The 115,343-nt window shown below is 59.4% G+C and carries 103 protein-coding genes and 2 tRNA genes (2 of these 105 running past the window's edge); 56 read left to right on the forward strand and 49 right to left on the reverse strand.

Going from position 1 to position 115,343, the window contains the following annotated elements; translation table 11 throughout:
• From BSY240_RS02660 to BSY240_RS02670, 3 genes are all read right to left on the reverse strand, one after another.
• On the reverse strand, positions 1-13 hold the 5' end (the start) of the coding sequence (locus tag BSY240_RS02660; RefSeq protein ID WP_006727754.1) for a virulence factor. Its footprint begins 290 nt before the window's first position; the window shows 13 of its 303 coding nt (coding positions 1-13); the start codon lies at positions 11-13; its stop codon lies beyond the left edge, outside the window.
• Between the two features lie 108 nt (positions 14-121).
• Positions 122-907, reverse strand: coding sequence for a formyl transferase (locus BSY240_RS02665; RefSeq protein WP_069041322.1), 786 nt, complete (start codon positions 905-907; stop codon positions 122-124).
• A gap of 2 nt (positions 908-909) precedes the next feature.
• Positions 910-1,557 carry an exopolysaccharide biosynthesis protein gene (locus BSY240_RS02670; RefSeq protein WP_054151311.1) on the reverse strand — a complete coding sequence of 216 codons (648 nt, stop codon included), beginning with the start codon at positions 1,555-1,557 and terminating at the stop codon, positions 910-912.
• A 278-nt stretch (positions 1,558-1,835) separates the two neighbouring features.
• Between BSY240_RS02670 and BSY240_RS02675 the strand changes: the two genes are divergently transcribed.
• Positions 1,836-1,949, forward strand: a complete 114-nt coding sequence (locus tag BSY240_RS02675) for an entericidin (protein WP_150127522.1) — start codon at positions 1,836-1,838, stop codon at positions 1,947-1,949.
• A 27-nt stretch (positions 1,950-1,976) separates the two neighbouring features.
• On the opposite strand, the gene BSY240_RS02680 is transcribed toward BSY240_RS02675, so the two are convergent.
• The gene (locus BSY240_RS02680) at positions 1,977-2,603 is read right to left on the reverse strand and encodes a DUF1638 domain-containing protein (RefSeq protein ID WP_150127381.1); all 627 of its coding nucleotides are present in this window, start codon (positions 2,601-2,603) and stop codon (positions 1,977-1,979) included.
• Positions 2,604-2,641: 38 nt separating this feature from the next.
• Between BSY240_RS02680 and BSY240_RS02685 the strand changes: the two genes are divergently transcribed.
• Entirely contained in the window at positions 2,642-2,803 is a 162-nt protein-coding gene (locus BSY240_RS02685; RefSeq protein WP_054151314.1) for a hypothetical protein, read from the forward strand.
• Positions 2,804-2,853: 50 nt separating this feature from the next.
• Positions 2,854-2,988, forward strand: a complete 135-nt coding sequence (locus BSY240_RS24480; protein ID WP_256367284.1) for a hypothetical protein — start codon at positions 2,854-2,856, stop codon at positions 2,986-2,988.
• A 24-nt stretch (positions 2,989-3,012) separates the two neighbouring features.
• On the opposite strand, the gene BSY240_RS02690 is transcribed toward BSY240_RS24480, so the two are convergent.
• The gene (locus BSY240_RS02690) at positions 3,013-3,714 is read right to left on the reverse strand and encodes a corrinoid protein (RefSeq protein WP_054151315.1); all 702 of its coding nucleotides are present in this window, start codon (positions 3,712-3,714) and stop codon (positions 3,013-3,015) included.
• Between the two features lie 271 nt (positions 3,715-3,985).
• On the opposite strand from BSY240_RS02690, the gene BSY240_RS02695 reads away from it, so the two are divergent.
• Both BSY240_RS02695 and BSY240_RS02700 read left to right on the forward strand, forming a co-directional pair.
• Positions 3,986-5,551, forward strand: coding sequence for a trimethylamine methyltransferase family protein (locus BSY240_RS02695; protein WP_069043801.1), 1,566 nt, complete (start codon positions 3,986-3,988; stop codon positions 5,549-5,551).
• 98 nt (positions 5,552-5,649) lie between these two features.
• Positions 5,650-6,354, forward strand: coding sequence for a 4Fe-4S dicluster domain-containing protein (locus BSY240_RS02700; RefSeq protein WP_069041324.1), 705 nt, complete (start codon positions 5,650-5,652; stop codon positions 6,352-6,354).
• A gap of 110 nt (positions 6,355-6,464) precedes the next feature.
• Here the strand turns inward: BSY240_RS02700 and BSY240_RS02705 are convergent, their stop codons facing one another.
• Entirely contained in the window at positions 6,465-6,995 is a 531-nt protein-coding gene (locus BSY240_RS02705) for a GNAT family N-acetyltransferase (protein WP_069041325.1), read from the reverse strand.
• Positions 6,996-7,190: 195 nt separating this feature from the next.
• On the opposite strand from BSY240_RS02705, the gene BSY240_RS02710 reads away from it, so the two are divergent.
• Entirely contained in the window at positions 7,191-7,910 is a 720-nt protein-coding gene (locus BSY240_RS02710) for a phosphodiester glycosidase family protein (protein ID WP_236759305.1), read from the forward strand.
• An 8-nt stretch (positions 7,911-7,918) separates the two neighbouring features.
• Here BSY240_RS02710 and BSY240_RS02715 read toward each other — a convergent pair whose 3' ends face one another.
• The 5 genes from BSY240_RS02715 to BSY240_RS02735 all read right to left on the reverse strand — a co-directional run bounded on the left by BSY240_RS02715 (position 7,919) and on the right by BSY240_RS02735 (position 12,179).
• Positions 7,919-8,260, reverse strand: coding sequence for a hypothetical protein (locus BSY240_RS02715; protein ID WP_150127382.1), 342 nt, complete (start codon positions 8,258-8,260; stop codon positions 7,919-7,921).
• A 122-nt stretch (positions 8,261-8,382) separates the two neighbouring features.
• Complete coding sequence (locus tag BSY240_RS02720; protein ID WP_069041326.1) at positions 8,383-9,588, reverse strand: ABC transporter permease; 1,206 nt, start codon at positions 9,586-9,588, stop codon at positions 8,383-8,385.
• Entirely contained in the window at positions 9,578-10,294 is a 717-nt protein-coding gene (locus BSY240_RS02725) for an ABC transporter ATP-binding protein (protein ID WP_069041327.1), read from the reverse strand. Before BSY240_RS02725 ends, BSY240_RS02720 begins: the two co-directional genes overlap by 11 nt.
• 8 nt (positions 10,295-10,302) lie before the next feature.
• Positions 10,303-11,601 carry an efflux RND transporter periplasmic adaptor subunit gene (locus BSY240_RS02730; protein ID WP_069043803.1) on the reverse strand — a complete coding sequence of 433 codons (1,299 nt, stop codon included), beginning with the start codon at positions 11,599-11,601 and terminating at the stop codon, positions 10,303-10,305.
• Between the two features lie 194 nt (positions 11,602-11,795).
• Positions 11,796-12,179 carry a winged helix-turn-helix transcriptional regulator gene (locus BSY240_RS02735; protein ID WP_083229539.1) on the reverse strand — a complete coding sequence of 128 codons (384 nt, stop codon included), beginning with the start codon at positions 12,177-12,179 and terminating at the stop codon, positions 11,796-11,798.
• Positions 12,180-12,371: 192 nt separating this feature from the next.
• Here BSY240_RS02735 and BSY240_RS02740 point away from each other — a divergent pair, with 192 nt between their 5' ends.
• The 12 genes from BSY240_RS02740 to BSY240_RS02795 all read left to right on the forward strand — a co-directional run bounded on the left by BSY240_RS02740 (position 12,372) and on the right by BSY240_RS02795 (position 25,005).
• Positions 12,372-12,815 (forward strand): nuclear transport factor 2 family protein, encoded by a 444-nt coding sequence (locus BSY240_RS02740; RefSeq protein ID WP_069041328.1) that lies wholly within the window; start codon positions 12,372-12,374, stop codon positions 12,813-12,815.
• Between the two features lie 84 nt (positions 12,816-12,899).
• The gene (locus tag BSY240_RS02745; RefSeq protein WP_069041329.1) at positions 12,900-13,499 is read left to right on the forward strand and encodes a dioxygenase family protein; all 600 of its coding nucleotides are present in this window, start codon (positions 12,900-12,902) and stop codon (positions 13,497-13,499) included.
• Positions 13,500-13,827: 328 nt separating this feature from the next.
• Positions 13,828-15,000 (forward strand): tyrosine-type recombinase/integrase, encoded by a 1,173-nt coding sequence (locus BSY240_RS02750; RefSeq protein WP_069041330.1) that lies wholly within the window; start codon positions 13,828-13,830, stop codon positions 14,998-15,000.
• 167 nt (positions 15,001-15,167) lie between these two features.
• Positions 15,168-15,374: a helix-turn-helix transcriptional regulator gene (locus BSY240_RS02755; protein ID WP_069041331.1), complete on the forward strand. Its 207-nt coding sequence runs from the start codon at positions 15,168-15,170 to the stop codon at positions 15,372-15,374.
• Between the two features lie 97 nt (positions 15,375-15,471).
• The gene (locus tag BSY240_RS02760) at positions 15,472-16,203 is read left to right on the forward strand and encodes a hypothetical protein (protein ID WP_236759307.1); all 732 of its coding nucleotides are present in this window, start codon (positions 15,472-15,474) and stop codon (positions 16,201-16,203) included.
• A gap of 209 nt (positions 16,204-16,412) precedes the next feature.
• On the forward strand, positions 16,413-17,180 hold the full coding sequence (locus BSY240_RS02765; protein ID WP_069041332.1) for an HNH endonuclease: 768 nt from the start codon (positions 16,413-16,415) through the stop codon (positions 17,178-17,180).
• Between the two features lie 152 nt (positions 17,181-17,332).
• Positions 17,333-18,781 carry a class I SAM-dependent DNA methyltransferase gene (locus BSY240_RS02770; RefSeq protein ID WP_069041333.1) on the forward strand — a complete coding sequence of 483 codons (1,449 nt, stop codon included), beginning with the start codon at positions 17,333-17,335 and terminating at the stop codon, positions 18,779-18,781.
• On the forward strand, positions 18,778-19,959 hold the full coding sequence (locus tag BSY240_RS02775; RefSeq protein ID WP_069041334.1) for a restriction endonuclease subunit S: 1,182 nt from the start codon (positions 18,778-18,780) through the stop codon (positions 19,957-19,959). The genes BSY240_RS02770 and BSY240_RS02775 overlap by 4 nt, the downstream gene beginning before the upstream one ends.
• A gap of 267 nt (positions 19,960-20,226) precedes the next feature.
• Complete coding sequence (locus BSY240_RS02780) at positions 20,227-20,556, forward strand: hypothetical protein (RefSeq protein ID WP_069041335.1); 330 nt, start codon at positions 20,227-20,229, stop codon at positions 20,554-20,556.
• A 13-nt stretch (positions 20,557-20,569) separates the two neighbouring features.
• Positions 20,570-21,307: an 8-oxoguanine DNA glycosylase OGG fold protein gene (locus tag BSY240_RS02785; protein ID WP_069041336.1), complete on the forward strand. Its 738-nt coding sequence runs from the start codon at positions 20,570-20,572 to the stop codon at positions 21,305-21,307.
• Positions 21,304-23,640 carry an EcoAI/FtnUII family type I restriction enzme subunit R gene (gene hsdR, locus BSY240_RS02790; RefSeq protein ID WP_069041337.1) on the forward strand — a complete coding sequence of 779 codons (2,337 nt, stop codon included), beginning with the start codon at positions 21,304-21,306 and terminating at the stop codon, positions 23,638-23,640. Before BSY240_RS02785 ends, hsdR begins: the two co-directional genes overlap by 4 nt.
• 48 nt (positions 23,641-23,688) lie before the next feature.
• A complete protein-coding gene (locus BSY240_RS02795; RefSeq protein ID WP_069041338.1) occupies positions 23,689-25,005 on the forward strand; it encodes a hypothetical protein in 1,317 nt (438 codons plus the stop codon).
• On the opposite strand, the gene BSY240_RS02800 is transcribed toward BSY240_RS02795, so the two are convergent.
• Together BSY240_RS02800 and BSY240_RS02805 are read right to left on the reverse strand one after the other, a co-directional pair.
• Positions 24,995-25,528 carry an NUDIX hydrolase gene (locus BSY240_RS02800; RefSeq protein WP_150127384.1) on the reverse strand — a complete coding sequence of 178 codons (534 nt, stop codon included), beginning with the start codon at positions 25,526-25,528 and terminating at the stop codon, positions 24,995-24,997. The genes BSY240_RS02795 and BSY240_RS02800 overlap by 11 nt on opposite strands.
• Before the next feature lie 784 nt (positions 25,529-26,312).
• Positions 26,313-26,388, reverse strand: a tRNA-Lys gene (locus tag BSY240_RS02805).
• A 183-nt stretch (positions 26,389-26,571) separates the two neighbouring features.
• On the opposite strand from BSY240_RS02805, the gene BSY240_RS02810 reads away from it, so the two are divergent.
• Positions 26,572-27,318 carry a cytochrome c biogenesis CcdA family protein gene (locus BSY240_RS02810; protein WP_054151323.1) on the forward strand — a complete coding sequence of 249 codons (747 nt, stop codon included), beginning with the start codon at positions 26,572-26,574 and terminating at the stop codon, positions 27,316-27,318.
• 41 nt (positions 27,319-27,359) lie between these two features.
• A complete protein-coding gene (locus BSY240_RS02815) occupies positions 27,360-28,322 on the forward strand; it encodes an AEC family transporter (protein ID WP_069041340.1) in 963 nt (320 codons plus the stop codon).
• Here the strand turns inward: BSY240_RS02815 and BSY240_RS02820 are convergent.
• Entirely contained in the window at positions 28,299-29,504 is a 1,206-nt protein-coding gene (locus tag BSY240_RS02820; RefSeq protein ID WP_054151338.1) for a UbiH/UbiF family hydroxylase, read from the reverse strand. The two genes, BSY240_RS02815 and BSY240_RS02820, sit on opposite strands and share 24 nt — an antisense overlap.
• A 188-nt stretch (positions 29,505-29,692) precedes the next feature.
• On the opposite strand from BSY240_RS02820, the gene pcsA reads away from it, so the two are divergent.
• The 9 genes from pcsA (at position 29,693) to BSY240_RS02865 (ending at position 40,373) form a co-directional block, all read left to right on the forward strand.
• Positions 29,693-30,421: a phosphatidylcholine synthase gene (pcsA, locus tag BSY240_RS02825; protein WP_054151325.1), complete on the forward strand. Its 729-nt coding sequence runs from the start codon at positions 29,693-29,695 to the stop codon at positions 30,419-30,421.
• A 115-nt stretch (positions 30,422-30,536) separates the two neighbouring features.
• Positions 30,537-32,132 (forward strand): ABC transporter ATP-binding protein, encoded by a 1,596-nt coding sequence (locus BSY240_RS02830; protein WP_069041341.1) that lies wholly within the window; start codon positions 30,537-30,539, stop codon positions 32,130-32,132.
• Entirely contained in the window at positions 32,122-33,213 is a 1,092-nt protein-coding gene (locus BSY240_RS02835) for an ABC transporter permease (RefSeq protein WP_069041342.1), read from the forward strand. The genes BSY240_RS02830 and BSY240_RS02835 overlap by 11 nt, the downstream gene beginning before the upstream one ends.
• Positions 33,210-34,130, forward strand: coding sequence for an ABC transporter permease (locus tag BSY240_RS02840; protein ID WP_069041343.1), 921 nt, complete (start codon positions 33,210-33,212; stop codon positions 34,128-34,130). Before BSY240_RS02835 ends, BSY240_RS02840 begins: the two co-directional genes overlap by 4 nt.
• Positions 34,131-34,170: 40 nt before the next feature.
• Positions 34,171-35,244, forward strand: coding sequence for a BMP family ABC transporter substrate-binding protein (locus tag BSY240_RS02845; RefSeq protein WP_069041344.1), 1,074 nt, complete (start codon positions 34,171-34,173; stop codon positions 35,242-35,244).
• A gap of 148 nt (positions 35,245-35,392) precedes the next feature.
• Positions 35,393-36,145: a FadR/GntR family transcriptional regulator gene (locus BSY240_RS02850; protein ID WP_069041345.1), complete on the forward strand. Its 753-nt coding sequence runs from the start codon at positions 35,393-35,395 to the stop codon at positions 36,143-36,145.
• Positions 36,146-36,215: 70 nt separating this feature from the next.
• A complete protein-coding gene (gene glmU / locus BSY240_RS02855; RefSeq protein ID WP_069041346.1) occupies positions 36,216-37,577 on the forward strand; it encodes a bifunctional UDP-N-acetylglucosamine diphosphorylase/glucosamine-1-phosphate N-acetyltransferase GlmU in 1,362 nt (453 codons plus the stop codon).
• A 138-nt stretch (positions 37,578-37,715) separates the two neighbouring features.
• Positions 37,716-39,542, forward strand: coding sequence for a glutamine--fructose-6-phosphate transaminase (isomerizing) (glmS, locus tag BSY240_RS02860; protein WP_069041347.1), 1,827 nt, complete (start codon positions 37,716-37,718; stop codon positions 39,540-39,542).
• Between the two features lie 102 nt (positions 39,543-39,644).
• Positions 39,645-40,373 carry a DUF502 domain-containing protein gene (locus BSY240_RS02865; RefSeq protein ID WP_236759308.1) on the forward strand — a complete coding sequence of 243 codons (729 nt, stop codon included), beginning with the start codon at positions 39,645-39,647 and terminating at the stop codon, positions 40,371-40,373.
• Between the two features lie 12 nt (positions 40,374-40,385).
• Here the strand turns inward: BSY240_RS02865 and recG are convergent, their stop codons facing one another.
• Positions 40,386-42,491 carry an ATP-dependent DNA helicase RecG gene (gene recG, locus BSY240_RS02870; protein WP_069041349.1) on the reverse strand — a complete coding sequence of 702 codons (2,106 nt, stop codon included), beginning with the start codon at positions 42,489-42,491 and terminating at the stop codon, positions 40,386-40,388.
• Positions 42,492-42,586: 95 nt separating this feature from the next.
• On the opposite strand from recG, the gene BSY240_RS02875 reads away from it, so the two are divergent.
• Positions 42,587-42,901 carry an FAD assembly factor SdhE gene (locus BSY240_RS02875; RefSeq protein ID WP_054149205.1) on the forward strand — a complete coding sequence of 105 codons (315 nt, stop codon included), beginning with the start codon at positions 42,587-42,589 and terminating at the stop codon, positions 42,899-42,901.
• Between the two features lie 5 nt (positions 42,902-42,906).
• On the forward strand, positions 42,907-46,416 hold the full coding sequence (gene mfd / locus BSY240_RS02880) for a transcription-repair coupling factor (RefSeq protein WP_069041350.1): 3,510 nt from the start codon (positions 42,907-42,909) through the stop codon (positions 46,414-46,416).
• Positions 46,417-46,450: 34 nt separating this feature from the next.
• On the opposite strand, the gene BSY240_RS02885 is transcribed toward mfd, so the two are convergent.
• The 3 genes from BSY240_RS02885 to BSY240_RS02895 form a co-directional block, all read right to left on the reverse strand.
• Complete coding sequence (locus BSY240_RS02885) at positions 46,451-47,392, reverse strand: DMT family transporter (RefSeq protein ID WP_069041351.1); 942 nt, start codon at positions 47,390-47,392, stop codon at positions 46,451-46,453.
• Positions 47,393-47,443: 51 nt separating this feature from the next.
• Positions 47,444-48,115 carry a DsbA family oxidoreductase gene (locus tag BSY240_RS02890; protein ID WP_069041352.1) on the reverse strand — a complete coding sequence of 224 codons (672 nt, stop codon included), beginning with the start codon at positions 48,113-48,115 and terminating at the stop codon, positions 47,444-47,446.
• 97 nt (positions 48,116-48,212) lie between these two features.
• The gene (locus BSY240_RS02895) at positions 48,213-50,018 is read right to left on the reverse strand and encodes an extracellular solute-binding protein (RefSeq protein ID WP_069041353.1); all 1,806 of its coding nucleotides are present in this window, start codon (positions 50,016-50,018) and stop codon (positions 48,213-48,215) included.
• A gap of 272 nt (positions 50,019-50,290) precedes the next feature.
• Between BSY240_RS02895 and BSY240_RS02900 the strand changes: the two genes are divergently transcribed.
• Positions 50,291-50,923 carry an invasion associated locus B family protein gene (locus BSY240_RS02900; protein ID WP_054149211.1) on the forward strand — a complete coding sequence of 211 codons (633 nt, stop codon included), beginning with the start codon at positions 50,291-50,293 and terminating at the stop codon, positions 50,921-50,923.
• Positions 50,924-51,001: 78 nt separating this feature from the next.
• Here BSY240_RS02900 and hspQ read toward each other — a convergent pair whose 3' ends face one another.
• From hspQ to BSY240_RS02920, 4 genes are all read right to left on the reverse strand, one after another.
• Entirely contained in the window at positions 51,002-51,331 is a 330-nt protein-coding gene (hspQ, locus tag BSY240_RS02905; protein ID WP_054149212.1) for a heat shock protein HspQ, read from the reverse strand.
• An 87-nt stretch (positions 51,332-51,418) separates the two neighbouring features.
• A complete protein-coding gene (locus BSY240_RS02910) occupies positions 51,419-52,339 on the reverse strand; it encodes a DMT family transporter (RefSeq protein WP_069041354.1) in 921 nt (306 codons plus the stop codon).
• 152 nt (positions 52,340-52,491) lie between these two features.
• Positions 52,492-53,901 (reverse strand): type I glutamate--ammonia ligase, encoded by a 1,410-nt coding sequence (gene glnA / locus BSY240_RS02915; protein ID WP_069041355.1) that lies wholly within the window; start codon positions 53,899-53,901, stop codon positions 52,492-52,494.
• 62 nt (positions 53,902-53,963) lie between these two features.
• Positions 53,964-54,302 carry a P-II family nitrogen regulator gene (locus BSY240_RS02920; protein WP_006727717.1) on the reverse strand — a complete coding sequence of 113 codons (339 nt, stop codon included), beginning with the start codon at positions 54,300-54,302 and terminating at the stop codon, positions 53,964-53,966.
• Positions 54,303-54,653: 351 nt separating this feature from the next.
• Between BSY240_RS02920 and BSY240_RS02925 the strand changes: the two genes are divergently transcribed.
• Complete coding sequence (locus BSY240_RS02925; protein WP_069041356.1) at positions 54,654-56,144, forward strand: bifunctional ADP-dependent NAD(P)H-hydrate dehydratase/NAD(P)H-hydrate epimerase; 1,491 nt, start codon at positions 54,654-54,656, stop codon at positions 56,142-56,144.
• 25 nt (positions 56,145-56,169) lie between these two features.
• On the opposite strand, the gene BSY240_RS02930 is transcribed toward BSY240_RS02925, so the two are convergent.
• The 3 genes from BSY240_RS02930 to uvrA all read right to left on the reverse strand — a co-directional run bounded on the left by BSY240_RS02930 (position 56,170) and on the right by uvrA (position 61,805).
• Complete coding sequence (locus tag BSY240_RS02930; RefSeq protein ID WP_069041357.1) at positions 56,170-57,831, reverse strand: Na/Pi cotransporter family protein; 1,662 nt, start codon at positions 57,829-57,831, stop codon at positions 56,170-56,172.
• 152 nt (positions 57,832-57,983) lie between these two features.
• On the reverse strand, positions 57,984-58,787 hold the full coding sequence (locus BSY240_RS02935; RefSeq protein ID WP_069041358.1) for a DUF72 domain-containing protein: 804 nt from the start codon (positions 58,785-58,787) through the stop codon (positions 57,984-57,986).
• Between the two features lie 96 nt (positions 58,788-58,883).
• Positions 58,884-61,805 (reverse strand): excinuclease ABC subunit UvrA, encoded by a 2,922-nt coding sequence (gene uvrA, locus BSY240_RS02940; protein ID WP_069041359.1) that lies wholly within the window; start codon positions 61,803-61,805, stop codon positions 58,884-58,886.
• A 268-nt stretch (positions 61,806-62,073) separates the two neighbouring features.
• Between uvrA and BSY240_RS02945 the strand changes: the two genes are divergently transcribed.
• The 7 genes from BSY240_RS02945 to BSY240_RS02980 all read left to right on the forward strand — a co-directional run bounded on the left by BSY240_RS02945 (position 62,074) and on the right by BSY240_RS02980 (position 70,499).
• Entirely contained in the window at positions 62,074-62,619 is a 546-nt protein-coding gene (locus BSY240_RS02945; protein WP_069041360.1) for a single-stranded DNA-binding protein, read from the forward strand.
• A gap of 768 nt (positions 62,620-63,387) precedes the next feature.
• Positions 63,388-64,185 carry a tyrosine-type recombinase/integrase gene (locus BSY240_RS02955; RefSeq protein ID WP_069041362.1) on the forward strand — a complete coding sequence of 266 codons (798 nt, stop codon included), beginning with the start codon at positions 63,388-63,390 and terminating at the stop codon, positions 64,183-64,185.
• Positions 64,182-65,687: a site-specific integrase gene (locus BSY240_RS02960; RefSeq protein WP_083229542.1), complete on the forward strand. Its 1,506-nt coding sequence runs from the start codon at positions 64,182-64,184 to the stop codon at positions 65,685-65,687. The genes BSY240_RS02955 and BSY240_RS02960 overlap by 4 nt, the downstream gene beginning before the upstream one ends.
• Positions 65,688-65,698: 11 nt before the next feature.
• Positions 65,699-67,813, forward strand: coding sequence for a hypothetical protein (locus BSY240_RS02965; protein WP_069041363.1), 2,115 nt, complete (start codon positions 65,699-65,701; stop codon positions 67,811-67,813).
• 3 nt (positions 67,814-67,816) lie between these two features.
• Positions 67,817-68,227: a hypothetical protein gene (locus BSY240_RS02970; RefSeq protein WP_069041364.1), complete on the forward strand. Its 411-nt coding sequence runs from the start codon at positions 67,817-67,819 to the stop codon at positions 68,225-68,227.
• A gap of 2 nt (positions 68,228-68,229) precedes the next feature.
• Positions 68,230-68,616: a DUF6262 family protein gene (locus BSY240_RS02975; protein WP_069041365.1), complete on the forward strand. Its 387-nt coding sequence runs from the start codon at positions 68,230-68,232 to the stop codon at positions 68,614-68,616.
• The gene (locus BSY240_RS02980) at positions 68,613-70,499 is read left to right on the forward strand and encodes an AAA family ATPase (RefSeq protein ID WP_069041366.1); all 1,887 of its coding nucleotides are present in this window, start codon (positions 68,613-68,615) and stop codon (positions 70,497-70,499) included. The genes BSY240_RS02975 and BSY240_RS02980 overlap by 4 nt, the downstream gene beginning before the upstream one ends.
• Before the next feature lie 252 nt (positions 70,500-70,751).
• On the opposite strand, the gene BSY240_RS24575 is transcribed toward BSY240_RS02980, so the two are convergent.
• Positions 70,752-71,039 (reverse strand): helix-turn-helix domain-containing protein, encoded by a 288-nt coding sequence (locus BSY240_RS24575; protein ID WP_150127385.1) that lies wholly within the window; start codon positions 71,037-71,039, stop codon positions 70,752-70,754.
• A 144-nt stretch (positions 71,040-71,183) separates the two neighbouring features.
• On the opposite strand from BSY240_RS24575, the gene BSY240_RS02985 reads away from it, so the two are divergent.
• The gene (locus BSY240_RS02985; RefSeq protein ID WP_069041367.1) at positions 71,184-71,486 is read left to right on the forward strand and encodes a DUF6634 family protein; all 303 of its coding nucleotides are present in this window, start codon (positions 71,184-71,186) and stop codon (positions 71,484-71,486) included.
• Position 71,487: 1 nt separating this feature from the next.
• Complete coding sequence (locus tag BSY240_RS02990; RefSeq protein ID WP_069041368.1) at positions 71,488-73,365, forward strand: AAA family ATPase; 1,878 nt, start codon at positions 71,488-71,490, stop codon at positions 73,363-73,365.
• Positions 73,366-73,837: 472 nt separating this feature from the next.
• Here BSY240_RS02990 and BSY240_RS02995 read toward each other — a convergent pair whose 3' ends face one another.
• Positions 73,838-74,476 (reverse strand): SOS response-associated peptidase, encoded by a 639-nt coding sequence (locus tag BSY240_RS02995; RefSeq protein ID WP_069043807.1) that lies wholly within the window; start codon positions 74,474-74,476, stop codon positions 73,838-73,840.
• A 609-nt stretch (positions 74,477-75,085) separates the two neighbouring features.
• Between BSY240_RS02995 and BSY240_RS23585 the strand changes: the two genes are divergently transcribed.
• The gene (locus tag BSY240_RS23585; protein WP_083229545.1) at positions 75,086-75,292 is read left to right on the forward strand and encodes a hypothetical protein; all 207 of its coding nucleotides are present in this window, start codon (positions 75,086-75,088) and stop codon (positions 75,290-75,292) included.
• 102 nt (positions 75,293-75,394) lie between these two features.
• On the opposite strand, the gene BSY240_RS03005 is transcribed toward BSY240_RS23585, so the two are convergent.
• The gene (locus BSY240_RS03005) at positions 75,395-76,198 is read right to left on the reverse strand and encodes a hypothetical protein (RefSeq protein ID WP_150127386.1); all 804 of its coding nucleotides are present in this window, start codon (positions 76,196-76,198) and stop codon (positions 75,395-75,397) included.
• A gap of 360 nt (positions 76,199-76,558) precedes the next feature.
• Here BSY240_RS03005 and BSY240_RS03010 point away from each other — a divergent pair, with 360 nt between their 5' ends.
• From BSY240_RS03010 to BSY240_RS03025, 4 genes are all read left to right on the forward strand, one after another.
• Positions 76,559-77,374 (forward strand): hypothetical protein, encoded by an 816-nt coding sequence (locus tag BSY240_RS03010; protein WP_069041371.1) that lies wholly within the window; start codon positions 76,559-76,561, stop codon positions 77,372-77,374.
• A gap of 248 nt (positions 77,375-77,622) precedes the next feature.
• A complete protein-coding gene (locus tag BSY240_RS03015; RefSeq protein ID WP_083229546.1) occupies positions 77,623-78,765 on the forward strand; it encodes a DNA cytosine methyltransferase in 1,143 nt (380 codons plus the stop codon).
• Positions 78,765-81,752: an ATP-binding protein gene (locus tag BSY240_RS03020; protein WP_069041372.1), complete on the forward strand. Its 2,988-nt coding sequence runs from the start codon at positions 78,765-78,767 to the stop codon at positions 81,750-81,752. The genes BSY240_RS03015 and BSY240_RS03020 overlap by 1 nt, the downstream gene beginning before the upstream one ends.
• The gene (locus BSY240_RS03025) at positions 81,749-83,434 is read left to right on the forward strand and encodes a response regulator receiver domain (protein ID WP_069041373.1); all 1,686 of its coding nucleotides are present in this window, start codon (positions 81,749-81,751) and stop codon (positions 83,432-83,434) included. The genes BSY240_RS03020 and BSY240_RS03025 overlap by 4 nt, the downstream gene beginning before the upstream one ends.
• Positions 83,435-83,742: 308 nt before the next feature.
• Here the strand turns inward: BSY240_RS03025 and BSY240_RS03030 are convergent, their stop codons facing one another.
• Together BSY240_RS03030 and BSY240_RS03035 are read right to left on the reverse strand one after the other, a co-directional pair.
• On the reverse strand, positions 83,743-84,909 hold the full coding sequence (locus BSY240_RS03030; protein WP_069041374.1) for a DUF3800 domain-containing protein: 1,167 nt from the start codon (positions 84,907-84,909) through the stop codon (positions 83,743-83,745).
• A gap of 701 nt (positions 84,910-85,610) precedes the next feature.
• Positions 85,611-86,240 (reverse strand): MarC family protein, encoded by a 630-nt coding sequence (locus BSY240_RS03035; RefSeq protein WP_054148128.1) that lies wholly within the window; start codon positions 86,238-86,240, stop codon positions 85,611-85,613.
• A gap of 195 nt (positions 86,241-86,435) precedes the next feature.
• Between BSY240_RS03035 and gyrA the strand changes: the two genes are divergently transcribed.
• Positions 86,436-89,237, forward strand: coding sequence for a DNA gyrase subunit A (gene gyrA, locus BSY240_RS03040; RefSeq protein WP_054148127.1), 2,802 nt, complete (start codon positions 86,436-86,438; stop codon positions 89,235-89,237).
• A 171-nt stretch (positions 89,238-89,408) separates the two neighbouring features.
• On the opposite strand, the gene BSY240_RS24485 is transcribed toward gyrA, so the two are convergent.
• Positions 89,409-89,543: a hypothetical protein gene (locus BSY240_RS24485; protein WP_256367283.1), complete on the reverse strand. Its 135-nt coding sequence runs from the start codon at positions 89,541-89,543 to the stop codon at positions 89,409-89,411.
• A gap of 59 nt (positions 89,544-89,602) precedes the next feature.
• Positions 89,603-89,755, reverse strand: coding sequence for a hypothetical protein (locus tag BSY240_RS24075; RefSeq protein ID WP_153762199.1), 153 nt, complete (start codon positions 89,753-89,755; stop codon positions 89,603-89,605).
• Between the two features lie 451 nt (positions 89,756-90,206).
• On the opposite strand from BSY240_RS24075, the gene coaD reads away from it, so the two are divergent.
• The 5 genes from coaD to tgt all read left to right on the forward strand — a co-directional run bounded on the left by coaD (position 90,207) and on the right by tgt (position 94,169).
• Complete coding sequence (gene coaD / locus BSY240_RS03045; protein ID WP_069041375.1) at positions 90,207-90,701, forward strand: pantetheine-phosphate adenylyltransferase; 495 nt, start codon at positions 90,207-90,209, stop codon at positions 90,699-90,701.
• A 27-nt stretch (positions 90,702-90,728) separates the two neighbouring features.
• A complete protein-coding gene (locus BSY240_RS03050; protein ID WP_069041376.1) occupies positions 90,729-91,298 on the forward strand; it encodes a peptidylprolyl isomerase in 570 nt (189 codons plus the stop codon).
• A gap of 40 nt (positions 91,299-91,338) precedes the next feature.
• The gene (locus tag BSY240_RS03055; protein ID WP_069041377.1) at positions 91,339-91,848 is read left to right on the forward strand and encodes a peptidylprolyl isomerase; all 510 of its coding nucleotides are present in this window, start codon (positions 91,339-91,341) and stop codon (positions 91,846-91,848) included.
• A gap of 92 nt (positions 91,849-91,940) precedes the next feature.
• Complete coding sequence (gene queA / locus BSY240_RS03060; protein ID WP_069041378.1) at positions 91,941-93,035, forward strand: tRNA preQ1(34) S-adenosylmethionine ribosyltransferase-isomerase QueA; 1,095 nt, start codon at positions 91,941-91,943, stop codon at positions 93,033-93,035.
• 3 nt (positions 93,036-93,038) lie between these two features.
• Positions 93,039-94,169, forward strand: coding sequence for a tRNA guanosine(34) transglycosylase Tgt (tgt, locus tag BSY240_RS03065; RefSeq protein ID WP_069041379.1), 1,131 nt, complete (start codon positions 93,039-93,041; stop codon positions 94,167-94,169).
• Positions 94,170-94,214: 45 nt separating this feature from the next.
• Here tgt and BSY240_RS03070 read toward each other — a convergent pair whose 3' ends face one another.
• From BSY240_RS03070 to BSY240_RS03085, 4 genes are all read right to left on the reverse strand, one after another.
• Positions 94,215-94,649, reverse strand: coding sequence for a DUF4864 domain-containing protein (locus BSY240_RS03070; RefSeq protein WP_069043809.1), 435 nt, complete (start codon positions 94,647-94,649; stop codon positions 94,215-94,217).
• Positions 94,650-94,761: 112 nt separating this feature from the next.
• Positions 94,762-96,036 (reverse strand): TRAP transporter large permease, encoded by a 1,275-nt coding sequence (locus BSY240_RS03075; protein WP_083229547.1) that lies wholly within the window; start codon positions 96,034-96,036, stop codon positions 94,762-94,764.
• Between the two features lie 9 nt (positions 96,037-96,045).
• A complete protein-coding gene (locus BSY240_RS03080) occupies positions 96,046-96,603 on the reverse strand; it encodes a TRAP transporter small permease (protein WP_069041381.1) in 558 nt (185 codons plus the stop codon).
• An 81-nt stretch (positions 96,604-96,684) separates the two neighbouring features.
• A complete protein-coding gene (locus tag BSY240_RS03085) occupies positions 96,685-97,665 on the reverse strand; it encodes a sialic acid TRAP transporter substrate-binding protein SiaP (RefSeq protein ID WP_371418478.1) in 981 nt (326 codons plus the stop codon).
• Positions 97,666-98,026: 361 nt separating this feature from the next.
• On the opposite strand from BSY240_RS03085, the gene BSY240_RS03090 reads away from it, so the two are divergent.
• Both BSY240_RS03090 and BSY240_RS03095 read left to right on the forward strand, forming a co-directional pair.
• Positions 98,027-100,513, forward strand: a complete 2,487-nt coding sequence (locus BSY240_RS03090) for a glycoside hydrolase family 3 C-terminal domain-containing protein (protein ID WP_069041383.1) — start codon at positions 98,027-98,029, stop codon at positions 100,511-100,513.
• 110 nt (positions 100,514-100,623) lie between these two features.
• Positions 100,624-101,379 (forward strand): metallophosphoesterase, encoded by a 756-nt coding sequence (locus tag BSY240_RS03095; protein WP_069041384.1) that lies wholly within the window; start codon positions 100,624-100,626, stop codon positions 101,377-101,379.
• 217 nt (positions 101,380-101,596) lie between these two features.
• Here BSY240_RS03095 and BSY240_RS03105 read toward each other — a convergent pair whose 3' ends face one another.
• The 8 genes from BSY240_RS03105 to BSY240_RS03140 form a co-directional block, all read right to left on the reverse strand.
• On the reverse strand, positions 101,597-102,970 hold the full coding sequence (locus BSY240_RS03105; RefSeq protein WP_069041386.1) for an ISNCY family transposase: 1,374 nt from the start codon (positions 102,968-102,970) through the stop codon (positions 101,597-101,599).
• A gap of 191 nt (positions 102,971-103,161) precedes the next feature.
• Complete coding sequence (locus tag BSY240_RS03110; protein WP_069041387.1) at positions 103,162-103,989, reverse strand: MBL fold metallo-hydrolase; 828 nt, start codon at positions 103,987-103,989, stop codon at positions 103,162-103,164.
• Positions 103,990-103,999: 10 nt separating this feature from the next.
• Positions 104,000-104,785 (reverse strand): TatD family hydrolase, encoded by a 786-nt coding sequence (locus tag BSY240_RS03115; protein ID WP_069041388.1) that lies wholly within the window; start codon positions 104,783-104,785, stop codon positions 104,000-104,002.
• A 4-nt stretch (positions 104,786-104,789) separates the two neighbouring features.
• Positions 104,790-106,343 (reverse strand): methionine--tRNA ligase, encoded by a 1,554-nt coding sequence (metG, locus tag BSY240_RS03120; protein WP_069041389.1) that lies wholly within the window; start codon positions 106,341-106,343, stop codon positions 104,790-104,792.
• 187 nt (positions 106,344-106,530) lie between these two features.
• Positions 106,531-107,556, reverse strand: coding sequence for a DNA polymerase III subunit delta' (locus tag BSY240_RS03125; protein ID WP_054148113.1), 1,026 nt, complete (start codon positions 107,554-107,556; stop codon positions 106,531-106,533).
• A complete protein-coding gene (gene tmk / locus BSY240_RS03130) occupies positions 107,553-108,248 on the reverse strand; it encodes a dTMP kinase (RefSeq protein WP_054148112.1) in 696 nt (231 codons plus the stop codon). The genes BSY240_RS03125 and tmk overlap by 4 nt, the downstream gene beginning before the upstream one ends.
• A 118-nt stretch (positions 108,249-108,366) precedes the next feature.
• Positions 108,367-109,539: a D-alanyl-D-alanine carboxypeptidase family protein gene (locus BSY240_RS03135; protein WP_069041390.1), complete on the reverse strand. Its 1,173-nt coding sequence runs from the start codon at positions 109,537-109,539 to the stop codon at positions 108,367-108,369.
• Between the two features lie 62 nt (positions 109,540-109,601).
• Positions 109,602-110,666 carry a septal ring lytic transglycosylase RlpA family protein gene (locus BSY240_RS03140; protein WP_069041391.1) on the reverse strand — a complete coding sequence of 355 codons (1,065 nt, stop codon included), beginning with the start codon at positions 110,664-110,666 and terminating at the stop codon, positions 109,602-109,604.
• 292 nt (positions 110,667-110,958) lie between these two features.
• Here BSY240_RS03140 and BSY240_RS03145 point away from each other — a divergent pair.
• A tRNA-Ser gene (locus BSY240_RS03145) sits at positions 110,959-111,048 on the forward strand.
• Positions 111,049-112,168: 1,120 nt separating this feature from the next.
• Here the strand turns inward: BSY240_RS03145 and BSY240_RS23590 are convergent.
• The 5 genes from BSY240_RS23590 to urtC all read right to left on the reverse strand — a co-directional run.
• Complete coding sequence (locus BSY240_RS23590; RefSeq protein WP_082347559.1) at positions 112,169-112,504, reverse strand: FmdB family zinc ribbon protein; 336 nt, start codon at positions 112,502-112,504, stop codon at positions 112,169-112,171.
• Positions 112,505-112,579: 75 nt separating this feature from the next.
• Positions 112,580-113,812, reverse strand: a complete 1,233-nt coding sequence (gene fmdA, locus BSY240_RS03150; protein WP_069041392.1) for a formamidase — start codon at positions 113,810-113,812, stop codon at positions 112,580-112,582.
• 44 nt (positions 113,813-113,856) lie between these two features.
• The gene (gene urtE, locus BSY240_RS03155; RefSeq protein ID WP_054148108.1) at positions 113,857-114,546 is read right to left on the reverse strand and encodes an urea ABC transporter ATP-binding subunit UrtE; all 690 of its coding nucleotides are present in this window, start codon (positions 114,544-114,546) and stop codon (positions 113,857-113,859) included.
• A 9-nt stretch (positions 114,547-114,555) separates the two neighbouring features.
• On the reverse strand, positions 114,556-115,314 hold the full coding sequence (gene urtD / locus BSY240_RS03160) for an urea ABC transporter ATP-binding protein UrtD (RefSeq protein WP_069043810.1): 759 nt from the start codon (positions 115,312-115,314) through the stop codon (positions 114,556-114,558).
• A gap of 11 nt (positions 115,315-115,325) precedes the next feature.
• A protein-coding gene (gene urtC / locus BSY240_RS03165) for an urea ABC transporter permease subunit UrtC (protein ID WP_054148107.1) crosses the window boundary here: on the reverse strand, positions 115,326-115,343 show its end. 1,110 nt of this gene lie beyond the right edge of the window; the window shows 18 of its 1,128 coding nt (coding positions 1,111-1,128); the start codon falls outside the window, past its right edge — the gene reads right to left on this strand; its stop codon occupies positions 115,326-115,328.

Consider the following 115,343-nt stretch of genomic DNA (forward strand, 5'->3'; position numbering starts at 1 on the left):
TCTTGTCTGCCATGCCACTCTCTCCCTTTGGTGCCAGAATGCACGGGGGGCATTCGCCGGACTGCGCTTTTCACGACGTCGCTTGTCGCCAAAAACGACGCTGCCATGAGTCCTGATGTTTTTACCAGATTCGGCGCGTGAGACCGCACCAGATCCACGACCAGAGAGTGGGTGGGAAGCGCAGGGCGGACGGACCTTGCGGCTTGATGGGGGCGAGGCGGCCGTCGAGCGCGTCGTCGATCGATTGGCGGGTGATGTCCAGAGCGGCAAGGGTCAGCAGAAGGGGATAGGTGGAGATGAAGTCTGATGATGCGGGTTTCGTGCGGACCTCGTAGAGCGTGCCGCCGGTATCCGTTCCGGCATCGACGAGATGCAGGGTGGCGCCGAAATTTTGCGGGTCGTTTTCGCGCAGCGACCAGTAGCCGCCCATCTGGCCGCGATAGTTCGGATTGATCCCGGCATGCAGGTTGATGACCGGGCAGGGCATGGCGGCGAGCTGACGCGCCGACATCAAGCGGGTCGATACGAGCAGGATGGCGCCGGGCTTCAACTGCTCGACGAGGACTTTCGTCTCCGGGGCGTTGATCGAGGTGACCGGATGGATCGGGACAGTGTCGGGCAGTGTGCGGTCCAGATCATGTTCGGCCAGCAGCGCCTCGACACGGCGATCCGCAAGGCGGCGCAGAAGGCGGGCGGCGATCATCGTGCCAAGCTGGCCGAGCGCTGCAATCCAGCCCAATCTCCGTGCGCGACGTCGGGTGATCTCACCCTTTCCCTCCGGGTTCTCCAGGAGAACGTGGACATCCATGCCGGCCTTGGCGAGATGCTGGATGACAATAATCGGATTGAGCCCGCCGGCGGTCATGACGACTACGCGGCGGGGTTCCGGTTCGGCTGCGTTCTCCATCATCATACGACGAGCGCGACAACGGCCACGGCGGTGTAGACGACAAAGGCGGCGACGACGAGAGAAAGCACTCCGATCACACAGCCGGCGACGACACCGAGACCGTCACGCTGGGAATGGGCAAAACCGAGGACTGCCAGCGCAAAGGCCGGAGGCCAGTTTCCGAGCGGGATCGGCAGGAAGACGACGATGGCGAGGATCAGCGCGAACACGCCGATCAGCCGTTCGGCAAAGCGGCTCTCGAACAGCCAGAAGCGTGGGACTACCAGCTTTTCGGCCCAGCGCATCCAGGGAACCAGACGCTTGACGATTGCCTCGAAGGTCTGCGGCTCGACGCCGTAATCGCTCACGACACGAGGAAAGAACACACGCCCGCCCGGAGAGGCCATCATCTGCCAGGCGACGAAGATCAAGGGTAGCCCCAGGATGAAGGTGGCACCCGGTGGCATCGGCACGAGATTCGGAAGCGCGAAGACCAGAAGGAAGGCGCCGAAGGAGCGGTCCTGCAGCGCGATCGCGATGTCGCGGATCGTCACCTTGCGGTCCGTCGTGCGGGCCAACCGGACCAGAAGATCTGAGAGGTTTTCGGGATGCTTGTGTTCACGCGCGGTGGCAAGACCTGCCACCCATGTTTCCGCCCTGTCGGTCATTCGTTTTCTCTTGGTTCTTTGTTGACCTGACTGGCAGTGTCGCAAGGGGAGATTACAGGGAAATTAAAGCGGATCGGTGACACGGTCACGCTTTTGCAAATGGTGAAGGGAGAGTGAAGAGCGAAAGGTCGAGTTATCTGATCATCGACGTAAGCCGCTGCCTTGATTTTTCCGCATGTGCTGGGCACCTAAGACGTCGGATATCGATCAGACGGGGAATCAGGATGACTGTTTTTTCTCAGCGCTTTGCAGGTGTCGGCGCCCTCATCATCGCCATCATGTTCGGCCTTTCCTCTTGCGGCAACACCATCCGCGGGATTGGCAATGATCTCGGCAATGCGGTCGACGCGACGCAGGATGCCGGTCGCAGCGTTGCGAATTCGGTGCGCTAACGCAGGGGTCACCCAAATTTGAGATGATCAGGCGGCCGGGGCCTCGCCGAGTGCTGCCGCAACCAGTTCAGGCTGCAGATCGCCGTAGCCTGTGAAGCGGTATTCGTAGTCCAGCTTCAGATAGTCTGCCGCCCATTTCGCCTTGGCTTGCAGTTCGGCGTCCTCGGTCTGGGCGAGGTAGACGATCTTCGTGTAATTGCCGAAGACCATGTCGCGCAGTTCGGGGTGCCGGTCGAGCTTCAGGGGTTCGATGACGAAGGCCTCGAACTGGCGGGTAATCAGGTCGGTCAGGTAGAATGCGGTAAATTCGGTCTCGCATTCAGCGAGAAACTTCTCGGTGCCGGTGAAGAAGGCATAACAGTGAGGCCCAGACAGGCGCTCGATGCCTTCCTCGCGACAGATTCTGTCAACTTCGCCTTGAGTGCCGCATTCGGCATAACCAATGAAGATGTTGTCATGGCCGGCAGAGCGGGCTTCAGCGATCTTTTCGCGCAGCGCCGGTGCGATCTTCTCCGGCCAGACATGCCAGATGGCGGGCAGACATTCCAACGTCAGATGCTCAAGGCCATTCAGGGCTTTGACGGCCAGAATCTCGCGGGCAATCGCTCCGCACGCAATCACGTGAACCTTTTTTGATTTGGCGCGTTGTTCCATCGCATTCCACTCGTCACCCATACAGAAGGTACATCAACATGATGGCGAAAAAACTGACAGCCGGCGCAGTCCTCGTTCTCACCGTCTTCGCACTGTCGTCCTGCGGCAATACGATCCGTGGCGTTGGCCAGGATGCCGCCAACACCGTCGACGCGACGCAGTCTGCGGGCCGCAACGTCGACGCTGCGGCTTCGCGCTAACCACCGAGGCGAGGCAAGGCCCTGAGCGGCGCTGTAACAGGAGAGGGAGCATGACGCTCACGACGATTGCAAAGGCCAGTGCCATCTACATGATGGCGGCCATCCTGTACGCCGGAGGGCATGTCGCATGGCAATCCATGGCGAATGCCCCTCAGGACGACGTTTACGCAGAAGCCGGCCTCTAAGGCCGGCTTCTCTGTTTCTCAACCTCAGGCGCGAGCACCCATACTGTTGTGCTTGCGGGAAATGAATTCCTTGGCCGTTTCAACGGCGACAGCGGCATCGCGGCAATAGGCGTCGGCACCGACAGCCTTGCCGAACTCCTCGTTGAGCGGCGCGCCGCCGACGAGCACGACATAATCGTCGCGAATGCCCTTTTCCTTCATCGTGTCGATCACGACCTTCATGTAGGGCATGGTCGTGGTCAAAAGTGCCGACATGCCGAGGATATCCGGCTTTTCGCGTTCCAGGGCTTCCAGATAGTTTTCGACCGGGTTGTTGATGCCGAGGTCGATGACGTCGAAGCCGGCGCCTTCCATCATCATGCCGACCAAGTTCTTGCCGATGTCATGGATGTCGCCCTTGACGGTGCCGATGACCATCTTGCCCTGCTTCGGTGCGCCGGTTGCAGCGAGCAGCGGGCGCAGGATCGTCATGCCTGATTTCATGGCGTTGGCGGACAGGAGAACTTCCGGCACGAAGAGAATGCCGTCGCGGAAGTCGATGCCGACGATGCGCATGCCTTCGACGAGTGCCTGGGTGAGGATGTCGTAGGGTGCCCAGCCACGGTCGAGCAGAATACGTGTCGCTTCCTCGATCTCTTCCTTGAGGCCGTCATAGAGGTCGTCATGCATCTGCTGCACGAGCTCTTCATCGGAGAGTTCGGAAAGAATGATGTCGTCTTCGGCCATGGTGGTGCTTCCCGCTTCTTTTCAAACGCGATTCCGGTCGCGCCGGGCATGAGACTGCCCGATCGAAAGTTAAACCTCAAGTTCGTGAAAAACTCTTTTCGATTACGACGTGGCAACCCTGAAAAGCGACGGTCCGGGACTAGTATGCCCAAAAGGCGATGTCTGTGAGACGCAAGCGGTTGGCGCATAAAGGATGGTTTCACATGCGGATTGGAATAGCATAATGGAGGAGAGAAGCAGCGCGGACGAGCGCTCGAGCGAGGAAGCAGACATGGACGACATCACGGCAGAACCGGGAGCAGGCCGCCGCCAACGCGGCGAAGGACGAGGGGCTGCGGCCCGCAGGGCATCGCGCAGCGGCGGCGGTGCCGGTCCGTCGATGCCCTATATCACCCGCAAGATCAAAACCTACGAGGTCCTCGACGAGGAAGGCCTGGAGCTGATCGAGCGCAATGCCGACACCGTTCTCGAAGAGATCGGCATCGAATTCCGTGAAGACGCAGAAGCGTTGGAGCTGTGGAGACAGGCTGGCGCCGACGTGAAGGGCGAACGCGTGCATTTCCCGAAGGGTTTGTGCCGCGAACTCTTGAAGACGGCCCCGTCGGAATTCACCTGGCATGCGCGCAATCCCGAGCGCAGCGTGCAGATCGGCGGCAATGCCACGGTGTTTGCGCCGGTCTATGGCTCGCCTTTCGTGCGCGATCTCGAAGGCGTTCGCCGTTATGCGACGCTCGAGGATTTCCGCAACTTCGTGAAGCTGGCCTATATGGCGCCATCGATGCATTCGTCGGGCGGCACGGTTTGCGAACCGGTCGACATTCCGGTGAACAAGCGTCACCTCGACATGGTCTACAGCCACATCAAATATTCCGACAAGCCGTTCATGGGCTCGGTCACGGCACCGGAACGGGCGGAAGATTCGGTGGCGATGGCCAAGCTCGTCTTCGGTGACGAGTTCGTCGAAAACAATTGCGTCATGCTGAACCTGATCAACGCCAACTCGCCGATGGTCTTCGACGAGACCATGCTCGGCGCGGCCAAGGTCTATGCCCGTCACGGTCAGGCCTCGGTCATCTCGCCCTTCATTCTGTCCGGCGCAATGAGCCCGGTCACGGTTGCGGGCACGCTGACGCAGATCCTGGCGGAAGTTCTGGCTGGTGCCTCGTTCACCCAGCTCATCCGTCCGGGTGCGCCGGTGCTGTTCGGGACGTTTGCCGCTTCGATCTCGATGCAGTCGGGTGCGCCGACCTTCGGTACGCCGGAGCCGGCACTGGTGTCCTATGGAGCTGCCCAGCTCGCGCGGCGCATGGGTCTGCCCTTCCGTACGGGCGGCTCGCTCTGTGCGTCGAAGGTTCCGGATGCGCAGGCAGCCCATGAGAGCGCCAATACGCTCAACATGACGTTGCTTGCCGGTGCCAATTTCGTCCTGCACGCGGCCGGCTGGCTCGAGGGTGGTCTTGCTGCCTGCTACGAGAAGTTCATGATCGACCAGGACCAGCTCGGCATGATGCAGAAGATGGCACAGGGCGTCGATCTGACCGAAGACGGTCAGGCGATGGATGCCATCCGCGAAGTGGGTCCGGGTGCGCACTATCTGGGCTGCGCCCATACGCAGGCGAATTTCCAGACGGCCTTCTACCGCTCGGCGCTCGCCGACAACAACTCTTTCGAGCAGTGGGAAATCGAAGGTCGCAAGCGGATCGAGGATCGCGCCAATGTGCTCTGCCGCTCCTGGCTCGACGCTTACGAGGCGCCGGCGCTCGATCCTGATATCGACGAGGCGCTGCTTGCTTTCATCGCAAGCCGCAAGAATTCGATGCCTGACGCCTTCACTTGAAAGGGTCCCGTTGCCAGGGAGCAAGGCGGAGCCAACCAGGTTGCCGACATGATCCAAGAGGAGGTCTGGCGACCCCATTACAAGATCGAGGGGCCGCGATGAGCGGCCCTTCATTCGTTGTGCACAGTCTCGAGGCGCGGTTCGCTGCGCATGGACTTGCGCCGCGCGGACTTGTTCACTTCGGAGGGCAAGACGAGGTGCCGATGCTTGCCGACGGCGCGCCGGCAAAGGCCGCTCTCCTGATCGGGGTCATGGGTGGTGCAATGTGGCCGCATTTCGAGCGCTGGCGGATGGCGCAAGCCGACCATGGTGGCGCCGATCCGCTCGACCGATGGTCAAAGCTGGTGATCGATCAGGTCGCAGGCGAGATCGAGGCGGAAGCGTGCTATCCGTCAGATCCGCCTTACCAACCCTTCCAGCGCTGGGCGATGCGGGCCGAGGGACTGAAAGCATCGCCGCTCGGGATCCTGATCCATCCGCAGTTCGGTCTCTGGCACAGCTATCGCGGGGCGCTTCTGTTTCGCAACTGGGACGAAGCACAGGAGGAACGGCCTGTGACCGGGCCGCAGCCCTGCGAGACCTGTCGCGACAAACCTTGCCTGTCGACATGCCCTGTCGGCGCCATCTCGCTGGACGGGTTCGATGTGGCGGCATGCCGCGCGCATCTGGCGAGCCCTGAAGGGCAGGGTGGTTGCATGGCGTCGGGTTGTCTCGCCCGCAATGCCTGTGCTGTCGGTGATGGGCACCGCTACCCGGACGCCCAGCTCAAGTTTCACATGCAGGCTCTGACGCTGACGGGATGATGGCGAGAACGAGGCCCGGTATCGGCCGGCGCGCTTTCAAACAGCACCGGTCGGGTGGCAAGACGACTAGAAGTCTATTTTCGTTTTTGCTTCGGCGAAATGTCCTGGCACTACCGATGATATTCCTTGGAAAGGATGCCCATCATCAGGTCGTCATGCCAGACGCCGTCGACGAACGCGGTCTCTCGCTCTCGTCCTTCAACCACAAATCCACACTTCTGGTAGGCCTTTATGGCTCGCTCATTATAGGCAAGAACACGCACTGCAATCCGGTGAAGGTTCAGTTGCGTGAAGGCATGGTGCAAAAGCAGGCGGATTGCCTCGCTTCCAAAGCCCTTGCCGAGCAACTGGCGGTCATAGATCGCGATCGCCATGGAGGCCCGGCGATCAACAGTGTTTATAGTGTGGAGTTTGATTTCGCCGATTAACCGTCCACCGACTTCAATAATCCAGGCGTAAGGGTCATTCGACTGGCCGATAGCCCAGGCTTTTGCCGCTTCCCGGGTCATAGCTCTACGATCTGCTTGGCTTACCCCGAACATTCGAACAATGTCCGGGCTGTGCCCCAACGAAAAGCGGGCTTCAGCATCATCTGCGGTCGCGGCGCGCAGGCGGAGACGTTGGCCTTCTATGCAGCTCATGATCACCTCGATCTATAAGTTCGGTGCATGTGTTCTAAGTGGAATAGTTGCCTAGAAAAGATTGCATTTATGAATACTGTAATTTTTGGTTGTCCAAGATGTAATGCAATCAGAAAGCCTTCACAAAGCCCGGAATCACCGCCATGAGGTTCTCTCCACCGAGGGTCCCGCGTGCGTTACTGTCTGAAATCGATCGTGCTTATTGCATGTTTGTTCCTGCCGTCGCTGGCGCTAGCGGCTTGCGAGGACCTCATCGACGGGGATGCCCGCTATCTTGCCTGCCGGTTCGATCCTGCACGCGACGAGATAAGGCTGCATCTGGCCTCACCCGAGGGGCAGGTCTATGGCGGGTTTGCGAGCCTAAGGCGCCAGCTTTGGGCAGAGCGGCGCGTGCTGACATTTGCGATGAATGCCGGCATGTATCACGACGATCTGTCGCCGGTCGGTTACTTCGCCGAATATGGCAAGGTGCTTAAACCCGCCATTACGGGCGGTGGATGGGGGAATTTTCACCTGCTGCCGAACGGTGTTTTTCTGATGAAGGACGGCGAGGCATCGGTGATGGAGACCAAGGCCTTCGTCGCCAGCGGACTGACACCCGACTTCGGCACGCAGTCCGGCCCGATGCTGGTCATCGATGGCAGACTGCATCCGCGGTTTCTGGCCGATAGCGACAGTTTCAAGATCCGCAACGGCATCGGCGTCGATGCCGAGGGGCAGGTGCACATGGTGGTGTCGCGGGTACCGGTACGGTTTTACGATTTCGCCCGCCTGTTTCGCGACAGGCTCGGTTGCGCAAACGCACTCTACCTCGACGGCACGATTTCAAGCGTGTTCATCGCCGAAGAAAAGCGGATGGACCGGCTGTTCCCCATGGGGCCGATCCTCTCGGTCAGCATGCCGATCCCGCAGTGAGACTGGGGTCAGACGGCGGCCTTGGGATAGGCGCGCTCGAGGCCTCCGGAACGATTGAGACCGGTGCGGAAGGCGGCAAATGCCGGGTGCTGGCTGGAACGGGCGGCCTCCATCAGGCGGATCTGCAGGCGAGCCGGGGCATTCGCGCCGATCCACTCGCCATTGCGCTCGAGCTTCAACGAATTCAGAAACCGGGATTCCGAGGCGATCTCGAGATAGACGTAGAGACCTTCAAGCAAGGCATCGTCCTGGGCCGGGTTTTCGAAGATGAGCTTCAGGAAGGCCTGGTCGGGCTCCTGCATAGAGGCGATCTTGGCGGCGACGGTGTCGCGGTCCGGAAAGGCGGACATGGGCTTACTCCCTCTGCTGGTCAAAATACTCATGAACGCATAGCCGGGCCGCGCATCCATTAGGTCAAGCTACAGCATGCCAAGTTTGCCCCAAGCTGGTCGCGCAGTTCCGGGACCGGCCGTCATTCGTGGCGGAGCGCGTCGATCGGGTTCATCTGCGCGGCGCGGCGGGCGGGGAAATAGCCGAAGACCATGCCGATGGCGGCCGAAAAAGCGAAGGCGAGCAGGATGATCGAGGGGCTCGCGACAAAGGGGACCGACATCAGCGTTACGGCGGTATAAGCAATGCCAAGGCCGAGTGCGATGCCAACCACGCCGCCGAAGACGGACAGCGTGACCGCTTCGACGAGGAACTGCATCAGCACCTGGCGCTCGACTGCGCCAATCGCCAGCCTGATGCCGATCTCGGGCGTTCGCTCGGTGACGGACACCAGCATGATGTTCATGATGCCGATGCCGCCGACGAGCAGCGAGACGGCGGCGACCGCACCGAGCAGGCCCGTCATCAGCGTCGTGGTGCCGGTGAGCGTCGCTGCCATCTGGGTCATGTCGTTGACGGTGAAATCATCGTCGCGACCAGCAATAATCTTGCGGCGCTCGCGCAGCAGGCGTTCGACATCGGCCTGCACCTTTGCCGTGGATACGCCGTCTTCGGCCGAGAGCATGATGCTGGAGATATCCGTCGAGCCGCCGATGCGGCGCTGGAAGACCTTGAGCGGCATCATCACGACATCATCCTGGTCGCTGCCCATGCCGCTTTGCCCCTTCTTGTCGAGAAGGCCGATCACCTGGCAGGCGACATTGCCGACGCGGATGGTCTGGTCGACGGCCGGGGTCGAGCCGAACAGCCTGGAGCGCACCGTCTCACCGATGATGCAGACGGCCTGTCCGCCGCGCTCTTCGGATGGCAGGAAACTACGGCCGGAGGCGAGTTCCCAGTTCTGGGCCACGAGATAATCGTTACCCGAGCCGATGATCGTGGTCTGCCGGCTCTGGCCGCTGAAAACCACCGTCTGGCTGGACTGGTTGATGGCGGCCACGGCGCGCAGGCCCGGGATCTGCTCGCGGATCGCGTCGAGGTCCCGGATGGTGAACTTCTTGGCATCGGTTGCCGCGCGACCGGGGCCGAATTGGCCGGGGCGGACGAAGAGCAGGTTGGTGCCAAGCTTGGAGATTTCCGCCGTGACCTGAGCCGTGGTGCCGTTGCCGATCGTCACCATCGCGATGACGGCGGCGACGCCGATGACGACGCCGAGCACAGTGAGGAAGGAGCGCAACAGATTGCGGCGGATGGCGCGGAGTGCGAGCTTCAGGGTCTCAAAGAACATCGGCGACCTCCGCTCCAGCATGGGTGTCGGACTGGATATGGCCATCGACGAAACGCAGCGTGCGCTTGGCATAGGCTGCAATATCGTCTTCGTGGGTGACCATGATGACGGTTATTCCGTGGTCACGGTTGAGGCCGGTGATCAGTTCCATGATCTCGCGGCTGGTCTTCGTGTCGAGATTGCCGGTCGGCTCGTCGGCCAGGAGCACGGATGGGCTGGTGACGATCGCCCGGGCAATGGCCACACGTTGCTGCTGGCCGCCGGACAGTTCCTGGGTCGTGTGGTTCTCACGGCCGGCCAGACCGACTTGCGACAGCGCGGTCAAGGCGCGGGTTCGCCGTTCACGGGCATCCATGCCACGATAGACCAGAGGCAGTTCGACATTCTCGACGGCCGAGGTGCGGGCGAGCAGGTTGAAACCCTGGAAGACAAAGCCCAGCATGTGACGGCGCAGCAACGTGTACTGCGCTCGGTCGAAGCCCGTCGTGTCGATGCCCTGAAAGAGGTACTGGCCGGAGGTCGGCACATCGAGGCAGCCGAGGATGTTCATGGCGGTCGATTTGCCCGAGCCGGAAGGGCCCATGATCGCGACGAATTCATGCCGTGCGATTGTCAGGTCGACCCTGTCCAGCGCGCGGATGGTTGCTTCGCCGCGGCCATAGATGCGGGAGATCTGGCGAAATTCGATGAGTGGAGCCACTGCCATCCTGTGCCTCAACCGTTGCGAACCGTCTGATCCGTGATCACCCGGTCGCCTTCCTTCACGTCGCCCTTGACGATCACCGTATTCTGCCCGTCGGAGGAACCGATCTCGATGTTGACGGCGACCGGCTGACCCTCACGCAACAGCCAGATGGTGCGTTCGCTGCCCGTCGGCTCAGGCGCGCTGGCGGGTGCCATGCGTGGTGGGCGAAACAGGCTGAAGACGCCGCTGCCGCCTTCGGCGGTCTCGGTCTGCGTGGCGGGGGGCGAGTAACGCAAGGCGGCATTGGGAATGAGCAGGCCGTCTTCGACCGACTGGACGACGATGTCGGCGGTCGCCGTCATGCCCTGGCGCAGCAGAAGCTCGTCATTGGCGACGGACAGGATGCCCTTATAGGTCACGACATCGTTCACCGTTTCGGACGCATAGCGGATCGAGGTGATCTCGGCCGGGAAACGCTGATCGGGAAAGGCATCGACAGTGAAGGTGGCGGTCTGACCCACGGCGACCTGCCCGACATCGGCCTCGTCGATAGAGACCTGCAGCTCCATTTCCCGGAGATCGCCCGCGATGGTGAAGAGTGTCGGCGCCTCCAGCGAGGCTGCCACTGTGGCGCCGGGATCAACATTGCGCGAGAGAACTATGCCGTCGATCGGCGACGCGATGGTCGCCTTGGAGAGCGACAGATTCGCCTGTTCGAGAGCAGCTTGTGCCGAGATGACATCGGCGTCTGCGCTCTGGCGCGCGGCAGATGCGGCCTGGAAGGTGTATTCGGCGGTGTCGAGATCCTGCTGGGTGGAGACTCGGCTGGAGACCAGCGTGGTCAGCCGGTCGAGCTTGGCCTTGGCGGACTGCTCGTCGGCCTCAGCCTTGGAAACGGAGGCACGGGCAGAGGCAAGCGCAGCTTCCTTGGCCTTCAGATCGGCATTCAGCTTGTCTGTATCGAGGCGCGCCAGGACGTCGCCCTTTTTCACCTCGCTGTTGTAGTCGACCAGTACCTCCCGCACGGTGCCTGATTGTTCCGAGGAAACGTCGACCTGAACGGTGGGCTCGACCGACCCGGTGGCGGTGACGATTACCGTCAGATTGCCAGGTTTCAGCTCCGACGTCGTATAGCTCACCGTCGTGCCACCGGCCGACCAGAGATAGGCGCCGTAGCCGAGACCAGCGAGGGCGAGGATGACAAAAACGCGCAGACCCCAGCGCCGCTTTGGCCGCGCGGCATTGGCCAGGATCGCTTTCAGTTCCTCGGCTTCGGCCGAGTTCTCCGGTGTTACGTCTTCGCTCACGTCTGCTCCGTCACACTGCATTCTCACTTTGCCGGGACCATGGCCCAAGCTCGGGCCGTCGCCCTTGATCGGGGTCAAGTGGCGACGGGTTCCCTATTGATGCAGATAGACCTTCGCGGCGGAAAGGACAGTGAAACATTGGTAAGGTTGGTGGGAGGTGCGGCAACTGCTCTCAGATGAGTGCTGGAGGCTGAGCATATGGTCGGCCTGACCGGCTATTTCCGTGCATCATACATAGACCGGGCGGCGTCTATCTCGGCTCGATGCTCAATCGCCCAGGTGGCGAGAGGGGAAAATCGAGCGAACAGGCTCTGACCCAAAGGGCGCAGCAGATAATCCACCCGCGGCGGGGCCGTTGGAGTGACGATGCGTTCAATCAGCCCGTCTCGTTCCAGCTTTCGCAGCGTCTGCGTCAGCACCTTTTGCGATAGGTCGGGGATGTCGCGACGCAATTCCGAGAAACGGCGCGCCGAAAGATGCAGCGCCGCCATGACCAAGATGGACCACTTGTCGCTGACGCCGTCCAGCACATGGCGGACGGGACAGGTCGCCGGGTCAAGCGAAATGCCGGGGGTCTCTGACGAGTCTTCTATAATCACGACGTCCTCACGGGTTCCTGATCAGATTTGGCACGGTTACCAAAAAGTGCCTCCTTTATCAATTGCAACATTACAAATAGGACGTTGGTATCGAACGGATACTTACTTGTTGTGACGCTCTGTCTTGCGCTTCCCAATCGGTTCGGTGCCGGCTTGATCTCGCTCGTGAAACCTTAAAAATAGGAATCTTCCATGTCCCTTCTCAGAACCGGCGCGCTTGCGCTCGCGCTCACCTTTTCATCCCTTGCTGGAACCGCCATGGCGCAAGAATCCAACAAGGATTTTGTCGTGAAGGCTGTCACGGAGCTATTTTCCAAGAAGGATCTGACCGCGATCGACCGCTATTGGGCCGACAGCTACATGCAGCGTAACCCGGGTCTTGCCTCGACCAGCGCGGTGCTGAAGGAGGCGCTGAAGGACATGCCGGCCAACATGACCTATGAAATCGGCATGGTGATCGCCGAAGGCGATCTGGTGGCCATCCATGGTCGCTATACCGGCTGGGGACCAACGCCGCTGATCGTCGTGGACATCTACCGCGTCGAGAATGGCAAAATCGCAGAACATTGGGATGTCGGCCAGGACGAGGTGCTGGAAACCGCCTCCGGCCTGCCTATGTTCGAACCGATGAAATGAGCCTGGTGGCGGGGGCTGCGGCCCTCGGCCCACTGCCTTTTCGAGCCGGTGGTTGCCGGCCGCCTCAACGACAGGAGACAAACCATGACCGACCAGAGGAAGGCCCCCGCCCGCCGCAGGTTTCTGAAATTTGCCGCCATGGTGCCGGCCAGCCTTGGCCTGTCGGTCTCCTGGGCCAAAGCACAGGAGGCCATGATCCCGACCTCCGACGACATGGAGGGCCCCTATTACATCAGCAACACCCCCGTAGTTCGCAATCTGAACCGCTTTGGCAAGCCGGGGGAGGTGATGCGGATCGCAGGCCAGGTGATGAACGCGGCGGACCCGGATGTGCCGGTTGCTGGCGCAAGGCTAGAACTATGGCAGACGGATGGTCGAGGTCGCTATCACCCGCAAGAAAGCGGGGACTATAGCGATTTTCGCGATGACCAGATCGATCTGCGCGGCACCGTGATCGCTGATTCTCAGGGCAGATTTGATGTTCTTTCGGTATTTCCGGCGGAATACTGGCCTCGACCACCGCATATCCATTACTGGATCAGGGCCGACGGCTTCCGCCCGCTGGTAACCCAACACTATCTCGACACGGGGCCCGGCACACGGCCGCATCGCACCGCGCGCGTCCTGCGCGACCAGAGACCGGCACTCTATCCGGCACCGACATTTTACATCGAGCCAGTCTAGCCGCCGTGTCACAGACGACGGGATGCAAGGCTTGGTAGTATTCCGATGGCCTTGAGACGTGGGTAAGGTGGTCTAGCGGATAGTGGGCGTAATCGCGTCGCCATAGATTTTCGAGGAGTGGTGAGAGCGCAGGGATTCGAACCCTGGACCTACTGATTAAAAGTTTGATCGTCCGGCTTTCACGGAGATAGCGGGTGCCATCTGTAATGTCGACAGATATGATGGAAAACAAAGATAAAAGAGCCGCGAGGTTCACCGAGATTCTTGCGGATTCCGCCACGTTCGCTTACTATATGCTTACTGGATCGAGCTAGTAAGCAGGTATTCAATGCCCAAAATCACCAAGCGTCTTGTCGAGGCAGCAGCACCATCCGCTAAGGATGCTTTCCTCTGGGATGACGAACTCACTGGCTACGGTTTGAAAGTGACGCCAGCCGGCAAGAAGGTGTTCATTCTGCAGTACCGGGTTGGTCGCCAGTCCCGGCGCATGACGCTGGGGGCATTCGGCCCGATCACACCTGATCAAGCCCGTTCGCTTGCGCAGGCAGCACTGCGAAGCGTGGCGCGGGGTGAAGATCCCATGGCGAAGCGCATTGCTAAGCGGGAGGCATCCCTCACAGGCGATCTGTTGGATCAGTTTTTGAAGGAGCATGCGGAGTCGAAGCTGAAGGGCCGTTCCTCCGCCGAATACAGGCGCCTCATTACCAAGCTTGTCCCGGCCCGCCTTCGTCGCATGCCAATCACGGAGGTGTCGCGGGCGAACGTCGCTCAGTTGCACAACAGCCTCTCAGCCACGCCATACCAAGCGAACCGTTTGCTAGCTGTTCTCCGCAAGTTTTTCAATTGGTGCGAAAGAAACGGGTTTAGACCGGACCTGACCAATCCGGCGCTGCATGTCGAACTCTACAGGGAGCGCAAGCGGGAGCGTTTCCTCTCTCCAGCTGAAATCGCGCAGCTCGGTGAGGTTCTGAGCGAGGTAGAGGCGGAGGGTTCTGCGAGCCCCTATGTCATCGCTGCCGTGCGACTGTTGATCCTGACGGGTGCCCGTTTGAATGAGATCTTGTCGGCGCAGTGGGATTGGCTCGATTCTGGTGCTGGGTGCATCCGCTTGCCGGATTCAAAGACGGGTGCCAAGACGATCTATCTCAGTGCACCGGCCTTGCAGGTGCTGGATTCGATCCCGCGCCTGGAAGGCAATCCGTATATCATTTGCGGTCAAAAGAAGGGCTCGTCGCTCGTCAACCTGCAGAAACCTTGGAGCACCATTCGAAAGCGGGCCGGCTTCCCGGATTTGCGTATTCACGACTTGCGTCACTCGTTCGCGTCGATCGCGGTTGCAAGCGGCATGTCCCTTCCGATGATTGGGAAGCTGCTTGGCCACTCCCAGCCCCAGACAACGGCACGGTACGCGCATCTTGCAGATGATCCGATGAAGCATGCGGCAAGTCTGATCGGAAGCAGGATCGATATTTTGCCAAAGCTTCGCGTCATCAATGCTTAGGTGCAAAGCAACATAAAGAATTGTGCATGTCGATTTTCTCCAAGAAATGCGTTTCTGCTTGGGGAAAAGCGTGTTCGCATGACGGAGTGAGATGATTTTTCCTCTGAGTTCCTATAGAGTCAGGTCGTTAAAGCCCTCCCAGGCGAGACCTCGAAAAAGGAATCTCTATGGATCATCTGATCAGCGCCGAACAGGCCGCAAGCATTCTGAATATCTCCCCCTCGACACTCGCCAAGATGCGGCTGTCGGGAGTATCGCCCCGGTCCATCAAGCTTGGACGGCGGGTGGCTTACAGGCCTTCGGATCTCGAAGCCTGGATTGAGGCGCAAAGCTTCCAATCAACATCGGAATATGGCTGCAAAGGCTCCGCCTGAACGAAACGCCGGCAAGCAATCGGACGGTCGCCAAACAGACCGATTGCTTGCCGACGCAAGCCATTGAATCCTCCCAGAGAATCGAAAGGATGACGGCATGGGCATCATACCAAGAAGTGTGTCCGAAGGTAAGCAGGCAGTTCAGTTCAATGCCCAAGTGACGGAGTTCCCGGGATGCGTGGTCGCCACACGGCAGGTGATCGAGTTGAAATTAGACAATTGCCTAATTGGCTACAAAATGCTCGTGAGCAGAACCCGCAAGGGGCCTTGGCGTCACTTTCTCGGGCGCATGCGTGAGATTGAAACGCTTATCAAAGATCGGCACGGAGATGCGGTGCCGGAGACGGACGATGCCTTCATCTATCTCGAATGCATCTGCAATCTGCTTTTCGTCGAGTACCGAGATGACTTCATAGAACATGCCTTGAATTGGGGTCGAAGGTGGTATCCTTGGGCATCCCAAGTGCAACTCGAAGAGGTTGCCTACGAGCGCACCAAAGTGAACTATGCCCCATTGGCTGCGGACGCACTCGCTCACATGCTGCGTTTGACCTATGAGGAGCGGAAGCGGCTTCGCATACGCACGATCGGGGCCTGCGATGTGACCAAGCGCCAGCGCGGACAAATCCAGAAGAAGCTTCGTCGCCTGCGTGATTGTGAGCGCAAGCGACAGAAGCGCCGCGAGGATGGGAAGAAGTCCCGCGCCGAATATCTCGCCTCGTCCCTTTCCGCTGCCAAGCCGTGGGAATTCTTCGGCATATGTCGGCGCACTTGGGAGAAGCGGGGCAAGCCTGATCCGCATGTTGATTCTAGTTATGTCGCGATCTAGCTGGGCTTTGCGCAGGTTGTTCCACTCATAATGGTTCACCATCCGTAGAGAACGGAACAACATGCGCAAGTGTCGTCCTCTTTCTCAGCCAGTGTCGCAGCCAAGCATTCCACCTCTGAGAGTTCCGCACTGGATCAGCACGACCAGACCCGTTGTGCGGAACGAGCTTCTTCTAGTATTGGTTGCCGGGGTTGAATGAAGGGAATCCTATGGTTAGCCGAAGAGAATTCATCGAACAGCACGGGGCCACATGTTCAAACTGGAATTGGAGCTGGTCCTTCGTCAATCACGAGAAGCGCTTTGTGATTTTCGGCATTTGGCAGGATGGTCATGCAGAGAAGGTTGGCCTAATCCTTCATAAGCATTGGGAGACCAGCCCCAAGGGTCGAAAGAACAATGGGTATGGGCAGGCGATTGAACATATCCGTTTGATCGAACAAGAAGGCTATGGCCTCAAGACATTTCCGATGGTTGGGGCAGCTCGCAATCCGGATGAAGGTGAGCTATCCGCGTCCCAGATAACGTACATCACGCCTGAGCTGACAGATGCTCGCCTGATCGTGCTGCCTGACGGGTGGTATGCATCCCACGCTGACGACGACTTTGAGACGATCCCGGAAGCCGTCGACGAGGAATTCTGGGAAGGCGAGTCCTTCAAGGTCGTGGTGAACGGCTATGAGCGAAATCCCGATGCGCGAAGGAAGTGTATCGAGCACTTCGGTGCTCATTGCCAAGCTTGCCGTGTCGATTTTGGCAAGACGTATGGGCCTCTGGGGCAAGGCTATATCCATGTTCACCACATCAAGCCGATCCACGAATGCGGCGGTGCCTATCAAGTCGATCCAGCCACGGATCTGATCCCGGTTTGTGCCAACTGCCACGCCATGATCCATCGAAGAGCCATTCCGCTCACAGTGCAAGAATTGCGGGCGATCATGCAGTCACAGCTAACGACGATTGATCCACACGAGCTTTGACGCTGCACTCCACATTGCACCACCTCCGATAGGGTTTGCCTCTCGGCATGCGCAAATCTAAAGTCGCGCTACCGTCGGCGCGATTCCGTTTTCAGCTCCGGCATTTACCCATTCTAGAATAGGCCTGTTCAGGCCCCTGTGATCGGCAGTTCATGTACGACAACGCATTCAATCAGATCGAAAAAGACCTCCGCGCCGAAGAGGGCGTGGCCAATGAGCTGGATTATGTCGAACAGACATCCTGGGTGCTGTTCCTCAAATACCTGCATGACCTGGAGAACGAACGGCGCGACCGGGCGGAGCTGGACGGGGAAGACTACAGCCCCATCATCACTGGCGCCTATCGCTGGGATCAGTGGGCGGCACCGAAGAAGAATGGCGAGCTGGACCACAATGCGGCGCTGACGGGTGACGACCTGATCGCCTTCGTCAACAATGAGCTATTCCCCTATCTCGGCAAGTTCCGCCAATCCGCGACCGGGCCGCAAACCCTGCAATACAAGATCGGCGAGATCTTCACCGAACTGCGCAACAAGTTCCGTTCCGGTTATATACTCCGCGACGTGCTGGAAACGGTGGACGGCCTGTCCTTCAACACGCAGGCGCAGCGTCACGAGCTTTCGCAGCTCTATGAAACCCGTATCCGGCGGATGGGCAATGCCGGGCGCAATGGTGGCGAGTACTACACGCCGCGTCCCTTGATCCGCGCGATGATCGAGGTGGTGAAGCCCAAGATCGGCGAAACCATCTATGATGGCGCAGTCGGCTCCGCCGGCTTCCTCTGCGAGGCGTACGACTATCTGCGTCGCCATGAGCTATCGGGGACAGACTACGAGACGCTGCAGACAAAAACCTTCTACGGGCAGGAAAAGAAGGGCCTCGCCTATATCATCGGCATCATGAACATGATCCTGCATGGGATCGAGGCGCCCAACCTGATTCATTCCAACACGCTGAATGAAAACGCGATGGATATCCAGGAGAAGGACCGTCATGACGTCATTCTCGCCAATCCGCCCTTTGGAGGCGGTGAGCGCCGCGAGGTTCAGCAGAATTTCCCGATCCGCACAGGCGAGACGGCCTATCTCTTCCTGCAGCACTTCATTCGCAAGCTAAAGGCTGGCGGGCGCGGCGCCGTCGTCATCAAGAACACATTCCTGTCGAACACCGATAATGCGAGCGTTGCGCTGCGGAAGGAGCTGCTGGAGGCTTGCAATCTGCACACGGTGCTGGATTGCCCGCTAGGCACGTTCCAAGGCGCCGGAGTTAAAACTGTCGTCCTATTCTTCGAGAAGGGCGAGGCGACCCGGCAAACCTGGTTCTATCAGCTCGATCCGGGACGCAGCATGGGCAAGACCAGTCCGCTGAGCGACGACGATCTGAAGGAGTTTGTAAAGCTGCAAAAGAGCTTTGCCGATGGGCCAAAAAGCTGGACGGTGACACGTTCTGCTCTGGACGAGGCGACCTTTGACCTCTCGGTGAAAAACCCCAATGCACCGGAAAGAGAAGCCTTGCGCAGCCCGGAAAACATTATAGCCGATATGTTGGTTCGCGATGCAGAAACGGCGGACATTCTGGAAAACATCCGGGGGCTGCTGTGAAGAGGGGGTGGTCAGTAAGGACGATAGGCGATCTAATTTCTAAAGGGGAAACCGTCGACCCAACGAAAGCGCCTGGTGAACTGTTTTCGTACGTCGACGTTTCCAGCGTGTCCAATGACACCTTCAAAATCGTCCAAACATCAAAGCTCATGGGGGCTGACGCGCCAAGCAGGGCAAGGCGGAGAATACGAGCAAACGATGTAATTTTTGCGACTATCAGACCAACATTGAAACGCATAGCCGTCGTCCCCGAATATCTGGATCAACAAATCTGTAGCACTGGCTATATCGTGCTTAGGGCTTTGCCAGATTTGAACCCGCGATACTTGTTTCATTATCTCTTTTCTGACGCGTTCCAATCTTCAATGGAAATACTTCAAACGGGAGCCAGTTACCCGGCGGTTACAGATGGGCAAGTTAAACAACAACCTATTCCCCTCCCGCCACTCGAAGAACAACAGCGGATTGTTGCCATTCTGGATGAAGCCTTTGAGGGGCTGGACCGCGCCCGCGTCAATGCTGAAGCCAATCTGCAGAATGCGCGGGAGTTGTTCGAGATGGTGCGAAACGAAGCGCTACGCATTGGAAATGTCGGTTCGCGTACAGTGAGATTTTCCGATGTTGCTGAGATAACGGCAAAGCTGGTTGACCCACGGAAGGACGCGTATGCGGATCTGCCACATGTTGGCGCCGGAAACATGGTGACAGGCTCCGATCAATTGATTGACGTAAAGACAGCGCGTGAAGAGCAGTTGATATCGGGTAAGCACCCATTTGACGAAAATATGGTGCTTTACAGTAAGATACGACCTTATCTGCGTAAGGTCGCTCGGCCCGATTTCGGGGGGCTGTGTAGCGCTGATGTATACCCTCTGGCGCCTAAATTTGATGTTCTCCTCCGAGACTACCTGTACCACCTGCTATCAGGCAACGATTTTACCAGGTATGCAATAGCTGGGTCCGATCGTGCGGGTATGCCCAAAGTGAATCGGGATCATCTGTTTGCGTATGAGTTCTCTTTGCCCCGGTTTGACGATCAATGCGCGATATGCAGAAAACTTGATGACTTGCAGATTGCCACCGAGAGACTTGCTGAAATCTACACCGGGAAGCTCCGGGAGCTTGCAGATCTTCGCCAGTCCCTGTTACGAAAGGCGTTTGCGGGCGAGCTTACATGAGTTGGGCGAGCAATCATGATGGAAGCTTGGAAAAGCTTCATCGTGTAAAGGCGAGTTTGACCGTCAATCTGATTATGGTTCCCCAGAAAGACTTCCATCATTGCAATCGTTCCGCCTGCCGGAGGAGGCGTAAGGGTCCGATATTGAAGGCCTAATCTAACTTTTTGATGTATCTCGACCGAGAAACGTCGTGACGAGACGAGCGGCTCTGTTGACGGGTTGTGGCGCGCCTTTTAGTGTTTCAATCTGTGGGCGAGGAACGTTCGAGTGGCCAAGAAGAAAATTTCGAAAAAGCGAGCAGCTCTCCTGGAAGAGTTGGAGTACATCATCGGAAACGAATGCTACAACAGCAACATCCAGAACTGGGGTCCGGGAGGTGTTTTCTACGGTGAGGGAAGGAGTTTCCGTTATCCCGTGACGATCGTGGATGACGAGGGGACCAAACGGAAGTTTTCCTACAAGACGGTCTCGATGGGTCTTGATCCGCAAATGCTGGGGCGTTGTTACTATGCGTTCGGGGCAAACCAGCTCTACATTATGGCCGCTCTCGAAAAGGTGCTGGAGCATCTTGAAGAGAAGCACGGTTTGAAGATCTGATGGATCTCAGGGCATGACCAGCTTCGAAACGAAGTTCCTCGAACAATTTGCCCTCCACCTGGAAACTCGCCGAGACCCAGATGATGGTTCGGGAAAAAAGGTGCGATCATTTGCTGAAGCGTTCCCCGGGGCGACACTAGATGTTTTGCCAGATGGTCACATCAAGCGCAGCGAGATTTTCGCTCTTGTGGCTGACGAGTCACTGACTACCGCCACCGTCAGCGCCGCAATTCTGGCATGGGGTGGCATGCGCCTCGCCAATCGGAAGACGCTGCTAGGTTCTCTTCACTGGCTGGCCTTGGCCGATGACATACGAAGGGGTGGGTTTGATCGTAAGTCCGCCTACAAGGCGTTTGTGACATTGCAGGCGCGCAACGAGATGAAGGGGATGGGGCCAGCTTTCTTCACCAAACTGATCTACTTCTTGCTGCCACGCAATGATCCCTCAAAACACGCTTACATTATGGACCAATGGGCTGGTTGCTCGATCAATGTGCTTTGTGGTCGGGAGGTGGTTCTGATGGATAAGTCGATCCGCTGGAAACCTGACGGAGTGACCTGCGCCGTTGATTTCGTGGTGTCACCCCACAACTCACCTGAACACTATGACGCATTTTGTGAGGCGATGGACGCCTTGGCAGCCAAATTCTCCCTGTCACCGGAGCAAATCGATCGGGCTGTGATGGGAGACGGTGGGAAATCTCCAAGTGAATGGCGCAGGTTAGTCATTGAGAACAGGCGCGCCGCATGAGTTTTGACGAAACCGAGGCTGACACCCGCGCCAACCGTATCGACCCCATCTTGATGGCAGCAGGGTGGGGCGTATTGGACGGATCGAAGGTGCGGCGCGAAGTCATCTGCCCCGGTCGGATCATGTCGGGAGGCCGGCGAGGCAAGTCGCTGTCGTGCGATTACGTGCTGATCTACAAGGGCCATAAGCTTGCCGTGCTGGAGGCCAAGAAAGCCTCTGTAAGCCATCGCAACGGAGTAGGGCAGGCAAAGGATTATGCCGCAAGGCTCGCCGCGCGTTTCGCCTACGCTTCGAACGGGTTGAACTGGTATCAGGTGGACATGACGACGGGTAAGGAGGGCGACCTTGCCTTGCCCTTCCCGACGCCGGACCAGCTTTGGGACCTGACCTTCTCGCGCCCCAACACATGGCGCGACCGCTTCGGCGAAATTGATTTTGAGACGGATGGCGGCAAATGGGAGCTGCGTTATTACCAGCACCGGGCAATCACGGCGGCGCTGGATGCCATTGCCGAGGGTGATCGGCGCATTCTGCTGACGCTCGCCACCGGAACCGGCAAGACCTCGATCGCCTTCCAGATTGCCTGGAAGCTCTTTCAGTCCAAGTGGAACCTGTCTCGCGAGCCCGTTCGCCGTCCGCGCATCCTGTTTCTCGCCGATCGCAACATCCTCGCCGATCAGGCCTATAACGCCTTCTCCGCCTTCCCGAATGATGCCGTGACCCGGATCGATCCCGGAACCATCGCAAAGAACAAGGGGAAGGTGCCGAAGAATGCCAGCCTGTTCTTCACCATCTTCCAGACCTTCATGACCGGCGAGGGCGAGCCAGTCTATATGCAGTATCCCAAGGATTTCTTCGACTTCATCGTGATCGACGAATGTCACCGGGGCGGCGCCAAGGACGAAAGCGAGTGGCGCGCGGTTCTCGAATACTTCGAGCCTGCGGTGCAACTCGGTCTGACGGCGACGCCGAAGCGCAAGCACAACGCCGACACCTACGCCTATTTCGGCGAACCCGTTTACACCTATGCCCTGAAGGACGGGATCGAAGACGGCTTCCTGACGCCCTTCAAGGTTCGCCAGATGGCGAGCACCATCGACGAATATGTCTACGATGGGTCCGACGATCTGGTCAGCGGCGAGATCGAGGAAGGGACACGCTTCACCGAAGGCGACTTCAACACCAAGATCGTGATCGAGGAACGGGAGAAAAGCCGCGTCAAGGAGTTCATGGATCAGATCGATCAGAGGCAGAAAACGCTGGTCTTCTGCGCCACGCAGGCGCATGCGGCGCTGGTGCGGGATCTGATTAATCAATTGAAGACGAGTACCAACCCGAACTATTGCCACCGTGTCACGGCGGATGACGGGGCCGTTGGGGAGCAGCACCTTCGCGACTTCCAGGACAACGACAAAACAATCCCGACGATCCTGACGACCTCACAGAAGCTTTCGACGGGTGTCGATGCCCGCAATGTCCGCCATATCGTGTTGATGCGCCCGATCAAGTCGATGATCGAATTCAAGCAGATCATTGGGCGTGGCACGCGGACCTATGAAGGCAAGGACTTCTTCACGATCTGGGACTTTGTGAAGGCCTACGAGAATTTTCACGATCCGGCCTGGGATGGGCCGCCTGAAGAACCGGTGAAGCCGGTGCCGAGACCGGGACCCGACGGCATGGGCGAACCCGATCAACCGCCCATCGGCGGCGATGACGGACCGGGAGAAGGCGAGGGCGGAGGAGGCCCGCCGGCCAAGATCGTGGTAAAGCTCGCCGACGGCAAGGAACGATCCATCCGTTATATCGCCACGACCAGTTACTGGAGTTCGGAGGGCCGGCCGATTTCGGGGGTGGAATTCCTCAAACGTCTCTTCGGCGATCTGACGCGAATGATCCCGGACGAAGACGCCTTGCGCGCCGCCTGGAGCGATCCCGACAACCGCGAAGCCTTCCTTGGGCAGCTCCTTGACCGAGGCTATGACGAAGAGCGCCTGGACGACATGCGCCAACTGATCGACGCGAAGGATTCCGACCTCTTCGACGTGCTGGCCTATATCCTCTTCACAAACCCGCCTGTCACCCGCGCAACGCGTGCCACGGTGACGGAGGCAAAGGGACTGAGCGAATTCGACGGCGAGCTTCAGGCGCTTCTGGTGGCCATCCTGAGAGCCTATGTCGTCAACGGTGAGCGGGAGCTTGGGACCAAGAAGCTTGGGCAATATCTGATTGCCCGCTACGGCAGCGTTGCCGAGGGGCGTGCAAAGTTGGGCGACCTTGCGGTGATCAAGGATGCTTACAAGCGGATGCAGGCGGCGCTGTATTCGGGGTGACATTGACGGGCTTGTGACTAATCAGTCCAGTTTTCGGGGGAAGACAAAATGAAAAGTCCATACACGCTTCTTGCAGACGGAAATCTTCCAATTTCCACTGAGGAAAAGCTCGCGAAGGCATTCAAAGCGCATTTGTTATACACACTCATCTTCAACGAAAAGATGGTGCTATCGGATAGCCAGGCCATTTGCTCCGTCAACTTGAGGCGGCTTGTCTCACGCGATGGGGTGATCCGAGATCTGTTCAAGCAAGGCCGATTTCAGCTAGCGATTAGAAAAGGTGTGACCGAGGAAACATCCGAGCAAGTGATGCCCCTTGCGGAGATACAAACAGCGTTCCTAAACGAGGGGAAGTTGATCTACGATCAACACAAGACTGGTACCGGGTCCGAGTTGGAATTCATGGCGTCACATGCGCCAGTCTTGCCTTGGACGTATTGGGATATCCGAAACAATTATACAGCCACGTGTCGGAAAACGCTTGCTGCTGGCTTCTCGCCTCGTCTATCTGATGGTGACTTCCTGAAGCTTCAGGCGATCATAGATGAAGAAGAGGCTCGGGATAACGGGTTGGGACGCGCCTTTCTGCAGTATCGCCTGCTTGAAGAGATGCGACGTCGCTCTGTCGCCTTGCCGGAAAATGCCCAAGAAATCATTATGGACGCGACTGAAGCGCCGTATGTTTCCAACCTCCCTTCAGTCCTTGATCTCAGCCCGATTTACGCGGAGGCGCATCAACGGTCGTTTCAATTGGTGCGCGGGACGCGTTATGAGCTTGTAGACGCGTCTGCCCCCCTCGCGGTGCGGGCCACCCTCGACTATCCGCACTATGTGGAAGGTCTATCCATGCTTGATACCGATGATATCGATTCCATACGGCACTCGGATATTATGCGCAGCTATCAAGAACTCCAGTCGGCGGACCTCACTAAAGAGACAAACATCCTAGATTTGCAGCACGCCTACGTAGCAACAAACGTGCTGATCGAACAGAGAATCATAAACCGATTCCCGCATCTGAAAGTCGCAACTGGTGCGCCGCAACGTCGAGAGGTGCGACGTAAATGGGCCCGCTTTGGGGCCGGCTCTTCAGGAGTCTTGGATCTCGTTTGCGTAAGTCTTGGCTTTCTTGATGTCCCGACCCCCATGATGGGTACCGGTTACACCGTCATGTTCGACATGATCAAAAACAAGTTTCTTCCTTCTGACGAGAAGGCACTTGTCGACGACATAGCTCACCACCAAGTATCGAAGATGGCCTTGGGTCGGCACTTAAGAGCGATAGGAAAAGCCGAAACACTTCAATTCCAGGAGGAAGTGTTGGACACAGACTCCTTTGAAAAAGAGATCATGGTCACGTCCTAATCGATCGTAACGCCAAAAGGGCGGCAATCGTAACGGGGTCGAAAATACCCGCAGCGCCGAAGTCGAGATGGCTGATCTTCTCAATCGGAATTCGTCGATACGAAGAAATACTCTCGCTCACCTCTGCGTTCTGATTGGAGACTTGAGCCAGGTCATCGATCTCTGCGACAAAAACAAATGTTTTGAAGTCGGCCCCTAAGACGAGCAACTGCTCGAACTTTTGTGCTGTCAGTCCTGTTTCCTCAAAAAGCTCCCGTGAAGCGTCTTCTTGGGGTGTTCTGCCGAAGCAACCAAATCCTTGTGGAACTTCGATCGACAAGCTTTTCTCTGCGTATCGGTAGTTTTGAATCAGTATCACGTCGCAGCCGTGTATTGGAACTATTGCTACACCGTGCGGCGCCTTCCATCTGTAACGAAAATACGTCCCGTTTTTCCCCGAAGGAAACTTAACTACGTCATCAAATACCGTTACAAATTCATTTTCATATACGACGATTTGCTTGAGGGTTTCTATCTCTGACATGGAAGTACTCTCTTGCCCGTCCGGCGCGATTCTGCGGGCTCCTTTGGAGGTCAGCATAAATGGTATCGACTAAAATCCCACAGGATTTCGGGAAAATGGTGACGTAGATGGGAGGGATCGGTTCGGGTAATCGCTTCCGTTACGGATCTCGCGAAACATGCGAGAACAGCTTGAGGCTGGATCTCCGCTACATGAGGGCCAAGGGGCTTCTAAAATCAGGTTCATCAGGTGTTTTGTCTTGGTCCCGAGGAGATGTGAGGACCGGGTGGATCAGATACAAGGTGCACGCATACAGCCTGGAGCTGAATTACAATGTCCGGCTGTCAGGTGGCGACTGGGTACCGGTTCAAGAGCAGATTCCGTTAGTGCTGTTCCCCCAGCCCTTTGGAGGAGCCAAGCTCTACATCCAGTGCTTGAGTTGCAGGCGCCGCTGCGCAGTTCTTTATGGAGGTGTTCGGTTTCGCTGCAGAAGATGCCTTAACCTAGCCTACGCATCACAGAACCAGGATTCGAGTGATCGCGCGCTGGCGATCTCCCAAAATATTCGCAGTCGTTTAGGTGGGGGAGGTTGCTTCGATGATCCCATTCCGCCCAAACCTAAAGGAATGCACTGGAAAACCTATCGACGACTTGAGGCGACATGCGAGTTCTACGAAGAGCAGATTGCCGACCAGTTTGTCGGACTGATTGCGAGATTCGCAGGTAAAAGATGACCCATCTGCTTGCTATGTGCTTGCTGGACTATCCAGATCACCAATTAAATCAAGCTAAGTGGCTGATTTAGTGGTGAGAGCGCAGGGATTCGAACCCTGGACCTACTGATTAAAAGTCAGTTGCTCTACCGGCTGAGCTACGCTCTCCCGTGCGGTTTTGCGCCGCCTCAAGAAGTGCGCGGAACATAGGCAGGTGACCCCGGCCGGTCAACCGCAAAAATGCAGTTTCGGCAGCAAAATTCAGTCCTGTTGTCGCAGTCTACGCAATGGTGATTGGCAAGCAACGGCTTGCGGGATTAGGAAGGGCCGGTTCGGGTTCCGGAGTTCACAGTGTCGATTGCCGATATTTCCTTTTTCAGCGCGCTTCTGGCCGGAGCCCTGTCGTTCCTTTCGCCCTGCGTGCTGCCGCTGGTGCCGCCGTATCTCTGCTATATGGCCGGTATTTCGGTCGATCAGTTCCGCGACGGAGCCCAGGCTGAAAATGCGGCTGCCCGCCGGACGGTGATGTTGACGGCGCTTGTGTTCACGCTCGGTTTTGCCACCGTCTTTGTCGCGCTCGGCGCCGGTGCCTCGACGATTGGCGGACTTTTGCGTCAGCACATGGATCTCTTGTCGAAGATCGGCGGCGTGATCATCATCATCATGGGCCTGAATTTCCTTGGCGTCTTCCGCCTCGGCCTTTTGTCATCAGAGTATCGATTCGCAGGCGGCGGAAAGCCCGCAACGCTTTCGGGCGCCTATGTCATGGGTCTGGCTTTCGCCTTTGGCTGGACGCCCTGCATCGGCCCGGTCCTGGGCGCCATCCTCGGGGTCGCTGCCTCGAAGGAGACGGTCGGGGATGGTGCGCTGCTGCTGGCGATCTATTCGCTTGGGCTTGCCGTGCCCTTCTGGATCGCGGCCGGGTTCTCGGGCGCCTTCATGCGGTTTCTCACGCGCTTCCGCCGGCATCTCGGTGTGGTGGAAAAAGCCATGGGCGGGCTGCTGGTGCTGACCGGGCTTGCCTTCATCTTCGGTTATGTCTCCGACATGGCGATCTGGTTCCAGCAGACCTTTCCAATCCTGTCGCAAATCGGCTAAGTCCCGTTTGAGCGCATATTCGCGTTCAGGGGGAGTGAGCCATGGCGGATATCATCGCGCTGGTCTTGCCGTTTTTCGGCCTGATCCTGATCGGTTACGTGTCGGGGAAGCTCGGCGATCATTCCGCCCAGGCGCTCGGCTGGCTGAACTTCTTCGTCATTTACGTCACGCTGCCGGCGCTGTTCTTCAAGCTCGTTTCGCGCACGCCGATCGAACAGCTGACCCGCATCGACTTCATCGCGGCCTGCCTTGCGGCCACCTATTCGATCTTTGTCGTGGTCTTCGTGATCGGCCGCTATGTTCGCGGTAACAACATCGCCGAATCGACCGTCCAGGCGCTTGCTGGCGCTTATGGCAACATCGGCTATATGGGGCCGGGCCTGGCGCTGCTCGCCTTCGGTGAAAAGGCTGCCGTTCCGGTGGCGCTCGTCTTCTGCTTCGAGAACGCGGCGCATTTCATCGCCGCACCCGCCTTGATGGCCTTTGCCGGTGGCGACAAGCGTCCGCCGTTGCAACTGGCGCTCGATGTGGCGAGAAAGATCCTGACCCATCCCTTCATCATCGCGACCTTGGTGGGTTTCGTGGCCGCCGCCTTTGCCTTCGAGCCACCGCTCGCGCTGCAACGCCTGATCGACTACCTCGCTCAGGCGGCGGCCCCTTGCGCTCTGTTTGCCATGGGCGTGACGCTTGCGCTGCGGCCGCTCAAGCGCATTCCCGCCGAGATCGGCTACATCGTGCCGATCAAGCTCGTGCTGCATCCGATCCTGGTCTATGTCGTCCTGAGTTTTGTCGGAAACTTCGACCCGCTCTGGGTCTATACTGCAGTGCTGCTCGCCTCGCTGCCGACGGCCACAAATGTCTTCGTCATCGGCCAGCAATATGGCGTGTGGCAGGAGAGGGCGTCTGCGACGATCCTGATCACCACGGTCATTTCGGTATTCTCGGTGTCGGCGCTGCTGTTCGCCATCACCCAGGGTTACCTACCGGCGGACCTTTTCCCGTAGCAGTGACGGCAGGTTCTTCAGTCCACGCCCGGGCGCCACGCCTTCCTGCATGACGAGATTGCGCAGTGGGCCGACGCTCGCCAGCACCTGGAGGCCGGCCGCCCGCAGCATCTGAACGGGCAGCAGGCCCGACAGCAGCGATCGGTTGAGAAGATCGACGCTTGCCGTTCGGCTTGCGATGTCAAGCCGGCGCTTGCGGTCGAAGCGGTCGCCCGCGTCCGCCGCAATCGGTGAAGAACTCGGGTCGAGCAGAATGTCTTCCAGGGCTGCGATGTCGCGCAGGCTGAGGTTCAAGCCCTGGGCACCGATCGGCGGGAAAGCGTGACCGGCTTCGCCGATGAAGGCGGAGCGGCCCTTGCCATACTGACGGGCCGTCATGCCCGAGAGGGGCCAGGCCTGGACGCCGTCCTCCACCTGAACCTTGCCTAACATGGACTGCATGCGCGCCTCGACTTCGGCCGAGAGTTGATCCGGTGACTGCGAGATCATCCTGTCGGCTTCCTGCGGCGGCAGGACCCAGACGAGGCTCGAGCGCAGGCCGGGCAGTGGGACCTGGGTGAACGGACCCGATTCGGTGTGGAACTCCGTCGAGACGTTCTGGTGCGGCAGGCTGTGGATGAAGTTCATCACCACGGCCGTTTGCGGGTAGGACCAGGTTTTCACGCCGACGCCTGCACTTTCGCGGGTCTTGGAGCGGCGGCCGTCCGCTCCGATCGCAAAGCCGGCGGTGATTGCGTCTTCACCCTGAATGCCGATGGTGACCGCTTCTGCGCCGATATGGATGGTCTCGGCCGCCAAGGCGCGGCGGGTAATCAGCGGTTCGGTCGCGACGGCCTTTGCCAGGGTCTGGAGCAGTGCGGAATTCGGAACGTTGTAGCCGAAGGCGTCGAGCCCGATTTCCGCGCTCCGGAATGCCACTGTCGGTGCGCGCAAGAGGCGCCTTGTGCCATCGACGATCTGCATGACGGTGAGGGCGGCGGCGGTCTCTTTCAACTCCTGCCAGAGACCAAGGCGTTCGATCATCGCCAGCGACTGGTCCATGAGGGCCGTAGTGCGCCGGTCCGAGCTGTTGGGTTCCGGTCCGACGAGCACGACGCGGCGACCGCCGCGTGCCATAGCAAGGGCGGCAATCTGTCCGGCGGGACCGGCGCCGATCACGGCAATGTCGAATTCGTAGCTCATGGTGAAGGTCCCGATTGGCATCTTGTAACGTTATCTAGAGCCGCAGCACGGTAAAATCCATGGGCCGAAATGGCGCATGCTCCTGGCGGGTCACGGGCGAAATCCGGGCATAGACCGCCACTTGTGTTGCAATGCGCGCCATTTCGTCCGATACCGTTTCCTCCGAAGTGCCGCCGACTGGAGCAGGGATGAAGATCTTTAATTACAAGCGTGTGCCCTATGCCGAAATCCGTGCCTTTTCGGTTCATATGCTCACTGCTTCCGGATCCTTCCTGGCCTTTCTGGGTGTCGTTGCTGCAGCGGAGAACCGCTTCGTCGACATGTTCTGGTGGCTGGGGCTTGCACTTGTCGTCGACGGCATCGACGGACCGATCGCCCGCAAGGTGCGCGTCAAGGAAGTCCTGCCGAACTGGTCCGGCGATACGCTCGACAACATCATCGACTATGTCACCTATGTCCTTCTGCCAGCCTTTGCGCTCTATCAGAGCGGCATGATCGGCGAGCCCTGGTCCTTCGTTGCCGCCGGACTGATCGTGGTGTCGAGCGCCATCTATTACGCAGACATGGGCATGAAGACGGATGAATATTTCTTTTCCGGCTTCCCGGTCGTCTGGAATATGCTGATCTTCACGCTCTTCGTGATCGATGCGAGCGCCACCACGGCCCTGATCGCGGTGCTCGTTTCTGTTGTCCTGACCTTCCTTCCGATCTTCTTCCTGCACCCCGTGCGTGTGAAACGGCTACGCAATCTCAACATGGCGGTTTTCCTGCTGTGGTGCGCTTTCGGCGGTTATGCACTCCTCCTGCATTTCCAGTCGCCTCCCTGGGTCGTCTGGGGCATGATCCTGACCGGGATCTACCTGTATGTCATCGGCGGCGTGTTGCAGTTTTTCCCGGCCCTCGGACGTCGGGGCTGATCCGACAGGTGATGCCTGGGCAAAACCAAAAAAAACTTTTGCCTATATATTGTGCGCTGCCGCAAACAGGTTATGAATTGAGCGGTGGACCGGGCGCAAGACCCGGCCGACGCGCATGAGAGTGCAAGGGGGACCTGTGCCGCATCAACCGCCCGAGGGCGAAAAGCCGCTTTTGACCGTGCGGGGGCTGACGAAGCTGTTCGGCAGCTTCAAGGCCTGCGACGACATCGACCTCGACATCGGCCATGGCGAGATCCACGCTCTTCTCGGCGAGAACGGTGCCGGCAAATCCACCCTTGTGAAGATGCTGTTCGGTATTCTCGCGCCCTCGGCGGGCTCGATCGGCTGGCAGGGGCAAGACCAGGTCATCCCCAATCCAGCCGCGGCCCGGCGTCTCGGCATCGGTATGGTCTTCCAGCATTTTTCGCTTTTCGAAGCGCTGACGGTCGCCGAGAACATCGCGCTGTCGCTCGACGAGAAGATCTCGATCTCCGAGCTTTCCAAGAAGGCGGCAGAGCTTTCGGTCGCCTATGGACTGCCGCTCGATCCCAATGCCCATGTCGCCGATCTCTCGGTCGGTGAGCGCCAGCGCATCGAGATTGTCCGCGCGCTCTTGCAGAACCCCAAACTCATCATCCTTGACGAGCCGACCTCGGTGCTGACGCCCCAGGAAGCCGACAAGCTGTTCGAGACCCTGTTCAAGCTGAAGGCGGAAGGTCGCTCCGTTCTCTATATCAGCCACCGGCTTGAGGAAGTGCAGCGCATCTGCGATCGCGCAACCGTGCTCCGTCACGGCAAGGTCACGGGCGCCTGCGACCCGCGGCAGGAAACGCCGGCTTCGCTTGCCCGGATGATGGTGGGCGCCGATGTCGCCGGTGTCGAGAAGGTCGAGCCGCCCACGGATGGCGTCGTCCAGCTGCAGGTCACAGAGCTCTCGGTCAGCCCGCGGACACCTTTTGCCATGCCACTGAAGAGTGTTTCGATGACAGTGAAGGCGGGCGAGATCCTCGCCATTGCCGGGGTCGCCGGCAACGGCCAGAGCGAGCTCTTCGATGCGCTTTCCGGCGAGTATGTCGTTCCGAATCCCGATGCAATCCGCCTGCGCGGCAAGTCCGTCGGTCGCCTCGGGATTAACGAACGCAGGCTGCTCGGCGCCGGTTTCGTGCCTGAAGAGCGCCACGGCCATGCGGCAATCCCGGCCATGAGCCTGTCGGAAAACCTGTTTCTCTCGCGCAATGCGTCCGACCGTTCAGCCTACCTCGCAGGCGGGAAAATTGGTCTCATACGCCATGGGCTGGTGCAGCAGGCAGCGCGCCGCATCTCCGAGATGATGGATGTGCGCAAGAGTGGTGATGATCCCTCCGCCGGTTCACTCTCGGGTGGCAATCTCCAGAAATTCATCGTCGGCCGCGAACTCGATCGCCAGCCCTCTGTGCTGGTCGTCAACCAGCCCACTTGGGGCGTCGATGCCGGCGCTGCAAGCCGAATCCGCCAGGCGCTGGTCGATCTTGCCAAGGCGGGATCCGCTGTGGTCGTCATCAGCCAGGACCTCGACGAGATCTTCGAGGTCGCAACTTCGATTGCGGCCATCTCCGAAGGCACGCTGTCCGACGCCTATCCCGCCTCGACCATGACCCGCGAACGCATCGGTATCCTGATGGGCGGCGTGCATGGCCTGACCACTGCCCCGGAGGCGGCCCATGCGCATTGAACTCGAACGTCGTTCCCGGCAGTCCAGCCTGTTTGCCATCGTCTCGCCTTTGCTGGCGCTGGCGCTCACCGTCTTCTTCGGCGGCATCATGTTTGCGATGCTTGGCAAGGACCCGGTCTCGGCACTCTTCAGCTTCTTCATCGAGCCGCTGCTGGAGGTCTGGTCGCTGCATGAGCTTGCGGTGAAGGCCGCACCGCTGATCCTGATCGCTGTCGGTCTGTCGGTCTGTTATCGCTCGAACAACTGGAATATCGGTGCCGAGGGGCAGTTCATCGTCGGGGCCATCGTCGGCTCGATCCTGCCGATCACCTTCTATGAATGGAACTCGCCGCTGCTCTTGCCGATGATGATCGTCATGGGTGCCATCGGCGGTGCCGCCTATGGCGCCATTCCGGCGCTCTTGAAGACCCGCTTCAACACGAATGAAATCCTGACCAGCCTGATGCTGGTCTACATCGCCCAGCTTTTCCTCGACTGGCTGACCCGCGGGGTCTGGAAGGACCCGGCCGGCTACAATTTCCCGCAGTCGCGCTCTTTTGTCTCGGAAGCCGTGCTGCCAGAAATCCTTTCCTCCGGCCGCGCGCATCTCGGCATCATCTTTGCGCTGATTGCCGCCGTCGCCGTCTGGTTCATGATGCGCTACACGCTGAAGGGCTTTCAGGTCGTGGTTCTCGGGCAGTCGGAACGGGCAGGGCGCTTTGCCGGCTTCTCCTCGCGCAAGATGGTCTGGTTCTCGATGATGTTCTCGGGCGCGCTGGCCGGGCTGGCCGGTATTTCGGAAGTGTCGGGCTCGATCGGTCACCTGCAGCCGACCATTTCGCCGGGCTACGGCTTCACGGCCATCATCGTTGCCTTCCTCGGGCGTCTTAATCCGCTCGGCATCATCGCCTCCGGCTTCGTGCTGGCGCTGACCTATCTGGGCGGCGAGGGCGCACAGTTGTCGATCGGCGTCTCCGACAAGGTCACACGCGTCTTTCAGGGGCTGCTTCTTTTCTTTGTGCTCTCCTGTGACACACTCATTCTCTACAAGGTGCGGATCGTCTTTGATCGTGCCCGCAATGCCGCGACGAAGAGGGCTTGATCATGTTCGAGGCCATCCTTCTCACTGTCATCACCGCCTCGACGCCGCTGGTGATCGCCGCCATGGGCGAACTCGTGGCCGAGCGTTCAGGCGTGCTGAACCTCGGCGTCGAAGGCATGATGATCATCGGTGCGGTCTGCGCCTTCATCGCGACGAACCTGACCGGCTCACCCTATGTCGGGGTTCTCGCAGGGATCGCGACCGGCGCGGCCTTCTCGCTGCTCTTTGGTTTCCTGACGCTCACCCTCGTCGCCAATCAGGTGGCGACCGGTCTGGCACTCACCATCCTCGGCCTTGGCGTCTCCGGCATGATCGGCGAAAGCGTGGTCGGTGTGCCCGGTGTGAAGATGCAGCCGATCGTCATTCCGCTTCTGTCGGACATTGCTGTGATCGGCCCCATCCTCTTCGCCCAGGACCTGTTCTTCTACCTTTCCATTCTGCTGGTTGCCGGCGTGAACTGGTATCTGTTCAAGAGCCGCTCGGGCCTCAAGCTGCGCGCGATCGGCGACAGCCACGGCTCGGCGCATACGCTCGGGCTACCCGTCATCCGGACGCGCTATCTGGCGGTGATGTTCGGCGGCGCTTGTGCCGGTCTTGCCGGTGCGCAGCTGTCGCTGGTGTATACGCCGCAATGGGTGGAGAACATGTCCGCCGGCCGCGGCTGGATCGCGCTCGCGCTCGTCGTCTTCGCCGCATGGCGGCCCTGGCGGGTTCTTGCCGGCGGCTACCTCTTCGGTGCCGTGACCATCGGGCAGCTGCATGCGCAAGCGCTCGGCATCGGTCTGCCCTCGCAATTTCTGTCCGCGCTGCCCTATGCGGCGACCATTGTCGTGCTGATCATAATCTCCCATAATCGCCGCACGACGCTGATCAACACGCCGGCCTGCCTCGGCAAGCCGTTCGTGCCGGATAGATAATCAAAACAAAAGCTTCAACCTAACCAGACAGGGGTACATCATGAAAAACATCCTCCTCGCGCTTGCCGCATCGGCAGCCGCAATCGTCGGCGTCGCGGCACCCGCCGCCGCTCAGGACAAGACGAAGATCTGCTTCGTCCACGTCGGCTCGAAGACCGACGGTGGCTGGACCCAGGCGCATGATATCGGCCGCCAGGAGCTTCAGGCTCATTTCGGCGACAAGATTGAAACGCCTTACCTCGAAAACGTGCCGGAAGGTCCGGATGCCGAGCGCGCCATCGAGCGCATGGCCCGTTCCGGCTGCGCCCTGGTCTACACGACCTCCTTCGGCTTCATGGATGCAACCCTGAAGGTCGCCGAGAAGTTTCCGGATGTGAAGTTCGAACACGCCACCGGCTACAAGACTGCAGACAATGTCGCGACCTACAATTCGCGCTTCTATGAAGGCCGCTTCATCAACGGTCAGATCGCCGGCAAGATGTCGAAGACCGGTGTCGCCGGTTACATCGCTTCCTTCCCGATCCCGGAAGTCGTCGCCGGCATCAACGCCTTCCTGCACGGCGCCCGCACCGTCAACCCGGAATTCAAGCTGAAGGTCATCTGGGTCAACACCTGGTTCGACCCCGGCAAGGAAGCCGATGCCGCAAAGGCGCTGTTTGACCAGGGCGTGGACATTCTGACCCAGCACACCGACACGACGGCTCCGATGCAGGTTGCCGAAGAACGTGGGATGAAGGCCTTCGGTCAGGCCTCCGACATGATCGCCGCCGGCCCGACTGCGCAGCTCAGCGCCATCGTCGACACCTGGTCGCCCTACTACATCAAGCGCACCCAGGCTGTTCTCGACGGCACATGGAGCTCGGCGCAGACTTTCGACGGTCTCGTCGACGGCATTCTGTCGATGGCGCCCTATACCAACATGCCCGACGACGTGAAGGCCATGGCCATGGACACTGAAGCCAAGATCAAGTCCGGCGAACTGAAGCCCTTCACCGGTCCGCTCAACAAGCAGGACGGCTCCGTCTGGTTGGCGGAAGGTGAGTCGGCTGACTACGGCACCATCCTCGGCATGAACTTCTACATTGAAGGTGTAGACGACAAGCTGCCGCAGTAATCTGCGACTTGCGGAAATGGAAAGAGCGCCTTTGGGCGCTCTTTCTTGTTTAGAATTCCTAAAATTGCAGGAATACTCAGATAGCGCCTTCACCCGCATTGGCCTTTCGTATAACTACCCCAGCAAATAAGTCGGGGTGTGAGTCAGGATGCGGAAGGAAGAGGTTCGGGAACTGAAGGTCGTTTCCAATCTTCGGACGAGCCATGCGAAGGTGGTCGAGCAAGTCGGCCTTGCGATCGTCGGGGGTCGATTTGGCATCGGCGAACCCTTGCCTGGGGATGCTGAACTGGAGGCTCAGTTCGATGTGTCGCGGTCCGTGCTGCGCGAGGCGATGAAGACGCTGACCGCCAAAGGTCTGGTGGTTGCCAAATCGCGCGTCGGGACACGGGTGACTGACCGCTGTCACTGGAACCTTGTCGATGAAGACGTGCTGCGCTGGCATTTCCGGACGGGCGTCACACACGAGTTCATCGATCATCTCTATGACGTCCGCATGGTCCTGGAGCCGGCATCGGCTGCGTTCGCGGCGCTGCGCGCTTCGGCGGCGGACTGTGCGGAACTGCGTCATTACGCCATGCTCCTGGGTTCCAACGAACTCGACTGGCAGGGCCAGGTGGAGGCAGACTTACGCTTCCACGTTCTTTTGACCCTCGTCGGGGCCAACCCGTTTCTCGAAAGCATGGTCGGTTTCATAAAGGCCTCGCTCGACGGCGCCTTCACCATGGCCTTCGATCCTGAACTTGCCGGCCGCGGGGAGGCGATCAGCGAGCTTCATCTGGCCATCGTCGATGCGATCGAGCAAGGCGATGCCGAGACTGCGCGGGCCGCCACCGAACGGGCGATCGAGCAGGGGCGTGCAGCAGCGCTGAAGGCCGTCGAGAACTCCCAGAAGCGCGGCTAGTTCTCCGAACACTTGCGGGCGGCACCTGCTGGTATTAGTGAGGAGCGCCATTCTCAGCTTGGAGCCATCCATGAACCGTACCTGTCTCGCCGTCGTTCTCGCTGCTGGTGACAGCACCCGCATGAAGTCGTCGATGTCGAAGGTGCTGCATCCGGTGGGTGGGCGTCCGATGATCGCGCATGTCATGGCATCGATCGCCGCGTCTGGTGTGTCTGATGTGGCACTGGTTCTCGGTCGTGATGCCGACAAGGTCGAAAAGGCAGCCTCGATCGAAGGGCTTGCGGTCGCAGGCGTGTTGCAGACCGAGCGCCTCGGCACCGGTCACGCCGTTCTGATGGCCAAGGAGGCGATTGCCCGCGGTTATGACGAGATCCTCGTTGCCTATGGCGATGTGCCGCTGATCACTGCCGCGCCGCTGAAAGCTGCCCGCGAAGCGCTTGCCGGCGGTGCCGATGTCGCCGTCATCGGTTTTCATACGGCCAATCCGACAGGTTATGGCCGTTTGCTGGTCGAAAATGGCGAGCTGGTCGCCATCCGCGAGGAAAAGGATGCGACCGAGGCCGAGCGCGCCGTGACCTGGTGCAACAGTGGATTGATGGCGATCGACGGCAAGAAGGCCGTCGATCTCCTCTCCCGGATCGGCAACCAGAACGCCAAGGGTGAGTATTATCTGACCGACCTCGTCGAGATTGCCCGGTCCTTGGGTGGCAAGGCTGTCGCCGTGGACGCGCCGGAGAGTGAACTGACCGGCTGCAACAATCGCGCCGAGCTCGCCGTCATCGAACGCCTCTGGCAGGAGCGCCGCCGCCACGAGTTGATGGTCTCGGGCGTCACCATGATCGCGCCGGAAACGGTTTTCCTCAGCCATGACACGGTCATCGGCCAGGATGCGCTGATCGAGCCGAACGTCGTCTTCGGCCCCGGCGTCACCGTCGAGGGCGGCGCCGTGATCCATGCCTTCTCGCATCTCGAAGGCGCCCATGTGGCCGCCGGTGCAACCGTCGGGCCGTTTGCGCGCCTGCGCCCAGGTGCCAATCTTGCCGAAGGCGCCAAGGTGGGCAATTTCTGCGAGGTGAAGAAGGCCGAGATCGGCCGTGGCGCCAAGGTCAACCACCTGACCTATATCGGCGACGCCGTCGTTGGCGCCGAGACCAATATCGGCGCTGGCACCATCACCTGCAACTATGATGGCGTGAACAAGTTTGAGACGCATATCGGGGCCGGGGCCTTCATCGGCTCCAATTCGTCGCTGGTGGCGCCGGTCAAGATCGGCGATGGCGCGCTCATCGCGTCCGGCAGCGTCATCACCGAGGACGTGCCCGCCGATGCACTCGCCTTCGGCCGTGCTCGCCAGGAGATGAAGCCGGGCCGCGCCGCTGTGATCCGCGAGCGCAATCTGGCAATCAAGGCCGCCAAGAAGTCCGGCAAGTAAGAGCGCCAAAACAAACTTCACCGCTTGTTATGCTGCGTTGCATTACGAGACGAAATGCAATTTGACCTCACGCACAATTGCCTATTGCGGTGGAACCGCTAGGAAAAGCCGCGTGGTTGATACGAAACGGAGAATTTCATGTGCGGCATCGTTGGCATTGTCGGTAACAAGCCCGTAGCGGAGCGTCTGGTCGACGCCTTGAAGCGGCTCGAATATCGCGGCTATGATTCCGCCGGTGTTGCCACCATCAACGACGACAAGCTCGATCGTCGGCGGGCGGAAGGCAAGCTCTTCAATCTCGAGACGAAGCTCGCGGGCGATCCGCTGCCCGGCAATATCGGCATCGCTCACACTCGCTGGGCAACCCATGGCGTGCCGAATGAAACGAACGCGCATCCGCATTTCGTCGAGGGCGTGGCGGTTGTTCACAACGGCATCATCGAGAATTTCTCCGAGATCAAGGAAGAACTCGCTGCCGAAGGTGCCGTCTTTGCCACCCAGACCGACACCGAAGTCGTCGCCCAGTTGCTCGCCAAGTATCGCCGCCAGGGTCTTGGCCGCCGCGAAGCCATGCACGAGATGCTGCGCCATGTGACCGGCGCCTATGCGCTTGCCGTCATCTTCCAAGACGATCCCTCGACCATCATGGCGGCCCGTTCCGGCCCGCCACTGGCGATCGGCTTTGGCGATGGCGAGATGTTCCTCGGCTCGGATGCCATTGCGCTCTCGCCCTTCACGAACCGCATCGCCTATCTCCACGACGGCGACTGGGCTGTCATCGGCAAGCAGGGCGCCCACATCTTCGACGTGGACGGCAATCCGGTCGAACGCCCGGTGCAGATCTCCTCGGCGTCGGCCTACATGATCGACAAGGGCAATCATCGCCACTTCATGGAAAAGGAGATCTACGAGCAGCCGGAAGTGATCTCCCACGCCCTTTCGCATTACGTGGACTTCGCCAATCACACCGTCCGCGAAGCCGCGAATGAAATCGACTTCGCCGGTTTGCGCGGCCTCGCCATCTCCGCCTGCGGCACCGCCTATCTGGCTGGCCTCGTCGGCAAATACTGGTTCGAGCGTTATGCCCGCCTGCCGGTCGAAATCGATGTCGCCTCGGAATTCCGCTACCGCGAAATGCCGCTTTCGAAGGACCAGGCCGCCCTTTTCATCTCACAGTCCGGTGAAACTGCCGATACGCTCGCGTCGCTGCGCTACTGCCGTGATAACGGGCTGAAGATCGGTGCTGTCGTCAACGTCAAGGAATCGACGATCGCCCGCGAATCGGATGCTGTCTTCCCGATCCTCGCTGGTCCGGAAATCGGCGTCGCTTCCACCAAGGCCTTCACCTGTCAGCTCGCCGTGCTCGCCTCGCTGGCGCTCGCCGCCGGTCGTGCCCGTGGCACGATTGATGAGACGGAAGAAAAGCAACTGGTGAAGAGCCTGGCCGAAATGCCGCGCATCATGAGCCAGGTCCTGAATGCCGTACAGCCGCAGATCGAGGCTCTTTCGCGCGACCTATCGAAATTCAAGGATGTGCTCTATCTCGGCCGTGGTACCAGCTATCCGCTGGCACTCGAAGGCGCGCTGAAGCTCAAGGAAATCTCTTATATCCACGCCGAAGGTTATGCCGCCGGCGAGCTGAAGCATGGCCCGATCGCCCTGATCGACGAGAACATGCCTGTGATCGTCATTGCACCTTTCGACCGCTTCTTCGAGAAGACCGTGTCGAACATGCAGGAGGTGGCCGCCCGGGGCGGCAAGATCATCTTCATCACCGACGAGAAGGGCGCTGCCGCCTCGAAGCTTGAGACAATGGCAACCATCGTGCTGCCCGTCGTCGCCGAGATCATCTCCCCGATGGTCTATTCCATCCCGATCCAGCTTCTCGCCTATCACACAGCTGTCTTCATGGGCACCGACGTCGACCAGCCGCGCAACCTCGCCAAGTCCGTCACGGTCGAGTGATCCCCGATTGGGGCAGTCCGCTGCCCCAATTCTTGCTCTTGCGCCATAGGTGTCAGTCCGGCATTGTCCGCAGCGTTACGGCACTGCACAATGACGGTGGGCATGACCGAAGGTTCTGACAGGATTTCGATGGCGACCCGGCTCAGGAACAACTTCCTGACTGGTCTCATCATCTGCGCGCCGATGACGATCACCATCTATCTGACCTGGACCTTCATCCGCTGGGCAGACAGCTGGGTGAAGCCCTATCTGCCGGATCGATACAACCCGGAAGCCTATCTCACCTTTGCGATACCGGGGACCGGGCTTCTCATCGCCATCCTCTTCATCACGCTCGTCGGCTTTCTCGGCCGCAACCTGATCGGCCGCTCGATCGTCTCCTACAGCGAGAACATCCTGAACCGGATGCCGCTGGTGCGTACCGTCTACAAGAGCACCAAGCAGATCTTCGAGACCGTGCTGAAAGAGCAGGGCAATTCCTTCAAGAAGGTCGGCCTGATCGAGTTTCCGCGCGCCGGGACCTGGGCGCTGGTCTTCGTTTCGACGGATGCCAAGGGAGAGATTGCCGCGAAGCTCAACCAGGACGGCGAGGAAATGGTGGCGGTCTTCCTCGCGCCGACCCCTGTTCCCACAGCCGGCTTCCTGATGTTCGTGCCGCGCAGCAAACTGATGCTGCTCGATATGAGTCCGGAAGAGGGGGTTAAACTCTTGATCTCGGCCGGCCTGGTCACGCCGGACTACAAGCCGACCGTCGCGGACGCCATGGCGGCATTTCAGGACCTCGCGGCGGACGATCCGATCGAGCCGCCCAAGCGTGCCGGCCGTTCCTGAACACGTCTTTCCTCACCCCGCATGCAGGAAGCGGATCGCCTCGTCGCGGCGATGCAGATAAAGCAGCGTTCTGACGGCTTCTCCGCGCTCCGACGTGAGTTCGGGGTCCCGCTCCAGCAGATAGGCCGCATCCTTGCGGGCGATCTCCAGCAGGTCGCCATGATGTTCAAGGCTGGCTATCTTGAAGCCTGGCGTGCCCGACTGCCGTGTGCCGAGAAGCTCGCCTTCGCCCCGGAGCTTCAGATCCTCTTCGGCGATCAGGAAGCCATCTTCCGAATCGCGCAGGATCGACAGCCGCGCCTTACCCGTTTCGCCGAGTGGTCCCTTGTAGAGCAGGATGCAGCTTGAGGCCTCGTCACCACGGCCCACACGGCCGCGCAACTGGTGTAGCTGGGCAAGCCCGAATCGTTCGGCATGTTCGATCACCATGATCGTCGCATCGGGCACGTCGACGCCGACTTCGACAACCGTCGTTGCGACCAGCAGCCGCGTCTCGCCATTCTTGAAGGCGAGCATGGCGGCATCCTTCTCCGGTCCGGCCATGCGTCCATGCACCAGCCCGATCGGCGCCTTGATGAACTGCGCCAGCACTGCTTGCCGCTCTTCGGCCGACATCAGTTCGCTTTCTTCGGTCTCTTCCACCAGCGGGCAGATCCAATAGGCCTTCTTGCCCTCCGCAATGGCCGAGCGGAGCCGTTCGATGACGTCAGGCACGCGCTCGGTTGGGACCGTCACCGTCTGGATCGGCTTGCGGCCGGCCGGTTTCTCGGTGAGTTTGGAGACATCCATGTCGCCGAAGGCGGCGAGCACCAGCGTGCGCGGGATCGGCGTTGCCGTCATCACCAGCATATGTGGGGAGATGCCCTTGGAGGTCAGCCGCAGACGCTGATGCACACCGAAGCGATGCTGTTCGTCGACCACGGCGAGCGTCAGGTTCTTGTAGCTGACGGCATCCTGGAAGAGCGCGTGCGTGCCGATAACGATCTGCGCTTCGCCGGATGCGATGCGCTCCAGGATTGCTTCACGCTCCTTGCCCTTAGTGCGCCCGGTCAGGACCTCGATCTTCAGACCGGCCGGCGCGCCGAGCTTGGCAAGTGTTGCATGATGCTGCCGCGCCAGGATCTCCGTCGGCGCCATCAGCACGGCCTGTCCGCCGGCCTCAACGGCTGCTGCCATCGCAAACAACGCCACCAGCGTCTTGCCAGCACCGACGTCGCCCTGGACGAGCCGCAGCATGCGCTGGTCCGTCGCCATGTCCTTCAGGATGTCGTCGATCGCCGCCACCTGGCTGTTGGTCGGCGTGAAGGGGAGGGTGGCGCGGATCTTTCCGCTGATCTCACCCGTCGGCTTGACCGGCACGCCCGGCACCCGACGGAGCTTCTGCCGCACCAAGGCGAGCGACACCTGGCCGGCGAGGAATTCGTCATAGGCGAGCCTGCGTCTCGCCGGCGCCTGCGGGTCGATGTCCTTCTCGTCGCGCGGATTGTGAAGCGTCACCAGGCTTTCACGCACGCTGGCGAAGCCCTGTTTCGTGGCAAGCGGCGCATCCGCCCATTCCGGCAGATCCGGCATACGCTCGACAGCAGCTTCGACCGCCTTGCGCAGCACCTTGGGTCCAAGCCCCGCCGTCAGCGGATAGACCGGCTCGACCAGCGGAAGGTTTTCCGCCTCGCTCGCCTTCACCATCAGGTCGGGATGCACCATCGAGGGGCGACCGTTGAACCAGTCGACCTTGCCCGAAACCATGACGATTTCGTCGACGGGCAATGCCTTTTCGAGCCAGTTGCCCTTGACCCGGAAGAAGGTGAGCGCCAGTTCCCCCGTCTCGTCATGCAGCATCACGCGGTAGGGCAGGTTGCTCTTGCCCTTAGGCGGCGGCAGATGTCGGTCGACACGGCCGGTGATCGTTACCAGCGAGCCCTGTTGGGCGTAGGCGATGCCCGGCTGGTGGCGCCGGTCGATCAGCCGGTGTGGCGCGAGGAAGAGCAGGTCGACGACGCGTGCGTCCTCGGCATCCTCGCGCCCGAGCAGTGTGGCGAGAAGCTGGGCAAGTTTGGGGCCGACTCCGCTGAGCGAAGCCACGGAGGCAAAGAGGGGATCGAGAAGATGGGGACGCATGATGGGGGCAAAATGCCTCGCAAAATGCCTGTTTGGCAAGCTGACATTTGCCGGTCGCTGCTCTATAGAACGCCAAGAATTGGAAGGATGCCAAGATGACTGGACTGGTGAAAAGCAGTGCCGACCTCGATCCGCGCCGTCGGCGCATCCTGTTCCGCTGCTGGCATCGCGGTATCCGCGAGATGGACCTGATGCTTGGCCAGTTCTGCGAGGCCCATATCAGCGAGCTTTCTGATGAGGAGCTCGACGAGCTGGAGCGCATTATGGTCGAAGAGGACAACGATCTCGTCCGCTACATCACTGGTGCCGATCCCGTGCCGGCCCATCTCCAGACACCACTCTTCGAACGCATAGCCGCCCTGCGCCCGGATTTCTCACCGGTGACCGGCGAAGAAACCGCTGCAAAGTAACTGATATGTCCCTGATCGATGTGAAGCGGATTGTCGGCGCACAATCCGCGCTGACGCTTTCCCATGTACCCGACGGCATGGATGCCTTCATCCTCGCCGAACTGGCGCGTGAGGGGAAACCCGTCGCCTATGTGGTATCCGACGGGCAGCGGCTGCAGAACCTCGAGCAGACACTGAGTTTCGCAGCACCGGACATTCCGGTGCTGAGCCTGCCGGCCTGGGACTGTCTGCCTTACGACCGCGTCTCGCCGTCCGCTGATGTTTCGGCCCGGCGATTGGCGGCACTATCGGGTTTGATTGCGCTCTATCTCAATCCGCATCCGGCAATCGTGCTGGTGACGGTCAATGCCATGCTGCAGAAGGTGGCACCGGCTGATGTCATCGACAGCCTCGGCTTTTCGGCGAAGCCCGGCAACCAGGTGCGCATGGACGACATTGCTGCGCGTCTGGAACGCAACGGTTTCGACCGCGTCGCAACGGTCCGCGAGGTCGGCGAATTCGCCGTGCGCGGCGGCATTCTCGATGTTTTCGTGCCTGGTGCGGAAGAGCCTGTGCGTCTCGATTTCTTCGGTGACACACTCGAAAGCATCCGCTCCTTCGATCCGGCCAGCCAGCGCACGATCGCACAGGTCCGTTCGCTTGATCTCAACCCGATGAGCGAGGTGACGCTGACGCCGGAGAGCATCAGCCGTTTTCGCAAGAACTATCTCTCGCTCTTTGGAGCCGCGACCCGCGACGATGCGCTCTATGCCGCCGTCTCCGAGGGGCGCCGGTATGCCGGCATGGAGCATTGGCTGCCGATGTTCTACGACAAGCTGGAGACTACCTTCGATTATCTGCGCGGCTTCCGTATGGTCACCGACCATACCGTGCGTGAGGCAGCCGAAGAACGCGCCAAGCTGATCCGCGACTATTACGAGGCTCGCCTCAACTCGGCGACACCCGGCAAGGGCCATCTCGCCCAGGGCACGCCCTACAAGCCAGTTCCGCCGGAGCGGCTCTATCTCGGCGCTGGCGAATTCGGCAAGGCGCTCGACGCCTTCGATCCGATCCGCATCACGCCCTTTGCCGAAGCCAGTGGCGAGAGCCGCAAGGTGATCGAGGTCGAGGCACGACCGACACCGCGCTGGGCGAAGTCTGCCAATGAGGCGAGCAGCGAAGAAGGCAATCGTGCCAACGTCTTCGGCCAGGCCGTCACCTATATCGCTGACAAGCGCGCTGCTGGCACCAAGGTCGTCGTGTCCGGTTGGTCGGAGGGCTCGCTCGATCGCCTTCTGCAGGTGTTGAACGAGCACGGCCTGGAGCGGCTGGTGCCGGTCGCAGCACTTAAAGATGTCGACAAGCTGAAGAAGGGGGAGGCAGGCACCGCCGTTCTCAGCCTCGAAGGTGGCTTCGAGACGAACAATCTCGTCATCGTCGGCGAGCAGGATATCCTCGGCGATCGCATGGTCCGCCGCTCAAAGCGCCGAAAGCGGGCCGCCGATTTCATCTCGGAAGTCGCCGGCATCGACGAAGGCTCGATCGTTGTGCATGCTGAACACGGCATCGGCCGCTTCGTCGGTCTGCGGACCATCGAGGCCGCGGGTGCCCCGCATGCCTGTCTTGAATTGCAATATGCCGATGAGGCCAAGCTCTTCCTGCCGGTCGAAAACATCGATCTTCTCTCGCGCTATGGCGGCGAGGCGACCGAAGTGCAGCTCGACAAGTTGGGCGGCGGCGCCTGGCAGATGCGCAAGGCCAAGCTCAAGAAGCGCCTGCTCGACATGGCGGGTGCCTTGATCCGCATTGCCGCCGAGCGCATGACCCGTTCCGCACCGGTGCTGACCACACAGGAAGGCCTTTACGACGAGTTTGCTGCCCGCTTCCCCTATGACGAGACTGAAGACCAGGAGACCGCGATCGAATCCGTCCGCTCGGACCTTGGCGCCGGCCGTCCGATGGACCGCCTCGTCTGCGGCGACGTCGGCTTCGGCAAGACGGAAGTGGCGCTTCGCGCTGCCTTCATCGCCGCGATGAACGGTATCCAGGTCGCCGTCGTCGTGCCGACCACGCTCTTGGCCCGCCAGCATTTCAAGACCTTCTCCGAACGCTTCCGCGGCCTGCCCATCCGCGTCCAGCAGGCCTCGCGCCTTGTCGGCACCAAGGAACTCAACCTCGTCAAGAAGGAAGTGGCAGACGGCAAGACCGACATCGTCGTCGGTACCCATGCGCTGCTCGGCACGGGCGTCAACTTCGCCAATCTCGGCCTGCTGATCATCGACGAGGAGCAACATTTCGGCGTCAAGCACAAGGAACGGCTGAAGGAACTGAAGTCGGACGTGCACGTCCTGACGCTTTCGGCCACGCCCATCCCGCGCACCCTGCAGCTTGCCATGACCGGCGTGCGCGAACTCTCGCTGATCACCACGCCGCCGGTGGACCGAATGGCGGTGCGCACCTTCATCTCGCCTTTCGATCCGCTCGTCATTCGCGAGACCCTGATGCGCGAGCATTATCGCGGCGGACAAAGCTTTTATGTCTGCCCGCGTCTCGCCGATCTCGCGGATGTGAAAAGCTTCCTCGACGAGAACGTGCCGGAGCTGAAGGTGGCGATCGCCCATGGCCAGATGGCCGCCGGTGAGCTCGAAGACATCATGAACGCCTTCTACGAGGGCCGCTACGATGTGCTTCTTTCGACGACCATTGTCGAATCCGGCCTCGACGTTCCCACGGCCAACACGCTGATCGTCCACCGTGCCGACATGTTCGGTCTCGCCCAGCTCTACCAGATCCGTGGCCGCGTCGGTCGCTCCAAGGTCCGCGCCTTTGCGCTGCTGACGCTGCCGGTCAACAAGGTGCTGACGGCAGGTGCCGAACGGCGTCTGAAGGTCCTGCAGTCACTCGATACGCTCGGCGCCGGCTTCCAGCTTGCCAGCCACGATCTGGATATCCGTGGCGCAGGGAACCTGCTCGGCGAGGAGCAGTCCGGCCACATCAAGGAAGTCGGTTTCGAGCTCTACCAGCAGATGCTGGAAGAGGCCGTCGCCGAGGTGAAGGGTGTGGACGAGGTGGTCGATACCGGTTGGTCGCCGCAGATCCAGGTCGGCACCTCGGTCATGATCCCGGAAAACTATGTGCCGGATCTGCATCTGCGCATGGCGCTCTATCGTCGCCTCGGCGAATTGGACGACCTCAGAGAGATCGACGGATTCGGCGCCGAATTGATCGACCGCTTCGGCCCGATGCCGATCGAGGTTCAGCACCTGCTCAAGGTCGTCTACATCAAGGCGCTGTGCCGCACGGCCAATGTCGAGAAGCTGGAAGCCGGCCCCAAGGGCGTCGTCGTCCAGTTCCGCGGCAAGCAGTTCCCGAACCCGGCAGCACTGGTCGGCTATATCGCCAAGCAGGGCAGCATGGCAAAGATCAGGGCGGACCACTCGGTGTTCCTCACCCGCGACCTCCCGACGCCGGAAAAACGGCTGGCAGGGGCTGCAGTGGTGATGACGCAGTTGGCGGAGTTGGCGAAGGCTGGCTGAGCAAATGGAAGGGGCCGTTAAGGCCCCGCCTCATTCAAGTGTCGGATTGGTCCGGCTTGATCGCCAGCGCCGCATCCGTCTTGCCGGCTACCGGTGGCGGGAGCGGCGTGTCGCGCTTGCGCTCGCGGATCAGCGTCAGGAGCCCTGACCCGACGATCAGCACGATGCCGATGCCCATCGGCCAGTCGACCTTGTCGCCGAAGACGAGGTAGCCCAGCAGGATGGCCCAGAGCATCTGGCTGTACTGGATCGGTCCGACGATCGGGGCGGGGGCATAAAACGACGCCAGCATCATGAAGATGTTGCCGACGGCGGCGAGCAGGCCGAAGGCGGCAAGCAGCATCAGGTCATAACGGTCGGGTGCCTGGAAATCCGGCAGAGAGAAGGCAGCACAGATGATCACGCTGCCGAGCAGGCCCGCGCCGTAGAGCGAGATGTTCTTCTCCTGCGGGCCCATGGCGCGGAAGATGATGATCGTGACGGCGCCGGCAAAGCCCGAAATCAGCGCTGCCAGATGTCCGATTTCCAACTCGCGAAAGCCCGGTCTCAAGACCACCAGTACGCCGAGAAAGCCGATCAACACGGCGGCCCAGCGCTTCATGCCCACCTCTTCCTTGAGGAAGATCACCGACATGATCGTCGCAAAGCTCGGCAGCAGGAAGATCAGGCAGAAAGCTTCCGCCATCGACAGCTGGGTAAAGGCAATGATGCTGCCGACCGTGCCCACGGCAGAACAGACGAAACGCAGGCCCCAGAGCGGCCAGTTCGTGCTGCGCACCAGATCCGTATAGCGGTCGCCGCGCTTCATCAGGAAGGGGATTGCCAGGAAGCCGAACAGGCTACCGATGAAACCTGCCTCGAAGGCGGGTACGCGCCCTTCCACCAGCTTCACGGCGGCATCGCTGAAGGAATAGGCGGCAAAGCAGATGAAGGCGAAGAAGACGCCTTTGAGGGTCGTGTCGGATGACAAGGTCATGATCCCGGGGAGGAGGTTACCTCTCCGGGATACGGCTGTTCGTTACAACCGTCAATTCAGATTGCGGAGAGCTTCGGCCTTCGCCTTGGCGATTTCGCGCAAGGCATTGGCGAGTTCCGCCGGCGGCTGGGCGCCGCTGACCGCGTATTGCTGGTCGAAGATGAAGAAGGGAACGCCGTTCACGCCCATTTGCTTGGCGGCTTCCACCTCGGACAGCACGTGGTTGACGTCAGCATCGCCTGACAGCAGCGATTCGATCACCGGACGCGACAGCCCGGCCTCGGTCGCGATGTCGAGCAATACGGCGTTGTCGCCGATATTACGGCCCTGCTCGAAATTTGCCTTGAACAGGAGATCGACCACGCGGGTCTGCGTCTCCCGGCTTTCCTGGCCGGCCCAATGGATCAACCGGTGCGCATCGAGCGTGTTCGGGCCGACTTTGATGGCTTCGAAATCAAAGGCAATGCCGACCTCGGCGCCGAGCGACTTCAGATGCGCATGCGCCTGGTCCATCTTGTCCTTGCCGCCCAGCTTCTTCGCCAGTTCCACCTGCTGGTCGACACCTTCAGGCGGATAGTCGGGATTGAGCTGATAGGGGCGCCAGTTGATGTCGACGCTGACTTCGTCTTGCACTTCGGCGATCGCGAGTTCGAGCCGCGCCTTGCCGAGATAACACCAGGGGCAGACCACGTCGGATACGAGGTCGATGGTGATGCGGTCCATGAGGGTGTCCTTTCCTGGCAGAGGTATGCCTGTCACTTAAAGCAAAGCGGGCCGGAGACAAGCTCCGGCCCTGAAACACAGCGTCAATCGCTTGGGGTTACTGGACGCGTGCGTCGAACCAGGTCGAGCGCTGGTAGCCATAGAGCGGGGCTGCGTCCGGCCGTCCGATGTGCTTCCAGCGGGCGACCCATTGCTCGCCGATATGATAGAGCGGGACGAGATAGTGCCCGGCAACCAGGAGCCGGTCATAGGCCCGCACGGCAGCCTGGAAATCGGCCGGGTCGCGGGCCTGCAGGAGCGCCTCGATCATCCGGTCGATTTCGGGATCGGCGACGCCGGCATAGTTGAAGCTGCCCTGGGCGTCCTTCGCTTCGGATGCCCAGCGATTGACCTGCTCGGCGCCGGGCGAGAGCGACGAGGTGTAGGCCTTGATGATCATGTCGTAGTCGAAGCTGTTGGAGCGCGCCTGATACTGCGCGTCGTCAACGGTGCGGATGGCCATGTCGATGCCGATCAGCTTCAGCGTCCGTTGAAACGCGATGGCCATCTTCTCCTGGCCTTCGTTCTGGGTCATCACCTCAAAGGCGAGCGGCTTGCCGGCGGCATCGATCATCTTGCCGCCCTGGATCTTGTAACCCGCCTCCTGGAAGAGCTTCACCGCCTTGCCGAGCGCCTTGCGATCGCCTCCGGACCCGTCTGTGGCCGACTGCGTAAAGGTGCCGGCGAGAATTTCCGGCGACAGCTTCTCCCTGGCCGGCCCGAGCAGTGCCAGCTCTCTCTCGTCGGCGGCATTGCCATAGGCGCCGAGCGCTGAATTCTGCCAGTAGCTCTGGGTGCGGGTGAAGGCGTTGCCGAACAGGGTCTTATTCATCGCTTCGAAGTCGAAGGCGGTGCTGATGGCCTCGCGTACCTTGACGTCCGAAAAGATCGGGCGGCGGGTGTTGAAGACAAAGCCGAGCATGCCGGAGGGAAGGCCAGGCTTGAAGGCTTCCTTCACGACATCGCCATTCTCTGCGGCCGGGAAATTGTAGGCCCGCTGCCAATGGTTGGAATCGCCATCCGGATAGATGTCGATCTCACCCTTCTTGAAGGCCTCGAACAGCGTTGCCTCCTGGAGGAAATAGGTGACGCTGATCTCGTCGTAATTGTCGAAGCCGACCTTCGAAGGAAGGTCCTTGCCCCAATAGTCGGGATCACGCGCCCAGGTGACCTTCTCGCCGGGTTTCAGCTCCTTGATCCTGTAGGGACCCGAACCGACGGGGATGGCAAGTCCGCCCTGATCGAAGGTCTCAGGATCGATCGCGTGTTTCGGCAGGATCGGGGTTGAATTGGCGAAGATCAGCGGTGTCTCGCGATTGGCCTTTTCGTTGAAGGTGAACTTGATGCCGCGGTCGCCGACCTTCTCCATGCTGGCGACGGCATTGAGCCGGCCGTTGAAGGGCGGTCGTCCCTTGTCGCGCAACAGTTCGAAGGTGAAGATCACATCTTCGGGAGTCACCGGCTTGCCGTCATGCCAGCGCGCTTTGGGGTTGAGATTGAACTGCACATAGGTGCGGTCGGCATCCCATTCGACGGATTCTGCAAGCAGGCCGTAGAGCGTGAAGGGTTCATCGGCAGACCGGGACATCAGCGGCTCGTAGAGCAGATTGCCGAATTCCGGATCCCAGACGCCGCGCGCCGTCGTGCGCATGCCCTTGAGGACAAAGGGGTTCAGCGCATCGTAGGTGCCGACCACGCCGTAATTGACCTTGCCACCCTTCTTCACATCAGGATTTACATAAGGAAAATGCATGTAGTCGGCGGCAAGCGCAGGCTCGCCATGCATGGCGATCCCGTGCATGGGTTGTGCCTGAGCGGCAGCGGCAAAGGGTAGAATAAGCAGAGTGAACAAGAGACGGCGCAAGGCGGCGATCCTCCCCGAATTAGAATCTCGAATGTGCTGGGACGCTAGCACACTCACCATAAAACCAACACAAGCGGGTGAGAATGAGGAGATGTGAGTCGATCCGGCGTCAAAGAAACGCTGGATATTGTGGCCGCCGCGATGTAACAGGTGAGCCAGATCGCAGGGTCATGTATTTGCCTCATTTGAACCACAGGTGAGGGCAGACAAGACCGGTGAATGACGCGGCACACAAGTCCGCGCGACAGGGGTTTTCAGGAGACGGAATACGTATGATGTTCAAACTTAGCAACGCAACGCGGACGGCTGTGTCTGCAATCGCTCTGTCCTTCGCGGCAAGCGCCATGCCGGTCGTCGCACAGGCACAGGAAGCCGCCGCTCCCTCCGAGCCGCGGTGGTTCAAAACCTGCGCCAAGCAGGAAGAATCCGACGTCTGCGTGGTCCAGAACCAGCTCGTCGCCGCAAACGGCCAGCTGATCACCGCCGTCGGCCTGATCACGGTCGAAGGCAAGGTCAACCGCAAGCTGCTGCAGGTCACGGTTCCCTCCGCCCGTCTCATCCCGCCGGGCGTGATGATGCAGATCGATGGCGCCAAGGGCACCAAGCTCGACTATGCCGTCTGCCTGCCCGACCGCTGCACCGCCGAAATCCCGCTGACCGACGCGATCATCGACAGCCTGAAGAAGGGTGGCGAGGTCGTGTTCACCTCGATCAACTTCCGTCGCGCGCCGAACCCGATCAAGATCCCGCTGAGCGGCTTCACCGGCGCGTTTGACGGCGAAGCGATGTCGCAGTCGCAGGCCGAAGAGCGCCAGCGTCTGCTGCAGGAAGCGATGCAGAAGAAGCAGGAAGAGCGCAACAAGGCGATCACCGACGCCCAGAACGCTGCCAAGCAGGGCAACTGATGCGCTTCACGGCAATGAAATGAAAAAAGCCCGCGTCATCAGACGCGGGCTTTTTCGTATCAGGCATAGGGCTTGCGTTTAGTGCGCAAAGTTCATCTTCGGCTTGTAGCGACCCGTCTGCTGGGGTTCGAAGATCTGCTGGATCTGCGGATTGCGCAGAGGCTCCGGGCTCTGGTCGCGCTCAAGATTCTGCTCGGACACGTAAGCCACATATTCCGTCTCGGAGTTCTCCGCGAGCAGATGATAGAAGGGCTGGTCCTTGTGCGGCCTGACTTCGGCAGGAATTGCGTTCCACCATTCCTCGGAATTGGCAAACTCCGGATCAACATCGAAGATCACGCCGCGGAACGGAAAGAACTTGTGCCGTACGACGTCCCCGATACCAAATTTAGCGCTTCGTTGTTTCATGGTTTGACTTCCTTTCCCTGTCATATCTGGGAAGAAAGCCCGGCAAAATCAAGGGATGGTGTGTGACAGCGTGGCCGGATGCCACAGCTAGGCCGTTTTTCGCCCAGGTGCGGTTGCAAGGATAAGTCCGCCGGTCACCAGGACGATGCCTATCGCGTGATAGTGTTCGAAGCGTTCGCCGAGGAAGACGACGGCCATCAGGATGGACATCGGCGGCATGAGGTAAAGGGTCATTCCGGCGATCCCCGGTCCGAAGACCTGGACGGCATGCTGGAAGCAGTAGAAGGCCGCCAGCGAGGCAAAGAGAATGATCCCGGCGAGCTTGGCGAACTCCATCCAGGTATCGGGCAGGGGGCCGCCCGAGGCCATTTCGATCAGTCCCGGCGGGATCAGGACAATCGCGCCGGACAAAGCCAAAAGAGCGAACAGAGGCAGCGGTGGCATTGCGCGGACGGAGGGGCGCCGCAGCAAGAGGGAATAGGCGGCAAAGGCGACTGCAGCCACGAGGATGGCGAGATCACCGATGTTGAAGGTGAGTTCGAGAAGCGCTTCGGGGTGTCCCTTCAGCACGATCGCAACGACCCCGCCGAAGGCGATGATCATGCCGAGAAGCTCACGACCGGTGATCGCGCGCTTCTGAAACAGCCATTGGAACAGGATGATGAAGAGGGACGAGGTCGTATAGATCAGCGTCGCGTTCGAGGCGGTGGTGAGGGTCAGCGCCCAGTAGACCACGCCGCCGCAAATACCCATGCCGAGAATGCCAAGCGTCAGCCAGAGCGCGGTGTGTTGCCGGACAAAGGCCATGCAGGCCTGCCGCTGCTGCCAGATGAACGGCGACATCAGGATCGCGGCTCCGACCCATCGCAACAGCGCCGTGGTGAAAGGCCCGACCTCACCGGTGATCCCGCGACCGAAGATCAGGTTCGACGAGAAGAACAAGGGCGCCAGGAAGAACAGCAGCCAGTCGTAGAGGCGCGGATCGGTGGTCTGGTGGGGAGCGGGCATGGAGGATCGCTGTCGCGGAGGGAAGGGTTATCCAAGTGCTAGCGCGTCACTGTCCTTCGTGAAAGCGGCATTTCCTCGAAACCGTACCCATGTGAACGAAAAACGCCGGCGGATCTCTCCGCCGGCGCCTCGTCATTGTCAGGCTCGGATAATCAGGCCGAGTAGTACATGTCGAATTCGACCGGATGCGGGGTCATTTCGAAGCGCATGACTTCCTGCATCTTCAGTTCGATGAACGAATCGATCTGGTCGTCGTCGAAGACGCCGCCGGCGGTCAGGTACTTGCGATCCTTGTCCAGGCTTTCGAGCGCTTCGCGCAGCGAACCGCAAACGGTCGGGATCTTCTTCAGTTCCTTCGGCGGCAGGTCGTAGAGATCCTTGTCCATGGCCTTGCCAGGATGGATCTTGTTCTTGATGCCGTCGAGACCGGCCATCAGCATGGCAGCGAAAGCGAGGTAAGGGTTCGCGGTCGGATCCGGGAAGCGGACTTCGACGCGCTTTGCCTTCGGGTTGGAGCCGAACGGAATGCGGCACGAGGCCGAACGGTTGCGGGCCGAATAGGCGAGCAGAACCGGTGCTTCGTAGCCCGGGACCAGACGCTTGTAGGAGTTGGTCGACGGGTTGGAGAAGGCGTTGATCGACTTGGCGTGCTTGATGATGCCGCCGATGAAGAACAGGCAGCTTTCCGAAAGACCGGCATATTCGTCGCCGGCGAAGGTCGGCTTGCCGTCCTTCCAGATCGACATGTGCACGTGCATGCCCGAGCCGTTGTCACCGAAGATCGGCTTCGGCATGAAGGTCGCGGTCTTGCCATAGGCATTGGCAACCTGATGCACGACGTACTTGTAGATCTGCATCTTGTCGGCGTTGCGCACCAGCGCGTCGAACTTGATGCCGAGCTCGTGCTGGGCTGCTGCCACTTCGTGGTGGTGCTTTTCGACGACGACGCCCATTTCGCCGAGAACCGTCAGCATTTCGGAACGCATGTCCTGCAGGCTGTCGATCGGCGGAACCGGGAAATAGCCGCCCTTGACGCGCGGACGGTGACCGAGGTTGCCGGTCTCATAATCGGTGTCGTCGTTCGACGGCAGTTCCGTCGAATCGAGCTTGAAGCCGGTGTTGTAGGGGTCGGCCTTGTACTTCACGTCGTCGAAGACGAAGAATTCGGCTTCCGGACCAACGAAAATGGTGTCGCCGATGCCAGACGCCTTGAGATAGGCTTCGGCCTTCTTGGCAGTGCCGCGCGGATCGCGGTTATAGGCTTCGCCCGAGACAGGATCGAGGATGTCGCAAAGGATGACCATCGTCGACTGGGCGAAGAAGGGGTCCATGTGGACGGTGGCCGGATCCGGCATCAGCACCATGTCGGACTCGTTGATGGCCTTCCAGCCGGCAATCGAGGAACCGTCGAACATGACGCCATCGGCGAACATGTCTTCGTCGACGCAGGCGATGTCCATCGTCACGTGCTGCAGCTTGCCCTTCGGATCGGTGAAGCGCAGGTCGACGAACTTGATGTCGTTGTCCTTGATCTGTTTCAGAATATCGTTTGCGGTCGTCATATTCTTATATTCCTCGCGTGAGCTGACGATTGAAACCCGACCTCCCTTGGTGTCGGGTCCGATTATATGGCGTCGATACCGGTTTCGCCGGTTCGAATGCGGACGACTTCTTCGACGTTCGAAACGAAGATTTTGCCGTCGCCGATGCGGCCCGTCTGAGCTGCATTGCGGATGGCGTCGATGACGGCCTCCACGTTTTCGTCGGCCAGTACAACTTCGACCTTCACCTTGGGCAGGAAGTCCACGACATATTCGGCGCCGCGATAGAGCTCGGTATGGCCCTTCTGGCGACCGAAGCCCTTGGCTTCCGTCACGGTGATACCCTGCAAGCCGACTTCCTGAAGGGCTTCCTTCACTTCGTCGAGCTTGAAAGGCTTGATGATCGCTTCGATCTTTTTCATGAGAAAATTTCTCTCCGCTTCCTCAGTAAAGCAGGATGAGCCCCGCCCGCCGGGCTGGATGCAGGGAATGTGCCAGTTTTTCGCGAAAATCGCGCGAAAACCGTCGCCTCCTCCGTCCGACAGGGCAAATCTCCAGCAAAATGACCGGAAAAGCCAGCCCGTTTCCTGCAAAATATCGATTTTAGCCAATCTTTTTTCCAGGGCTGCTATACCACTAACATGCTGGCCTCCTTGCGCATTTTCTGATCTTAAAGCCAACAAACTAGGCATTTGCACAGAAAGACATCAATTGCCTTTGCCTAAAATCGTGCAGCGTTGCGCAAGGCGTGGATTCTGCTCTAACCTTGATCCATGACCCGCCCCAGCAAGCAAGTCCCCCCCGAGATCCTTCTGACACCGGATGCCATGGCCCGTGTGGATGCGGCCGCTGCTTCGTCTGGGATCGACAGCTTTGGGTTGATGCTGCGTGCGGGGGAGGCGGTCGCGGCGGCAGCCCTTCGTCACTTTCCCGGAGCCTTGAGGTTCGTGATCTTCTGCGGGCCGGGAAACAATGGCGGAGACGGATATGTCGCGGCTTCTGCCCTGGCGCGCTCGGGCGCCGATGTCCACGTCTACAGTCTGGTGGAGACGGCGGCGCTCAAGGGAGATGCCGCTCGCGCGCATGCCGCCTGCCCACTTCCGGTGATGGTCATCGAGCGGTTCCACCCTGATGCAGGCGAGGTGATCATCGATGCACTGTTCGGGGCGGGCCTGACGCGGGATCTTCCGGACGCCGTGCAGGCGCTCATCCGCATGATCCGCGAGGCGGGACTGCCTGTGCTTGCCGTTGATCTTCCGTCCGGCATCGACGGTGCAACGGGGGAAATCAGGGGAGAATCCTTCGAAGCTAGCCACACTGTGACCTTCATGACGAGGAAGCCTGGGCATGTGCTCCTGCCAGGGCGTCTCCAATGCGGGCCCCTTGAAGTTTTCGACATCGGCATTCCCCGGCGGATCGTCGAGGCGGACGCCCGACCGCTCTGGACCAACGGTCCTGCGATCTGGGCCGGGCATGCCCGACACAGTTCGGCGCACGACCACAAGTACCGCCGTGGCCATGTGACTGTGTTTTCCGGTCCGCAGACGGCGACCGGGGCAGGGCGCCTTTCCGCGGAGGCTGCGTTGCGGGCTGGTGCCGGACTGGTGACGCTTGCGTCGCCATCGGAGGCGCTTGCGACCAATGCCGCCCACCTGACGGCCGTGATGCTGAGTTCGGTCGACGGTGTCGATGACTTGTCCGAATGGCTGTCCGACACGCGCCGCACCACATTCGTGCTTGGCCCGGGTTTCGGTGATCGGCAGCGCGCCTGCGCTTTTGCGGAGATGATCGGCCGGGCCGGACGCAAGCTCGTCCTCGATGCGGACGGTATCACTGCCTTTGCGGGTGCCGCCGAGCAACTGAATGCGCACTTCAGTTCCGATGAACCGAGGCTGGTCGTCACGCCGCACGAGGGCGAGTTTTCACGCCTCTTTCCGGAGATTGCGGCGGACCACAGCTTGGGCAAGTTGGAAAAGGCGCTGGCCGCTGCCAAGTGCCTGGGTGGCATCGTCGTCTACAAGGGAGCGGATACCGTGATTGCGGCGCCGGACGGGCGCGCAGCCATTGAGGAAAAGGCGCCTGCGACCCTCGCTACTGCCGGATCGGGTGATGTCCTTGCCGGCATCATTGGTGCAAGGCTGGCCAATGGGATGCCGGCGTTCGAGGCGGCCTGTGCGGCTGTCTACCAGCACGGTCAGGCGGCGCTCCGTGCCGGTCGCACGCTGACGGCCGAAGACCTGATCACCCAGATCCAGGCGGACTAGGCGTCAGCAACCTCGACTTTAGCGCTCACAACTCCGCCGGTTGCATGAGGCGGCTGCGCCGCAACATGCCTTCGCCCTCGAGCAAGGGATAGGCGATCGAGACGAAGAGGGAATTGATCTCCTTCAGATCGCGCATGGTGTCGATATGCAGCGAGCTCGATTCGAAACTTGCGGCATTGCCCTGGCGCAGGCGCTGAAGATGGCTCTCCTCGCTGGTCTTCACCAGGTTACGGATCGCTTCCTTGCGGGCGACGAGCTGGCGGGCATGCTCGAGATCGCGGGTGACGAGCAGGTTGAAGGCGAGATGGGCATTCTTCACCACCTCGTTGTGCATGGCGCAGAGCTCCGCCCAGCCCTCGGCCGAGAAGCCGACGTTGCGCTCCTTCTTCTTGCGGGCGCGTGTCAGCATGTTCTGCGAGATGATGTCTGCCGCCTGCTCGATCTTGATCGTCGCGCCCAGGAGGTTCTGGCATTGCGCCGCCGACGTCTGGTCGAGTGCGGTTGCGGAAATGCGGGCGAGGTAGAACTTGATGTCGCGATGGATCGTGTCGATCTGGTCGTCGAGCGTTTCAATCCGCTCCATCTTCTTTGGATCCCAATGCTCGAAGAGATCGAAGATGCCGTCCAGCATGACCTCGGTCTTGTCGCAGACAGCCAGGACCTCGCGGGTGGCATTGGAGATCGCCTGTTGCGGATTGCCGAGATCCATCACGTTCAGGGCCGAAAGACGATCGTCATTGGCCGGCCGCTCCTCGCTGCGGGCGAGCATGCGCTCCAGAAGGCCTGCAACGAGCCCGGCAAAGGGTAGACCGAGCACGAGCACGGCGCCGTTCATCGCCAGATGCACCATGACGACGGCATCCCCGGGAAGGGCGGCAAAGACCGTCGGGCTGATCGCAAACACAAACTGGGCCCCGAGCGCGATCAAAGTCATCATCCCGCGGATCACAACATTGCCGAGCGGCACGATCCTGGCGTTCGGCGCGGCATTCTTGGTGAGCAGTGCAGCGATAATGGCGGCGCCGAAATTGATGCCGAGCACCAACGGAATGATCAGCGCATCCGGCAAGAGATGCTGGTCGGCGAGCGAAGCGACCAGGAGGACGGCGGCGACACTGGAATGGAAGGCCCAGGCGAGCAGGGCTGCGAGCGCAAAGGCGCTGATCCAGTCGCTGGCGAGATAGTTGAAGAGCACGGGCAGGATCCGGCTCTCGCGCAGCGGTTCCGACGCCTCGCCAATCAGTCTGAGCGACAGGAGCAGCAGGCCGAGACCGAACAGGATGCGGCCAATCTGCCGCCAGCCGCGCGCCTCGGATGTCCGGAAGGCGACGGTGCCCGCGAGAAGCAGAACGGGAACAAGCAGCGAGAGATCGTAGCGCAAAATGCGCACGACAAAGGCCGAGCCGAAATCGGCACCAAGCAGGGTCGCTACACCGATGGCCGGCACCACATAACCGGCTGCGGAAAAGGACGAAACGATCAATGCGACGGCGGTTGCACTTTGCAGCGCTACCGCGAACAGAAAGCCTGCGAATGCAGCCGAAAAGCGGTTGCCGACGGCATGCCGGAGCTTGTCCTTCAAAACGCCGCCATAGGCGCGCTCGATCCCGGTGCGTACCATGCGGGTCGCCCAGAGAAGCAGCGCAACGGCGCCGGCGAGATGAATGAAGACGGCAATGCCCGACATGAAAGTGCCCCGAAAATTCGCAATGGTGGACGCGCACGTCCAAAACGGGAACCATGCCGGCCGAAGTCGCGGTCTTGTCCGCGACTCTGCGACCGAGCCTAGTCCAAATTCGCCATTGTCACAAATCGATGACTGTCAGTCGGCTGGACCGCTCAACCAACCTTCTTTTGCAGTTCCATCGCGCCGCGCGGTGCATTGACCTTGCCGCCGGAGATGAAGAAGGCAAAGACGTCGCGAGGTTTTTTGGTCGCCGCACTGTCTTTGGCAATCAGCGGGAGATCGTCGGGCACACCGCCGCCAGCGTAGGTTTTCAGCCGTTCTGACCAGGCATCGAGTTCCGCCGGTGGGTAGCAGGTCGGCGTCTCGTCCGTGCCCTTTTGCAGCCGTGCATAGACGAAATCGGCCGTCGGATCGGCGAACATCGGGTAGTCGTGATGATCGGCGCAGACAGCGGCCACGCCATGGCGCCTCAGCATCTCGATGAATTCTGGCACCTGGAAGGAAGCATGACGCGGCTCGACGACATGGGTGAGGGGACGGCCCTCCATGGTCTTCGGCAGGAGCGTCAGAAAGACTTCGAAATCCTCGAGCTCAAACTTCTTCGTCGCCATGAACTGCCAGAGGATCGGTCCGAGATGATCCCCGAGTTCGGCAATTCCCTGGTTGACGAATTTTTCGATCGACGGACCGGCCTCGGCCAGCACCTTACGGTTGGTGCAATAGCGGCTTGCTTTCAGCGAAAAGACAAACCCCTCCGGCACCTCCGATGCCCATTTGGCGAAGGTCGCCGGCTTCTGGCTGGAATAGTATGTGCCGTTGACCTCGATCGCAGTCAGCTGCCGGCTGGCATAGTCTAGCTGCCGCTTCTTCGGGAGGTCGGAGGGGTAGAAGCTGTCGTCCCAGGGATCGAAGGTCCAACCACCGATGCCGGTGCGGATCGTGCCGGATTTGGTCATGAAACCTCTCTTGCGAAAGAAATTTAGGCAACTGGCTAAACAAAGAAATACCAGCTTAGTAGCCGAGACGCCCCAGCGTTCGAAAGCGCGGGCGGATCACTCCGCCGCCTGCACCTTCTTCACCGGCCGCCGCTGCAAAAGCTCCTTCAGAAACTGCCCGGTATATGACGTTTCAACCTTTACCACCTCTTCCGGCGTGCCCTGGGCGACGATCTGGCCGCCGCCATCGCCACCTTCGGGGCCGAAATCGAGGATGTAGTCGGCCGTCTTGATGACCTCGAGATTGTGCTCGATCACGACGACAGAATTGCCCTGGTTCACCAGTTCCTGCAGCATTTCCAGAAGCTTGGCGACGTCGTGGAAATGCAGACCGGTGGTTGGCTCGTCCAGGATATAGAGCGTGCGGCCGGTCGAGCGCTTCGACAGTTCCTTGGCGAGCTTGACGCGCTGCGCCTCGCCACCCGACAGCGTGTTCGCCTGCTGGCCGACCTTGATATAGCCGAGGCCAACATCAAACAGCGCCTGCAGCTTGTCGCGCACCGCCGGCACCGCCTGGAAGAATTCGACACCTTCCTCGACCGTCATGTCGAGAACGTCGGCAATCGACTTGCCCTTGAAGGTTACGTCGAGGGTCTCGCGGTTGTAGCGCTTGCCGTGGCAAACGTCGCAGGTGACGTAGACGTCGGGCAGGAAGTGCATCTCGATCTTGATCACGCCATCGCCCTGACACGCTTCGCAGCGGCCGCCCTTGACGTTGAACGAGAAGCGACCCGCCTGGTAGCCGCGCGCCTTGGCTTCCGGCAGACCGGTGAACCAGTCGCGGATTGGCGTAAAGGCACCGGTATAGGTCGCCGGATTGGAGCGTGGGGTGCGCCCGATCGGTGACTGGTCGATGTCGATCACCTTGTCGATGAATTCGAACCCGTCGATCCGCTCGTGCTCTGCAGGATTTTCGCGCGCACCCATGACACGGCGGGCCGCCGCCTTGTAGAGCGTCTCGATCAGGAAGGTCGACTTGCCGCCACCCGACACGCCGGTGACTGCCGTGAACACGCCGAGCGGGATCGAGGCGGTGACGTTCTTCAGATTGTTGCCCTTGGCGCCGACGACCTTGATCTGCTGGCCCTTTTTCGGCTTGCGCCGTTGGGCTGGGACACTCACACCCATCTCGCCGGTCAGGTACTTGCCCGTCAGGGATTTCGGATTGGCCATCACGTCCTGCGGCGAGCCCTGCGCGATCACCTGGCCGCCATGGATGCCAGCCGCCGGGCCGATATCGACGACGTAATCGGCGGTCAGGATCGCATCCTCGTCATGCTCGACGACGATCACGGTGTTGCCGATGTCGCGCAGGTGTTTCAGCGTGTCGAGGAGCCGCGCGTTGTCGCGCTGGTGCAGGCCGATCGACGGCTCGTCCAGCACATAGAGCACACCCGTCAAGCCGGAGCCGATCTGCGATGCCAGACGAATGCGCTGGCTTTCGCCGCCAGACAGTGTGCCGGAATTTCGCGACATGGAGAGATAGTCGAGGCCGACATCGTTGAGGAAGCGCAGTCGCTCGCGGATTTCCTTGAGCACGCGCACGGCGATTTCGTTCTGCTTATCGGTCAGCTTCGCCGGCAGCTCCTCGAACCAGGAGCCGGCATTGCGGATCGCCATGTTCGTCACCTGGCCGATATGCAAGCCATTGATCTTGACAGCGAGTGCCTCCGGCTTCAGGCGGAAACCATTGCAGGCCGGGCAGGGGGCGGCCGACATGAAGCGCTCGATCTCCTCGCGCGCCCAGGCACTGTCGGTCTCTTTCCAGCGCCGCTCAAGGTTCGGCACGATGCCCTCGAAGGTCTTGGTCGTGGTGTAGGAGCGCGCACCATCGGCATAGTGGAAGTCGATCTTCTCCTCGGTGCCGTGCAGAATGGCCTTCTGCGCCGCCTCCGAGAGGTCCGACCACTTTGATGTCAGCTTGAAGCCGAAGGCCTTGCCCAGCGCTTCCAGCGTCTGGTTGTAATAAGGCGAGCTGGATTTGGCCCAGGGCGCAATCGCCCCGTCATTCAGCTTGCGATGCACTTCCGGAACGATCAGCGCTTCATCGATCTTCTGCTGCGAACCAAGGCCATCGCAGGTCGGGCAGGCGCCGAAGGGATTGTTGAAGGAGAAGAGGCGCGGCTCGATTTCCGGAATGGTGAAGCCGGAGACGGGGCAGGCGAATTTCTCCGAGAACAATACGCGTTCATGCGTTTCGTTCAGCGACTTGTTGGCCGAACCGCCGGCAGATGTTTCCTCTGGCGGCAGCGGCTTGTCTGCAAATTCCGCGACCGCCAGGCCGTCGGCCAGCCGAAGGCAGGTCTCCAGACTGTCAGCCAGGCGGCTCGCGATGTCAGGCCGTACAACCACGCGGTCTACGACCACATCGATATCGTGCTTGTATTTCTTGTCGAGCGTCGGGGCCTCGGCGATTTCGTAGAACTGTCCGTCGATCTTGACGCGCTGGAAGCCCTTCTTCATCAGCTCGGCGAGTTCCTTCTTGTACTCGCCCTTGCGGCCGCGGATCATCGGCGCGAGGATGTATAGACGGGTGCCTTCCTCGTAAGCGAGTATCCGGTCGACCATCTGGCTGACCGTCTGGCTCTCGATCGGAAGGCCAGTTGCTGGCGAATAAGGCACGCCGACACGCGCAAACAGCAGGCGCATGTAGTCGTAGATCTCGGTGACCGTGCCGACCGTCGAGCGCGGGTTGCGCGAGGTCGTCTTCTGTTCGATCGAGATCGCCGGCGACAGACCCTCGATCTGGTCGACGTCTGGCTTCTGCATCATCTCGAGGAACTGGCGGGCATAGGCCGAGAGGCTCTCGACGTAGCGGCGCTGCCCCTCAGCATAGATCGTGTCGAAGGCGAGCGACGACTTGCCGGAGCCGGACAGCCCGGTCATCACGATCAGGCTGTTGCGCGGCAGATCGAGGTCGATGCCCTTCAGATTGTGCTCGCGCGCGCCACGGATGGAAATGGTCTTGAGTTCGCTCATGTCAGGCTCTGATCGGCAAAGGGAAGGGGACGGTCCTTGGGAGAACTGTCCTTATGTAGGCAACGGCGCCCTTGAGTCGAGGCACAAGGCGCAACGGCTGTGGAATTTCGATTCTGTTGACAGGATCATAGGGAAATACTAGAACAAATAAAGAACATTTTCGCTGTGGATTTAGCCGCCTGTTCTCCCACTCGCGGGAACGGATGGGATAAGGTGGCATTTGATTGGATTTTGAACGCCGCGGCGGCGCGGCAGTAAGGTGAGTGTCATGGCTGGTAGCGTCAACAAGGTCATTCTGATCGGCAATCTCGGTGCCGATCCCGAAATTCGCCGGACCCAGGACGGCCGGCCGATCGCCAACCTGCGCATCGCGACCTCGGAAACCTGGCGCGACAAGAACAGCGGCGAACGCAAGGAAAAGACCGAATGGCATTCGGTCGTGATCTTCAATGAAGGCCTCTGCAAGGTTGCCGAACAGTATCTGAAGAAGGGCTCGACCGTTTACATCGAGGGCCAGCTGCAGACCCGCAAGTGGCAGGACCAGAGCGGCGCGGACCGTTACTCGACGGAAGTCGTGCTGCAGGGCTTCAGCGGCAACCTGACCATGCTTGGCGGTCGCGGTGATGGCGGCGGCGCCTCGCGTGGCGGCAATGACTTTGGCGGTGCCGATTACGGCGGCGGCGGCGGTGGCTACGACGGCGGCTACGGTTCGCCTGCACCTTCGCGTGGCGGCGCCTCCGGTGGCGCAAGCCGAGGCGGCAGCGCCCCTTCCGGCGGCTTCTCCCGCGATCTCGACGACGACATCCCGTTCTAGCAGAGAGCGTCTCTACTTTTGTAAACTGGCTCACCTATCGTTTTGAGACAGAAAGGGAATCTGGAAAGTTTACAGATTTGGGAAGCGTTGTAGGCGTTGACTGTTAAAGGAATGCTGAAAACTGTAAACTACCTCTGCGTCTCTAAATATAGGTCTGAAAAAAATGAACACTGTTCAAAAAATAACTTGAACAGTGTTCATAAGAAATATATATGTTGTCTATTGCATTGATTTGATTCGTAGGTGATGGTCCTGCTATTCTGAATAGCCGGGATGTCATTACTTGAGAAAAAATCCTTATGTCGTTCGATGGCGTCGCTTTTCATCTGGGGAGCGGGTGCCGTTCATTATTTCGACGACCAGCGGCCTTCCGCTTGAGGCCCCCACATTTTGGATCACCGCCCACCGCAGGGCGCTTGGAATTCAACCGAATACCCTTTTCAACGAGCTCCGCTCGTTGATTCACCTCTATCTTTGGGCTGACCTCCGGGAGATTGATGTCGACGATCGCCTCAGGGGGGAGTATTCCTTTCCCTGAATGAAATCATCGATCTGGTTGCATTCTGTGGCCGATACCTTGCGGATATACTTCCCGAATTTGAGCAACGTCGCTCGAACGTTGTCACTCTGGTAAACCGGGGGAAGCCGCCGAGAGAGGGGACAGTTAAGTCCGGCGAGAAGCGGAAGCGACTTTACGATATCCGGTCGTTCATAGAGTTCACCAGTGCCGATCACCTGTCCCAGCTCCAGCAGTGGCCCAAGCGCTGGTTGATATACGACAAGGTGCGCCGGGAATGCCTTGACCGGATTGGCGAGTACATCGGAGCGATCCCGGCGCCCAACCGCGACGATGTCGGACATCGAGAGGGGCTTGAAGCACAGGTGATCAAGAGGCTGCTGGAAGTCCTTGAGCCTGATCATCCAGAAAACCCTTTCCAGGCCAATGTCCGTTTCAGGAACTATCTCATTGTCAGGCTGCTGATCGAGCTTGGCATACGGCGCGGCGAGCTTCTTGCTCTTTACATAGAAGATATGGCGCTCACGGGCGCGAAGGGCACCGTCACAATTCACCGGCGGCCAGATGACATACATGATGACCGCCGCGAAAAACCCGCCGTCAAGACTGCGGCGCGTTTACTGCCGTTGAGCGGTCGCGCGACGGAACTAGTTCACGAATGGGTTGTCGAGTATCGATCCAAATTGCCGTTAGCTAAGCGGAATCCCTTCCTCATTGTCACCATCCCAGACGGCAGACCAATGTCGTTGTCGAACATCAACAAGATTTTCCAGGCAATACGCAAGCGTGTTCCCGGTCTGCCCGAGGAACTTGGGCCGCATCTGCTCCGGCACTCTTGGAACGACGCATTCTCGGAACAGATCGACCGCATGGGAAACATATCGCAGGAAAATGAGACCAAGTGGAGGACGCGGCTCATGGGATGGAGAGGCGCTTCGACAGCACAGCACTACCTGCGCCGCACCACTCGGCGCAGGTCCAACGAGTTCCTCGCTAAGATACAGGAAGGTTTGGATATCAGGATGGCCGACGACGGGGATAACTCATGAGACCGATTGATGGTGATACGGGTTTGGGAGATTTGCCCCCGCTTCCCGACGGTGTGACCACCCGCGATGGAATGGTGTTCGACCCGCGCCATGATCACTGGCCACTTGGAGGTCTCTCGCACACAAGGATCTTGAGGTTCGATGAGCTCGACCGTCTTTCTCCCGGGATTATACAGCGGCTCAAATGGCTTTTGATCATACAATTTGGAGAGAAGTCATTCTCGTATGGGGACAACCTTTTTTCTAATTTCCTGTGGTTTTACCGCTCTGTGCTTTCGATGCTGAACTCGCCCCTCGAGCGTATCGAGCTTTCCCATATTCTCTCATACAAGACGATGCTCAACGATACGACAGAATGGAAGTTAGGTGTCCTGCGTATTGCTCTTACCGACATGAGCAGGCTTGGTTTTGGCATCGCCTCGGACGAAGTTCTGGAATATCTCGCTAGCGCTACTATACGAGGCAATATCAAGGGGACTTCGATCCGCACAAGGGATCCGAGGAAGGGAGCATTTAGCGATCCCGAACTTCTGACCATTCAGTCGGCGCTTAACGAGGCATACGCACATGGTGAGATCAACCCCTACAACTTCGCGCTTGTCTGGCTGTTTCTTGCCTTCGGATGTCGCCCCATCCAGATCGCGGCAATGAAGGAAAAGGACCTTCTGGTATCGGAGACCAGTGAAGGGAAGGCCTATGCGCTTCGAATACCTCGAGCGAAGCAAACAGGAAGTGGTCACCGTGACGTCCTCAAGGCGCGATATTGCAGCAAGCAGATTGGCGCACTACTAGAGCGGGTGATTGAAAACAATGCGCTAAAGCGCGAAATGCTGCATCTCGAGCTGGGCGAAGCGCCGTTGTTTATCGGACGAAAAAAGGGGCGGTTGTCGGGGCTCGCCTATCATCGCACCTCGTCCAGTATCGGAAGTTCGATAGACTACACAATCGAACGCATCAGCGGCCTTAAGGGAAATTCCAGGCGATTCAGAATAACGCTCGCCCAGCGTGCGGTCGATGACGGGAAGGACAAATGGAGCGTGGCCGAGCTTCTCGATCATTCGGACACGCAGAATGTTGAAGTCTACTTCGAGGCCAGTCCTGCAATGGTTCTGCGTCTCGACCGCCATCTCGCGATGGAACTGGCGCCTATCGCTCAGGCTTTTGCTGGTGTCGTCGTCGAGTCTGAGGAGGAAGCTCGGCGCGGCGGCGATCGGACTAGCCGCATTTACGACAGGACGCTAGTTGACAATATCACCGATCCCCTTGGGACATGCGGGCAGATGAGCTTCTGCGGTTTGGCTGCGCCGTACGCATGCTACACTTGCCGTCACTTTCAGCCATGGATCGACGGGCCTCACGAGGCGTTCATGGCCGCGATGATCGCCGATCGCAAGCGCCAAGAGGATGATGCAATATCCCCCAAGATATTCACCATCAGGGATCGCTCGATTTTGGCAGCGGCGGAAGTGATCCAGCTCTGTTCCGCAGAGAGAGCGACTTAAGGAGTGCTGGCATGAGCGGCACTGTTCTCAAGTTTAGCAGCAGCAAGACGGTATACCCTTCCGACCGTGTCGCCGAGTTCGTTGCCATGGCTCGTAAAGTCGAGGCTCTGATATCGAATGAACAATGGGAATTAGACGCTTGGCCAGTTGGCGATTCCTTTATCACAAAGGGACAGAACCGGGATAACCGAATTTTTGCGTTCTACAATCGGGATACCACTCTGACCCCTAGCCACGAACTAATCGGGGGAGCTCCGCTCGCTGCTACGTTCAAGGAGTTTGCCAAGGCCTACATCCGGTACCTCCATTCGGCGTCTCCTGTCACGTTTGAGGCCACAACCAAGCGGCTCGGCGCTTTGCGGCTTATCGAGGCCAGTTTCCGGTCACTGAACCTCCAGCCGCTGATTGAAAACCTGAACGTCACGGTTCTAAACACGGCTGTTTCTATGGCCAAGGGAGGCATTGGTGCAGGGCGTCACTATCAGCTCGCGAGCGGCATCCAGCAGATTCACCGCTTCTGCCTCGACCGAAGCTTCCTTTTCGCGCCATTCCAGTGGAAGCACGGGGTCAGAAAACCTAAGGATAAGACAGAGGAGATTGGTAAGGAAGCAAGAAAGTGGCGTGACAAAAAACTCCCTAGCCCGCGGGCCTTTCATGCGCTGGCCTTTATTTACCGGCATTCTAAGACTTTTGTGGACCGTCTCTACTCCGCGATATCAGCCATATTGGTGGCGATTCCTATCCGGATCCATGAGGTGCTGCAGCTTCGCAACGATTGCGAGGTCTACGGGACAGTAAATGATCCCGAAACCGGACAGACGGTGGACGGGTACGGGATTCGGGTGTTTCCCGGAAAAGGAAATCCACCGCAGGTCAAATGGGTGCCCACCGGGATGGCGTCGCTTGTGCGGGATGCCGTGGCCCGGATCCGCGAGATGTGTGCCCCGGCACGCGCCCTTGCAGCTTGGTACGAAGCCAATCGCGGTCAATTGTACCTGCCCGAGCATCTGGAGCGCTTTCGCGACAGCGACTGGATACCCATTGAACACCTTCCCTCATTACTTTGCGGTCAGGATGTACGGGCTGCCGCAAGGTGGATTCGCCAGAATGGTGTCGAATGTCGCTGCGAGGGGCCGCGCAACAGCGTGAAAGAGGTGCGCCTCTCGTCATTGACCGATCGGCTCCTCCAGGATCTTCCTAAGCGCTTTCCAAAGTTCAATGGGGAAGATGACCAGACCTATTCGCAGACCTTAGCCGTGCTGTTTGTAAATCAGGCCCACGGCCGAAGAAGCGCCTATTGCACCCTAGTCGAGCAGGTGACTATCCAGTCGTACCATAACTGGCTTGCGGGCAGCAACAATGGAAGGAAACTGAGCGTCTTTGAGGAATGGGACTTCGCGGAGGCCGATGGTACTCGTATTGAACTTGGCAGTCACAACTTCCGTCACTGGCTAAACACGGTCGCCCAACTCAAGGGTATGAGCGAAGTCGATATCGCCATGTGGAGTGGACGCGAGATCCAGCAGAACAGGGCTTACGACCATGTCACGCCGGAAGAGACACTGAGCCAGATCAGGGCCGCGTTTGACGACGGGACCGGGATCGGCCCCATGTTCGAGGCGGGCAGAATGGTCGGCATCAACCGCCCCGTAGACCGAGAGGAGTTCGTAGACGCCCAGATTGGCGCCGCCCTGACGACAGAACTCGGGATCTGCCTCCACGACTACTCGCTGCTTCCGTGCCAGACCCACGCGGCCTGCCTAGACTGTTCCGAGAATGTCTTCATCAAGGGTGACACGAAGCATCGCGACAATATAGAAAAGCGCCTTACCCTCACCCAGAAGCAGCTCGACGATGCGCTCTGGGCCATGGGGTCCGACTACTTCGGCGCCGATAAATGGGTCCTATCCCACACTGCCAGCATCGCAAAGATGCGGGAAATGATCGCGATCCATGACGATCCGTCGGTACCCGATGGCACTGTGGTCAACCTTCGGGGCGCATCCCGCGACAGCGAGGTGGCGATGGCCGTCCGCGACAGGGATGAGCGTGGCGGCGGTCCTGCGACCGGTCATGCAGATAACGATGAGGCGGACGAGCTTCTCGCCGACATGTGGAAGGACTGATCGGTGGCCAAGGCGCGCCTCACGAGGGATGAAATCGATCGGATAGTCGAGCTTCTGACATCCTGGCGCGGAAAGCTGAGCTGGGAGCTGTTGCTGAAACGTGTAGAGGCGATTCTGCGCCGCCCATTCACGCGGCAGGGGTTGGCGAAGCAGGAAAACATCCAGACCGCATACCAGCAGGCGAAGAACCGGATTCGGCTGGTCAAGCCGACATCCTCCAAGTCGCCTGAGATTGAACTCATGCAAAGCACCATCGACAGTCTGCGAGCGAAGATCGCCGTTATGGAGGCGGAGCGAGGTCGCTACGATGAGAAGTTCGCCACCTGGCTGTATAATGCGCGGAGCCGCGGAATCTCAGAGCTTGATCTGAACAGACATCTGCCGGAAGTGGACCGGGACCGGAGCACGAAGTAGCGATGAGCGTCAATTCCTTCCAGCAGATAAGCGAGGAAAACTTCCTCCGGCTTCAGGCCTACATCGAGAAAATGCGTGCTGCTGGCCTGAAACTCCCTAGCCGGGGCGGCAAGGTCAACAAGACGGCTGTTGCTACCGCCTGTGGCTTCAATCGAGAGACGTTCACCCAGAACAAGCGCTTCGAGCAGCGGCTGGATGATGCCGTCGCCATGCTGGGTCTGGAAGGTCCGGTCACACCCGAGCCACCGCGCCGGGACAGAGCCGACAAAGCGCGTATCACCATGCTTGAACAGCAGCTCGCAGCGCTGAGGGGCGAGAACTATGAACTGCGGCGAAGGCTCGCAAGATACGAGCATGCGACGCTAACGGGTAGGCGGGTGATCGCATGATTGAAGTCCCGAGTGGCCGCTACATCGTCGAATTCCTTGCGACGCGACCGGAGTTCGTTGGTGTGGGCAAAGCGACGGCTGTACGCCTCTGGGAGCGTTTCGGACAAAATCTCTACGCCATTCTCGGCGATGGCGACATCGACCGCCTCTCGGAGTTGCTCGACCGCAATCAGGCAGCGATTGTCATTGAGGCTTGGCGGAACCAACAGGCGCTCGCCGACTGCGTCGTATTCTTTGACGAGCATGGGATCGAGATCGGCATATCCCGAAAGGCAATCGACTTCTGGGGCATTGAGGCCGTCCAGAAGATGAGAGACAATCCGTATCGTCTACTGACCGTATGCACGTGGCCCCAGGTCGACCGGGTCGCGACCGCTCTCGGCATCCGCAATGACGATCCCCGGAGGCTTGTCGCTGCTGTCGAAAGCGTTCTCTACGACCGTCTCGACCGGAAGCATACCTGGTGCGACGGATCTCTTATGAGGGGCCTAGTGGCGAAGCGTCTCGGAACCGCGGTAGAGCACGCCTCCGCCGCGGTCGAACTGGCGGTCGCCGACGGCGCAGCAATCCCCATAGAAGGCGGGTTTCAGCCTGCTGGTGCCGCCTACATGGAGCGGTTTATCGAAGCCCGTATCCGTGGGCATCTCCGAAAGTTATCCGACCGCGACCTGTTCCTTGATGGCATTCGCACGGAGGATGTCGCCAGCTTCCTCGCGGGGTTAGGTCCGTCCGCATCCCTGACGGTCGAGCAGCAAAAGGCTGTCGAGATGGTCATGCAGAACCCTTTCTCGCTGCTCATTGGCGGTGCTGGCGTCGGCAAGACCACCACACTTCGAGCCATCAATGCGGCTGCCAAGCACTTCGGTATGAACGTCTACCAATTGGCCATCGCCGGTCGTGCCGCCGGGCGGATCGCCGAAGCCACGCAGCAGCCCGCTCAGACTGTCGCGTCGTGGCTGAAGGGGCTAAGTGACGGTCGCATCGAACTTGGGAGGCACACACTCGTTGTTGTCGACGAAGCCTCGATGCTCGACTTACCGACGCTATATCGCATCCTGTTCTATCTTCCAACAGAGGCCCGTTGCCTTCTGGTTGGCGACACGGCGCAGCTACCACCGATCGGGTTCGGGCTCACTCTTCATAGCCTTGTCCTCGATGAGCGGATTGCGAAAGCGGTCCTCACCCAGATCTTCAGAGCCTCGAAAGCTTCCGGCATTCCCCAAGTGTCGCTAAGCATTCGCAATGGCCATGTTCCGGAGCTTCTCGCGTACCAGAATGGAAGCCTCGGCTGCAGCTTCATGGAATGTTCCGAGGCTGGTATCATCGGATCTATCGAGGATATTGTCCAAGACCTCCGCCACGAGGAGGTGCAGATTGTTGCTTCGGTATATGCCGGAACTGCAGGCATCGACACCATCAATGCGTACTTCCATGATCTCCGAAAGCGGGCTGGACTCAATTCGATGCATGGGTTCGCCGAAGGTGACCCGTGCATATGGACCGTCAACGACTATGACCGCCATCTCTGGAATGGATCGATGGGAACCGTTGCCGCGTTCGATGGCGACAGCGTAGTAACGATGTTCGATGGGAAATGCCACCGGGTCGGACCAAGCGAGATTCAGAAACTCAGCCTTGCGTACTGCATCAGTGTTCACAAGGCGCAGGGCAGTCAGTTCAAGAACGTCGTTCTGCCCGTTTTACCGACCGCCAATATGGATCGCGCCATGATCTACACCGCTGTGACTCGGGCCACTGATCGGATTATTCTGGTCGGTTCTAAAGCCGGATTTTCCCAGGGTATTCAGCGATATCCTAGATCTCTGAGGCGGGAGGTTGCCCTAATGCTGAGATCTGCGGATACGGCCGACTGTGCGGTCTAACGACGCAAGTCAGGAAAGCAGAATTTGAGCCGGTACACATTTCATCACATGATCTGGCGCGGACATCGTGAACTAACACGTTGCCACACTTAAAGTTTCGCCTTCTCACCTGACCCGAGGCACGACTTGAGGCGCGCGAAGCCATGCGTAGCGCAGCGCGCCGTCTTGGATAGCAATTACAGGTCGACAGTCGGAATGGTTGCCAGAAGCGTACATTGCCGCAATTGATAGCCCTAGGCGCCAAACGAATTGTCAACCCTTGGGCTTTTCGATGGATGCAGTTTCCGAATTATCGAAGACACCCCATCCGTTTCCACCTTTAGGCTGAACGAACAGGATTCCTCTTTGCTCATAGTAGCGCTGTAGCAGCACATAGCCATTCGGCCAGTCGCGCCGGCCTGTCTCAAGTCGCTGTATTGTACTTCTCGATAGGCCTGCAGCGTCCGCCACCTCGGCCTGTTTCATACCGAGTAGTTCTCTGGCGGCTCTTAAGGTTCTGGGTGGGGCTATCATCATCAAATACCATTGCCTGTGCGACATCAATCACCGCCACTCCAAGGACTCAAGGGAGAAATGTCCCAACACGAAATTCACAAAATTGGTGGACGCCTTAGGCGTCCACTGGACGCCTAAGGCGTCCTGCGCTACGACCCTTATAAAGGGCAATAGCGAAGGATTGAGCATATGACATTCGTCTTCGATGATCCGAGAATCATGCGGCGTGTGCTCCATGATCTGGAGGACCTGCAAGCGGGAACGCTGGACACTGCGGAAATTCTGGCTAAGGCGCCGCTTCTGGAAGACCATAGGCTGGTCCTCGGCTGGTGCCATGCGATGAAAGGAATCGTCACAGGCCACCCATTGCTCCCAGACGGAAACGAGGTCGTTACCAGCCAACTAATCTACATGAACCCTGATATCGGTCTCGCCCGGACCCTCAGCCGCTGGTACCGCCTTGGTGCGCCGCGACCAAAGCGGGGGCACTGACATGCAGCGCGATCAGCTTCGTGAACGCTTCCGAGATCTGAAGAAGGATCCGAGTGGACTACTCGCGTACTTCGCACTTCGGCGCATCATTAAAAAGGATGGTGTCAACTTTCGTCCAGCCGATGGATTTATCATCGCAACTGTCCCGCCCGACTTTCGCCCGCTCTCATATAAGAAGGCGTGGCACGTGCTCTTGAATGTCGATGGAGACGAATGGGGACTGCATCGCGAAGCCGTGCGACTGGCCAACACAACCAACCGGAAGAGAACCATTGAACACGAGCCTTCGATTTTTGAACTGCGAGGTCTGCGTATCCTTTTGGCAACCCACATAAACGAGGTCGCCAACGAAGTGCGTTTCGCCGCAGAGCGGATCTTATCTTTAAGCCCGCCGTCCGCGGATGATGTCCACGCTACCCGACGCATCCTTGGCTTACCGAGATTAAGTAACGAGCAGGTGAGTGTCCTTGTAGGCAAGCCGGAGACCACAATGCTTGCTGGGGTGATGAAGCCGCAATGGTGCGCTGATGATACACGAGCGCTGCTTGAGCTTGAGCACTTGGACGAAGAAGGGCCGAGTCTATTCGATTTGCCAGGCTTCGAAGAGCAAAAGGTTTGGGCCCAGGGATTGGTCAAAGACATCGGTCTTTGGCGACAAGGGAAGTTGGGTTGGAAGGATATCGGGCAGAGTGCGCTCGTATCCGGTCCGCCGGGTGTGGGAAAGACGTATCTCGCATCCGCCCTTTCCACGGCGCTTGGCTTCCGCTTGGTCCAGACCACGGTCGGTGTGTGGCAAACGGGAGGTTACCTCAACGACATGCTTGCAGCGATGAGACGCAGTTTCGACGAGGCCAAGGCAACTGGTGGAGCAATCTTGTTCATCGACGAATTCGATGGCATCGGATCGCGCCCGAGCCGACCGACGGGGCGCCCCAACGAGACGTACTGGCAAATAGTCATCAATGAGTTCCTCAGCCTGATGAATGCCCCAGGAGAGGGCGTGATTGTCATCGGTGCCACGAATTATCCGGAATGGATCGATCCCGCTATCATGCGGGCCGGCCGCATCGAGAAACACTTCAAGTTGGGTCTGCCAGACGCTACGACTCGGGCGGAAATCTTGCGCTACTATACTGGCGGGGCTCTACTGTTCGAATCCTTGACCGAGCTTGCCGACGATCTCGAAGGGAAGTCTGCGGCGGCACTTGAGGAACTCGTTCGATCGGCCCGTCGGCTAGCAAGGAATGAGGAGCGGGAACTCCAGTTGAGCGACTTGCGCGCTGTGATGCCGGAGAGGAAGAGCTACGCTCCCGAAGAGCAGTTCAGGCTGGGCGTCCACGAAGCGGGCCACGCCTTAATCGCACTAACGCTTAATTGCGCGCGCTCCGCGACGATCGAGATAAAGGATAGTTTCGACATTTCACCGGGTTCATATCTGCGGGGCCGGACCTCGTATGATCTGTTCGATGATAACCTGCCAACCGAAACCGTTCTTCTAAATCGAATTGCGATGTCCCTCGCTGGAATGGCTGCCGAGGCGGCCGTCTTCGGAGATCGATCCCTGGGTTCCGGAGGTCTAGTCGGTAGCGACGTCGAACATGCGACAGCGATCGCTCGACGACTGGTTGGATCGTATGGTTTGGGCGAGACGCCATTCTTCTTCGCCACGCCAGAGGAGCTGGATGAAGAACGAATGCCTCCCGCCCTTGAGGCTGAGGCGATGGAGATCTTGCGCAAACAGTACGAACGCGTGCTTGGCATCCTCTCCCGTGAGAAGGACCAGCTTATCGCCCTTGCTTCCGAGGCCGTGGCACATGGGAAAGTCATGATCGAAAGAGATGCAGGACTGGTTAGCGCAAATTCAGCGGCGGTCGACTAGGGTCGAGTACAAGAAGACCGTCGCATATCGGCATTTGGGGGCGTTCTGGTAATATCCCTCAATCCATAGGTTTGATGGCAATTCGATGACAGCTTCGTCAAAACCCCTCTAGTTCTATGGGAGATTAGTCTTAGTAATTTATGGTAAAGTCTACATGCGGCGAGAGTGGGGGCTGTCATGAAACATGACGAGTTGATCGCTGACATGCTGCAAGCTGCTTTGAAACTTGCGAAGGAAAGCAGGTACGAATTCGTATGCTATCTGATCGAAATGGCCCTGCTTCATCTCCGCAAGGATGGACAGCAGAAGAGCGGGTGCAAGCTATCAGGCGGCTAGACGAAGTTGCTCAGCGCTTGCAGAGCCTAATGGAGGTGGCCGATGATAACGGCCACACTCTCCTTGCATATCTTATCAACATGGCCGAGGTCGAAGCTCGCTACGTTGCTGACGAACATCGCAAGCATCTCAAAAACTAGCCAGCAAGAGGAAGCAGGATCATGTCTGCTGCCGGAAGCGGTCGTTGCAATTTGAGTGCGTCGTCCCACGGTGCTGTCATCCAGGTCTCGCGCTCTTCTTCTGTAGTGAGAATGACTGGCATCGCCTTCGGGTGAATGGGGGCGACAACTTCGTTCGGTTCACACGTCAAGAAACCGAACAGCTCGTGGGTGCCTGGCCGCGGCGTTTTCTGTGAACCGCGGACACCATTCCATGTCGTCCAGATGCCGGCAAAGAAGGTCAGTGGCTTGTCCTCGTTGATCGCGAACCAGCGCTTTGTCTTCCTGGGCTTCGTGTCTTCCCATTCGCAAAACGTCGTCCAAGGGACAAGGCAGCGGTGCTCGACACTTCGCCAAGGCTGCCAATGTCTGGATTCAATGTTCCGGATATTGGTGACACCCGTGTCCGGGTTCCCTTTGGTCACGAAACTTGGTGACGGCATTCCCCACGTCAAAGCGGCGAGTTCGCGGCCGCCGGGCGTATTGCGCACGACGGGTGCTGGACGGTCCGGATAGACATCGATCGATGGCTCGAGATTGCCGAGGATATCGTTCGCAACCCTGCCCAGCGCACGCATGGCCTCTTGGTTGGTACTAATGTTGTAGAGATTGCACATGCCGTCCTCCGCTGGCCTCCACCATCCCAGGTGATCGATTTCGGATAGTTCGATCATTTCGCCCCGATGACAAGCACGGAAGCGAAGAGCGATGTCGCGGTCGGCGAAGCTGTGCAGCAGCCAGGTCGCATCCGATTCATAGGAAATGAGCCGCGTGTGTCTCACGCCCAATGCAGTAGCTTCGTAGATGATCGGCAGTCGTTCCTGAACGCTGCGGCTTTCAGGCCAGGGAATGATGACGTGGTGGGGAAAACGTGCGTTCAGAAGGGTTTTTGTCCAACGCTGTTTGCGGCTTGCCATGGCTACTCTCGTTCGCGCCCCCGCCGAGGGGCAAAGGATTTAATTTTCCCACCGCCCAAGGAGCCGCTCCCCTTCAACGATGAATAGTTGACACTACATCAGGAGAGTGAGAACATAAAGAGAACATATGAGGTGAAACATGACCACTGCAAGCACGAATGACGTCGTTGCGAATGCCCTTGCCGAGGTAGCCAAAGCGCGAGCGTGGAGGGAGAGAAATGAAGCCCAGAGGCATCGCACTTTTGGCGGCATGGCTACTCGCCAGTCGGTCTATGTGCTCGCCCGGAAGAAGCCGGAGGAGAAAGAGTCATGCAAGCAGTGACCGCATGTGTCGAAGAGCAGCCTGACGAGGTCGAAGAAGTTCTCTCGCTGTTCGGCGGAGATGCGCGAAAAGCGCTGCGCGCGGTCCTGAGAGATTGCCATCATTTGCATGAGCAACTGAGGCTGACATCCGGTGCCATGAGTGTCGGCTTCACAAGAGGTTGGCTGCCTAAAGATCGAATAATCGATGGCTGACCTCAAAGGGCTCGCGGCGTCCATTGCTCGCTAGTGCTCTAGGTTTCACTGCGGAGAGGTCAAATTCGTCTCCCACGCACGGACTAATTTAGAATAGCATTTTTACGGAACTACGAGGTATTGTGGCGATGAAGCGATGCTGGTGTCGTCTCCGTAATTCACCAGATACGGCTTGATCCAAATTTTTTTGCGCTCCTGCCAGCCAGGACCCACAGCCTGATTCTTATAGTGACCAGCGCGGATATGTGGTTTGACGTGACCTCGGCCTTCCTCATACGCGTGATCCTTGCCCTGCCTATCAGTGCTGTAGCCGATATGTACTTTTACATAGTCTTTCGTGATCGGCGGCTTGCCCTTTTTGATGCGTGCCGCGTCTAGCTTAGGGCTGATCTGAGCGGGTTCTCGTGTGACGATTCCACGTACGTGGAGCGTCATTGCAAGACAGAGGGATATGGCTGCGGAGGGAGCATAGCTATCAATAAATTGTCTTGTAATTGGCGATGGAACCCAGCCTTGGTATGGTTGGACTATTGCGCTTCCATCTGATGCAAACGAAGCCGGAAAATAGTCCCCAAAGATCATGCTGCGCTTGGCGCGTGGGATGTGAAATGCTGGCCAGATCCGGTAACTATTCGGTCCAACGGCATCGACAAGCCAGAAGATTAGCTCATCTGTATCGTGCCCCCACTCTACAAGCATGGTCTCATATGGAAGTTCCGTGCGCCCCGCCTCAATTGCAACGGCCACGGCATGGTCGTAGTCTGCCGCATGCTCTTTTAGCCAATCCATAATGTCCCGCGAGAAGACAAATTTGGGTGCTCCCTGCATGCGCCTATATAGATCGGCTGCTCCCGGAAAGTTGGGATGCTCAACGAGGCGTAAGTCGTGAAAACGGCTGACGGACAAACGCCTCTCCTACTTCGGCATGCTGATTGGTCAGTGGCGAGACCTAACCGCTTTGTGGATTTGAGTTCAAGGCCTGCTGTGATCTCTGGGCGGAGAGAGCCGCCCGAAATTACGCATGCGCGAGCTAAACCGATTTTCGCAAGGGGCCGCGAGTGAGTGACTGATGACTAAATGATAGACGGCGGAGTCCGACATTCAGTCATCTGGCGCGGCAGTCCGAGTTTGGGCGAATGCGGTCACTAAAGGTGTGCTATATTGTCGGCCACGATGTTCGAGTTCCGCCAACGAGGGCTTACCATCTCAAGTGCCTCTGACCTCCATGTTGTGTGGAAATGCGATTCGAGTGTGCAGCAAAGGACAATGCTTGCAGCTATGCGGCTGTCATCGAAGCTGTTTGTCAGGACCGAGAACTGCATGAAGTACCCAATTTGCAACGCACTTAGCGCCAATGCCGCAAAGCACTGTGCAGCTTTGGTAGTGACGGAGAACTTCGAGGTCGGCACAAGGACATTGTCCAAGCTCGCTCAACCCAAAGAGACGCTCCGGAACGGGACACTCACATTTGTCTCTAGTAAGGGGCGTACGTTCGGCATCACCTGTAAGCATGTGGTGCAGCACTATCGCGACCTTACTGCTGCATCTGACAAAAGCGCGTACTCCATGCGCACTATGCTGAACGGTTTCTACGTCGTCATGGATCGCTTCAAAACCCCACAGCCACAGTACGGCGATGGTCCGCTGGACATTGCCGTAAGGGAAGTCATGCCCGAATTCATCGCGAAGCTCGGTAAAGAGCCTTTTGATCTCGACGCTTGCCCAGACCTGCCTTCGCAGATACGGCATGGTTACGCAGTAGGGTTTCCCGAAACCCTTAAGCGCCGCGTTCAGTCTGACCCACTTGGCTATAAGGTTTCTATGCCACAGCTCGAAGTCCTCGCGGAACTTCGGCATACGCCAACTAGGCGATTTCAGCTCGTCAGCGAAATCGGTGAGCCTCCAAAACATTCGGACTTTAGCGGAATGAGTGGTGGGCCGATCTTCTGGAGCACAGAAACCGAGTATGGAATGCTTGGCATCACATATGAAGGAGACGTTGGAAGTGACGGCAGAAGTATTCACATCTTTGGTGAGTTCGCTGCACGCGACACCATTCTGGACTGGATCGATCAGTTGTGAGTGGTTAGATGTCGGCCCACCGCGAGATGGCTAAGCTTCATCGTCGGGGAGCGGCGCCAAAATTCTAATACGCGTTGTGACGATTCATAGCTGCACCCCAAGTGAGAAGATCGTTATCCGCGACTTTGGTTGCGGTAGTCACATTCATTTATTATTAGTTGACAGGTTGAAATTATAAACGTGAGACTGGCGCGTAACCGAGCAAGTCCTGCGCCGAAATGCACATGCTTTGAAAGTCATAGAGCACCATGTTTCTCGAAAGGCTGGTCGGTGAGCGGCCGATTGCGATCCCGATTTCCCATTCTGAAAGTGACGCTGCGATTCGACCAGCAGCACCGATCTTCGTGTACGATTTCTTCTCGGGTTGTGGTGGTGCGAGCGAGGGTCTCAGGGCGGCAGGGATGAAACCTGTGCTCGGGCTTGATGTCGATCACGAGGCCATGGCGACTTTCGCTCACAATTTCGTGGGCGCCACCGCGTTAATTAAGAATATCTGTCACCTCACCACGTCGGAGATTGAGTATCTATTTGAAAAGGAGCGGGTTTCACCTGTGCTATTCAGCGCCTGTGCTCCATGCCAGCCGTTCTCTCGCCAGAACCGCCAGCGCAAGGAGAAGGACAGCAGAGTATCGCTTCTGAAGGAGCTGGCGCGATTTGTGCTCCGGTTCCGTCCCGAGCTGATCTTCGTCGAGAATGTTCCAGGTCTACAGACCTTTTCGGAAGCCGAAGACGGGCCCCTGCAGGAGTTGCTCGAACTCCTGGACGCCAACGGCTATAAGCATTCTGTACGCATCGTAGAGGCAAGGGAGTACGGAGTTCCCCAGAACCGCCGGAGGCTCGTGCTTGTTGCAAGCCTCTTCGGCGAGTTCGAATTCCCAGCGCCGACCCACGGCAGTGGTGAAGGGCTTCATGCTGTTAAGACCGTTCGCGACGCGATAGGACATTTTCCTCCGATTGCGGCTGGTACTTTGGATCAGAGTATACGAAACCACTATGCTTGCGCGCTTGCGCCCCAAAATCTCGAAAGAATCCGGGCCGTGACGGAAGGCGGGGGGAGGCGTACATGGTCAGAGCATCTGAAGCTGGACTGCCACAAAGGCCTCAAGGGCTACACTGATGTATATGGGCGGATGAGCTGGGATCGTCCATCGCCGTCGCTCACGACCCGCTGCATCAGTCTTTCGAACGGTCGATTCGGCCATCCTGAGCAGGATCGGGCGATCAGTGTTAGGGAAGCCGCCTCGCTACAGTCCTTCCCTGATAGCTTCGAGTTTTTCGGAAGTCTGAATTCTCAGGCCCGTCAGATCGGGAACGCGGTGCCGCCACGTCTTTCCGAAATCATCGGACGCGCAATGATTTTGCATGTCCGAAAATACCTGGGTCAATCCTGATGGCGAAATTCGGCATTGGAGCGCGGGCGATTGACCTGCTCGGCCGCCAGCAGGTGGCGGGAACTCCCACCGCGATATCGGAGCTTTTCAAGAATGCTCATGATGCGTACGCGCGCAATATCGTCGTTGATTTCTACCGCGTTAAAAACCTGCTCGTCTTGCGCGACGACGGTGTCGGAATGTCCCGCCGCGACTTTGAGACTAGATGGCTGACCGCCGCGACGGATAGCAAGCGGGAGAGCGGATACATGCCGCCGCCGGAAGCCGACCCTGATCAGCCGCTGCGGCCCGTGATGGGCGAGAAGGGTATTGGCCGGCTTGCCATTGCGGTCCTCGGCAAGCAGGTTCTAGTTCTCACGAGGCAAAAATCCCCCGATGCTTCCAAGCCCCTGGTGGTGGCTCTGCTCCACTGGGATGTCTTCAGCCTGCCGAATATACAGCTCGGCGATATCGAGATCCCTCTGAGGGAGCTCGAGGGTGGCACATTGCCTGACCGGGTAATAGTATCAGAAATGGTGCAGGAGGCCGTTCGTAACCTCGAGCATCTTTCTAAGGACACAGATCCAAAGCTGGCGGAGCAGATTATCGAAGACCTCCGCAGGTTCGACGTAGACCCAGCGTCTCTCGCCTCAGTTATGCTGGAAGGCCCGGATCTGCGCGGCAAGGGTTATGGTACCCACTTCTACATCCTTCCAACGAACGAGACGCTGGCTCTCGATGTGGACGAGGTTGCCGAGGATGAGAAAGCGACGCCCATGCAGAAGGCCTTGCTTGGGTTCTCAAACACAATGGTGCCCGGCCATACTCCGCCGCCGATGCGCACAGCCTTCCGAGACCACAAGGGAGGAGGTCTGTGGGAGGACATAATCGGCTCGAACCAATTCTTCACGCCGCAGGATTTTGAGAGTTCGGATCATCAGGTGTCCGGCGCTTTCGACGAGCACGGCCAGTTTTCCGGTTCTATCCGTGTCTTTAACGGCGAAGTCCGTCCGCTGCGTATCCACTGGCCGAACGGCAAAGGACAGCCGACCAAATGCGGCCCTTTCACGCTCTCGTTCGCTTATGTGCAGGGGACAGCGAGGGAAACGCTTCTACCCCGCGATCGTTGGAACGAGATGATCGGGAAACTCAATAGGATCGGCGGTCTTTACCTTTACCGCGACAATATCCGGATCCTTCCCTACGGTGACTCGGACTACGACTTTCTCGACATAGAACGACGAAGGACTAAGCACGCGGGCTACTACTTTTTTTCTTATCGAAGGATGCTGGGCGTTATCGAGACGACTAAGCGCGCCAACGCCAATCTCGTCGAAAAAGCTGGACGGGAAGGGTTCCAGGCAAACGCAGCGTACAAAGAATTTCGGGCCATCCTTGAGAACTTCTTTATCCAGCTAGCCGCCGAGTTTTTCCGGGAGGGCGGCACTTCGAGCGACGAGTTCTTTGCTCTCAGGGAGGAGAATGCGAAGAATTTTGAGATTCTCAAGAAACGCGAGCAGCAGATTGCAACCCAGCGTCGTAAGCTCTCCAGGAGCCTTGAGTGGTTCTTCGAGAAGATGGCTGAACGTTCTTTTGAAGACGGTGTGCACGACGTCGTTGCATCTATCGAAAGCAGGCTGGCCCGTCTTTCCGAGGGAGAAATCGATCCGGGCGAGATACGCCGCATGGAAAGCAGCGCGCTCGCCGAAATCGCGGCGATTTCTCGAGACTCGCGGATCGTCCGTCCCAGAGCTGTTGGCCTCACCAAGGAGCAGTCGAGGCAATGGGCGAGCTATGAAGCTCAGCGTAGCCAGCTTGAAAACAGCGTATACCTCCCGGCGATGGACAGAGTTCGATCTGCGTTCGCAGCCGCCAAGGACCGGTTGGGCATGGCTGACCAAGCCCGACAACTCGCTTACGAGACAATTTCAGAAATCTCGTTAGACAGCCAGCGACAGATGCGGAAGCTGTCATCCGACGTCCGCTCCGATGCGGACGGATTCCACGAGCGTGTGGTGCAACTGACCAAAGATAGCATCAGGACGGTGCGAGAGGCGATCGAGGGAAAGCTGATAGCTTTCGAACGAGAGGCGTCCGCGAACATGACACCGGAGCAGATTTCGCGGATCCAGAGTTCGATCGAGGCCGAGATAAGGTCAGTAACTGAGCGGCAATCCGAGATCCTCCAGAAGATCGCCTCAGATATCGCTTCAGTCGCCTCAGACGGCCCTCGTATGGACGAGCTGCTAACGGCGATGGAAACAGATCTGGAGGATCGCCGCGATCGTGAAGAACTAAGCATGCGTCTGGCGCAAATGGGACAGGCTATCGGCATCGTCCATCATGAGTTCAGCGCCGCGATTCGAACCGTAAGGCGTAACGTGCGCCGTCTCGAGAGCTGGGCCGACAGGAACGAGAAGTTCCGAAAGGTCTACGATGACATTACGCAGAGCTACGCACACTTGGACAGTTATCTGTCTCTGTTCGCTCCACTCAGTCGCGGTCTCGACCAGACGAAACGGGTCATACGTGGATCCGAGGTCACCAGCTATCTAATGGAATTGTTAGGCGATCGCCTGCGCCGCCACAATGTGGAACTCATTGCGACTTCGGATTTCCAGGGCACAGAGATCGAGGCCTTCGTGTCGACTATATATCCGGCATTCGTAAACCTGGTCGACAACTCGATTTATTGGCTGAATCACGGTCAGTATCTCGATACGGGCACTGCGTCGAACCAACGTCCAAAGCGAGTGATACTCGACCGACAAGACAATTCGCTTCTTATTTCAGACAGTGGTCCAGGTGTTCTTCCGGGCGACGAATATGCAGTTTTCGAGACGGGATTTTCTCGAAAGCCTGGCGGAACCGGTCTTGGCCTGAGCATTACGCATGATGTTCTGAATAGGCAGGGCTTTCAACTAACGCTAGATCTCTACGAGAAGGGCGAGGGTGCCACATTCCGAATTAGGATCCCTGACGACGCAATTCTGGAAGACAGTCCATGACCTTTGAGGAGCAGTGTAGTTCTGCCGCAGCGAATTTCCTTCAGACCGCCGTCCTCGTCGACGACCAAGCGGAGTTTGGGATGCCAGCAGACATGGTGTCAGACCCAGACGGAGGGGCATTCGAGGATCCAGACGAACTATCTGCGGTGAGCGTGACGGGCGCGACTCCGGCAGCGCAGCCGATTAGGGAGCGTCTGGACGCCGGAGCGATAACACGCGGCTTTGCTGAGAAGGGGTTGATCTGCAGCGTCCTGAAGCCTCAGTCGGCAGCTTCCATATCCATGGAAGTGCTCCGGCTGGCGCCGAAAAGTGACATCATCGTTCTCGACTGGCAGATGGGGAGCGTGGATAACGGTGACATTGCCCTTGGGATCATCTTTAAAGTTCTTGAAATGGATCGTCGGGCTGGCGGTCGATTAAGGCTGTTTGCCATCTACACGGGCGTGCGGGATCTCAGCACGGTTTCGGTCCGCATTGCGGACGAGCTTCCATCGCTCAAGGCTTCGTCGAATCCTTTCGAGTTCTACAACGAACCAGCCACTGCCAAGGTTGTCGTTCTCGGCAAGGGAATTGCAACGGATCACGAGGCTGGGCAGGAGGAGCGTTGCACGGAGGAAGAAGGACTCGCAACGAGGCTAATCACTGAGTTCGCAAAATTCTCTGGTGGCATACTCAGGAACGCTACGCTAGCTTCTATGGGGCATCTGCGCAGCAACACTCATCGCCTACTTGCGCGTCTGAATGGCGATCTCGACGGCCCAGTCGTTACCCAGTTCGCACTCCTGAATAATCCGGCTGATGCGCAGCAGTATATCGCCGACTTGATTCTTCAGGAAATAGAGGCTCAGGTCCCACTCGAGGAGATCGTTGCAAGATATGCAGGTCCAGACAGCATCAAGAAGCGCATTACTCAACTCTTCGCAGAGGGAGGGAAGTCGAGGATACCCCTGGATGCCGAAGGAAAGACAATGTACGAGTTGCCGGAAGCTTCCGCATTGTCGCTGGTCGACGGACCGCTTGAGACGCTTAAGTCGCATATAGGCGACTTCGCGAATACACTTGGTAAAATGCCAAAGGAAATTTCCGGACAGTTTGGACCAGATTCTATTCCTCAAAGGTTGTATGGGGTTCTAGGCGATGATTTCGCGGAGGGCGTCCGCAAACATGAGGATTTCGCGATTGCTTCGGCGATCCGGCTGACTAACCTGGAGGCGCAGAGCTTTAGAGATCGCAAACTTCCGACGATACGGCTTGGATCGATCATCCATGACGCGGACGGTTACCATATTTGTCTCACTCCTGTTTGCGACAGTGTTCGCCTCCCGAGAGAGAAGGCTCAGTTCCTGTTTGGTCGTCTCGTGGAGGACGAGAGAAAATTCAACGTCATTGTGGACGATGACGGCGTCCGCCGGCGGCTTCTCATCGATCGGAAGAACGTGTTCATTAAGACGCTTGAACTGATCCCAGCAGCAGATCGCACGATCCGCGTCGAGAGGAGGTTGTTCGACTATCTCGTTCCTGTTTTTTCTCCAGATGACGGAAAATTGTTCGTTCGGTGGGTTGCCGAAATGAAGCCCATGCAGGCGCAGAGGGTAGTTAACTCAGTAACCTCGAACCTATCGCGCATCGGGCTCGATGAATTTGAGTGGCTGCGACAGCTTGGCGTGAACTGGACCGGTTGAACATAGAACGCCGAAATAGACGTCTAACCAGGCGCGAGAAGACGATTGCTGCATACCTACTGCATGCGACGCGTCGCCCTGGAGCGTCAGGGGCTGTGCTCTTAGATGAACCAGGCTTCTGGTGGCCGCGGCTATCTGCTCACCAAGAAATTCCGCCCTATAGGCTTTAGCGAACTTGTTCTCCGATTCCGACACGAGCGATACTACACTGGTGAAACTTGATAGTGCTCGCTTTTGGGGTCTTGTTGCTTTTTCAAGCCAGCGGCTACAACGGGCGTGTGCCGTTAAGTGTGAGGGCGCTACGCCGATCAATCGAGGTTCAGACGGAACTGGCCAGTGTCGAAACCGTTTTCGGCAACTCGGTAGTAGACCTCGATAGGCAGCCCGGTACCTTTCCCTGATGCTGTCATCGCTAACTCATACAGAACCGCATAGTTCACGGCCGCGGACCTGTTCCGAAGATCAAGTCTTTCGATGTCTGGAAAAACTGAATCGCGAAGCATGCCGGCATCGAGAATGGTCGTGATTGATCGCATGTCCTCGTGCAGGCCGTGCTGGAAAGCACTAGCTGCTGTACTCGCTAAAACATCGGCGATTTGCACCGAAGCGTGCGATTTAGAATTAACAAACTTGATGGGCCCGACAAGTTCCCAGCCCGGTTCGTCAACGCCAACAATCTCCCTAATGCGGCGTATGATTTGCTCCTGACTTTGCCCACCCAGATCTCCTGCTATCGCCCGGAGGGGTTTGCTGTCGTCACACTGAACTGAAAGGGGAACTCTCTGCTTGCCCCAATGATTGAGGTGGCTCCAGAGCGAGGAAGCAGAAAGATCCAGCATCCACCGACCTCCGTCCGCCATGCGATCCACGACAGAGGCATTGTCCGCCGCAATGACGTCGCGAAAGCCGGTAGCGAAAATCTGGAGCAAAGAAAAAGGTCGCAGCGAGGCCGCTTCACTGGTGTCCTTGAACTCAAAAAGTAGCGGCGCAACCGCAGGATTCTTCGTGCGCATGTACGCCTGAAACTGCGCAAGGAAGCCCTCTGCGTGCTCGTCCATACCTATTGCGTAAGTATAACAGAACATGGCGACAAAGCGGTGAAAGTCTTTCCGGTAGAAAATTCGCGGGTCGTTCTGGAAAACAGGTTCGAATATATACTCAAATACCCATCCGCAGAGAGCGAGCAGCTTGTCAGAAGCGGTAATTGCAAACCGCCCCTCCAGCTTTTGAACAAGGGTACATATCAATTTCCGACCGCGGGGGGATGAGAGGAGCTTGGCGGCCTTCAGCTCTGGCATTTGGACCGGGTGGAGTCGTCGCGCGGCAGCCATGAGATCTGCAGCTTCGGCGTCACCTATATTGATTGAAGCGAACGCGAAGAACGGCTGTTCCTTAGCTAGCAGATCAGGCCCCGTATGCCCCGCTTCGTCGCATGCAATTTCCAAAAAGTCCCCCGTCGATCGGCGCGATGCCATTACTTTTTATCACCAGAAATACGACAGGCATTGTTCTGTCAGGAAAACGGGAGAGGCGAGTGGAGCGGATTTTTACAATGCTCGGAGGCACCGTCAAGATCGAGGCTTTTTTGGAGGTGGGGAACTGCGGGGAGATCATCTCAACCGACACAAGCCACGTTGTGCAGAGGTGAAGATTTGCGAACGCAACTGCGAGCAAGCTTCTCTTCGCCAGTTCTGAAGCTTCCCGTGCGGCCTAACAGGCATGAATGCAACCATCGAACACGACTGGCGGTCTGTCGGTCAGGAGCCGCTCCGGCGGTCAGACACATGCACGTCAACGCAGGCCGGACTTCCGCATCCAGAACACCATGGGTCCGCTCTCCCATCGAGTTGGGGGGGGCGGGTCGGGTAGGGGCCATGAGTAACCTTGAGCGTCCAGCGGCGGCCGTTTTGTAAACTAATTGTTCGTTTTTTCGCGGATTTCGACCATTTGTTTACAGACTAACGATCGAGCGCGACTGTTTCTCGTTTATCATATTGAAATCGCCCTTGTTCTCTCTCTCAGTTTACAATTCTGCTCCCTCTTACCGTTCTGAGAACAGGCCGGATCAGATGAAAAATGGGGGCCTCGGCCCCCATAATCATTTGCGGTCAATGCTGGTCTGCAAGTCGCCCGCCCGAAGGGAATTCGGCAATTGGCGAATTACCTTCCGGGCCTGTCAGCCAGCGAAGGCGGACTTCACGCCATCGACGACAAACTGGACCGAAAGCGCGGCCAGCAGCACGCCCAACAGACGCGTGAGCAGCGCGCGGCCAGTCACTCCGAGGAACTTGTTCAGCCTTTCTGCGAGGTAGAGCGATACCAAGACGAGGCCGAGGACCACGGCGATGACGGCAATCAGCTGCAGCTTTCCAATCCATCCGTCCATCGTACCCGAGATCAGCACGGTGGCCGATATGGCGCCGGGGCCGGCGATCAGCGGGATGGCGAGCGGGAAGACGGCGAGGTTGTGGATGTGATCCTTGGTGATTGCATCGCCTGTCGTCTTTTCCTTCCGCTCGTTGCGCTTCTCGAAGATCATCTCGAAGGCAATGGCAAACAGCATCAAGCCGCCGGCGATGCGGAAGGCGCCCATGGAAATGCCGAGCGCGCCGAGAATGGTGGCGCCGAACAGCGCAAAGACGGTCAGGATGGCGAAACCCATCACGGAGCCGCGAATGGCAACCTGCTGGCGCTGCTCGCGCGTCATGCCCTGGGTCAGTCCGAGAAAGAGCGGGGCAAGCCCCGGCGGATCGACGGTGACCAGCAGGGTCGTCAGCGCGCTGATCATCGTTTCTGTCATCGCCATGGTGTATCTTTCTCCTGTCCAGGCACGCATAAAGCCGAAGCCTTGGTGGCCTTGCAAGGCTGGCCCCCAAGATATTGACGAAAATGCCTTTCCCAGGCCGTAAAAGCCTGTTTATAACCGGCCTCGAAATTGGCGCGCGCGCGCGTGTTCCGCTATAGATTTCCCAGTGATTCCGAACAGAGATCGTGACCTGATTTGACTGAGCAAAGCACTCCCGGCGGCGGCAAGTTCCCGCAAGGCATCGAGCCTATTTCCATCATGGAGGAAATGCAGCGGTCCTATCTCGATTACGCGATGAGCGTGATCGTGAGCCGCGCACTTCCCGATGTGCGTGACGGGCTCAAGCCCGTGCATCGCCGTATCCTTTACGGCATGAACGAGCTCGGCCTCGACTGGAACAAGAAATACGTCAAGAGCGCCCGCGTCACCGGTGACGTCATGGGTAAGTATCACCCGCATGGCGACTCCGCGATCTATGACGCGCTCGCCCGTATGGCGCAGCCATGGTCGCTGCGCATGCCGCTCATCGACGGCCAGGGCAATTTCGGCTCCGTTGACGGCGACCCGCCGGCAGCACAGCGTTACACGGAATGCCGCCTGCAGAAGGTCTCGCATGCGCTGCTCGACGACCTCGACAAGGAAACGGTCGACTTCCGCGACAACTATGACGGCACCATGTCGGAGCCGGTCGTCGTTCCTGCCAAGTTCCCGAACCTGCTGGTCAATGGTGCGGGCGGTATCGCGGTTGGCATGGCCACCAATATCCCGCCGCACAACCTGGTGGAGGTTCTCGACGGCTGCACGGCGCTGATCGACAATCCGGCGATCGAGCTGCCGGAACTGATGCAGATCATTCCGGGTCCCGACTTCCCGACCGGCTCCATGATCCTCGGCCGCTCGGGTATCCGGTCTGCCTATGAGACGGGTCGCGGTTCCGTGGTCCAGCGCGGCGTCGCCCGCGTTGAGCCCATGCGCGGTGACCGCGAGCAGATCATCATCACCGAGATCCCCTACCAGGTGAACAAGTCGACGATGATCGAGAAGATGGCCGAACTCGTGCGCGAAAAGCGCATCGAGGGCATCTCCGACCTGCGCGACGAATCCGACCGCGATGGCTACCGCGTCGTCATCGAGCTGAAGCGCGACGCCAATGCCGATGTCATCCTGAACCAGCTCTACCGTTACACGCCGCTGCAGACCTCCTTCGGCTGCAACATGGTGGCGCTGAACGGCGGCAAGCCGGAACAGCTGACCCTGCTCGACATGCTGCGCGCCTTCGTCAACTTCCGCGAGGAAGTCGTCAGCCGCCGCACCAAGTATCTGCTGCGCAAGGCACGTGACCGGGCCCATGTCTTGGTCGGTCTCGCGATTGCCGTTGCCAATATCGACGAAGTCATTGCGCTCATCCGCAAGGCGCCGGATCCGGCAACCGCCCGCGAACAGCTGATGACGCGCCGCTGGCCGGCCCATGATGTCGAATCGTTGATCCGCCTGATCGACGATCCGCGCCACCGGATCAACGAGGACCTCACCTACAACCTGTCGGAAGAGCAGGCACGCGCTATTCTCGAACTGCGTCTCGCTCGCCTGACGGCACTCGGACGCGACGAAATCGATGAAGAGCTGAACAAGATCGGCGCGGAGATTTCGGACTATCTCGACATCCTCTCGTCGCGCGTTCGCATCCAGCAGATCATCAAGGATGAATTCACCGCGATCCGCGACGAATTCGGCACGCCGCGCCGTACCCAGATCGTCGATGGCGGTCCCGATATGGACGACGAGGATCTGATCGCCCGGGAAGAGATGGTGGTCACCGTTTCGCATGCCGGCTACATCAAGCGCGTACCGCTGACGACCTACAGAGCCCAGCGCCGTGGCGGCAAGGGTCGCTCCGGCATGGCGATGAAGGACGAGGATTTCGCTACCCGCCTGTTCGTCGCCAACACTCACACGCCGGTTCTGTTCTTCTCCTCGCGCGGCATCGTCTACAAGGAAAAGGTCTGGCGTCTGCCGATCGGTACGCCAACCTCGCGCGGCAAGGCGATGATCAACATGTTCCCGCTGGAGCCCGGCGAGCGTATCACCTCGATCATGCCGCTGCCTGAGGACGAGGCAAGCTGGGGCAATCTCGACGTCATGTTCTCGACGACCCGTGGCACGGTTCGCCGCAACAAGCTGTCCGACTTCATCCAGGTCAACCGCAACGGCAAGATCGCTATGAAACTCGAGGAAGAGGGCGACCAGATCCTCGGCGTCGAGACCTGCACCGAACATGACGACGTGCTGCTGACAACGGCGCTTGGTCAGGCAATCCGCTTCCCGGTCGACGAAGTGCGCGTCTTTGCCGGCCGCAACTCGATCGGTGTCCGTGGTCTGACCTTGGCCGATGGCGACCGTCTCATTTCGATGACCATTCTTGCGCATGTCGATGCCGAACCGTGGCAGCGTGCGGCCTATCTCAAGCGTTCGGCAGCCGAGCGCCGGGCCATGGGCGTCGACGAAGACGATATCGCCCTGGTTGGCGAAGAAGTCGGCGCCGAAGGCGAGTTGTCGGAAGAGCGCTATCAGGAGCTCAAGGCCCGCGAGCAGTTCGTGCTCACGGTCTCCGAGAAGGGCTATGGCAAGCGCTCTTCGTCCTACGATTTCCGTACCTCCGGACGCGGCGGCAAGGGCATCCGTGCTACCGACACGTCTAAGACGGCGGAAATCGGCGAGCTGGTTGCGGCCTTCCCGGTCGAGGAAACAGACCAGCTGATGCTCGTCTCGGATGGCGGCCAGCTGATCCGCGTACCGGTCAACGGTATCCGCATCGCCAGCCGTGCGACCAAGGGCGTGACGATCTTCTCGACCGCGAAGGATGAGAAGGTTGTTTCGGTCGAGCGCATCACTGAACCGGAAGCGGATGACGAAGTCATTGAGGCTTCGGAAGGCGTCGATGGCGAGGGCACTGCTGCTCCGGTCGAAGACGCAGGCGGCGAGGCCCCTACGGAATGACATCTGGCCGGCCCGCAAGGGCCGGTTTCTCCATTCATCAATCGACAAACGAAAAGCCCGCCGGATTGTGATCCGAGCGGGCTTTTTGCTGGAGGTCTGCATCAAGTTTGACGCGGTCTTGTTTTTGGGCCGGTGTGTGGATCCACCGACTGTGACCGCTTGGGATCGGTCTCAGAAAGCCTTGCGGCGCTCCATCATGGCCCGGAAATCGTCGTTTTCGCGCTTCAAGGCCGTGAGCGCCGAGGCGACCGAGGCGACGAACATGCCGCTGATCAGAGCAGCCAGAACAGACAGGGTGATAAACATGTCATTCCTTTCTTTCTCAGCGTGTCGTTGCGTTTCTAGCGGCGAAAACTCGTATCCGATTAGTGGCCGAAGCTATGGTAACGGGCCGTCATCGGGGGGCCGTAGAATGCAGCGTCACTGCTATCCTTGATGTAAAAGGTTGCAGAGGTGGCAACCATGGCAGTCATCATCATCATCCATACGAGGTTGATCAGGGTAACTTTGTCATGCATTGCTTTAGTCCTTTGAATGCTGGCATTCGCTGCCGTAAAATGCTTGCGTGCGGAAATAGTTCCCGCACAGTGTAGGAAGACGTTTAGCGGGATGCGCCTGAAGTCCTCTTGAACGTGTCGTTCATCTCCCGTTCATCTTCGCAGTCCAATGCGACAGCTCCATCCAGTCCCGCGCGACCATCAGCCCAAGCTCGATGAGCAGAGACGCGGCGATGGCGGAAGCGATCAGAAGAGCGAGCATTGGAACGTCCTTGAACTGTCTCGGTTTGGTTGATGATTCGAACTTAGTTCTCTCGGCCTGAAGCACGCTTGAATGGCGCGTTCATCTGCGGTTCAGCGGTCTGACCCGGAGCGCCATTTGGGAAATACGTGAAAAAGACGCGCGCTCAGAGTGCTTGCGATCAGCCGCCTTCCGTGACAAAAGGCGAGCGAAACCAACCGACGGGTTCTCATGGCGACCGCATTTTATCCTGGCTCTTTCGATCCGATGACCAACGGCCACCTGGACGTAATCGTTCAGGCGCTGAACATCAGCGATCGCCTGGTGGTCGCAATCGGAACGCATCCGGGAAAGACGCCGCTGTTTACCTACGAAGAGCGTGCCGATCTGATCCGTGCGTCGCTTGTTGCAGTTCTGCCGGACAGGGCAGGGGACCTTGAGGTCGTGTCCTTCGCCGACCTCGCCGTCGATGCCGCCCGCAGGCATGGCGCCCGGATCATGGTGCGCGGTCTGCGCGACGGAACCGATTTTGACTACGAGATGCAGCTTGCCGGCATGAATGCCACCCTGGCGCCGGATCTGCAGACCGTCTTTCTGCCGGCGGCAACCGCCTCGCGGCCCATAACCGCCACATTGGTCCGCCAGATCGCCGCCATGGGTGGCGATGTCGGCTCCTTCGTGCCGGCCCCGGTGCTGGCTGCCCTCAATTCCAGATACGGCCGCTGAGCCGCAATTTTCAGAACGGGAGTGATCATGAAGCTCGTCCAACTCGCAACCGCATTCCTTCTGGCTGTAGTCGGTTTCGGCTCCGCCCAGGCCCAGTCCAACGAAGACTTCCTGACCATCCAGCTGAAGGAGGGTCCGGTCGTGATCCAGCTGATGCCGGACGTGGCACCGAAGCACGTTGCGCAGATCAAGGATCTCGCCGCCAAGGGCGAATATGACAATGTCGCCTTCCACCGCGTGATCGAAGGCTTCATGGCCCAGACAGGCGACGTGCAGTTCGGAGACATGGAAAACGGCTTCGAGCCGGGTCGTGCCGGTACCGGCGGCTCCAGCCTGCCCGACATCGAGGCTGAATTCTCGAGTGTGCCCTTCGAGCGCGGCACCGTCGGCATGGCGCGCAGCCAGGACCCGAACTCTGCCAATTCGCAGTTCTTCATCATGTTCGCCGAAGGCGGCTTCCTGAACGGCCAGTACACGGTCGTCGGCAAGGTCGTGTCCGGCATGGAATATGTCGACAAGATCAAGCGCGGCGAAGGCGGCAACGGCGAAGTCACCGACCCAGACCGCATGGTCAAGGTCACCGTCGGTCGCAACTGATATCAAAAGGGCGCTACGCCCCAATCCAAGGAGAAACACCATGGCCGAGATCAAGGATCCGGAAAACACCATCCTGATGGAAACCACCAAGGGCAAGGTCGTCATCGCGCTCTTCCCGGATCTGGCCCCCGGCCATGTCGCCCGCATCAAGGAACTGTCGCGCGAAGGCGCCTATGACGGCGTTGTCTTCCACCGCGTCATCCCCGACTTCATGGCCCAGACCGGCGACGTGAAGTTCGGCAAGAAGGGCGGATCCGACTTCAACCCCGGCCGTGCCGGCATGGGCGGCTCCGACAAGCCGGACCTGAAGGCTGAATTCTCGGCCACTCCGCATGTCCGCGGCACCTGCTCCATGGCGCGCTCGCAGAGCCCGAACTCGGCCAACTCGCAGTTCTTCGTCTGCTTCACCGACGCACCGTGGCTGAACAAGCAGTACTCCGTCTGGGGCCAGGTCATCGAAGGCATGGACATCATCGACCAGATCAAGAAGGGCGAGCCTGTCAGCGATCCCGATTCGATCGTCTCGATGAAGGTTGCCGCCGACGCCTGATCGGCTTAAAGCCACACGAAGCCCGCCTCGGTGCCTGGCACCCGGGCGGGTTTTCGCGTTTAGATCTTCCACCCACATTCTGACAGACAGCGATGCGTGTAGACCTCTTCGACTTCGATCTTCCGGACGACAATATTGCGCTCAGGCCCGCAAGCCCGCGCGACCATGCCCGCTTCCTGGTGGTACGGCCGAATGCCACGCAGGTGCTCGAAGACCACCATGTTTACGACCTGCCGTCGTTCCTGAGACCTGGCGATGCGCTTGTGTTCAACGACACAAAGGTTATCCCGGCCCAACTCGAAGGCATCCGCCATCGTGACGGCGCGGAAGAGATCGCGGTCTCCTGCACGCTGCATATGCGGGTTGGTGCCTCCAGATGGAAGGCCTTTGCCAAGCCCGGCAAGCGCATCAAGCAGGGTGATCGCATCGATTTTGGTCTAGGGCAGGGCGAGGGCGCCGCCTGCCTCACGGGTTCCCTCGTCGCGACCGTCGCCGAAAAGGGCGAGGCGGGCGAAATCGACCTCGCCTTCGATCTCTCGGGCCCCGACCTCGATCAGGCGATCGCTACCGTCGGCCACATTCCGCTTCCGCCCTATATCGCAGCCAAGCGGCCGGAAGATGAAATGGATCGCGCCGACTACCAGACCATTTATGCCCGCGAGGAGGGTGCGGTTGCGGCCCCGACCGCCGGCCTGCATTTCACACCCGACCTCTTCGCGAAACTCGACGCATCAGGCATCGAGCGCCATTTCGTCACCCTGCATGTCGGCGCCGGCACCTTCCTGCCGGTCAAGGCGGACGATACCGCCGAGCACAAGATGCACGAGGAGATCGGCTATATCTCGCCCGCGACGGCCGCCGCCCTCAATGCCGTGCGTGCCCGTGGCAACCGCATCATCGCCGTCGGCACCACCTCCCTGCGCCTGCTCGAAAGTGCCGCCGAGGACAATGGCCACATCCCCGCCTGGTCGGGTTCGACAGGCATCTTCATAACGCCCGGCTACCGCTTCAAGGCGGTGGACATGCTGATGACCAATTTCCACCTGCCCAAATCCACGCTCTTCATGCTGGTCTCCGCCTTTGCCGGCCTCGACACGATGCGGGACGCTTATGCCCACGCCATCGAGACCGGGTACCGCTTCTATTCCTACGGCGATTCCAGCCTGCTCTTCCGGAAAGACGACTGACCGATGTCCGAGAATTTCACGTTCAATCTGAAGGCCACCAGCGGCAAAGCCCGTCTCGGCGAGATCACCATGCCACGCGGCACGGTCCGCACACCGGCCTTCATGCCCGTCGGCACCGTCGGCACGGTCAAGGCCATGTATCTCGACCAGGTGAAGGAAGGCGGCGCCGATATCATTCTCGGCAATACCTACCACCTGATGCTGCGCCCCGGCCCCGAACGCGTCGCGCGCCTTGGTGGCCTGCATGAGCTGATCCGCTGGCCCGGCCCGATCCTGACCGACTCAGGCGGCTTCCAGGTCATGTCGCTGTCAGGCCTGCGCAAGCTCGATGAGCAGGGCGTGACCTTCAAGAGCCATGTCGACGGTAGCTTGCACCATATGTCGCCGGAACGCTCGATCGAGATCCAGGGCCTGCTCGACAGTGACATCCAGATGCAGCTCGACGAATGCGTGGCGCTGCCCAACGAACCGCGCGAGATCGAGCGCGCCATGGAACTGTCGCTACGCTGGGCCGAACGTTGCCGCGTCGCCTTTGGCAATCAGCCCGGCAAGGCCATGTTCGGCATCGTTCAGGGTGGCGACCAGCCGGCGCTTCGCATCCGCTCGGCAGAGGGCCTGAAGCAACTCGACCTCAAGGGTTACTCGATCGGCGGTCTCGCCGTCGGCGAACCCCAGGCCGTCATGCTCGACATGCTGCGCATCACGCTGCCAGTGCTGCCCACCGAAAAGCCGCGCTACCTTATGGGCGTTGGCACGCCGGACGATATGCTGAAATCGGTCGCTGAAGGCATCGACATGTTTGACTGCGTCATGCCGACCCGCTCTGGTCGCCATGGCCTCGCCTTCACTCGTCGCGGCAAGGTCAACATCCGCAATGCCCGACATGCCGAAGACATGCGCCCGCTGGACGAGCAGTCGTCCTGCCCGGCGACCCGCGACTACTCGCGCGCCTATCTGCATCACCTCGTGCGTTCCAATGAAGCGCTCGGCGGCATGCTCTTGTCCTGGAACAACCTCAGCTACTATCAGGAACTGATGCAAGGCATCCGCCAGGCGATCGCGGAAGACCGGTTCGAGGATTTCAAGGCCGAAACGATCGAGATGTGGGCACGCGGCGACATCGACCCGGTCTGATAAAGGTCAGGGCAGGGCGGTCATGCCGCCCACCCATCTTTCAGATCAGATGCCCTGACTGTTCGTTTCGCGCTTGATGCGGACACCGTTGATGGCGAACTGCCCATCGCGCTGGCGCTTCAGCTCGTAATAGACGGCCCAGTCCTTGCCGTCAGGCGCCGAGATCAGCACTTCCTGATAGGCGACTGTACCGTCGGGTGAGACCTGGTTGCGGCCGAAGGCGTAGTTGCCCGGTCTGTAGACGGGGCCATAGCTTTTCTTCACCATATCGAAGAAGCGCTCGGCATTGGGGAACACCGACTTGATCTCCGGCGAGGCAAAGGAATAGGCGGTCGTCGCATCGTCATTGAGGAAGGCTGCGATCTGCTGCTCGATCACGTCCTTGGCGAGACCCGCGGCCTCGGTCTTAGCATCCTGCTGGGCAATGGCCGGGGCAGCGAGCAGGCCGGCCATGAGAAATAGGGCAACTCCAATCCGCATGCGCATCATCATCCCCTTGTTTCAGGAAGTCCGAAATAAAAGGATAGGCCGATTCGTGACAATGGGAAGTCCGTTCAAGCGGATGTGAGCGGGGCATGCTCACATCCGCCGCTCAGCGGTACCAAAGTGTGGGCAGCCAGAGTGTCAGATCGGAAAACACCGTAATCAGCATCAAGACGGCGAAGAGAGGGATGAGAAAGGGTGCGGTCGCTTTCACCGTTTTCTCGATCGACAGGTTGGACACCCTGGCCAACACGAACAGAACCATGCCGATTGGCGGCGTGATCAGGCCAATCATCAGGTTGAGCACCATCACCACACCGAACTGAACCGGGTCGATCCCGACATGCAGGACGGCCGGCATCAGGATCGGCACAAGGATCGAAATCGCTGCGATCGTCTCCATGAAGCAGCCGACGATCAGAATGATCACATTGATGATCAAAAGCAGCATGATCGGGTCATCGGTGATCGTCAAAAGCAGTGCCGTGAACTGCGCCGTGACCTGGGTTACCGTCAACACCCAGCCGAACAGCGAGGCAGCCGCGACGATGACCAGGACAGACGCCGTCGTTTCGATCGTCTGGATCGAAATCTGGTAGAAGCGTTTCACCGACAGTGTCCGATAGACGACAAAGCCGAGGATCAGCGCCCAGGCACAGGCCGCAATCGCAGCCTCCGTCGGCGTGAAGGCCCCTGTGGCGATCCCGCCGATGATGATTGCCGGTGTGAGCAGCGCGGGTACGGCGTTAATGAAACTCGTTGCCAGCACGCGCAAACGAAAGGCCTGATCTGCGCCGATCTTGTGCCGCCACGAATACCAGGTGATGTAAAGCATCAGGGAGCCGGCCATCAGCAGGCCCGGAATGAAGCCTGCGGCGAACAGCTGTCCGATCGAGACATTCGCCATCACCCCGAAGATCACCATCGGCAGGGACGGGGGGATGATCGGTCCAATCGTCGACGATGCGGCAGTCACACCGACGGCGAGGTGATCATTGTATCCGCGGTCCCGCATGGCCTTCACTTCGATCGTACCAAGCCCGCCCGCATCCGCGACGGCCGCCCCGGACATGCCGGCAAAGATCACCGATGCAATCACGTTGACATGGCCAAGTCCGCCCTTCAGCCAGCCGACGGCCGCCGTGGCAAAGTCGAAGATCCGGTTGGTGATCCCGGCGGAGTTCATCAAATTTCCCGCCAGGATGAAGAAGGGCACGGCAATCAGCGGAAAGCTGTCAACGCCCCCCACCATCCGGTGCAGTACGACGAAGTCCGGAAGATTGCCGATGAAATGCGTATAGGCCAAGGAGGCTCCGCCGAGTGCGACAAAGACCGGGACGCTGATCAGGAGCAGGACGAAGAAGACGACAAGAAGAAGGACCATAGCCAGACCTCAATCGAACATCTGCGAGGGATCCGACACAGGATCCCAGCGACGCTTGGCATTGGAGATGAAGGCCTGAACAGCCCTCCAGAGGATCAGCAGGCAGCCGACGAGCACGCCGCCATAGACCACGCTCATCGACACATCGATCACGGTCATCCGCTGGATCATCATGCGCTGGGTCAGGTTCCAGGCGAACCAGACGAGCAGAATCACGAAGCCGAGCGTGATGACATCCGCGATGCAACGCATGATCCTTGCCTGCGGACGGGGAAGCATGTCGACGATCACCTCGACGGCGATATTGGTTCGTCGCCTGAAGACGATGGCGGCGCCAAAGAAGGTCACCCAGATCAGCAGATAGCGCCCGATTTCTTCCGTCCAGGCAACGGAATCATTCAGGACGTAGCGGCTGAAGAATTGCAGAAAGGTGACGCCGCCGAGCAGCCAGAACAGGCAGAAAGCGAGGACATCATCAACGCGGAAAACGATGGGTGGATCGGCCTCGTCTTCCAGATGCAGCATGGTGGCTGCGCTCACAGGCTCGTCAATCGGCTCGTGTGTCATGCGCCTTGCTCCGCGCTGGCTGGCCACTGAAGCGGCTGCGGCGCCGGGCGCCACAGCCAGAGATCTTGAACGCGCGAAGTGTCAGAGCGCCTGCAAGGCGTCGTATTGCTCCTTAGACCAGCCGGCGCCGGACTCCGGATCGTTGTGCAGAGGCACAGCCGCATCGATGAATGGTTGGCGATCCACCTCGACAACCGTCTTTCCGAGGCCCCGGAACTCGTCGGCAAGACGGCCTTCTGCGGCACGGATCTCATCCGTCGCGCGGGAGGCGGCCTCTTTCAGGACCTCATCCATGACAACCTTCTGCTCATCGGACAACTGCCCCATGACATGGCCACCGACGATGGTCAGGAGCGATTCCGTGATATGGCCGCTGAGCATGATATGGCTCTGTACCTCGTAGAACTTCTTGGCCATGATCGTCGGCAAAGGGTTCTCCTGGCCATCGACCGTGCCCTGCTGCAGGGCGAGATAGACTTCGGCAAAGGCGATCGGGGTGGCATTCGCACCGACAGACTTGGTGAACATCAGGAAGAGCGGAGCGGGCGGGACGCGAAGCTTCATGCCCTTCATGTCATCGGGCTTGGTCACTTCCCGGTTCGCTGTCAGATGCCGCTGGCCGTAATAGGTCAGCGCATGCACCTTGTGGCCGGTCGCAGAGTCGTAGCCGCCCGCAATGCCCTTGAAGAGGTCGCTGTCGCGATAGGCTTGCCAGTGGTCGAAATCCCTGAGAATGAAGGGGGCATTGGAGATCGCGATCGGCTTGTGGATGGCGCCGGCGAAGGCAACGCCGGTGTAGATGATGTCGACGGTCCCGAGGCCAAGTCCCTCGTTGATCTGGTTCTCATTGCCGAGTTGCGAGGCCGGAAAGACAGAGATCGAGATCTCGCCATTGGTCCGCTTCTTGATCTCCTCGGCCGCCCACATCGCTTGCGTGTGATAGGGCTCGCCGGTCTCGTATACATGCGCCCATTTGAACTCCATGGCCGCCTGTGCCGGTGCTGCGAAAATGCCTGCCAATGACAGTGTGGCGAGCGCCAAGGTGGCGCCTCTGCGGGTCAGTTTCATGATCAGTCCTCCCAATGCCGGGGATCCCGGCCGTTCCTCCGAATGATCGTCCAGCCGCGCAAGACAGTATGCCCGCCTTCCGCCGACGTGCCGCATGCCTCCACATGCGCCGTCGCTCTGTCCGAGGCTGAAACGCGACCTCCATCACGCCAACCTGTCGTACAGGTAGTTTCTGATAAGTCGATGGTCAACAGACAACTTTGAGCGAACTCAAATTTGCGCGGCCGGGCGCTCTAAACAGCCATGACGTGCATATTGCCCTTGTATTCTTGGCGCCTTTGTCGTTGGCTCCTGACAAAAGCATCATCTTGGGGATCACCGCGTGCCCCGAGACATGAGATCAGGAGGAAGACGCGTGCTCGACGAATTGCTCGACCAGATGACCCTTGAGGAGCAGGTTGCGCTGCTGGCGGGGGCAGATTTCTGGACCACGGTTGCGGTTGAACGCCTCGGCATTCCCAAGATCAAGGTGACCGACGGGCCGAACGGCGCACGCGGTGGTGGATCGCTGGTCGGCGGCGTCAAATCGGCCTGCTTCCCCGCAGCCATCGGCATCGGCGCCAGCTGGAACCCCGCGCTGGTGCGCGATATGGGCGTGGCACTGGCTGAAGAGGCGAAGACAAAGAGCGCGCGGGTCCTTCTCGCGCCGACCGTCAACATCCACCGCTCTGGCCTCAACGGCCGCAACTTCGAATGCTATTCGGAGGACCCGATGCTGACCTCGGCGCTGGCGGTCGCCTATATCGAGGGGGTGCAGTCGCAGGGCATCGCTGCCACGATCAAGCATTTCGTCGCCAATGAAAGCGAGGTCGAGCGGCAGACCATGTCGTCGGATCTCGACGAGCGCACCCTGCGCGAGATCTACCTTCCGCCCTTCGAGGCGGCCGTGAAAAAGGCTGGCGTCTGGGCGATCATGTCCTCCTACAACCGGTTGAACGGTGTCTGGACCAGCGAAAATCACTGGCTGCTGACCGAACTGCTGCGCGCGGAATGGGGCTATGACGGAATCGTCATGTCCGACTGGTTCGGCTCGCATACGACAGAAGCCTCTGTCATTGGTGGGCTCGATCTTGAAATGCCCGGTCCGACGCGCGATCGTGGCGAGAAGCTGGTCGCAGCCGTCCGCGAGGGCAGGGTGCCGGCCGAAACCGTCAAGGCTGCCGCACGCCGCATGCTCTTGCTGCTCGAGCGAGTCGGAGCATTCGAAGACCCGAAGATGGAAGAAGAGAAGGCCGTCGATCGCCCCGAACACCGTGCGCTCATCCGCAAACTTGGCGCCGAGGGCATGGTTCTCTTGAAGAATGATGGCATCCTGCCGCTCGACAAATCTGCCCTCGACCGTATCGCGGTACTCGGCCCCAACGCCGCCGAACCGCGTGTGATGGGCGGCGGCAGCGCCCAGATCAACGCGCATTACAAGGTGAGCCCGCTCGAGGGCATTCGCACAGCGTTGTCGGGTACCAATCGCGTCATCCACCTCAAGGCCTGCCGGAATAACCGCCTGACGCAGATGATCAGGGGCGAGGTCTCCGTCGACTTCTTCCATGGACGTGACTGGTCCGGCCCAGTCGTGCAGCGCTCCACGGCCGAGGAAAGCCAGTTCTTCTGGCTCGACATGCCGGATGCTTCCCTCGACCCTCGGAATTTCTCGGCGCGCATCACCACGCGCTTCCGCCCCGAGGAGACAGGCAACCATATCTTCGGCCTCACCAATGCGGGCTTCGCCAAGCTCTATGTCGACGGCGAACTTGTCGTGGATGGCGAGACCGGCTGGGCGAAAGGCGACAATTTCTTCGGCCTCGGGAATACCGAAGTGCGGGTCGAAAAGCCGCTCGAAGCCGGACGCAGCTATGAGATCCGCGTCGATTACCGCGCCATGCCCGAGGGTTATGAGGGCATCGAGATCCGTGCCGTGCGCTTCGGCGTGGAACTCCCGACGTCCGATGCGGCGATCGCCGAGGCCGTCGAGCAAGCCAAGGCCTGTGACCTCGCCATCCTACTTGTTGGCCGGGAAGGGGAGTGGGATACCGAAGGCCTCGACCTGCCCAACATGCGCCTGCCCGGACGGCAGGAGGAACTGATCGAGAAGGTCGCAGCCGTCAATCCGCGCACCGTTGTCGTCCTCCAGACCGGCGGCCCGGTGGAAATGCCATGGCTCGACAAGGTCTCGGCCGTCATCGAGGCCTGGTATCCGGGCCAGGAAGCGGGCAATGCGATTGCCGACGTGCTCTTTGGCGATGCCGAGCCTGGCGGGCGTCTGCCGCAGACCTTCCCGCAGCGTCTTTCCGACAATTCCACCATGACAGGTGATCCCAGAACGTATCCGGGCGAAAACGGCCATGTCGTCTACGCGGAAGGCCTCGCGGTCGGCTATCGCCACCATGATGCGGATGGCGCAAAGCCGCTCTTCCCATTCGGTTACGGCCTGTCCTACACGACATTTGCCTGGTCCGTGCCGCGTGCCTCGAGCGTCGATATGGGGGCTGACGGCGTTGCTATCGAAATCGAAGTGACGAACACAGGCGACCGGGCAGGGGCCGAACTGGTCCAGCTCTACGTCAAGTCAAAGGCGTCGCGCCTGCGGCGTCCGGTAAAGGAACTGAAGGCCTTCGCCAAGCTGCATGTCATGGCCGACGAGACTGCGACGGCAAGGCTTTCGCTCGCCGTCCGCGACCTCGCTTACTTCGATCCGCAAGCCCGCGCCTGGATTGCCGAAGCCGGCGAATACGAGCTCGTCATTGCCGCCAATGCCGAGGATATCCGCGCCACGCTGCCGCTGAAGTTGGCCAGCGAGTGGCGGGAAGTGGTATCGGCCCCGCCTCTGCCTACGGTCGTCGACTGAAGCGATACGCGATGCGGCGGAGATATCGAGCCCTCCGCCGTCTCTTGCCGTGCCGTGAAATTCGATTAGAAGGCTACCATGTCTTCGAAACCGCAGCGGATCCCTTGAGCATGCGCCTCTTCCTCGGATCCGATTTTCACGTCGATTATCGTCAGAACCTCGACTGGCTGCGAGCGCTGTCCCGCGCCGATTTCACCGATGACGTGCTCATCGTTGCCGGCGATCTCTCCGACGAACTCGATCTGGTGAAAGCCTGTTTCGACGAACTGGTTCCGCGCTACGCCAAGGTGCTCTTTCTGCCGGGCAATCACGATCTCTGGACGGCGAGAAGCGGGAAGGGGCCGTCCTTCGAGAAATTCGAAACTCTGAATGCCCTCTGCCACGGCTACGGTATCGAGACCCGACCGGTTGCCATCGGCAAGACCCTGATCGTGCCGATGCTCGCCTGGTATGATTATTCCTTTGGCGAGCCAGGTCCGACCATCCGCCGCGGCTGGATGGATTTCTACAAATGCAACTGGGAAGGCTTGGACCCCGCCGAGGTCGCGGCCCGTTTCGACGCGATGAACGTGATGCCGGATACGTCAGGCTTTGATGCCATCTACAGCGTCTCGCATTTCGTGCCGCGCATCGACCTGATGCCGGCGCGTTATCCCGAGAAGCACAAGGCGCTGTTTCCGGTGCTCGGCACAGACCGCCTGGAGCGCCGCATTCGTTCGCTTGGATCCTCGAAGCATTTCTATGGACACAGCCATCTGAACCGCAACAAGGAGATCGACGGCGTCACCTACATCAACAATGCCTTCGGCTATCCCAAGGAAACCGAGATCTCGGCCAAGACCATCCTGCAGGTCGCTGATCTCTAAGCATGGGGAAGCGCCCGACCGAGCGCCTCGACCATACAAACAATGTGGCGGAGGAGTTGGAATGTCCGCTGTGCTGCAAAGTTAAAATGTCCGCAGCAGTCGCCACACAGCACCACGATCAGCCCCGATCTGAGCGGCAGACCCGCTTGCAAGATCAGATCGGGGCGGGTGGGGGCACACCGCTTCGGCTTTAGCTTTGAGACCATTGTACGGCACTTCATTCCGCAGCCTCCTGCCGCGACAATGCCTTCGTCCGCTTGGCAATCACCACCGGATCACTCATGAAGTCCGTCCGCCGGCCAGGCTTCCCAACGCGCTTGACGTAACCATTCTTGCCGCTGTTGCTCTTTACTTTCGGCTTGTCCTGCTGTTCCTGGCGCTCCCTGATATAGGCCAATACGTCACCCAGCCGCTTGTTCTCGGTGATCGCCGCATGCGTTACCCGCTGCTCCTTGTCGAACACCGTGTAGGGCAGGGAATGGCCTTTCCAACGAATGTCCAGGTGGCCGTCTGCATAGGCGTAGGTCTCGACATATTTGCCAACTAGACCACGCGTGACTTCGCTCTCCTCCAGCATGATCCGCTTGCCCTCGAACGAGAACGTCAGTTGCGATCCGACATAGCGCTGCTCGCGCTTGCACAGGATCTCCGTCAACCGATCCGGCGCCAGATTCAGCGGCCGGTGCAGGTCGTCCGAACGGGCAGGGGTAACCGCAAAACGCGCATTGTAGTCCTCCATGAAAACAGGCAGAAACGCATTGCCCGCCTCCATGGTCGCGATCCCTGCGAGCCGCAGCTCCTTGACCAACCGATCCTGCAGCGTCCGGTTCATCCGCTCAACACGGCCTTTGGCCTGGCTCGAGTTTGCACAAAGAATCTCGATATTTAACTCGCAAAGCGCACGTCCGAACTGCGTCATGCCCTGGCCACCTTTGGCATCCTTCTTCGCCACCCGAAACACCGAATGCTTGTCCGAATAAAAGGCAATCGGTGCGCCGTGACGCTTGAGATAGAGCTCCAGCGCATCGAAGTAGGTGAAGGCACTTTCGGAACGCACAAAGCGCAACTGCATCAACTTGCCGGTCGCATCGTCGACAAACACCAGCAGCGAACACGATGGTCCACGATCCTCGAACCAGCGGTGCTCTGACCCGTCGATCTGCACCAGCTCGCCATAGGCTTCGCGCCGCAGTCGCGGTTGATGAAACGTCCGGCGCTGCTTGCGCGACAACCACAGCCCAGCATCGGACATCCAACCGCGCACCGTCTCGCGCGACACACGCAAGCCATCGCGCTCAGTCAGCTTCTCGGCTGCCAACGTCGGACCGAAATCTGCATAACGTTCGCGGACCAGCGTTATCGCATAATCGCGAACCCCGTCACTGATCCGATTGTTTGAGGGCCGGCCGATCGCCTTGTGACGGATCGACGCCGCGCCGCCGGTCCGGATACGCTCCAGCAGCCGGCGTACCTGACGCTCGCTCAGGTCAAGCACATGCGCCGCTGAAACCGTGGTCATCCGCCCGGCAACTACCCTCGACAGAATCTCGATCCGCTGCAGATCACGCTCGCTCATCGCTATCAATCCCATCTGCAATCTCCCACGCATCGTTCAGGACCGGGGAGTGTGACATTCCAACTTTGCAGAAACAGGACATTCTAACTTTGCGGCTACAAACAAAGATCGCATAAGATAGATTATGGAACTTATGTGCACATTGTAGTGGGCCTAGTCCGGTCACAATGCATTGAATATCACCGCCTCGCAGCAAACTCAGCTTCTCAGGAAACACAGATATCCAATTCAAATTCCATGACAAACTGATCGTAGCCTGGCTCGACATGCGGCGGCGTCTCACCCATCACGGTTTCATAGTCGAGCGGCGTATGCATATGCGTGAGCACCGCATGTTTGGGCGCCAGACGCTCGATCCAGCCGAGTGCCTGTTCGAGCGTCAGATGGCTCGGATGCGGCCGGTACTGCAGTGCGTCGATGTAAAGCAGCTCAAGCCCTGAGAGCTTGGCGACCGTCTCTTCGGGAAAGTCGGAGACATCGCAACAGTACGCCACATCACCGATCCGAAACCCGAGCGATATGATGTCACCATGCTGCTGGACCAGCGGCAGAAGCATTATGGAACCACCGGCGCCATCAATTACGATGGGTTGGTCCATGTCCTCGACAATGACCGGCGCCACGATCGGCGGATAGCTGCTACCCGGCGGTGTCTTCAGGCAATAGCCGAAACCTTCCTCGATACGGGCCATGGTGAACGGCTCCGCATAGATCGGGATTCGGTTTCTCTGCGTGATGAAATAGCCTCTGACATCGTCGATGCCATGCAGATGATCCGCATGGGCATGGCTGTAGACGACGGCATCGAGATGCTCGACCTTGGCGCGGATCATCTGCTCGCGAAAATCCGGGCCGGTATCAACGACGACAGTCGTCTTGCCGCCATCGGGTCCGATCTGTTCGATCAGGAAGGACGCGCGGGTCCGCCGGTTGCGCGGATTTTCAGGGTCGCAATTGCCCCAGTCGCCGTTGATCCTGGGGACGCCGGGAGACGAGGAACAACCGAGCAGCGTGAACCGGCGCGTGACCTGCATCAGGGTTCCCTCAGCCCAGCCTGGGCATCTTCGAGAAGCAGCGGAAGGCGTTCTCTGTCGTCACGTCTGCCATCTCCGCGTAGCTCACGCCTTTGACCTCGGCAAGAACCTCGGCCGTGTTGACCACATAGGACGGTTCGTTGCGTTTTCCACGCCAGCGCTTCGGCGCCAGATACGGCGCGTCTGTCTCGACCAGCAGCCGGTCCATCGGCACGCTTTTCACGATCTCGCGTAGCTCTTCCGACTTCGGGAAGGTCACAATGCCGGAGAAGGAGACGTAACCGCCGAGCGCCACACCGGTATCGGCAAGCGCCTGGCCGGACGAGAAGCAGTGCAGAATGAAGGGGAAGGCGCCCTTCCCTGTTTCCTCGGTCAGGATATCGGCCATATCTTCGTCAGCGCTGCGGCTGTGAATGACGAGCGGCAGGCCCGTGCGCCGCGCCGCCTCGATATGGCGGATCAGGCCCGTCTTCTGGTCCTCGGGCTTCTGCGTGTCGTAGAAATAGTCGAGACCAGCCTCGCCGATCGCCACGATCTTCTCGTGGCTTTCCGCAAGTTCCACCAGTTCATCTGCCGTCACATCCAGCTCGTCGCCGGCATTGTTCGGATGCGTACCAACCGAGCAGAAGACGCTGGGGTAACGCTCGGTGAGCGCCAGCAACGTCGGAAGCTTGCGAACCCGCGTCGAGATCGTCACCATCTGTTTCACGCCGGCCTGATGCGCGCGCGTGACAAGCTCGTCACGCTCAGCGTCGAAATCGGCGAAATCCAGATGGCAATGGGTATCGATCAACATCGTCTCAAGCCTTGCCCGCGTCCGGGGCAACGTAGCGCGGATAGACCGGCGAGGGTGCAGGCAGTTCGGTGCCCGGCTGCAGACGTCCTGCAGCGCCGAGCTTGGCGAAGACGCGGTCTTCCTCAGCCACGGCGACCAGATCGAGGATCTTCGCCGAGGTTTCCGGCATGATCGGTTGGAAGAGGACCGCGATCTGGCGCACAACGTCCGCCGTCACATAAAGCACCGTGCCCATGCGCGCCTCGTCGGTCTTCTTCAGAACCCACGGTGCCTGGGCCGCGAAATAGCGGTCGGCCTCGTTGACGATGTTGATGATGGCAGCGACCGCCTTGTGGATCTGCTGCTTGCCCATTTCCTCGCGGCAGATGTCGATCGCCTCGTCGGCAATCTTCAGGATCGCCTCGTCTTCCGGCGTCAGCGGGCCGGGTGTTGGCACCCTGCCCTCGCAGTTCTTGTTGATCATCGACAGCGAACGGGAAGCCAGATTGCCGATGCCATTGGCGAGATCGGCATTGATGCGTGTCCCAATGCCCTCTTCCGAATAGCTGCCATCCTGGCCGAAAGAAACTTCGCGCAGGAAGAAATAGCGGACCTGGTCGAGGCCGAAATGGTTCACGAGGTTCACCGGATCGACGACATTGCCGAGCGACTTCGACATCTTCTCGCCCTTGTTGAGCAGGAAGCCATGGGCATAGACTCGGCGGGGCAAAGGCAGACCCGCCGACATCAGGAAGGCCGGCCAGTAGACGGCGTGGAAGCGGATGATGTCCTTGCCGATGATATGCACGTCGGCCGGCCAGTATTTGGCGCGCGGGCCGTTTTCGTCTTCGACATAACCGGTGGCTGTGATGTAATTGGTGAGCGCATCGACCCAGACATACATCACATGTTTGTCGTCGCCGGGCACCTTAATGCCCCAGTCGAAGGTGGTGCGCGAGATCGACAGGTCCTTCAGACCCGACTTGACGAAGGAAATCACCTCGTTGCGGCGCTCGTTCGGACCGATGAAATCAGGCTGGTCCTCGTAGAGCTTGAGAAGCTTGTCTTCATAGGACGAGAGCTTGAAGAAGTAGCTTTCCTCTTCCACCCATTCGACCGGCGTGCCCTGGGGACCGTAGCGCACGCCATCGGGCCGCACTTCGGTTTCCTCTTCCTGGTAATAGGCCTCGTCGCGCACCGAATACCAGCCGGCATATCCGCCCTTGTAGACGTCGCCGTTCTTCTCCATCCGGCGCCAGACTTCCTGCACCGTCTCGTGATGGCGCTTTTCGGTCGTGCGGATGAAGTCATCATTCGAGGAATTGAGCAACTTGCCCATTTCGCGGAATTCGTTGGAATTGCGCTCGGCAAGCTCTTCCGGCGAAATGCCCTCGGCGCGTGCCGTCTGCTGCATCTTCTGCCCGTGTTCATCCGTGCCCGTCAGGAAGAACACATCCCGGCCGTCGAGCCGCTGAAACCGCGCCATGGCGTCGGTCGCGATCAGCTCATAGGCATGGCCGATATGCGGCTTGCCGTTCGGATAGGAGATGGCAGTCGTGATGTAGAAGGGATCGCTCATGGCTTCTTGTTGTCTTTTCGTCGGTTGCGATTGTCGTGTGCTGTTGTCTCGGCGCCTGACCATGGCGGCGCGCAGCGGCCTGCCATGAACAGCGAAAACAAATGGGGTCGAACGCTCTTAAAACATTCCTCAGGCTTTAGGAACATCCGTTTTGCTGCAGCGCCATGAAGACGGGTAATCGCGCCCGTCAGCGCACGATCGCCGCGAGCACGTCGAGCATGGTCTGCTTGCGATCGAGATTGTAGGCCGCGGCAATGCCGAGCTGCTGATTGATGACAGACGAAAGCCGCGCATAGTGCTCGGCGCCAGAGAGATCGCCCGTCAGCGCGAGGCTTCTTGCGGTTTCGGCCAGGTGGTCGCCCAGATGTTCAACGAAGAAGCCGAAGGCGACCTCGCTGTCCTTACCCGAGAGCGCATCGGCGATCTTGAACATCATCTTGCGCTGCGCGGGGCCGGATGCAGCCAGCATCTGCTCAAAGGCGTCGAGAATGTCGGCGCCACCGTAATTGACGAGCTTCAACGCGCGCGCGACGCTGCCCTTGGCGAGCGTCAGCACGGCTTCGCGCTTTTCGGCCGGGATCGTGAGACCCAGTTGTCCGAGCGCCTGATCCATCGCCTGAGGTGGCAGTTCGTGCAGCCGGAGCGGCAGGCAACGCGAGCGAATGGTCGGCAAAAGCTTGCCCGGCGCATGGGAGAGCACCAGGAACATTGCCCGCTTCGGCGGCTCTTCGAGGATCTTCAGGATCGCATTCGCCGCGTTGCGGTTGAGATCGTCGGCCGGGTCGATGATCACGATGCGCCAGTTTCCGGTGCCCGAGGTCTGGGCGAAGAAATGTCCGGCCTTGCGGACCTCGTCGACGGTGATCGCGGTTTTGACCCGTCCAGTCTTTTCATCGACCGGCCGCGAAAGGTGCAGAAGGTTGTGACTTGCCCCGGAAGCGAGCTGGCGGGTGACCGGATGCTCGGGATCCGGATCAGAAATCACCTCCGGTGCGCTTGCCGGATCAGGATGGCGCAGGATGTGGTTGGCGAAACGGAAGGCAAGCGTTGCCTTGCCGATGCCTTCCGGCCCCTCGATCAGCACGGCGTGGTGGCCCTTGCCCGAACGGTAGCTGCGCGCCAAGAACGCCTCTGCGGCTTCGTGACCGAAGAGATGCCGATTGCTGACGGGTGCAATCGCCCCGTCAAGAAGCCCCGCCCTCTCCTCGCTCATGAGCGTGCCGCCTGTCCGCCGTCGCCGGGCGTCGCCGCCTTGCGCGTTATGACCTGCAATACCTCCGACAGTATACCGCTGGCGATCCTGGCCTGGTCGTGCGACGCATCGATCACGCGGCAGCGTTCCGGTTCACGGCTGGCAATATCGAGGAAGCCCTGCCTGCGCTTCTCGTGGATCTCGAGCTTTTCCTTTTCGAAGCGATCGGGGGCAGCAGTTGCCGCCTCCTCCCCTGCCCGTTTGCGGGCGCGCTGGAGGCCGACATCGGCTGACAAGTCCAGCACCAGCGTTACATCGGGCATGGTGGTGCCGATCGAAACGCGCTCAAGGGCCGCCATAAGCGGCGGCTCGATATTGCCGGTGACACCCTGATAGACGCGGGAGGAATCGACAAAGCGGTCGCAGAGCACGATATCGCCGCGGGCGAGCGCCGGCCGGATCACGCAATCCAGATGATCGGCACGGGCGGCGGCAAACAAGAGCGCTTCCATGCGCACTCCGAAGGCCTCGGCGGCGCCGGACAGGAGCACATGGCGGAGGGCTTCAGCACCCGGCGATCCGCCCGGCTCGCGTGTGGTGACGACCGTGTGGCCCTTCGCGCGCAGGTTCTCGGCCAGCAGGCGGATCTGGGTCGATTTCCCGGCCCCCTCGCCTCCCTCGAAACTCACGAACAATCCGCGCGCCGTCGTCAATGCCTTGCTACTTCCCGCCTGAAGCGTTTCAGAACCAGCCCCTCGGGCTTTCCTAAGGCTCTAAACCAAGATGGCAGCCTGCGAAACCGCTGATGACCTGGAGGCTCCAAATTTTCCGTCAGATCCAGAAAAACAGGAGCTCTATCAAGGCATCCCAGGCCCGCTGACTGAGCGTTCCGACTTCGACGGCTTCGGCACTCTTCAAGGGCACGCTGACCAGCGGTCGATCGCCTGAGAAGACATTGAGCGTAGCGATCGCGGCGTCGGCTGCAACCGGCGGATTGAGCGGCCAGCGATAGACGATGCGTGCCTGCAGACGTTCCGGATTGTTGACGGGGACATAAACTTCCACTGGCTGCGCGGCGACCAGCGGGACCTTGGACTGCGCCCCGCCATAGATGCTCGCCTCACCGATGATCTCGCCGGTCTGGAACAGGGTGCGCATCTCGAAGCTGTCAAAACCCCAGTTCAGCAAACGTCTTGCCTCTTCCGTCCGCTCCTTGTCGGTTGCAACGCCGCTCAGCCCCAGAAACAGCCGTCGCCCGTCGCGCTGGATCGAGGCGACGATGGCAAAGCCGCTGCCTTCGGCAAAGCCGGTCCCAAGCCCATCGGCGCCGAACGACAGAAGCGGATTGCGGTTACGCTGCAGGATCTTGTTCCACTCGAATTCCGGCAGGCCGAAGGTCTGGTAGAGATCGGGATAGGTTGCGACCAGATGGCGCGAGAGCTTCACCAGGTCATAAAGGGTCGACCGGTTGTCTGGATGCGGCAAACCGGTGGCATTGCCGAAACGGCTTTCGAAAAGTCCGAGTTCGGCCGCCCGCGCATTCATCCGCTCGACGAACTTCGCCTCCGAGCCAGCCATGCCCTCAGCGATGATCAGGCAGCCGTCATTGGCGGTCTGCACCGCGATGCCCCTGATCAGATCGGCGACCGGAACCTGGCTTTTCACGGCAGCGAACATCGTTGAGGTGCGGGACGGTGCGCCGCCTGTCCGCCAGGCGTATTCCGAGACTGGATAGATCGTATCCGGCCTGATTTCGCCCTTCTTGAGCGCATCGAAGACCACTTCCAGCGTCATCAGCTTGGCAAGCGACGCCGGCGCAAAACTCTGTCGCTCGTTCTTGGCGAGCAGAACCGTGCCGGTCGACGCCTCGACCAGATAGGCCTGGGCCGCCTTGGTTTCGATCAACTGCGGTGTCGGAACTGCTTGCGCCCGTGCGGTGCTCGTGATGGACCCGTTTGGTGACAGCAATGCCAGCAGCAGGACGGCGGAGAGGATAAGACGCATGTTCACACTTCGGCTGGCCGGCTCAACAGTGATGCGCCTTTTCCAGCACGGTCGCTGCGGGTTCAGCGCCCGCTGGAGAGCGTGATCCCGCCCTTTGCGACCGAAGCGAGAATCGAACGCTCGGTGAGACCGTCATTGCGCACGAGAATAGCCTCGAAGGCAAGCGCGCCAGCTTCCGGACGTTCCTGTGCATAGGCTGCCGCGTAGCCGGATCCGTCGTAACCGTCGATATGGTGAGGACGCGCCATCGGCATCGGCCCAAAGTCCGGAAGGGCCGCGAAGCTTTCGCCTGAGACCACGGCACCCGGGGCGGCCGTGCCCGCCTGCATCAGCAGCTGCGCATCGAGCGTCTGAGGCGTCGTATTGCCGCTCGGTGTCGGCCCTGCGAGCGCCGTCTGGTAGGTCGTGGCCACTGGCGGCTGATAATCGGGCGTATTGGTCTCATTCGACGCCACCATCACGCCGGAGGCGATCTGGCCGCCCGGATCGATGACCGGTCCGCGCTCGCCCTTGCGGATGTAGGAGGCCATCAGATAGGGCATATCGTGGCCGTCCATGCGTGCCGGCCCGATATACTGCACCCGCACCTCGCCTGTACCGCTGTGCTTCATGTCGAGCATGTCAGCCGTCTTGCGCGACAGATCGATGATCCGCCCCTTGTGAAACGGTCCACGATCATTGATTCGCACGATGACAGAGCTGCCGGTGTTGAGATTGGTGACACGGGCATAACTCGGCAGAGGCAGTGTCGGATGGGCGGCCGACAGATGTTCCTTGTCGTAGAGCTCGCCATTGGCGGTCAGCCGGCCGTGGAAGGCATCGCCATACCAGGACGCGACACCCACCTTGTCGTAGCGCGGATTTTCCTTCGGCACGAAGGTCTTTCCCTTCACCACATAGGGCTTGCCGACCATATAGCGGCCACCGCCCTTCGGGATCGGACCGCTCGCCACAACCCTCGGGCTCGCCTTCACGCCATAAACGGACTCGGCGAAATATTCCTTCGAGCGCTTCGGCTTTTCAGCCGTGTCCTTGGTGGTCGAGCAGGAGGCGGTAAAGGCACAGAGCAGGGTTAGCGCCAGCCACTTCCCGGAATTGGCCAAGAGGCCGCGCGTCGTCAGATGCATGTGTCCCACTTCAGATCGCGGACGCTGATCATCTGCGCCCTGTCCAAGAGGCCCCCATGCCTCCGCTCACTTGCGCGCAATGAAGGCTGTGCAAAAATGGCCAAAATGGGAAAAGTCACAATTTCAGTGATCATTCCGTTCCGGATTCGATGAGCATGGTTAACGCTTCGTTGCCGCTCGGCGCTGTCGAAAACAGGTTTTGAGCACCAGCCAAGGCGCCCGCGTATGCCTTACAATTTGCTAGAGCACACCCTTGCCAAATCCTGCAGCTTTGCGCATAACGCAGCCGTCCGGATGGGTGTCCGAGTGGTTTAAGGAACCGGTCTTGAAAACCGGCGTGCGGGAGACCGTACCGTGGGTTCGAATCCCACCCCATCCGCCATTATTCTCACCAAGTTACAGAATTCATTGTTTTTTCTTGTGGGTCGAAAATTCTGGCCCGCCACGCACAACTGACGCCAAACCGACGCGGAGACCTGTGGATCACGGGGCAGACTCAGCATTGCCAAATGCGATGACATTCGATTACACCGCACTGGTATAGGCATAGAACCTTTGCGCAAGACCTGCTCAGTCCTTCAGAAGGGACTTCCATGTCTGAATGCAGCTCTCCCTCGCTCCCCTCTTCCACGGATCTTCTCGAATCGAGTTCACCTTGCGAGGAAGTGCGGACGGAGGTGCCGGCACCTTCGGCTGCGCCACTAGCTGGAACGCCCGAAGCAACATCTTCCACAAAAGCTGCCCGCACGTTGAAACCCGGCTTCGAGGGCGGAGTTGAAGACGAGCGCTTCCTGTCGGCTCAGGACGTTACGTTGCGATTGCGGTAAGTGTCGCCACCATTTGGCGCCAAACCAAGGAAAACACGGCATTCCCGAAGCCGCTGAAGATCCTCAACGGATCAACGGGCGACGAATTGCCGGAGGCGGTGGAACGAGGGAACTGCCGAGTTGGTGGGTTGAGGCGACTCTGGACCAGCTTGGTTCCTGGCAAGGCGGAGGCACGCCCGACAAATCAAGCGCGGCGCACTGGACCGGTGGCAGTATCCCTTGGGCATCTCCCAAGGACATGAGGCGCTTTCACGTCTCAGAGGCTGAAGATCAGATTACGGAAGCAGCTTTGGCTGGATCGTCGTCGAATTTGGTCGCCGAGAATTCTGTGCTGTTGGTCACGCGAAGTGGCATCGAATCCGCGCCGGGCGCGAGGCGGCACCGAAGGTAAAACGCGGGCGGGGAGCGAAGGGATGACAACGCTCTATAAGCTGCGGCTGGGGCGCCTCTCGCCTCTACCCCTGGACGCTGGGATGCAGGCAGTAGTTTTCATCAAGACGGAAGACCGAACGCCCCTGCAGTTCTTCCTGAAGCCTGTTCAGGATCAATTCACGCGGGCCTTCCGAGAAAGGTGACGAAGCAGCGCTTGGAGCGGCGGTGGCCGAGCCATGGTTTTGGTTTGAGCCTGGCGAAGACCAAGACATGTTGACGCTTGTCTCGTGAACACATCTGCCATCAGTGACTGATCATCCAGGGGCGTGCGGAAGGAAAGGTCTTTGCGCCATCGGCCCGAAAGATTGTTTTGGATTTTTTCGGTGCACCACTGCAGCAGACACATCCAGCGCCGTGACCAAGCGACTTCGATGTCTTCGGCTCATGGGCAGATCGCTCGTTGGTGCCGATCGCACTGCGGGTCGCATTGTCCATCAATGCGAAGAAGGGGGTCGAGAAGAAGGCCCTGGGCGAGGCCGCGCCGCAATGTGGGCAGTCGCAAGGATCACCGGACATCGCCATTGGGCGGTTCTGAGTGAATCCGCCACAGTCCGTGCAGTTGTAGTCGTAGTTCGGCATGCTCTGTCTCTCCATCAGGGGGCTGCAGAAAGGTGCGGAGGGCGCGGATGGTCCATCGACGCCCTCCCCTCCATCTCACAGGTCATGGGCTAGCGGTACGTCGATCTTGCCGTCGAGGAACTTCTTCGGCCCATCGGAACCGGGCTTCATGTCGAATTCGAAGATGTCGAGCGGCAGCCAGAGCGTCGCGCAGGCATTTGGGATGTCGACGACGCCCGAGATGTGACCCTGGACCGGGGCTGTGCCGAGGATCGCATAGGCTTGCGCCCGGGTGTAACCGAACTTGGTCATGTATTCGATCGCGTTCAGGCACGCCTGGCGATAGGCGATGTGGACGTCGAGGTAGTGCTGCTTGCCGCCCTCATCGACGGAGATGCCCTCGAAGATCAGGTAGTCGTCGTATTTCGGCGTGATCGGTGACGGCCGGAAGATCGGGTTCTTGATCCCATATTTCGCCATGCCGTCCTTGATCAGCGAAACCTTGATATGCAGCCAGCCTGCCATTTCGATCGCACCGCAGAAGGTGATCTCGCCGTCGCCCTGGCTGAAATGCAGGTCGCCCATCGAAAGACCCGCACCGTCGATATAGACGGGGAAATAGATCTTCGAACCGCGCGACAGGTCCTTGATGTCGCAATTACCGCCATGCTCGCGCGGCGGCACGGTGCGCGCACCTTCGGCTGCGGCCTTGTCGCGCCCCTCCCCCTTGAGGCTGCCCATATGGGCGGTCGAACCACCATCCGGCAGGGCGGCGAGCGGTGGAACGCGGGCCGGATCCGTGTCGAACAGCGCCTTTTCCCGGCTGTTCCACATCTCAAGCATCTTGTGATCCGGCAGGCAGCCGATCAGGCCTGGATGGATCAGCCCGGCATATTTGACGCCTGGCACGTGGCGCGAGGAAGTGAACATGCCGTGGAAATCCCAGATAGACTTTTGCGCCTCGGGGAAGTGCTCGGTCAGGAAGCCACCACCGTTCTTCTTGGAAAAGAAGCCATTGAAACCCCAGAGACTGTTGTCGAAGGCTCCAATGTCGAGAATGTCGACGACCAGCAGGTCGCCGGGTTGAGCGCCCTTGACGCCGATCGGCCCGGACAGGAAATGCACCTGGCTGAGGTCCACATCGCGCACATCAGCGGCATCGTCGTCATTCTTGATCTGGCCGCCGGTCCAGTCATAGGTCTCGACCCGGAAGTCGTCGCCCGGCTCGACCCAGCAGGCCATCGGAATATCAGGGTGCCAGCGGTTGTGGATCTTCTCGTTGGTATAGGGCGACTCGCTGAGGTCGACCTTGATCAGGGTATCGGGCATGGCTTGGCTCCTTCCTTGGGTGTGAAGTGACTTGGTTTGGTGGGTCAGACGGAGAGGAAGCTGGAGACGCGCGCCTCGTCGATGCCGGCGCGCGGCGCCTCATGGACGATCTCGCCCTTTTCGATCACCAGCACCCGGTCGGCCATGTCGAGCGCAAAGCTCAACACCTGTTCAGAGACGACGATAGAGAGACCGATCTCGTCGCGGATCCGGCAGAGCGTTCGCGCCATCTCCTTGATGATCGACGGCTGAATGCCTTCGGTCGGCTCGTCGAGCAGCAGCACCTTCGGCTTCGACGCAAGCGCGCGGGCGATTGCCAGCTGTTGCTGCTGGCCGCCGGAGAGATTGCCGCCGCGCCGCCCCTTCATCTCGAGCAGCACGGGGAAAAGCTCGTAGATCTGCCCCGGCACGGACTTTTCGCCGGTAACAGTGAGCCCCGTCTCGATGTTTTCCTGGACGGTGAGTGTGGAGAAGATCATCCGCCCCTGCGGCACATAGGCGAGCCCTTTGGCCACACGTTCGTAGCTTTCGAGCCGCTCGACCGGGGTCTCGCCGATCCGGATCGATCCGGCGGCGGAGGGCACGACCCCCATCAGCGACTTCATCAGCGTCGTCTTGCCCATACCGTTGCGACCCATGATCGCAACGATCTCGGCGGGTTTGACGTCAAAGGACAGACCGTGAATGACCTCGCTCTGGCCATAACTGACCTTCAGTTTTTCGACAGACAGCATGACGATCTCCTAGTGACCGAGATAGACTTCGATGACCCGGGGGTCGTTCTTGACGCGCTCCATGCTGCCTTCCGACAGGACCTTGCCCTGGTGCAGCACGGTGACGCGGTGGGCGATGTCCTCGACGAACTTCATGTCGTGCTCGATGACGATGACCGACTGGTTCTTCGTGATCGTGTTGAGGAGCTCTGCTGTCTTGATGCGTTCGGCCACACTCATGCCGGCGACCGGCTCGTCGAGCATCAGAAGCCGTGGCTTCTGGATCAGCAGCATGCCGATCTCCAGCCACTGCTTTTGGCCATGGCTGAGGATCGCCGCGTCGGTATTCAGGTGATCCTTGAGGAAGATCAGTTCGGCCACTTCCTCGACCCGCTCGATCACCTCGCGGTCGCGTCGGAATGTGAGCGCGCCGAAGACGGAGCGGCCCCGCGGAAAGGAGAGTTCGAGGTTTTCGAAGACGGTGAGATCTTCGTAGATCGATGGATTCTGGAACTTGCGACCGACCCCCGCATGCACGATCTCGTGCTCGCGCATTCGGGTGAGCTCGCGCCCATCGAAACGGATCGAACCGGACGTCGCCTTTGTGCGTCCGCAGATGAGGTCGAGGACCGTGGTCTTGCCGGCCCCGTTCGGGCCGATGATCACCCGGATCTCGTTCTCATCGACATAGAGCGAGAGATCGTTCACCGCCTTGAAGCCGTCGAATGACACGGTGAGCGCATCAATGCTGAGGATGAAGTCTCGGGCGGGCTGGGCAGCAACTTGCATGATCGCCTCCATCATTCGGCTGCTTGCGG

This window comes from Agrobacterium sp. RAC06 (assembly GCF_001713475.1).
In the GTDB taxonomy this organism is placed as follows: Bacteria; Pseudomonadota; Alphaproteobacteria; order Rhizobiales; family Rhizobiaceae; genus Allorhizobium.

Bases quoted from the DNA above. Each gene is read 5' to 3' on its own strand.
- BSY240_RS02665 (WP_069041322.1), bottom strand. From the start codon at position 907: ATGGAGAACGCAGCCGAACCGGAACCCCGCCGCGTAGTCGTCATGACC.
- BSY240_RS02670 (WP_054151311.1), bottom strand. From the start codon at position 1,557: ATGACCGACAGGGCGGAAACATGGGTGGCAGGTCTTGCCACCGCGCGT.
- BSY240_RS02675 (WP_150127522.1), top strand. From the start codon at position 1,836: ATGTTCGGCCTTTCCTCTTGCGGCAACACCATCCGCGGGATTGGCAAT.
- BSY240_RS02680 (WP_150127381.1), bottom strand. From the start codon at position 2,603: ATGGAACAACGCGCCAAATCAAAAAAGGTTCACGTGATTGCGTGCGGA.
- BSY240_RS02685 (WP_054151314.1), top strand. From the start codon at position 2,642: ATGATGGCGAAAAAACTGACAGCCGGCGCAGTCCTCGTTCTCACCGTC.
- BSY240_RS24480 (WP_256367284.1), top strand. From the start codon at position 2,854: ATGACGCTCACGACGATTGCAAAGGCCAGTGCCATCTACATGATGGCG.
- BSY240_RS02690 (WP_054151315.1), bottom strand. From the start codon at position 3,714: ATGGCCGAAGACGACATCATTCTTTCCGAACTCTCCGATGAAGAGCTC.
- BSY240_RS02695 (WP_069043801.1), top strand. From the start codon at position 3,986: ATGGACGACATCACGGCAGAACCGGGAGCAGGCCGCCGCCAACGCGGC.
- BSY240_RS02700 (WP_069041324.1), top strand. From the start codon at position 5,650: ATGAGCGGCCCTTCATTCGTTGTGCACAGTCTCGAGGCGCGGTTCGCT.
- BSY240_RS02705 (WP_069041325.1), bottom strand. From the start codon at position 6,995: ATGAGCTGCATAGAAGGCCAACGTCTCCGCCTGCGCGCCGCGACCGCA.
- BSY240_RS02715 (WP_150127382.1), bottom strand. From the start codon at position 8,260: ATGTCCGCCTTTCCGGACCGCGACACCGTCGCCGCCAAGATCGCCTCT.
- BSY240_RS02720 (WP_069041326.1), bottom strand. From the start codon at position 9,588: ATGTTCTTTGAGACCCTGAAGCTCGCACTCCGCGCCATCCGCCGCAAT.
- BSY240_RS02725 (WP_069041327.1), bottom strand. From the start codon at position 10,294: ATGGCAGTGGCTCCACTCATCGAATTTCGCCAGATCTCCCGCATCTAT.
- BSY240_RS02730 (WP_069043803.1), bottom strand. From the start codon at position 11,601: ATGCAGTGTGACGGAGCAGACGTGAGCGAAGACGTAACACCGGAGAAC.
- BSY240_RS02740 (WP_069041328.1), top strand. From the start codon at position 12,372: ATGTCCCTTCTCAGAACCGGCGCGCTTGCGCTCGCGCTCACCTTTTCA.
- BSY240_RS02745 (WP_069041329.1), top strand. From the start codon at position 12,900: ATGACCGACCAGAGGAAGGCCCCCGCCCGCCGCAGGTTTCTGAAATTT.
- BSY240_RS02750 (WP_069041330.1), top strand. From the start codon at position 13,828: ATGCCCAAAATCACCAAGCGTCTTGTCGAGGCAGCAGCACCATCCGCT.
- BSY240_RS02755 (WP_069041331.1), top strand. From the start codon at position 15,168: ATGGATCATCTGATCAGCGCCGAACAGGCCGCAAGCATTCTGAATATC.
- BSY240_RS02760 (WP_236759307.1), top strand. From the start codon at position 15,472: ATGGGCATCATACCAAGAAGTGTGTCCGAAGGTAAGCAGGCAGTTCAG.
- BSY240_RS02765 (WP_069041332.1), top strand. From the start codon at position 16,413: ATGGTTAGCCGAAGAGAATTCATCGAACAGCACGGGGCCACATGTTCA.
- BSY240_RS02770 (WP_069041333.1), top strand. From the start codon at position 17,333: ATGTACGACAACGCATTCAATCAGATCGAAAAAGACCTCCGCGCCGAA.
- BSY240_RS02785 (WP_069041336.1), top strand. From the start codon at position 20,570: ATGACCAGCTTCGAAACGAAGTTCCTCGAACAATTTGCCCTCCACCTG.
- hsdR (WP_069041337.1), top strand. From the start codon at position 21,304: ATGAGTTTTGACGAAACCGAGGCTGACACCCGCGCCAACCGTATCGAC.
- BSY240_RS02795 (WP_069041338.1), top strand. From the start codon at position 23,689: ATGAAAAGTCCATACACGCTTCTTGCAGACGGAAATCTTCCAATTTCC.
- BSY240_RS02800 (WP_150127384.1), bottom strand. From the start codon at position 25,528: ATGTCAGAGATAGAAACCCTCAAGCAAATCGTCGTATATGAAAATGAA.
- BSY240_RS02815 (WP_069041340.1), top strand. From the start codon at position 27,360: ATGGCGGATATCATCGCGCTGGTCTTGCCGTTTTTCGGCCTGATCCTG.
- BSY240_RS02820 (WP_054151338.1), bottom strand. From the start codon at position 29,504: ATGAGCTACGAATTCGACATTGCCGTGATCGGCGCCGGTCCCGCCGGA.
- pcsA (WP_054151325.1), top strand. From the start codon at position 29,693: ATGAAGATCTTTAATTACAAGCGTGTGCCCTATGCCGAAATCCGTGCC.
- BSY240_RS02830 (WP_069041341.1), top strand. From the start codon at position 30,537: ATGAGAGTGCAAGGGGGACCTGTGCCGCATCAACCGCCCGAGGGCGAA.
- BSY240_RS02835 (WP_069041342.1), top strand. From the start codon at position 32,122: ATGCGCATTGAACTCGAACGTCGTTCCCGGCAGTCCAGCCTGTTTGCC.
- BSY240_RS02845 (WP_069041344.1), top strand. From the start codon at position 34,171: ATGAAAAACATCCTCCTCGCGCTTGCCGCATCGGCAGCCGCAATCGTC.
- BSY240_RS02850 (WP_069041345.1), top strand. From the start codon at position 35,393: ATGCGGAAGGAAGAGGTTCGGGAACTGAAGGTCGTTTCCAATCTTCGG.
- glmU (WP_069041346.1), top strand. From the start codon at position 36,216: ATGAACCGTACCTGTCTCGCCGTCGTTCTCGCTGCTGGTGACAGCACC.
- glmS (WP_069041347.1), top strand. From the start codon at position 37,716: ATGTGCGGCATCGTTGGCATTGTCGGTAACAAGCCCGTAGCGGAGCGT.
- BSY240_RS02865 (WP_236759308.1), top strand. From the start codon at position 39,645: ATGACCGAAGGTTCTGACAGGATTTCGATGGCGACCCGGCTCAGGAAC.
- recG (WP_069041349.1), bottom strand. From the start codon at position 42,491: ATGCGTCCCCATCTTCTCGATCCCCTCTTTGCCTCCGTGGCTTCGCTC.
- BSY240_RS02875 (WP_054149205.1), top strand. From the start codon at position 42,587: ATGACTGGACTGGTGAAAAGCAGTGCCGACCTCGATCCGCGCCGTCGG.
- mfd (WP_069041350.1), top strand. From the start codon at position 42,907: ATGTCCCTGATCGATGTGAAGCGGATTGTCGGCGCACAATCCGCGCTG.
- BSY240_RS02885 (WP_069041351.1), bottom strand. From the start codon at position 47,392: ATGACCTTGTCATCCGACACGACCCTCAAAGGCGTCTTCTTCGCCTTC.
- BSY240_RS02890 (WP_069041352.1), bottom strand. From the start codon at position 48,115: ATGGACCGCATCACCATCGACCTCGTATCCGACGTGGTCTGCCCCTGG.
- BSY240_RS02900 (WP_054149211.1), top strand. From the start codon at position 50,291: ATGATGTTCAAACTTAGCAACGCAACGCGGACGGCTGTGTCTGCAATC.
- hspQ (WP_054149212.1), bottom strand. From the start codon at position 51,331: ATGAAACAACGAAGCGCTAAATTTGGTATCGGGGACGTCGTACGGCAC.
- BSY240_RS02910 (WP_069041354.1), bottom strand. From the start codon at position 52,339: ATGCCCGCTCCCCACCAGACCACCGATCCGCGCCTCTACGACTGGCTG.
- glnA (WP_069041355.1), bottom strand. From the start codon at position 53,901: ATGACGACCGCAAACGATATTCTGAAACAGATCAAGGACAACGACATC.
- BSY240_RS02920 (WP_006727717.1), bottom strand. From the start codon at position 54,302: ATGAAAAAGATCGAAGCGATCATCAAGCCTTTCAAGCTCGACGAAGTG.
- BSY240_RS02925 (WP_069041356.1), top strand. From the start codon at position 54,654: ATGACCCGCCCCAGCAAGCAAGTCCCCCCCGAGATCCTTCTGACACCG.
- BSY240_RS02930 (WP_069041357.1), bottom strand. From the start codon at position 57,831: ATGTCGGGCATTGCCGTCTTCATTCATCTCGCCGGCGCCGTTGCGCTG.
- BSY240_RS02935 (WP_069041358.1), bottom strand. From the start codon at position 58,787: ATGACCAAATCCGGCACGATCCGCACCGGCATCGGTGGTTGGACCTTC.
- uvrA (WP_069041359.1), bottom strand. From the start codon at position 61,805: ATGAGCGAACTCAAGACCATTTCCATCCGTGGCGCGCGCGAGCACAAT.
- BSY240_RS02945 (WP_069041360.1), top strand. From the start codon at position 62,074: ATGGCTGGTAGCGTCAACAAGGTCATTCTGATCGGCAATCTCGGTGCC.
- BSY240_RS02960 (WP_083229542.1), top strand. From the start codon at position 64,182: ATGAGACCGATTGATGGTGATACGGGTTTGGGAGATTTGCCCCCGCTT.
- BSY240_RS02965 (WP_069041363.1), top strand. From the start codon at position 65,699: ATGAGCGGCACTGTTCTCAAGTTTAGCAGCAGCAAGACGGTATACCCT.
- BSY240_RS02975 (WP_069041365.1), top strand. From the start codon at position 68,230: ATGAGCGTCAATTCCTTCCAGCAGATAAGCGAGGAAAACTTCCTCCGG.
- BSY240_RS02980 (WP_069041366.1), top strand. From the start codon at position 68,613: ATGATTGAAGTCCCGAGTGGCCGCTACATCGTCGAATTCCTTGCGACG.
- BSY240_RS24575 (WP_150127385.1), bottom strand. From the start codon at position 71,039: ATGTCGCACAGGCAATGGTATTTGATGATGATAGCCCCACCCAGAACC.
- BSY240_RS02985 (WP_069041367.1), top strand. From the start codon at position 71,184: ATGACATTCGTCTTCGATGATCCGAGAATCATGCGGCGTGTGCTCCAT.
- BSY240_RS02990 (WP_069041368.1), top strand. From the start codon at position 71,488: ATGCAGCGCGATCAGCTTCGTGAACGCTTCCGAGATCTGAAGAAGGAT.
- BSY240_RS02995 (WP_069043807.1), bottom strand. From the start codon at position 74,476: ATGTGCAATCTCTACAACATTAGTACCAACCAAGAGGCCATGCGTGCG.
- BSY240_RS23585 (WP_083229545.1), top strand. From the start codon at position 75,086: ATGCAAGCAGTGACCGCATGTGTCGAAGAGCAGCCTGACGAGGTCGAA.
- BSY240_RS03010 (WP_069041371.1), top strand. From the start codon at position 76,559: ATGCTTGCAGCTATGCGGCTGTCATCGAAGCTGTTTGTCAGGACCGAG.
- BSY240_RS03015 (WP_083229546.1), top strand. From the start codon at position 77,623: ATGTTTCTCGAAAGGCTGGTCGGTGAGCGGCCGATTGCGATCCCGATT.
- BSY240_RS03020 (WP_069041372.1), top strand. From the start codon at position 78,765: ATGGCGAAATTCGGCATTGGAGCGCGGGCGATTGACCTGCTCGGCCGC.
- BSY240_RS03025 (WP_069041373.1), top strand. From the start codon at position 81,749: ATGACCTTTGAGGAGCAGTGTAGTTCTGCCGCAGCGAATTTCCTTCAG.
- BSY240_RS03030 (WP_069041374.1), bottom strand. From the start codon at position 84,909: ATGGCATCGCGCCGATCGACGGGGGACTTTTTGGAAATTGCATGCGAC.
- BSY240_RS03035 (WP_054148128.1), bottom strand. From the start codon at position 86,240: ATGGCGATGACAGAAACGATGATCAGCGCGCTGACGACCCTGCTGGTC.
- BSY240_RS24485 (WP_256367283.1), bottom strand. From the start codon at position 89,543: ATGTTTATCACCCTGTCTGTTCTGGCTGCTCTGATCAGCGGCATGTTC.
- BSY240_RS24075 (WP_153762199.1), bottom strand. From the start codon at position 89,755: ATGCATGACAAAGTTACCCTGATCAACCTCGTATGGATGATGATGATG.
- coaD (WP_069041375.1), top strand. From the start codon at position 90,207: ATGGCGACCGCATTTTATCCTGGCTCTTTCGATCCGATGACCAACGGC.
- BSY240_RS03050 (WP_069041376.1), top strand. From the start codon at position 90,729: ATGAAGCTCGTCCAACTCGCAACCGCATTCCTTCTGGCTGTAGTCGGT.
- BSY240_RS03055 (WP_069041377.1), top strand. From the start codon at position 91,339: ATGGCCGAGATCAAGGATCCGGAAAACACCATCCTGATGGAAACCACC.
- queA (WP_069041378.1), top strand. From the start codon at position 91,941: ATGCGTGTAGACCTCTTCGACTTCGATCTTCCGGACGACAATATTGCG.
- tgt (WP_069041379.1), top strand. From the start codon at position 93,039: ATGTCCGAGAATTTCACGTTCAATCTGAAGGCCACCAGCGGCAAAGCC.
- BSY240_RS03070 (WP_069043809.1), bottom strand. From the start codon at position 94,649: ATGCGGATTGGAGTTGCCCTATTTCTCATGGCCGGCCTGCTCGCTGCC.
- BSY240_RS03075 (WP_083229547.1), bottom strand. From the start codon at position 96,036: ATGGTCCTTCTTCTTGTCGTCTTCTTCGTCCTGCTCCTGATCAGCGTC.
- BSY240_RS03080 (WP_069041381.1), bottom strand. From the start codon at position 96,603: ATGACACACGAGCCGATTGACGAGCCTGTGAGCGCAGCCACCATGCTG.
- BSY240_RS03095 (WP_069041384.1), top strand. From the start codon at position 100,624: ATGCGCCTCTTCCTCGGATCCGATTTTCACGTCGATTATCGTCAGAAC.
- BSY240_RS03105 (WP_069041386.1), bottom strand. From the start codon at position 102,970: ATGGGATTGATAGCGATGAGCGAGCGTGATCTGCAGCGGATCGAGATT.
- BSY240_RS03110 (WP_069041387.1), bottom strand. From the start codon at position 103,989: ATGCAGGTCACGCGCCGGTTCACGCTGCTCGGTTGTTCCTCGTCTCCC.
- BSY240_RS03115 (WP_069041388.1), bottom strand. From the start codon at position 104,785: ATGTTGATCGATACCCATTGCCATCTGGATTTCGCCGATTTCGACGCT.
- metG (WP_069041389.1), bottom strand. From the start codon at position 106,343: ATGAGCGATCCCTTCTACATCACGACTGCCATCTCCTATCCGAACGGC.
- BSY240_RS03125 (WP_054148113.1), bottom strand. From the start codon at position 107,556: ATGAGCGAGGAGAGGGCGGGGCTTCTTGACGGGGCGATTGCACCCGTC.
- BSY240_RS03135 (WP_069041390.1), bottom strand. From the start codon at position 109,539: ATGCGTCTTATCCTCTCCGCCGTCCTGCTGCTGGCATTGCTGTCACCA.
- BSY240_RS03140 (WP_069041391.1), bottom strand. From the start codon at position 110,666: ATGCATCTGACGACGCGCGGCCTCTTGGCCAATTCCGGGAAGTGGCTG.
- BSY240_RS23590 (WP_082347559.1), bottom strand. From the start codon at position 112,504: ATGCCGAACTACGACTACAACTGCACGGACTGTGGCGGATTCACTCAG.
- fmdA (WP_069041392.1), bottom strand. From the start codon at position 113,812: ATGCCCGATACCCTGATCAAGGTCGACCTCAGCGAGTCGCCCTATACC.
- urtE (WP_054148108.1), bottom strand. From the start codon at position 114,546: ATGCTGTCTGTCGAAAAACTGAAGGTCAGTTATGGCCAGAGCGAGGTC.
- urtD (WP_069043810.1), bottom strand. From the start codon at position 115,314: ATGCAAGTTGCTGCCCAGCCCGCCCGAGACTTCATCCTCAGCATTGAT.